Origin of the sequence: Haloferax sulfurifontis (assembly GCF_014635105.1) — an archaeon.
GTDB classification, from domain to species: Archaea; Halobacteriota; Halobacteria; order Halobacteriales; family Haloferacaceae; genus Haloferax; species Haloferax denitrificans.
This window is the reverse complement of record NZ_BMCI01000003.1, coordinates 57672-166263: the sequence shown is the minus strand read 5'-3', so window position 1 is coordinate 166263 and position 108592 is coordinate 57672. Positions and strand designations below refer to the sequence as shown.

At 67.4% G+C, this 108592-nt stretch carries 117 protein-coding genes and 1 tRNA gene (2 of these 118 only partly in view); 52 read left to right on the top strand and 66 right to left on the bottom strand.

Translation table 11 applies throughout. From position 1 onward, the window contains the following. Nucleotides 1–1782, bottom strand: the 5' portion of a protein-coding gene (locus IEV64_RS09140) for a DNA topoisomerase VI subunit B (protein ID WP_007273638.1). It extends 615 nt beyond the left edge of the window; 1782 of the gene's 2397 nt are visible here — the first part of the coding sequence; it begins with the start codon at nucleotides 1780–1782; its stop codon lies beyond the left edge, outside the window. A 286-nt stretch (nucleotides 1783–2068) separates the two neighbouring features. Here IEV64_RS09140 and gyrB point away from each other — a divergent pair, with 286 nt between their 5' ends. From gyrB to IEV64_RS09125, 3 genes are all read left to right on the top strand, one after another. After that, nucleotides 2069–3988: a DNA topoisomerase (ATP-hydrolyzing) subunit B gene (gyrB, locus tag IEV64_RS09135; protein ID WP_007273637.1), complete on the top strand. Its 1920-nt coding sequence runs from the start codon at nucleotides 2069–2071 to the stop codon at nucleotides 3986–3988. 1 nt (nucleotide 3989) lies between these two features. After that, complete coding sequence (gene gyrA, locus IEV64_RS09130; RefSeq protein ID WP_188423713.1) at nucleotides 3990–6545, top strand: DNA gyrase subunit A; 2556 nt, start codon at nucleotides 3990–3992, stop codon at nucleotides 6543–6545. Between the two features lie 107 nt (nucleotides 6546–6652). After that, nucleotides 6653–7066, top strand: coding sequence for a hypothetical protein (locus tag IEV64_RS09125; protein WP_188423712.1), 414 nt, complete (start codon nucleotides 6653–6655; stop codon nucleotides 7064–7066). A 3-nt stretch (nucleotides 7067–7069) separates the two neighbouring features. Here the strand turns inward: IEV64_RS09125 and IEV64_RS09120 are convergent, their stop codons facing one another. From IEV64_RS09120 to IEV64_RS09110, 3 genes are all read right to left on the bottom strand, one after another. Then, complete coding sequence (locus IEV64_RS09120; protein WP_004976857.1) at nucleotides 7070–7540, bottom strand: NUDIX domain-containing protein; 471 nt, start codon at nucleotides 7538–7540, stop codon at nucleotides 7070–7072. Further along, on the bottom strand, nucleotides 7540–8439 hold the full coding sequence (rocF, locus tag IEV64_RS09115) for an arginase (protein WP_188423711.1): 900 nt from the start codon (nucleotides 8437–8439) through the stop codon (nucleotides 7540–7542). The genes IEV64_RS09120 and rocF overlap by 1 nt, the downstream gene beginning before the upstream one ends. 105 nt (nucleotides 8440–8544) lie before the next feature. After that, nucleotides 8545–9465, bottom strand: a complete 921-nt coding sequence (locus IEV64_RS09110; protein ID WP_188423710.1) for an NAD-dependent epimerase/dehydratase family protein — start codon at nucleotides 9463–9465, stop codon at nucleotides 8545–8547. A 165-nt stretch (nucleotides 9466–9630) separates the two neighbouring features. On the opposite strand from IEV64_RS09110, the gene IEV64_RS09105 reads away from it, so the two are divergent. Then, nucleotides 9631–10164 (top strand): Rrf2 family transcriptional regulator, encoded by a 534-nt coding sequence (locus tag IEV64_RS09105; RefSeq protein ID WP_004063234.1) that lies wholly within the window; start codon nucleotides 9631–9633, stop codon nucleotides 10162–10164. A gap of 211 nt (nucleotides 10165–10375) precedes the next feature. On the opposite strand, the gene IEV64_RS09100 is transcribed toward IEV64_RS09105, so the two are convergent. From IEV64_RS09100 to cdd, 4 genes are all read right to left on the bottom strand, one after another. Beyond that, nucleotides 10376–11569 carry an NAD(P)/FAD-dependent oxidoreductase gene (locus IEV64_RS09100; RefSeq protein ID WP_007273632.1) on the bottom strand — a complete coding sequence of 398 codons (1194 nt, stop codon included), beginning with the start codon at nucleotides 11567–11569 and terminating at the stop codon, nucleotides 10376–10378. A gap of 114 nt (nucleotides 11570–11683) precedes the next feature. Then, a complete protein-coding gene (locus IEV64_RS09095) occupies nucleotides 11684–12502 on the bottom strand; it encodes a nucleoside phosphorylase (RefSeq protein ID WP_188423709.1) in 819 nt (272 codons plus the stop codon). After that, entirely contained in the window at nucleotides 12499–13779 is a 1281-nt protein-coding gene (locus IEV64_RS09090; RefSeq protein ID WP_188423708.1) for a zinc metalloprotease, read from the bottom strand. Before IEV64_RS09090 ends, IEV64_RS09095 begins: the two co-directional genes overlap by 4 nt. A 1-nt stretch (nucleotide 13780) precedes the next feature. Further along, complete coding sequence (gene cdd, locus IEV64_RS09085) at nucleotides 13781–14209, bottom strand: cytidine deaminase (RefSeq protein ID WP_007273629.1); 429 nt, start codon at nucleotides 14207–14209, stop codon at nucleotides 13781–13783. Between the two features lie 147 nt (nucleotides 14210–14356). Here cdd and IEV64_RS09080 point away from each other — a divergent pair, with 147 nt between their 5' ends. After that, on the top strand, nucleotides 14357–14611 hold the full coding sequence (locus IEV64_RS09080) for a DUF7520 family protein (RefSeq protein WP_004970668.1): 255 nt from the start codon (nucleotides 14357–14359) through the stop codon (nucleotides 14609–14611). 113 nt (nucleotides 14612–14724) lie between these two features. Further along, entirely contained in the window at nucleotides 14725–15000 is a 276-nt protein-coding gene (locus IEV64_RS09075) for a DUF8142 family protein (protein ID WP_004970667.1), read from the top strand. A 31-nt stretch (nucleotides 15001–15031) separates the two neighbouring features. Here IEV64_RS09075 and IEV64_RS09070 read toward each other — a convergent pair whose 3' ends face one another. Beyond that, entirely contained in the window at nucleotides 15032–15613 is a 582-nt protein-coding gene (locus IEV64_RS09070) for a GNAT family N-acetyltransferase (protein ID WP_188423707.1), read from the bottom strand. Between the two features lie 123 nt (nucleotides 15614–15736). Between IEV64_RS09070 and IEV64_RS09065 the strand changes: the two genes are divergently transcribed. Beyond that, complete coding sequence (locus tag IEV64_RS09065; protein ID WP_188423706.1) at nucleotides 15737–17743, top strand: AMP-binding protein; 2007 nt, start codon at nucleotides 15737–15739, stop codon at nucleotides 17741–17743. A gap of 21 nt (nucleotides 17744–17764) precedes the next feature. Here IEV64_RS09065 and IEV64_RS09060 read toward each other — a convergent pair whose 3' ends face one another. The 8 genes from IEV64_RS09060 to IEV64_RS09025 all read right to left on the bottom strand — a co-directional run bounded on the left by IEV64_RS09060 (nucleotide 17765) and on the right by IEV64_RS09025 (nucleotide 26250). Next, nucleotides 17765–19072 carry a dicarboxylate/amino acid:cation symporter gene (locus tag IEV64_RS09060; protein WP_188423705.1) on the bottom strand — a complete coding sequence of 436 codons (1308 nt, stop codon included), beginning with the start codon at nucleotides 19070–19072 and terminating at the stop codon, nucleotides 17765–17767. A gap of 137 nt (nucleotides 19073–19209) precedes the next feature. Beyond that, the gene (locus IEV64_RS09055) at nucleotides 19210–19917 is read right to left on the bottom strand and encodes an AMP-binding protein (protein ID WP_188423704.1); all 708 of its coding nucleotides are present in this window, start codon (nucleotides 19915–19917) and stop codon (nucleotides 19210–19212) included. Nucleotides 19918–20011: 94 nt separating this feature from the next. Beyond that, nucleotides 20012–20332 (bottom strand): cupin domain-containing protein, encoded by a 321-nt coding sequence (locus IEV64_RS09050; RefSeq protein WP_007273624.1) that lies wholly within the window; start codon nucleotides 20330–20332, stop codon nucleotides 20012–20014. 52 nt (nucleotides 20333–20384) lie between these two features. After that, complete coding sequence (gene dnaJ, locus IEV64_RS09045) at nucleotides 20385–21542, bottom strand: molecular chaperone DnaJ (protein WP_007273623.1); 1158 nt, start codon at nucleotides 21540–21542, stop codon at nucleotides 20385–20387. A 157-nt stretch (nucleotides 21543–21699) separates the two neighbouring features. Next, nucleotides 21700–23571, bottom strand: a complete 1872-nt coding sequence (gene dnaK, locus IEV64_RS09040; RefSeq protein WP_188423703.1) for a molecular chaperone DnaK — start codon at nucleotides 23569–23571, stop codon at nucleotides 21700–21702. A 239-nt stretch (nucleotides 23572–23810) separates the two neighbouring features. Continuing rightward, a complete protein-coding gene (locus IEV64_RS09035) occupies nucleotides 23811–24563 on the bottom strand; it encodes an alpha/beta hydrolase (protein WP_007273620.1) in 753 nt (250 codons plus the stop codon). A 127-nt stretch (nucleotides 24564–24690) separates the two neighbouring features. Next, the gene (locus tag IEV64_RS09030; protein ID WP_188423702.1) at nucleotides 24691–25386 is read right to left on the bottom strand and encodes a nucleotide exchange factor GrpE; all 696 of its coding nucleotides are present in this window, start codon (nucleotides 25384–25386) and stop codon (nucleotides 24691–24693) included. A 117-nt stretch (nucleotides 25387–25503) separates the two neighbouring features. Continuing rightward, on the bottom strand, nucleotides 25504–26250 hold the full coding sequence (locus tag IEV64_RS09025; protein WP_188423701.1) for a proteasome assembly chaperone family protein: 747 nt from the start codon (nucleotides 26248–26250) through the stop codon (nucleotides 25504–25506). A 176-nt stretch (nucleotides 26251–26426) separates the two neighbouring features. On the opposite strand from IEV64_RS09025, the gene IEV64_RS09020 reads away from it, so the two are divergent. Both IEV64_RS09020 and IEV64_RS09015 read left to right on the top strand, forming a co-directional pair. Further along, entirely contained in the window at nucleotides 26427–27368 is a 942-nt protein-coding gene (locus tag IEV64_RS09020) for an RsmB/NOP family class I SAM-dependent RNA methyltransferase (RefSeq protein WP_007273617.1), read from the top strand. Next, the gene (locus tag IEV64_RS09015) at nucleotides 27365–27901 is read left to right on the top strand and encodes a DUF7122 family protein (RefSeq protein WP_007273616.1); all 537 of its coding nucleotides are present in this window, start codon (nucleotides 27365–27367) and stop codon (nucleotides 27899–27901) included. The genes IEV64_RS09020 and IEV64_RS09015 overlap by 4 nt, the downstream gene beginning before the upstream one ends. Before the next feature lie 24 nt (nucleotides 27902–27925). Here the strand turns inward: IEV64_RS09015 and IEV64_RS09010 are convergent, their stop codons facing one another. Beyond that, entirely contained in the window at nucleotides 27926–29428 is a 1503-nt protein-coding gene (locus IEV64_RS09010) for a DUF790 family protein (RefSeq protein WP_188423700.1), read from the bottom strand. A 146-nt stretch (nucleotides 29429–29574) separates the two neighbouring features. Between IEV64_RS09010 and IEV64_RS09005 the strand changes: the two genes are divergently transcribed. Beyond that, on the top strand, nucleotides 29575–29967 hold the full coding sequence (locus tag IEV64_RS09005) for a transcriptional initiation protein Tat (protein ID WP_188423699.1): 393 nt from the start codon (nucleotides 29575–29577) through the stop codon (nucleotides 29965–29967). Between the two features lie 16 nt (nucleotides 29968–29983). Here IEV64_RS09005 and IEV64_RS09000 read toward each other — a convergent pair whose 3' ends face one another. Further along, nucleotides 29984–31363: a DEAD/DEAH box helicase family protein gene (locus tag IEV64_RS09000; RefSeq protein WP_188423698.1), complete on the bottom strand. Its 1380-nt coding sequence runs from the start codon at nucleotides 31361–31363 to the stop codon at nucleotides 29984–29986. Between the two features lie 143 nt (nucleotides 31364–31506). Here IEV64_RS09000 and IEV64_RS08995 point away from each other — a divergent pair, with 143 nt between their 5' ends. Next, complete coding sequence (locus tag IEV64_RS08995) at nucleotides 31507–31656, top strand: hypothetical protein (RefSeq protein WP_188423697.1); 150 nt, start codon at nucleotides 31507–31509, stop codon at nucleotides 31654–31656. Nucleotides 31657–31686: 30 nt separating this feature from the next. Here the strand turns inward: IEV64_RS08995 and IEV64_RS08990 are convergent, their stop codons facing one another. Genes IEV64_RS08990 through IEV64_RS08980 form a run of 3 tightly spaced genes read right to left on the bottom strand, consistent with a single transcriptional unit; the run spans nucleotide 31687 to nucleotide 34393 of the window. Then, on the bottom strand, nucleotides 31687–32493 hold the full coding sequence (locus IEV64_RS08990; RefSeq protein ID WP_188423696.1) for an ABC transporter ATP-binding protein: 807 nt from the start codon (nucleotides 32491–32493) through the stop codon (nucleotides 31687–31689). Then, nucleotides 32481–33350, bottom strand: a complete 870-nt coding sequence (locus tag IEV64_RS08985; RefSeq protein ID WP_188423695.1) for an ABC transporter permease — start codon at nucleotides 33348–33350, stop codon at nucleotides 32481–32483. Before IEV64_RS08985 ends, IEV64_RS08990 begins: the two co-directional genes overlap by 13 nt. Further along, a complete protein-coding gene (locus IEV64_RS08980) occupies nucleotides 33347–34393 on the bottom strand; it encodes an ABC transporter substrate-binding protein (protein WP_188423694.1) in 1047 nt (348 codons plus the stop codon). The genes IEV64_RS08985 and IEV64_RS08980 overlap by 4 nt, the downstream gene beginning before the upstream one ends. Before the next feature lie 257 nt (nucleotides 34394–34650). Between IEV64_RS08980 and IEV64_RS08975 the strand changes: the two genes are divergently transcribed. Together IEV64_RS08975 and IEV64_RS08970 are read left to right on the top strand one after the other, a co-directional pair. Beyond that, nucleotides 34651–35772, top strand: coding sequence for a pyridoxal phosphate-dependent aminotransferase (locus tag IEV64_RS08975; protein WP_007274379.1), 1122 nt, complete (start codon nucleotides 34651–34653; stop codon nucleotides 35770–35772). Between the two features lie 130 nt (nucleotides 35773–35902). Next, nucleotides 35903–37495: a Na+/H+ antiporter NhaC family protein gene (locus IEV64_RS08970; protein WP_007274380.1), complete on the top strand. Its 1593-nt coding sequence runs from the start codon at nucleotides 35903–35905 to the stop codon at nucleotides 37493–37495. Between the two features lie 19 nt (nucleotides 37496–37514). On the opposite strand, the gene IEV64_RS08965 is transcribed toward IEV64_RS08970, so the two are convergent. After that, entirely contained in the window at nucleotides 37515–37934 is a 420-nt protein-coding gene (locus tag IEV64_RS08965; RefSeq protein ID WP_188423693.1) for a DUF5367 family protein, read from the bottom strand. 81 nt (nucleotides 37935–38015) lie between these two features. Here IEV64_RS08965 and IEV64_RS08960 point away from each other — a divergent pair, with 81 nt between their 5' ends. Further along, the gene (locus IEV64_RS08960; RefSeq protein ID WP_007274382.1) at nucleotides 38016–38261 is read left to right on the top strand and encodes a hypothetical protein; all 246 of its coding nucleotides are present in this window, start codon (nucleotides 38016–38018) and stop codon (nucleotides 38259–38261) included. Between the two features lie 161 nt (nucleotides 38262–38422). Then, nucleotides 38423–39628, top strand: coding sequence for a CBS domain-containing protein (locus IEV64_RS08955; RefSeq protein ID WP_188423692.1), 1206 nt, complete (start codon nucleotides 38423–38425; stop codon nucleotides 39626–39628). Between the two features lie 99 nt (nucleotides 39629–39727). Here the strand turns inward: IEV64_RS08955 and IEV64_RS08950 are convergent, their stop codons facing one another. The 6 genes from IEV64_RS08950 to IEV64_RS08925 all read right to left on the bottom strand — a co-directional run bounded on the left by IEV64_RS08950 (nucleotide 39728) and on the right by IEV64_RS08925 (nucleotide 45888). Further along, a complete protein-coding gene (locus IEV64_RS08950; RefSeq protein ID WP_007274384.1) occupies nucleotides 39728–40156 on the bottom strand; it encodes a DUF7539 family protein in 429 nt (142 codons plus the stop codon). Between the two features lie 237 nt (nucleotides 40157–40393). Then, a complete protein-coding gene (locus tag IEV64_RS08945; RefSeq protein ID WP_007274385.1) occupies nucleotides 40394–41734 on the bottom strand; it encodes a hemolysin family protein in 1341 nt (446 codons plus the stop codon). A gap of 299 nt (nucleotides 41735–42033) precedes the next feature. Continuing rightward, on the bottom strand, nucleotides 42034–42270 hold the full coding sequence (locus tag IEV64_RS08940; protein ID WP_007274386.1) for a hypothetical protein: 237 nt from the start codon (nucleotides 42268–42270) through the stop codon (nucleotides 42034–42036). A 537-nt stretch (nucleotides 42271–42807) separates the two neighbouring features. Beyond that, nucleotides 42808–43983 (bottom strand): redox-regulated ATPase YchF, encoded by a 1176-nt coding sequence (locus IEV64_RS08935; protein WP_007274387.1) that lies wholly within the window; start codon nucleotides 43981–43983, stop codon nucleotides 42808–42810. A 78-nt stretch (nucleotides 43984–44061) separates the two neighbouring features. After that, entirely contained in the window at nucleotides 44062–44925 is an 864-nt protein-coding gene (locus IEV64_RS08930) for a DUF4349 domain-containing protein (protein ID WP_188423691.1), read from the bottom strand. A 111-nt stretch (nucleotides 44926–45036) separates the two neighbouring features. After that, nucleotides 45037–45888, bottom strand: a complete 852-nt coding sequence (locus IEV64_RS08925) for a polymer-forming cytoskeletal protein (protein WP_004970640.1) — start codon at nucleotides 45886–45888, stop codon at nucleotides 45037–45039. 121 nt (nucleotides 45889–46009) lie between these two features. Here IEV64_RS08925 and IEV64_RS08920 point away from each other — a divergent pair, with 121 nt between their 5' ends. Beyond that, a complete protein-coding gene (locus tag IEV64_RS08920) occupies nucleotides 46010–46213 on the top strand; it encodes a DUF5800 family protein (RefSeq protein ID WP_007274390.1) in 204 nt (67 codons plus the stop codon). Between the two features lie 78 nt (nucleotides 46214–46291). Here IEV64_RS08920 and IEV64_RS08915 read toward each other — a convergent pair whose 3' ends face one another. The 3 genes from IEV64_RS08915 to IEV64_RS08905 form a co-directional block, all read right to left on the bottom strand. Continuing rightward, nucleotides 46292–46978, bottom strand: a complete 687-nt coding sequence (locus IEV64_RS08915; protein ID WP_188423690.1) for a dolichyl-phosphate hexose transferase — start codon at nucleotides 46976–46978, stop codon at nucleotides 46292–46294. Between the two features lie 70 nt (nucleotides 46979–47048). Further along, the gene (locus IEV64_RS08910; RefSeq protein WP_188423689.1) at nucleotides 47049–47408 is read right to left on the bottom strand and encodes a DUF8002 family protein; all 360 of its coding nucleotides are present in this window, start codon (nucleotides 47406–47408) and stop codon (nucleotides 47049–47051) included. 123 nt (nucleotides 47409–47531) lie between these two features. Then, a complete protein-coding gene (locus IEV64_RS08905) occupies nucleotides 47532–48287 on the bottom strand; it encodes a ribonuclease H-like domain-containing protein (RefSeq protein WP_188423688.1) in 756 nt (251 codons plus the stop codon). 121 nt (nucleotides 48288–48408) lie between these two features. Between IEV64_RS08905 and IEV64_RS08900 the strand changes: the two genes are divergently transcribed. From IEV64_RS08900 to IEV64_RS08890, 3 genes are all read left to right on the top strand, one after another. Further along, a complete protein-coding gene (locus IEV64_RS08900) occupies nucleotides 48409–49113 on the top strand; it encodes an SOS response-associated peptidase (RefSeq protein ID WP_188423687.1) in 705 nt (234 codons plus the stop codon). A gap of 1372 nt (nucleotides 49114–50485) precedes the next feature. Further along, entirely contained in the window at nucleotides 50486–50932 is a 447-nt protein-coding gene (locus tag IEV64_RS08895) for a DUF5805 domain-containing protein (RefSeq protein WP_007274395.1), read from the top strand. Further along, nucleotides 50922–51971 carry a tyrosine-type recombinase/integrase gene (locus tag IEV64_RS08890; protein ID WP_188423686.1) on the top strand — a complete coding sequence of 350 codons (1050 nt, stop codon included), beginning with the start codon at nucleotides 50922–50924 and terminating at the stop codon, nucleotides 51969–51971. Before IEV64_RS08895 ends, IEV64_RS08890 begins: the two co-directional genes overlap by 11 nt. Before the next feature lie 71 nt (nucleotides 51972–52042). On the opposite strand, the gene IEV64_RS08885 is transcribed toward IEV64_RS08890, so the two are convergent. Then, complete coding sequence (locus tag IEV64_RS08885; RefSeq protein WP_004970631.1) at nucleotides 52043–52426, bottom strand: RidA family protein; 384 nt, start codon at nucleotides 52424–52426, stop codon at nucleotides 52043–52045. A gap of 188 nt (nucleotides 52427–52614) precedes the next feature. On the opposite strand from IEV64_RS08885, the gene IEV64_RS08880 reads away from it, so the two are divergent. Both IEV64_RS08880 and IEV64_RS08875 read left to right on the top strand, forming a co-directional pair. Beyond that, entirely contained in the window at nucleotides 52615–53235 is a 621-nt protein-coding gene (locus IEV64_RS08880; RefSeq protein WP_049920483.1) for an ArsR/SmtB family transcription factor, read from the top strand. A 42-nt stretch (nucleotides 53236–53277) separates the two neighbouring features. Continuing rightward, nucleotides 53278–54237, top strand: coding sequence for a hypothetical protein (locus IEV64_RS08875; RefSeq protein WP_188423685.1), 960 nt, complete (start codon nucleotides 53278–53280; stop codon nucleotides 54235–54237). 15 nt (nucleotides 54238–54252) lie between these two features. Here IEV64_RS08875 and IEV64_RS08870 read toward each other — a convergent pair whose 3' ends face one another. The 3 genes from IEV64_RS08870 to IEV64_RS08860 all read right to left on the bottom strand — a co-directional run bounded on the left by IEV64_RS08870 (nucleotide 54253) and on the right by IEV64_RS08860 (nucleotide 58255). After that, on the bottom strand, nucleotides 54253–55149 hold the full coding sequence (locus IEV64_RS08870; RefSeq protein WP_007274399.1) for a phosphoribosyltransferase HisG-related protein: 897 nt from the start codon (nucleotides 55147–55149) through the stop codon (nucleotides 54253–54255). Nucleotides 55150–55225: 76 nt separating this feature from the next. Further along, a complete protein-coding gene (locus IEV64_RS08865; RefSeq protein WP_188423684.1) occupies nucleotides 55226–57268 on the bottom strand; it encodes a hypothetical protein in 2043 nt (680 codons plus the stop codon). A gap of 153 nt (nucleotides 57269–57421) precedes the next feature. Further along, the gene (locus tag IEV64_RS08860) at nucleotides 57422–58255 is read right to left on the bottom strand and encodes an MBL fold metallo-hydrolase (protein ID WP_007274401.1); all 834 of its coding nucleotides are present in this window, start codon (nucleotides 58253–58255) and stop codon (nucleotides 57422–57424) included. Between the two features lie 264 nt (nucleotides 58256–58519). Here IEV64_RS08860 and IEV64_RS19950 point away from each other — a divergent pair, with 264 nt between their 5' ends. Together IEV64_RS19950 and IEV64_RS08855 are read left to right on the top strand one after the other, a co-directional pair. After that, nucleotides 58520–58642 (top strand): hypothetical protein, encoded by a 123-nt coding sequence (locus IEV64_RS19950; RefSeq protein WP_268237526.1) that lies wholly within the window; start codon nucleotides 58520–58522, stop codon nucleotides 58640–58642. Between the two features lie 177 nt (nucleotides 58643–58819). Continuing rightward, on the top strand, nucleotides 58820–59269 hold the full coding sequence (locus tag IEV64_RS08855) for a TIGR00725 family protein (protein ID WP_188423683.1): 450 nt from the start codon (nucleotides 58820–58822) through the stop codon (nucleotides 59267–59269). 28 nt (nucleotides 59270–59297) lie between these two features. On the opposite strand, the gene IEV64_RS08850 is transcribed toward IEV64_RS08855, so the two are convergent. From IEV64_RS08850 to dph2, 3 genes are all read right to left on the bottom strand, one after another. Continuing rightward, on the bottom strand, nucleotides 59298–60902 hold the full coding sequence (locus IEV64_RS08850; protein WP_188423682.1) for a hypothetical protein: 1605 nt from the start codon (nucleotides 60900–60902) through the stop codon (nucleotides 59298–59300). Nucleotides 60903–60982: 80 nt separating this feature from the next. After that, nucleotides 60983–61543 (bottom strand): DUF8173 domain-containing protein, encoded by a 561-nt coding sequence (locus IEV64_RS08845; RefSeq protein ID WP_007274405.1) that lies wholly within the window; start codon nucleotides 61541–61543, stop codon nucleotides 60983–60985. A gap of 156 nt (nucleotides 61544–61699) precedes the next feature. Then, nucleotides 61700–62734, bottom strand: coding sequence for a diphthamide biosynthesis enzyme Dph2 (gene dph2 / locus IEV64_RS08840; RefSeq protein ID WP_007274406.1), 1035 nt, complete (start codon nucleotides 62732–62734; stop codon nucleotides 61700–61702). A 163-nt stretch (nucleotides 62735–62897) separates the two neighbouring features. Here dph2 and IEV64_RS08835 point away from each other — a divergent pair, with 163 nt between their 5' ends. The 4 genes from IEV64_RS08835 to IEV64_RS08820 all read left to right on the top strand — a co-directional run bounded on the left by IEV64_RS08835 (nucleotide 62898) and on the right by IEV64_RS08820 (nucleotide 65326). Beyond that, a complete protein-coding gene (locus IEV64_RS08835) occupies nucleotides 62898–63551 on the top strand; it encodes an alpha/beta hydrolase (RefSeq protein ID WP_188423681.1) in 654 nt (217 codons plus the stop codon). A 69-nt stretch (nucleotides 63552–63620) separates the two neighbouring features. Continuing rightward, nucleotides 63621–63995, top strand: a complete 375-nt coding sequence (locus IEV64_RS08830) for a YlbF/YmcA family competence regulator (RefSeq protein WP_004970619.1) — start codon at nucleotides 63621–63623, stop codon at nucleotides 63993–63995. Between the two features lie 63 nt (nucleotides 63996–64058). After that, entirely contained in the window at nucleotides 64059–64676 is a 618-nt protein-coding gene (locus IEV64_RS08825) for a MinD/ParA family ATP-binding protein (protein ID WP_004970618.1), read from the top strand. Between the two features lie 26 nt (nucleotides 64677–64702). After that, nucleotides 64703–65326, top strand: a complete 624-nt coding sequence (locus IEV64_RS08820) for an RAD55 family ATPase (protein ID WP_188423680.1) — start codon at nucleotides 64703–64705, stop codon at nucleotides 65324–65326. Nucleotides 65327–65356: 30 nt separating this feature from the next. Here the strand turns inward: IEV64_RS08820 and IEV64_RS08815 are convergent, their stop codons facing one another. Both IEV64_RS08815 and IEV64_RS08810 read right to left on the bottom strand, forming a co-directional pair. Further along, the gene (locus tag IEV64_RS08815) at nucleotides 65357–65623 is read right to left on the bottom strand and encodes a DUF8049 family protein (protein ID WP_007274409.1); all 267 of its coding nucleotides are present in this window, start codon (nucleotides 65621–65623) and stop codon (nucleotides 65357–65359) included. Between the two features lie 73 nt (nucleotides 65624–65696). Then, nucleotides 65697–66629, bottom strand: a complete 933-nt coding sequence (locus IEV64_RS08810; RefSeq protein WP_007274410.1) for an FKBP-type peptidyl-prolyl cis-trans isomerase — start codon at nucleotides 66627–66629, stop codon at nucleotides 65697–65699. A 155-nt stretch (nucleotides 66630–66784) separates the two neighbouring features. Here IEV64_RS08810 and IEV64_RS08805 point away from each other — a divergent pair, with 155 nt between their 5' ends. From IEV64_RS08805 to IEV64_RS08790, 4 genes are read left to right on the top strand one after another with little or no spacing between them, the layout of a single operon-like run. Beyond that, a complete protein-coding gene (locus IEV64_RS08805; protein WP_007274411.1) occupies nucleotides 66785–67264 on the top strand; it encodes a hypothetical protein in 480 nt (159 codons plus the stop codon). Nucleotide 67265: 1 nt separating this feature from the next. Continuing rightward, nucleotides 67266–67973 (top strand): DUF7546 family protein, encoded by a 708-nt coding sequence (locus IEV64_RS08800; protein ID WP_007274412.1) that lies wholly within the window; start codon nucleotides 67266–67268, stop codon nucleotides 67971–67973. After that, entirely contained in the window at nucleotides 67970–69394 is a 1425-nt protein-coding gene (locus IEV64_RS08795; protein WP_188423679.1) for a hypothetical protein, read from the top strand. The genes IEV64_RS08800 and IEV64_RS08795 overlap by 4 nt, the downstream gene beginning before the upstream one ends. 20 nt (nucleotides 69395–69414) lie before the next feature. Continuing rightward, a complete protein-coding gene (locus tag IEV64_RS08790) occupies nucleotides 69415–69702 on the top strand; it encodes a DUF7410 domain-containing protein (RefSeq protein ID WP_188423918.1) in 288 nt (95 codons plus the stop codon). A gap of 18 nt (nucleotides 69703–69720) precedes the next feature. On the opposite strand, the gene IEV64_RS08785 is transcribed toward IEV64_RS08790, so the two are convergent. Beyond that, entirely contained in the window at nucleotides 69721–69933 is a 213-nt protein-coding gene (locus IEV64_RS08785; protein ID WP_188423678.1) for a hypothetical protein, read from the bottom strand. 191 nt (nucleotides 69934–70124) lie between these two features. On the opposite strand from IEV64_RS08785, the gene IEV64_RS08780 reads away from it, so the two are divergent. Further along, nucleotides 70125–70508 carry a DUF7522 family protein gene (locus IEV64_RS08780; protein WP_229722577.1) on the top strand — a complete coding sequence of 128 codons (384 nt, stop codon included), beginning with the start codon at nucleotides 70125–70127 and terminating at the stop codon, nucleotides 70506–70508. 186 nt (nucleotides 70509–70694) lie between these two features. Here IEV64_RS08780 and IEV64_RS08775 read toward each other — a convergent pair whose 3' ends face one another. From IEV64_RS08775 to IEV64_RS08755, 5 genes are all read right to left on the bottom strand, one after another. Then, on the bottom strand, nucleotides 70695–70928 hold the full coding sequence (locus tag IEV64_RS08775) for a hypothetical protein (protein ID WP_188423676.1): 234 nt from the start codon (nucleotides 70926–70928) through the stop codon (nucleotides 70695–70697). Then, the gene (locus IEV64_RS08770) at nucleotides 70925–71185 is read right to left on the bottom strand and encodes a cytochrome C oxidase subunit IV family protein (RefSeq protein ID WP_007274417.1); all 261 of its coding nucleotides are present in this window, start codon (nucleotides 71183–71185) and stop codon (nucleotides 70925–70927) included. The genes IEV64_RS08775 and IEV64_RS08770 overlap by 4 nt, the downstream gene beginning before the upstream one ends. Nucleotides 71186–71195: 10 nt before the next feature. Next, nucleotides 71196–73757, bottom strand: a complete 2562-nt coding sequence (locus IEV64_RS08765; protein ID WP_188423675.1) for a cbb3-type cytochrome c oxidase subunit I — start codon at nucleotides 73755–73757, stop codon at nucleotides 71196–71198. Next, entirely contained in the window at nucleotides 73754–74545 is a 792-nt protein-coding gene (gene coxB / locus IEV64_RS08760) for a cytochrome c oxidase subunit II (RefSeq protein ID WP_188423674.1), read from the bottom strand. Before coxB ends, IEV64_RS08765 begins: the two co-directional genes overlap by 4 nt. A 193-nt stretch (nucleotides 74546–74738) precedes the next feature. Next, nucleotides 74739–75254 (bottom strand): DUF6789 family protein, encoded by a 516-nt coding sequence (locus IEV64_RS08755; protein WP_004970606.1) that lies wholly within the window; start codon nucleotides 75252–75254, stop codon nucleotides 74739–74741. Between the two features lie 114 nt (nucleotides 75255–75368). Here IEV64_RS08755 and cyaB point away from each other — a divergent pair, with 114 nt between their 5' ends. After that, nucleotides 75369–75926, top strand: a complete 558-nt coding sequence (cyaB, locus tag IEV64_RS08750) for a class IV adenylate cyclase (RefSeq protein ID WP_188423673.1) — start codon at nucleotides 75369–75371, stop codon at nucleotides 75924–75926. 126 nt (nucleotides 75927–76052) lie between these two features. Then, nucleotides 76053–77261: a methionine adenosyltransferase gene (locus tag IEV64_RS08745; protein WP_188423672.1), complete on the top strand. Its 1209-nt coding sequence runs from the start codon at nucleotides 76053–76055 to the stop codon at nucleotides 77259–77261. A 72-nt stretch (nucleotides 77262–77333) separates the two neighbouring features. Here the strand turns inward: IEV64_RS08745 and ppk1 are convergent, their stop codons facing one another. After that, complete coding sequence (gene ppk1, locus IEV64_RS08740) at nucleotides 77334–79805, bottom strand: polyphosphate kinase 1 (RefSeq protein ID WP_007274421.1); 2472 nt, start codon at nucleotides 79803–79805, stop codon at nucleotides 77334–77336. Between the two features lie 277 nt (nucleotides 79806–80082). Between ppk1 and thiI the strand changes: the two genes are divergently transcribed. From thiI to IEV64_RS08725, 3 genes are all read left to right on the top strand, one after another. Beyond that, nucleotides 80083–81258: a tRNA uracil 4-sulfurtransferase ThiI gene (thiI, locus tag IEV64_RS08735; protein WP_188423671.1), complete on the top strand. Its 1176-nt coding sequence runs from the start codon at nucleotides 80083–80085 to the stop codon at nucleotides 81256–81258. 198 nt (nucleotides 81259–81456) lie between these two features. After that, nucleotides 81457–81711, top strand: a complete 255-nt coding sequence (locus tag IEV64_RS08730) for a hypothetical protein (protein WP_089777688.1) — start codon at nucleotides 81457–81459, stop codon at nucleotides 81709–81711. A 42-nt stretch (nucleotides 81712–81753) separates the two neighbouring features. Beyond that, the gene (locus IEV64_RS08725; protein WP_007274424.1) at nucleotides 81754–82206 is read left to right on the top strand and encodes a DUF5804 family protein; all 453 of its coding nucleotides are present in this window, start codon (nucleotides 81754–81756) and stop codon (nucleotides 82204–82206) included. A 33-nt stretch (nucleotides 82207–82239) separates the two neighbouring features. Here the strand turns inward: IEV64_RS08725 and IEV64_RS08720 are convergent, their stop codons facing one another. Beyond that, the gene (locus IEV64_RS08720; protein ID WP_007274425.1) at nucleotides 82240–83160 is read right to left on the bottom strand and encodes a PLP-dependent cysteine synthase family protein; all 921 of its coding nucleotides are present in this window, start codon (nucleotides 83158–83160) and stop codon (nucleotides 82240–82242) included. 145 nt (nucleotides 83161–83305) lie between these two features. Here IEV64_RS08720 and IEV64_RS08715 point away from each other — a divergent pair, with 145 nt between their 5' ends. Beyond that, the gene (locus tag IEV64_RS08715; RefSeq protein WP_007274426.1) at nucleotides 83306–83686 is read left to right on the top strand and encodes a thioredoxin family protein; all 381 of its coding nucleotides are present in this window, start codon (nucleotides 83306–83308) and stop codon (nucleotides 83684–83686) included. A 36-nt stretch (nucleotides 83687–83722) separates the two neighbouring features. On the opposite strand, the gene IEV64_RS08710 is transcribed toward IEV64_RS08715, so the two are convergent. Further along, nucleotides 83723–85834 carry a thioredoxin domain-containing protein gene (locus IEV64_RS08710; protein ID WP_188423670.1) on the bottom strand — a complete coding sequence of 704 codons (2112 nt, stop codon included), beginning with the start codon at nucleotides 85832–85834 and terminating at the stop codon, nucleotides 83723–83725. Nucleotides 85835–86011: 177 nt separating this feature from the next. Here IEV64_RS08710 and purD point away from each other — a divergent pair, with 177 nt between their 5' ends. Together purD and IEV64_RS08700 are read left to right on the top strand one after the other, a co-directional pair. Beyond that, entirely contained in the window at nucleotides 86012–87298 is a 1287-nt protein-coding gene (gene purD, locus IEV64_RS08705; RefSeq protein ID WP_007274429.1) for a phosphoribosylamine--glycine ligase, read from the top strand. Nucleotides 87299–87387: 89 nt separating this feature from the next. Continuing rightward, a complete protein-coding gene (locus tag IEV64_RS08700) occupies nucleotides 87388–87930 on the top strand; it encodes an acyltransferase (RefSeq protein ID WP_007274430.1) in 543 nt (180 codons plus the stop codon). Nucleotides 87931–88026: 96 nt separating this feature from the next. On the opposite strand, the gene IEV64_RS08695 is transcribed toward IEV64_RS08700, so the two are convergent. The 3 genes from IEV64_RS08695 to IEV64_RS08685 form a co-directional block, all read right to left on the bottom strand. Next, the gene (locus IEV64_RS08695; protein WP_188423669.1) at nucleotides 88027–88932 is read right to left on the bottom strand and encodes a mechanosensitive ion channel family protein; all 906 of its coding nucleotides are present in this window, start codon (nucleotides 88930–88932) and stop codon (nucleotides 88027–88029) included. A gap of 1 nt (nucleotide 88933) precedes the next feature. After that, nucleotides 88934–89743: a diadenylate cyclase gene (gene dacZ / locus IEV64_RS08690; protein WP_007274432.1), complete on the bottom strand. Its 810-nt coding sequence runs from the start codon at nucleotides 89741–89743 to the stop codon at nucleotides 88934–88936. Between the two features lie 116 nt (nucleotides 89744–89859). Further along, entirely contained in the window at nucleotides 89860–90222 is a 363-nt protein-coding gene (locus tag IEV64_RS08685; RefSeq protein ID WP_007274433.1) for a group I truncated hemoglobin, read from the bottom strand. Between the two features lie 393 nt (nucleotides 90223–90615). Between IEV64_RS08685 and IEV64_RS08680 the strand changes: the two genes are divergently transcribed. Then, the gene (locus IEV64_RS08680; RefSeq protein ID WP_229722575.1) at nucleotides 90616–91305 is read left to right on the top strand and encodes a CPBP family intramembrane glutamic endopeptidase; all 690 of its coding nucleotides are present in this window, start codon (nucleotides 90616–90618) and stop codon (nucleotides 91303–91305) included. Between the two features lie 449 nt (nucleotides 91306–91754). Here the strand turns inward: IEV64_RS08680 and IEV64_RS08675 are convergent. Then, nucleotides 91755–91837, bottom strand: a tRNA-Leu gene (locus tag IEV64_RS08675). A gap of 106 nt (nucleotides 91838–91943) precedes the next feature. Between IEV64_RS08675 and IEV64_RS08670 the strand changes: the two genes are divergently transcribed. Then, nucleotides 91944–92252: a transcription initiation factor IIB family protein gene (locus tag IEV64_RS08670; protein WP_004063163.1), complete on the top strand. Its 309-nt coding sequence runs from the start codon at nucleotides 91944–91946 to the stop codon at nucleotides 92250–92252. 3 nt (nucleotides 92253–92255) lie between these two features. Here the strand turns inward: IEV64_RS08670 and IEV64_RS08665 are convergent, their stop codons facing one another. The 6 genes from IEV64_RS08665 to IEV64_RS08640 form a co-directional block, all read right to left on the bottom strand. Then, a complete protein-coding gene (locus IEV64_RS08665) occupies nucleotides 92256–92462 on the bottom strand; it encodes a DUF8147 domain-containing protein (RefSeq protein ID WP_007274435.1) in 207 nt (68 codons plus the stop codon). 29 nt (nucleotides 92463–92491) lie between these two features. After that, on the bottom strand, nucleotides 92492–92992 hold the full coding sequence (locus tag IEV64_RS08660) for a phosphopantetheine adenylyltransferase (RefSeq protein ID WP_007274436.1): 501 nt from the start codon (nucleotides 92990–92992) through the stop codon (nucleotides 92492–92494). A 117-nt stretch (nucleotides 92993–93109) separates the two neighbouring features. Beyond that, nucleotides 93110–93574, bottom strand: a complete 465-nt coding sequence (locus IEV64_RS08655) for a winged helix-turn-helix domain-containing protein (protein ID WP_004970585.1) — start codon at nucleotides 93572–93574, stop codon at nucleotides 93110–93112. 67 nt (nucleotides 93575–93641) lie between these two features. Beyond that, complete coding sequence (locus IEV64_RS08650; RefSeq protein WP_007274437.1) at nucleotides 93642–94718, bottom strand: glutamate--cysteine ligase; 1077 nt, start codon at nucleotides 94716–94718, stop codon at nucleotides 93642–93644. Between the two features lie 168 nt (nucleotides 94719–94886). Further along, complete coding sequence (locus IEV64_RS08645; RefSeq protein ID WP_188423667.1) at nucleotides 94887–95531, bottom strand: fibrillarin-like rRNA/tRNA 2'-O-methyltransferase; 645 nt, start codon at nucleotides 95529–95531, stop codon at nucleotides 94887–94889. Next, nucleotides 95528–96370 carry an NOP5/NOP56 family protein gene (locus tag IEV64_RS08640; RefSeq protein WP_188423666.1) on the bottom strand — a complete coding sequence of 281 codons (843 nt, stop codon included), beginning with the start codon at nucleotides 96368–96370 and terminating at the stop codon, nucleotides 95528–95530. Before IEV64_RS08640 ends, IEV64_RS08645 begins: the two co-directional genes overlap by 4 nt. A gap of 115 nt (nucleotides 96371–96485) precedes the next feature. On the opposite strand from IEV64_RS08640, the gene IEV64_RS20110 reads away from it, so the two are divergent. The 8 genes from IEV64_RS20110 (at nucleotide 96486) to IEV64_RS08600 (ending at nucleotide 100859) form a co-directional block, all read left to right on the top strand. Next, complete coding sequence (locus tag IEV64_RS20110) at nucleotides 96486–96620, top strand: rubrerythrin-like domain-containing protein (protein ID WP_152420716.1); 135 nt, start codon at nucleotides 96486–96488, stop codon at nucleotides 96618–96620. Then, nucleotides 96617–97039: a DUF8009 family protein gene (locus IEV64_RS08630; RefSeq protein WP_007274440.1), complete on the top strand. Its 423-nt coding sequence runs from the start codon at nucleotides 96617–96619 to the stop codon at nucleotides 97037–97039. The genes IEV64_RS20110 and IEV64_RS08630 overlap by 4 nt, the downstream gene beginning before the upstream one ends. 38 nt (nucleotides 97040–97077) lie before the next feature. After that, on the top strand, nucleotides 97078–97449 hold the full coding sequence (locus IEV64_RS08625; RefSeq protein WP_004970580.1) for a hypothetical protein: 372 nt from the start codon (nucleotides 97078–97080) through the stop codon (nucleotides 97447–97449). Nucleotides 97450–97567: 118 nt separating this feature from the next. Next, the gene (locus tag IEV64_RS08620; protein WP_007274442.1) at nucleotides 97568–98194 is read left to right on the top strand and encodes a DUF6517 family protein; all 627 of its coding nucleotides are present in this window, start codon (nucleotides 97568–97570) and stop codon (nucleotides 98192–98194) included. A 45-nt stretch (nucleotides 98195–98239) separates the two neighbouring features. Further along, on the top strand, nucleotides 98240–98395 hold the full coding sequence (locus tag IEV64_RS08615; protein WP_007274443.1) for a hypothetical protein: 156 nt from the start codon (nucleotides 98240–98242) through the stop codon (nucleotides 98393–98395). Then, complete coding sequence (corA, locus tag IEV64_RS08610) at nucleotides 98392–99375, top strand: magnesium/cobalt transporter CorA (RefSeq protein WP_007274444.1); 984 nt, start codon at nucleotides 98392–98394, stop codon at nucleotides 99373–99375. The genes IEV64_RS08615 and corA overlap by 4 nt, the downstream gene beginning before the upstream one ends. Nucleotides 99376–99595: 220 nt before the next feature. Next, nucleotides 99596–100591 carry a transcription initiation factor IIB gene (locus tag IEV64_RS08605; RefSeq protein ID WP_007274445.1) on the top strand — a complete coding sequence of 332 codons (996 nt, stop codon included), beginning with the start codon at nucleotides 99596–99598 and terminating at the stop codon, nucleotides 100589–100591. An 88-nt stretch (nucleotides 100592–100679) separates the two neighbouring features. Then, nucleotides 100680–100859, top strand: coding sequence for a DUF7836 family putative zinc-binding protein (locus IEV64_RS08600; RefSeq protein WP_004970575.1), 180 nt, complete (start codon nucleotides 100680–100682; stop codon nucleotides 100857–100859). A 58-nt stretch (nucleotides 100860–100917) separates the two neighbouring features. On the opposite strand, the gene IEV64_RS08595 is transcribed toward IEV64_RS08600, so the two are convergent. After that, nucleotides 100918–101325 (bottom strand): translation initiation factor IF-2 subunit beta, encoded by a 408-nt coding sequence (locus tag IEV64_RS08595; RefSeq protein WP_188423665.1) that lies wholly within the window; start codon nucleotides 101323–101325, stop codon nucleotides 100918–100920. 267 nt (nucleotides 101326–101592) lie between these two features. Here IEV64_RS08595 and IEV64_RS08590 point away from each other — a divergent pair, with 267 nt between their 5' ends. Beyond that, complete coding sequence (locus tag IEV64_RS08590; protein WP_004041569.1) at nucleotides 101593–101829, top strand: UPF0058 family protein; 237 nt, start codon at nucleotides 101593–101595, stop codon at nucleotides 101827–101829. A gap of 170 nt (nucleotides 101830–101999) precedes the next feature. On the opposite strand, the gene IEV64_RS08585 is transcribed toward IEV64_RS08590, so the two are convergent. The 4 genes from IEV64_RS08585 to malQ all read right to left on the bottom strand — a co-directional run bounded on the left by IEV64_RS08585 (nucleotide 102000) and on the right by malQ (nucleotide 106031). Next, nucleotides 102000–102440, bottom strand: coding sequence for a DUF555 domain-containing protein (locus IEV64_RS08585; RefSeq protein ID WP_188423664.1), 441 nt, complete (start codon nucleotides 102438–102440; stop codon nucleotides 102000–102002). 61 nt (nucleotides 102441–102501) lie between these two features. Then, on the bottom strand, nucleotides 102502–103416 hold the full coding sequence (locus tag IEV64_RS08580; protein WP_004970572.1) for a DNA-3-methyladenine glycosylase family protein: 915 nt from the start codon (nucleotides 103414–103416) through the stop codon (nucleotides 102502–102504). Nucleotides 103417–103529: 113 nt separating this feature from the next. Next, nucleotides 103530–104474 carry a mechanosensitive ion channel family protein gene (locus tag IEV64_RS08575; protein ID WP_188423663.1) on the bottom strand — a complete coding sequence of 315 codons (945 nt, stop codon included), beginning with the start codon at nucleotides 104472–104474 and terminating at the stop codon, nucleotides 103530–103532. Nucleotides 104475–104540: 66 nt separating this feature from the next. After that, nucleotides 104541–106031 carry a 4-alpha-glucanotransferase gene (malQ, locus tag IEV64_RS08570; RefSeq protein ID WP_188423662.1) on the bottom strand — a complete coding sequence of 497 codons (1491 nt, stop codon included), beginning with the start codon at nucleotides 106029–106031 and terminating at the stop codon, nucleotides 104541–104543. 207 nt (nucleotides 106032–106238) lie between these two features. Here malQ and thrS point away from each other — a divergent pair, with 207 nt between their 5' ends. Next, the gene (thrS, locus tag IEV64_RS08565) at nucleotides 106239–108170 is read left to right on the top strand and encodes a threonine--tRNA ligase (RefSeq protein ID WP_007274450.1); all 1932 of its coding nucleotides are present in this window, start codon (nucleotides 106239–106241) and stop codon (nucleotides 108168–108170) included. A gap of 14 nt (nucleotides 108171–108184) precedes the next feature. On the opposite strand, the gene IEV64_RS08560 is transcribed toward thrS, so the two are convergent. Beyond that, a protein-coding gene (locus IEV64_RS08560) for an alpha/beta hydrolase (RefSeq protein WP_188423661.1) crosses the window boundary here: on the bottom strand, nucleotides 108185–108592 show its final stretch. The gene runs 1050 nt beyond the window's last position; the window shows 408 of its 1458 coding nt (coding positions 1051–1458); the start codon falls outside the window, past its right edge; its stop codon occupies nucleotides 108185–108187.

Genomic DNA, 108592 nt, shown 5'->3' with positions numbered 1-108592 from the left:
GTTCCGCCAGCCGATGTCCTTGACGACGTGGGTGATGGTACACGCGCCCTGCTGGTAGACGAGAGGCACGCGGTTGGCGAAGCGGAGCAGGTCGATTTTCCCCTCGGACTTCAGTTCGCCGCCGTAGGCGATACCGGCCTCGACGATGAACGGGTCGCCGCCGTGGACCTCGGCGTCGCGGGTCGCCGCGGCGTAGAAGTCGGCGTCGAACTCCTTTCTCAGGCCGGCCTCGACGAGTTCCGCCGAGATGGGAGACAGACAGTCCGTCGGCGGCGCGAGGATGTCCGTCTCGCGCATCGCGTCGAGCAGGTCGCGGGCCACGTCGCGGTCGTCGGCGACCTCGCGGACCTTCGGCACGTCGTCGGAGACGGTGCGCATCCGCGACCAGACGGCGTCGGCGATGTTCTCTTGGGCCGTCTCACCGTACGTCTCGTCCTCGCGTTCTTTCGTTCGCTCGGCCGCCCACGCGACGAACTCGGCCACGTCGTCGCGGGTGGCGCGGTCGGCCGGGCCGGTCGTCTCGGCGAACTGGGTGGCGATGGAGCGCGCCATCGACAGCTTGCCGGCGTCGTCTTTCTGCGTGGTCGTCACGTCGTCGACGATGGCGTACACGTCGCCCTCGCGGTCGTCGGTGAGAACGGGCCACAGCGCCTCGACGACGTTCTCGCGGACCGTCTCGCCGAACGAAGTGTCGGTCTCCTCGCCGACCGTCTCGGCGACGTTTTCGACGATGGTGACGAGTTCGCCGTGGGCGATTCGGTCCTTGCCGACGACGATATCGACCAGTTCCTCGGCGAACGCCGCGGTCGCATCCCTACCCTTGTTGGCGACGGCGTCCTCGACGACGGCGACGAGGTCGGCCGCCTCGGTCGCGTCGGGCGTCCGCCACGTCATCTCGCGGCCGAAGTGCCGGTCGCGGAAGGCGTCGTGAACCTTGTCGGAGGTCTTCGCGCCGACGCGGGTGAACTCCTCTTGGAGGAAACCGGAGACGGAGTACGACTCGGTCGCCGAGAGCATCTTCAGGAGCGTCCCGAGTTCGACGCCGTGGGGGTGGGGGCGAATCTCCTTGGTCTGCTTCGGAAGCTGGTCGGTCGCCCGCTCGAACTTCATCGGCTCGTCGAGGCCGGGTTCCCGGAGTTCGAGTCGGGCGTGGGGGTTGACGACCGCCGTATGGAGGATGTAGTCGTGAAGCTGTTGGCGGGCGCGCATGTTGGCTTCCATCTCCAACTCGATGCGCGTGCCGTGGGGGCGGTCCCACGAGGTGGTCTTCTCGGTGCGAATCTCGGGTTCGTTCTGGTCCGTGTTGATGACGAGTTCGAAGTACTCGGCGTCCTCCGAGCCCTGCGTCCGGCTCGTCACCTTGGCGGGCTTCCCGCTCGTCAACTGCGAGTAGAGGACCGCCGCGGAGATACCGATACCCTGCTGGCCGCGGGACTGTTCGCGCGCGTGGAAGCGAGAGCCGTAGAGGAGCTTCCCGAACACTTTGGGCACCTGTTCTTTCGTGATGCCCGGCCCGTTGTCCTCGATGACGAGGCGGTAGTAGTCGCCCGCCTCGGCGATTTCCACGTAGATGTCGGGCTGGATGCCCGCCTCCTCCGTGGCGTCGAGCGCGTTGTCCACCGCCTCCTTGACGGCGGTGACCAACCCGCGGGCTCCGCTGTCGAAGCCCAACATGTGCTTGTTCTTCTCGAAGAACTCGGCGATGGAGATCTCCCGCTGGCCCTTCGCCAGCTCCTCTGCGATCCCCGGCTCGTCACCGAGTGTCGACTGGAACGAGGTCATTTCCTGATGCGCATCTACCCAGTCCCGCGTTAAGTACTCACCGGCAACGGAGTGAAAGTGAAATCCCGACATTGACGCGCTTCGAGGGCCGTTCGCAACCGAACGCCGAATCGTGTTATACAGAGCCACCCACGAAACGAGAGTCGACCAGTCGGAATTTCCGGGCGGGGACTTCAGTAGCTAGTCGGAATCGCCGGACGCGGAAACCGCTACGCGGGACTCCAGTAAGTAGTTCGCGCCCGCGCGTGCGAGCCTTTAAGGGACGGGCTATCCTAGGCCTGTTCAGATGTCTCAGGATAACGAGTACGGGGCCGGACAGATTCAGGTCCTCGAAGGGCTCGAAGCCGTTCGAAAGCGTCCGGCGATGTACATCGGGTCCACCGATTCTCGCGGACTCCACCACCTCGTCTACGAAGTCGTCGACAACTCCATCGACGAGGCGCTCGCGGGTCACTGCGACGCCATCGAGGTCGCCCTCCACGAGGACGGCTCTGTCAGCGTCACCGACAACGGCCGCGGGATTCCGGTAGATACGCACGAACAGTACGACCGACCCGCGCTGGAGGTCATCATGACCGTCCTCCACGCCGGCGGGAAGTTCGACAACAAGTCCTACCAGGTATCGGGCGGCCTCCACGGCGTCGGCGTCTCCGTCGTCAACGCGCTGTCGAGCGAGCTCGAAGTCGAGGTCAAACGCGACGGCGCGGTGTGGACACACCGCTTCGAGTTCGGCGAGCCGCAGGTCGACCAGTTCGAGCGCGTCCGCGACCTCGAACCGGGTGAAGACACCGGGACGACCATCCGATTCTGGCCGGACGACGGTATCTTCGAGACGACCGAGTTCGACTTCAAGACGCTCGAAAACCGCCTGCGCGAGCTCGCCTTTCTCAACTCCGGCGTCGAGATTTCGCTCACGGACGAGCGGACCGACGAGTCGAGTTCGTTCCGCTTCGAGGGCGGCATCCGCGAGTTCGTCGAGTACCTCAACGAGACCAAGACGGCCCTTCACGACGACATCATCTACTACGACGACGAGTCGGAGGGCATCGAGGTCGAAATCGCCATGCAGGCGACCGACGAGCTACAGGGGTCGATTCACGCCTTCGCCAACAACATCAACACGCGCGAGGGCGGCACGCATCTGACCGGGTTCAAGACGGCGCTCACCCGCGTCGTCAACGACTACGCGAACACCCACGACATGCTGGACGACCTCGACGGGGACAACCTCCGCGGCGAGGACGTCCGCGAGGGTCTCACCGCCGTCATCTCCGTCAAGCACCCCGACCCGCAGTTCGAGGGCCAGACGAAGACGAAGCTCGGGAACTCCGAGGTCCGCGGCATCGTCGAGAGCGTCACCCACCAACAGCTCGGGACGTTCTTCGAGGAGAACCCGGACACGGCGACGGCCATCATCTCGAAGGCCGTCGAGGCCGCCCGCGCCCGCAAGGCCGCAAAGCAGGCCGAGGAGCTCACCCGCCGCAAGTCCGCGCTCGAATCCACCTCGCTCCCGGGGAAGCTCGCGGACTGTCAGAGCCGCGACCCCTCTAAGTCCGAACTGTTCATCGTGGAGGGCGACTCCGCGGGCGGCTCGGCGAAGCAGGGCCGCGACCGCAAGTTCCAGGCGATTTTGCCCCTCAAGGGGAAGATTCTGAACGTCGAGAAACACCGCCTCGACCGCATCCTCGAAAACGACGAGATACGGGCGCTCATCACCGCCATCGGCGGCGGCGTCGGCGACGAGTTCGACATCGAGAAGGCGCGCTACCAGCGGCTCATCCTGATGACCGACGCCGACGTCGACGGCGCGCACATCCGGACGCTCCTCCTCACGCTCCTGTACCGCCACATGCGCCCGCTCATCGAGGCCGGCTACGTGTACGCGGCCCAACCGCCGCTGTACCGCGTCCGCTACCGCGGCAACACCTACGACGCGATGGACGAGGCCGAGCGAGACCGCATCATCGAGGAGGAATGCAACGGCAACCCCACGCAGGTCCAGCGGTTCAAGGGGCTCGGCGAGATGAACCCCGACCAGCTGTGGGACACGACGATGAACCCCGAAAACCGCGTCCTCAAGCGCATCACCGTCGAGGACGCCGCCGCCGCCGACCGGATGTTCAACATCCTGATGGGCGACGCCGTCGGGCCGCGAAAGCAGTTCATCAAGGACCACGCGAACGACGCCGAATGGGTAGACATCTAATATGAGTTCTGACGCACCAGATTCTTTCGAACCGGGCGCGGGTATCGCGGCCGAGGTCAAGAACGCGCGCATCGAAGACGAGATGGAGCAGTCGTACATCGACTACGCGATGTCGGTCATCGCGGGTCGGGCGTTGCCCGACGTTCGCGACGGCCTGAAGCCGGTCCACCGGCGCATCCTGTATGCGATGCATCAGGCAGGCGTGACCTCCAACTCGTCGCACCGCAAGTCCTCGTCCATCGTGGGCGAGACGATGGGTGACTACCACCCCCACGGCGACTCCGCCATCTACGACACCCTCGCGCGCATGGCGCAGGACTTCTCCATGCGCTACCCGCTCGTCGACGGGCAGGGTAACTTCGGCTCCGTCGACGGCGACCCGCCGGCCGCGATGCGCTACACGGAAGCGCGGATGTCCCCCATCGCCGAGGAACTCCTCGACGACATCGACAAGGACACCGTCGACTTCCAGTCGAACTACGACGACCGCAAGCAGGAGCCGACCGTGCTCCCGTCGTCGTTCCCGAACCTGCTCGTCAACGGGTCGTCCGGCATCGCGGTCGGGATGTCCACGAACATCCCGCCGCACAACCTCGGCGAGGTCATCGACGCCACAGTCGAGCTCATCGAGAACCCCGAGGCGACCATCCCGGACCTGATGGAACACATAAAGGGCCCCGACTTCCCGACCGGCGCGAACATCGTCGGCCGCAACGCGGTCCACAAGGCGTACAAGACGGGCCGCGGCCGCGTCCGCGTCCGCGCCGACTACGACGTGTTCGAAGAGGAGGGGCGCATCGTCATCAACGAACTCCCGTATCAGGAGAACAAGGCCCGCCTCATCGAGCGCATCGCCGACGACGTGAACGAGGGCAAAATCGAGGGCATCCGCGACATCCGCGACGAGTCCGACCGCGACGGCATCCGCGTCGTCATCGAGCTCAAGCGCGGCGCGATGGCCGAGGTCGTCAAGAACCAGCTTCTCGACAACCACCTCGAATCCACGTTCGGCGTCATCAACCTCGCGCTCGTCGACGGCCAGCCGCAGGTGCTGACGCTCAAGGAGACGCTCGAACACTACCTCGACCACCGCCGCGACGTGGTCCGCCGGCGCTCCGAGTACGAACTCGCCGAGGCCGAAGACCGCGCGCACATCCTCGAAGGCCGCCTGAAGGCCCTCGACAACATCGACGACGTGGTCGAGACCATCCGGCACTCCGAGAGCCGAGACGACGCGAAGGCCGCGCTCCGCGGCGAGGTCGAAGTCGAAGTCGAAGGTGAACCCCTGCCGACGTTCGACTTCTCCGAAGAGCAGGCGAACCACATCGTCTCGATGCAACTCGGTTCGCTCACCTCGATGGAGGCGGCCGAAATCGAAGACGAGTACGAGGACGTACAGGCGACCATCGAGCGCCTCGAAACCATCCTCGGCGACCGGTCGGAACTCGACGCGGTCATCGAGTCCGAACTGCTCGACATCAAAGACGAGTACGCCGACGACCGGCGGACCTCGTTCGTCGCCAACACCGGCGAGGTCACCCGCGCCGACCTCATCCCCGAGGAGGACGTGGTCGTCGTCGTCAGCGAGGACGACTACATAAAGCGCATGCCGGTGTCTCGGTTCCGCGCCCAGCACCGCGGCGGCAAGGGCATCATCGGCACCGACCTCAAGGAGGGAGACAACGTCTCGTCGGTGTTCGTCACGAACACCCACGACGACCTGCTGTGTTTCACCAACCACGGACAGGTCTACCAGCTCAAGGCCTACCAGGTGCCCGAGATGTCGCGGACCGCCCGCGGGAAGTCGGCGGTCAACCTCCTCGACTTCGACGACGGCGAGGAGATTACGGCCGTCGTCAACTGCGACGACCTCGAAGATATCGAGGGCTACCTGACGATGGTGACGCAGAACGGCTACATCAAGCGGACCGGCACCGACCGGTTCCAGAACATCCTCTCGACGGGCATCATCGCCACCAAACTCGACGAGGGCGACGAACTCGTCGACGTGGAGGTCACCGACGGCGAAAGCGACCTCGTCATCGGCACCGAACAGGGGATGTCCATCCGCTTCGACGAGGACGAGGTGCGCGCGATGGGCCGGTCGGCCCGCGGCGTCCGCGGCGTCAAACTGACCGGCGACGACGTGGTCGCCGGCGTGGCCGCCATCGACGAGGCCCACCACAGTTGGGTGCTCACCGTCACCGAGAACGGCTACGGGAAGCGCACGGACCTCGACGCATACCGCAAGCAGTCCCGAAACGGCAAGGGGCTCATCGACATCAAGACCAACGAGCGGAACGGTCCGGTCTGCGCCATCAACACCGTCGGCGAGGGCGACCACCTCGTCGTCATGTCCGACGAGGGCCAGATTCTCCGGACGCCCGTCGAGGACATCTCGACGGTCGGCCGCAACACGATGGGCGTCATCGTGATGGACCTCGACGAGGGCGACGACGTCGCCTCCGTCGACGTGATTCCGGCCGCGATGACGACCGAGGCCGAGGAACTCGACGACGTGGAAGGCGACGCGGACGCCGACGCGGACGACGAGTAAGTCGGCTCTCCCCGACGACGGTTTTCTTTTGCTGACCCCGCCGCAGAGCCGCGGCTCCGGCCATCGCTCCCCGAAGGCATTTACCGCGGCCGAGGGGTCGTCACGGTATGAGAATGCGACCGCGGTCGAGAATCGTCGCCGTCTCGGCGCTCGCCTTCGTCGTCGTTCTCGGCGGCCAGACCGCGCTTCGGGTGTGGAACCTCGAACCGCCGACGCACGTGCAGTCGCTCGTCGTCGACGCGGGCGCGGTGCTCGTCGTCGCCGGCGTCGCGTCTCACGTCGCCCGAGGCGAGCGCGTCGGTGAACGGGCCGGCGAGGGTATCGTGCTCGCCTTCGGTCCGTGTTTCGCGTTCGCGGTCAACCTGTTCGCCCCGGTATCGACGATGGAGTCGCCGCTGTGGCTCGGGTATCCGCTCGTCGCCGGCGCGGTGCTTTCACTCGCGCTCGGCGGTCTCGGAACGGGTGTCGGGTACGTCGTTCGAGTCGTGAGAGCGAGAAAAACCAGCGACAGCGCGTCGTAGCTCCTATTTCTCCACGTCCGACGGCTCTCTCGTCAGGTCGTACGTGTAGTGTCGCGGCTTGCGGTCCCGGAGCCAGTCGCGGAGCGGTTCGACCCGCGGCCGGTAGGTGAGCGTCGACCCGAGGGCGGTCAGCGGGAGGAACTTCGCCGCCTCGATTTCGTCGTCGGGGTCGCTCGGCGACGGCGTCGGGTCGTCGGCGACGGGCGTCGCGTGGTAGAACCGCTGGAGATAGATGCGGTGGTCCGGGGCGCGAATCTCGCTCGTGAACGCGAGCGACTGGATTTCGACTTCGACGCCGGTCTCCTCTGCGGCCTCGCGGGCGGCGGTCTCGAAGAAGAACTCGCCGGGCTCTGAGCCGCCTTTCGGCAGTCCCCAGCGGTCCTTCTCGTAGACCGCGAGCACGGAGTTCTCCTGTAGGACGACGACGCCGGCGGCCAAGTCGTGCGGGGCGGGGGCTTCTCTCGGCGTCGACATCAGAGGATGCGCTTGCCGAAGGCGCTTGCGGCGAGTTCGGTCGCGAGCGTCGCGGTCTCGTTGTGCTGGTCGAGGATGGGGTTGACCTCCACGAGTTCGAACGAGCGCATGGCCTCCGAGCGGGCGACGAGTTCCATCGCCGCGTGAGCCTCTCGATAGGTCACGCCGCCGCGGACGGGCGTCCCGACGCCGGGGGCCTCGCGGGGGTCGAGCCAGTCGAGGTCGAGGCTGACGTGGACGCCGTCGGTGCCGGCGGTCGCCACGTCGAGGGCGTCGTTCGTCACCTCGGTGACGCCGCGCTCGTCGATGTCGGACATCGTGTAGACCGTCACGTCGCTGTCGCGAATCGCCTCGGCCTCGGCCCCATCGACGGAGCGCAGACCGACGATAGCGACGTTTTCTTCTTTCAGGCCGGCGGCGTTCGCCCACTCGACGCCCTCGAAGTCGCCGATACCGAGCGCGGCGGCCAGCGGCATGCCGTGGACGTTGCCGGACGGCGAGGTGCTCGGCGTGTTGAAGTCGCCGTGGGCGTCGAACCAGACGACGCCGATATCGGCGTTGCGGGCGCTCCCGACCAGCGAACCGATGGCGATAGAGTGGTCGCCGCCGAGCGCCAGCGGAGTCGTTCCCTCGGCGAGCGCGGTCGAGACCGCGTCGGCGAGGCTCGTCGTCACCTCTTCGACCTCTTGGACGTGCTTCGCGTTCGCCGGCCCGGCGTCCGCGTCCCGCGTCGCGTGGTGCGGGACCGCGAGGTCGCCAGCGTCCGTCGGCGAGACGCCCGCGGACTCGAGTTGCCCCGCGAGCCCGGCGTATCGAATCGCGGAGGGACCCATGTCCACCCCGCGTCGATTGGCACCGTAGTCCGTCGGTGCACCCAGAATTCTGACGTTCCGTTCCATAGATGACCCACTCGTTCGGGGCGTTTAGTGGCATCGGAAAAACACCCTTATTGATAATTTCCGCCGTCGCGTCGTCGGGCGGACCCGCGTGGCCGAACGAGAGGGCTACTCGTAGAGATACGGTTCGCAGACGCGCCGGACGCCCTCCTCGAAGGAAATCTGCGGTTCCCAGCCGGTCGCCTCGCGCATCTTCGTGCAGTCGGCTTTCGTGTCGTGGACGTACACGTCGAGGGGGTTTTCGACGTAGACGGGGTCGACGTCGGTACCGAGGGTCTCGTTTATCATGCCGACCATCTCGTTGAACGAGTAGCTCTCGCCCGTACCGAGGTTGTAGATGCCCTGAAGCCGGTGGTCGGCGGCGAGTTCGATGCCGCGGACGATGTCGTCGACGTGGGTAAAATCGCGCGTCTGGGTGCCGTCGCCGAACAGTTCGGGCGACTCACCGGCCGCGATTTCGTCGGCGAACTGCGCGACCGTATTCGCGAATTCGCCTTTGTGTGCTTCCGCGCCGCCAAAGCCCTGATACACCGAGAAAAAGCGGAGTCCGGCCGTTCGCATGTCGTAGTGGTGGTGGAAGTACTCCGCGTAACGCTCGCGGGCGAGTTTCGACGCCTCGTAGCCCGTGCGCGCCTCGACGGGCATGTCCTCCGGTGAGGGCTCCGTCCGAGAGCCGTAGATAGAAGAGGTGGAGGCGTAGACGACGGTGTCACAGCCGTCCTTCCGCGCCTGTTCGACCGTGTTGACGAAGCCTTCGACGTTGACCCGAGCGCCCTTCGTCGGGTTCTCCTCGTGCATCTTGTACGACGACAGCGCCGCCAGATGGAACACGACGTCGACGCCCTCGGTCGGGAGGTCGTCGTCGAGGACCGTCGTATCGTGGAATTCGACCGCGTCGTCGAGATTCTCGGGCGTTCCGAGATAGAGGTCGTCGACCGCGACGACCTCGTTGTCGTCGGCGAGGTGGTTCGCCAGATTCGAGCCGATGAAGCCGGCACCGCCGGTGACGAGGACTCGTTTCCCGTTCATGCGCTACCGAACTCTCGTGAGCCGTATAGTGCTATCGACAGCATCAGCGCTGATTTCGGGTTCAAAATGAACATTCATGAGTGTGATATGGTTACAAAGTAGACGAACGGCAGATTCGAGCCGCCATCCATCGGATTTAAGGACGTATGTAGCGAACCATTCTCCATGTCATCAATCGAGCTCACGTCGAGTCAGAAAACTATCTTGACTGCACTCATCAACCTCTATCGGGACTCCGAGGACGCCGTAAAGGGTGAAGACATCGCGACCGAAGTCAACCGAAACCCCGGCACCATCCGAAACCAGATGCAGAGCCTGAAGGCGCTCCAGCTGGTCGAGGGCGTCCCCGGTCCGAAGGGCGGCTACAAGCCGACCGCGAACGCCTACGAGGCGCTCGACGTGGACAAGATGGACGAGCCCGCGTTCGTCCCCCTGTTCCACAACGACGAGGAAGTCGAGGGCGTCAACGTCGACGAAATCGACCTCTCCAGCGTTCACCACCCCGAGCTGTGCCGCGCCGAGATTCACGTGCAGGGCTCCGTCCGCGAGTTCCACGAGGGCGACAAGATTCGCGTCGGTCCGACGCCCCTCTCGAAGCTCGTCATCGACGGCACGCTCGACGGCAAGGACGACACGAGCAACATCCTCATCCTCCGCATCGACGACATGCAGGCACCCGTCGGCGAACCCCAGCACTAACCACGCACATCTCTTCGTCTTTTTCCGGGCACTCTCCTCGCACTCCGACCGGCTGGTTTAGCGTTCGGGCGAGACAGTCCGTCTGACGCCGGCGAGGCGGTCCGCGCCACCGATTGACCTCGGCAGTGCTCGGAGCGTCTAACGGAGCCGAAGAAACCGAAACTGAGTCGTCGGGCGTCGCGTCGCCCGGTGATCGTTCGAGGCGGCCGAGTTAGAGGTCGTTCCAGGCGGAGAGCGCGCGCTTCGGCGACGTGACGTCCGCAATCCAGTTCGCGGCGATGCCCTTCTTCAGCGTCCGCGCGAGCGGGCCGCCGAAGACGTTGACGGGGAACTCGCCGACGACGGGGAACTTCACGCCGTGGGCGACGGCGTCGTGGCCGATGGAGATGACCGTTCCCTTGTCGGTGAACGTCCAGCGCTTGAGCGGCTTGCCGGCGATGGCGCGGGCGATGTTCTCGCCGGCGACGTCCGCGGCGTCCCAGGCGGCCTGCGCCGTCGGCGGCGCGACGCTGTCGGGACCCTGCTCGACGAGGGCGCAGTCGCCGACCGCGAAGACGCGGTCGTCGCTGGTCTGGAAGTCCTCCTCGGCGAAAAAGCGGTGGGAGCGCTCGTCCTGTTCGAGTTCGACGTCGGACGCCTCGGGCTGGCCGGTGATGCCGCCGGTCCAGACGAGCACGTCGTAGTCGAGTTCCTCGGGGTCCTCGTCCTCGCCGCCGCCGATGAAGACGGTCTCCTCGTCGACCTTCGAGATGAAGTCGCCGGTGAGGATGTCGATGTCGAGGTCTTCGACGCGGCGGCGGAGCGCGCCCTGCAGTTCGGGGTCGTTGCCGGGGAAGATTTCGTCCATCCCCTCGACGAGCTTGATGTCGATGGGCGCGCGGTTGGTGTCGCGGTACTCGGCGACCTCGGCGGCCGTCTGGATGCCGGAGAGGCCCGCACCGCCGATGACGACCTGCGCGGGGTCGTCGCGGGAGGCGTCGGCGGCCGCCTCCTTGATGTCCTGGTGAATCTCGCGGGCGTCGTCGAGGCCCTTGAGCTGGTGGGCGAACTCCTCGAGGCCCTCGATGCCGAAGAAGGCGGTCGAAGAGCCGATGGCGACGAGCAGATAGTCGTAGTCGACGTCGTCGCCGCCTTCGAGTTCGACGACGCGCTCGTCGACGTTCACGTCGGTCGCGCGACCCTTGACGAAGTCGGTCGAGTCGGACTTGATGTCGTCGACGGGGATGGTGATGCTGGACTCGACGCTCGGGTCTCGGATACAGCGGTGGACCTCGTGGAGGACGAGGTGGTAGTCGTGTTCGGCGACCCACGTGAGTTGCGCGTCGTGACCGAGCTCTTCTTCGAGGGTTGTGACCGCGCCGGCCCCGGCGTACCCCGAGCCGAGAACGACGACCTGCGTGCTCATGTCGTCGTCTGTGCAGTCATCCGATAAAGGGGCTTTGAAACCGTCTCTACAGCCGGGGTAATTTTGGCCGCTACGCCCCCAGAGCGTCGAAATACGGATTCGACGGTTGTCGGATTAGTCGAGACTGAGGCCCGCGTGCCAGCGGTCGACGCCCGCCTCGCGTTTGACTTCGTCCATCTTCGCGAGCAGGTGGACCGCGAGGCTGGCGGTTTCTGCCGCGCGCGACTCGCCTTCGGTGCGGAACTCGCCGGTGACGCGGTTCGCGTACACCGAGCAGACGGCCCCCGCGCGGAGGCCGTAGACGTTAGCGATGGTCAAAAGCGCCGCGGCCTCCATCTCGATGTTCTTCACGTTCGCCTCGCGGAGTTCCTCGACCAGCGAGTCGGAGCCGGCGGCGCGGAAGCCCTCGAAGCCGGGGCGGCCCTGCCCCGCGTAGAAGGAGTCGGCGCTCATCGTGAGGCCGACGTGGTAGTCGTAGCCGAGGCGTTCCGCGGCCGCGACGAGCGCCGAGACGACCTCGTGGTCGGAAACGGCGGGGTAGTCCTCGCGGACGTACTCCTTGGAGGTGCCCTCCTGTCGGACCGCACCCGAGGTGATGACGAGGTCGCCCACGTCCATCTCGGGCTGAATCGCGCCGCAGGAGCCGACGCGGATGAAGGTGTCCGCGCCGGCGCGGGCGAGTTCCTCGACGGCGATGGCCGCCGAGGGGCTCCCGATACCCGTCGAAGTGACCGAAATCGGCGTCCCGTCGTAACTGCCCGTGGCGGTCCGGTACTCGCGGTGGTAGGCCTTCTCCTCGTGGTCGTCCCACAGCGCCGTCACCTTGTCCACGCGCTCGGGGTTCCCGGGGAGCAACACCGCGTCGGCGAGGTCCGCGGGACCGACTTCGAGGTGGTACTGAACCTCGTCGTTCGGGTCCTCACTGTCGTTCATGGCACTACTCGCGCGCCGGCGGTGGAAATTCTTGCGTTCTCTGAGGGAACCCCCGCGGGCGTCGTCACGTTCCCGGTCCCGTTCTCGTTCTCGTTCTTGTTCGCGGTCGCGGTCGCGGTCGCGGCCGGCGAGGTCGTCGCGCGGGGAGTCGTCGTCGACCGCCGCTCGCCCGCGACGCCGCGCCACGCCGGGTCGTCGGCGGGGTCGCCGTCGCGGAACGGCGGCGGGAGGTCGGCCCGCTCGTCGGCCGCAAGCAGGTAGCCGAATCCCGCGCCGACGTACCAGTCGACCAGCGACGGGTCGAGGTCGGCGTCCACGACGAGGTCGCCGCCGGTGTACCACTCCAGCGCCGCGTCGTCGTCGACGTCGACGCCGGTCCGCCGCCAGCGCACGCCGGAGCCGCCGTCGCGGAACGCCGACACCGAGAGCGTCACGTCGGCCATCTCGGGGGCGGAAACGCGCTCGAACGAACGGTTCGCGGGCGCGACGCCGTCGGCCCCGGACTCGTAGTACGACAGCGCGTGGTCGATTTCGGCCTCGTAGGTCGCCCGCTCACCGGGCGAGACGTTCGAGAGGTCGACGTGGACCGCGACGGTCCGCTCGCGGAAGGGCGACTCCCGCTCGTCGGCGTCCGGTTCCGGCAGTCGCGTCGTCTCGATGCGCGCGGACAGCGCGGGAAACGCGTCGGCGTCGTCGTGGGTCAGTCCGAGCAGATGGCCGAACTCGTGTTTCAGGACCGTCTCGGTCGTCCGGTCGTCGTAGCCGGCGGCGACGACCACCGAGACGGGTTCGGTCGGCGCGGTCGGTTCGTCGCCGTCGAAGAGGGGCGCACAGCCGACCGCGTCCGCGCCGTCGTAGTCGCCGCAGGCGTCGATTCGCTCGACGACCGAGACGGTCACGTCCGGTTCCGAGGCGTTCGGCACCACGACGAACGCCGGGTCGTAGGCGGCCGCCGACGCGTTCGCCCGCCAGTAGTCGACCGCCGATTCCACGAGCGCGGCGTAGTCGCGGCCGTCCGCGGCCGCGTCGATGCCGACGACGACGGGCGCGCGGCCCCACGGGTTGTCGGCGGGGCGCGTCTCCGGCACCGGCGACGACCCGGTTCCACCGACGGCGACAGAGACGGCCCCGTCGTCGCCGTCGCTCGCGTCGGCCGACGGGGTACCGAGGGCGGCGTCCACGACCGGCGGGGACGGCGACAGCGACGCACACCCCGACAGTGCGACGAGAAAAGCGAGCGCGAGCGCGACGATTCCGCGGTCGGCGGCGAGCGACACGTTACTCGTCGGCGCCGGCGTCGCGCTTCGCCGCGGCGGCTTCCAGCGTGTCCAGCGAGATGGTGTTCGGGAGGAGTTCGCCCAGGGTGTACTCGGCGACGTCGTCGCCCCCGAGGTCGCAGACGACCGGCAGGTCCTCGTCGCAGAACTCCGCGAGCGTCTGGCGACACATCCCGCAGGGGGTGACGCCGTCGCGCGCTCCCGAGGTGACGACGAGACGGTCGAACTCCGTGTGGCCGTTTTTCACGGCCTCCGCGATGGCGACCTCCTCGGCGTGGAGGCTGTTCGAGTAGTTCGCGTTCTCGATGTTACAGCCGACGTAGACCTCGCCGTCGGCGGTCCTGAGCGCCGCTCCGACGGTGTACTCCGAGTAGGGAACGTACGCGTTGTCGAGCGCTTCGCGGGCGCGTTCGACGAGTGATTCGGGCATTGGGCGCTCATTCGCGTGGGGTGGCTTAGTTCGTTCGGCTCCCCGAGACTGTCGCCTCGGCCGACGGACGCGGCCGGCGGCTCCGAGGGGCATCACCCATCGCGTCGTCCCGCAAGCGACTATACGACGCGGCCCTAACGCGGCGTCGTGAACGACACATCCGGCGGACGACGAATCCTGCTCCTCGTTGGCGCGAGCGTCGTAGTCATCTCGGGCATCCTCGGCGTCTTCATCGGCGAGAACGGCGGTCAGGTCGCCGCCGAGATATCGCTGTTCGGCGTCCTCTCACTGCCGACCAGTCCGCTCGCGTTCAGCCTCTACGGGATGGCGTTCTCGGCCGTCATCCTCGCGGTGCTGTTCGCGCTCGTCGAGTACGCCTCGCGCGTGGAGAACGCTCAGTAACGGGGGTTCGCATCGGTAACGGTGGCTCGCGCCGCGTCGAAACGCCCGTCCCGGTCGGGGAACCGCGACCGGAAGGCGGACCGCTTTTGCTCGTCCGGCCCCGACGGACCCGCATGGACGCGCCCTCGTCGACCTCGACCTCGACCTCGGACGCCTCGGCCGGCGACGCCGCCCCCGGCCCGCTCCCGGAGGACACGGGCGGCAAGAACCGAAAGCGCGCCGCGCTGGCGACCGCGCCGTTCCTCGCGCTCGGGCTGGCCGACGTGGTACTCATCCTCCTGCAGGGGCTCGAACCGCTCTGGGGATTCGCCATCCTCCCGCCGATTCTGTTCTGTAGCGTGCTGACCTGGATCGTCTTCAGCACCGACTTCCTCGACGACCGGACCTGAGCCGACCGCGAGTCGGGTCCGGGGATTCGATTCAGCGTCGCAGGTTCGTGGAGTACTTCGTCGGCGTCTCCTCGTCGTAGCCGAAGTCCTCGGCGGTCAGTTCGGGCTCGGCGTCTCCGACGCTCGCGGGCGCGACGACTTTGAACCGCTCGCGGAGGCGCTCGGGCATCGAGAACGACTCGCGGTCGAGCCGGAGCGCGATGGCGTCCGCGTCGGCTTCCCTCACTCCGTCGAGTCGCTTCCGCGGCCCCGACGGGAGGTCCTCGGCGTCGACCGCCTCGAAGCCGAACTGCGCGCAGTAGCCGTGGTCCGAGGTGAACCCGTAGACGGTGTCGAACGCCTCGGCCGCGGCGCGGTCGACCAGTCGCTCGACGACGTGCGCGCCGACGCCTTGCCCGCGCCACAGCTCCGAGACGCCGACGCAGGTGACCTCGCAGAACGGCTCGTCAGTCTTGTGGACCCGGATGCGCCCGAATCCAGCCTTCTCGCCGGACTCCTCGTCGAGCGCAATCACGTAATCGCGGGACCGGAAAGAGCCGTCGTCGAGTCCGAGTTCCTCAAGCGAGTCGAGCAACCAGACCTCGTCTCGGTTCTTCGCGTCTCGGACGTACATGCCTATCAGTAGCACACCGGCCGACAAAAACGCCTCGGGCCGGGCGACCGATTCCCGCCGCGTCGGTCGAACTCAACGAAAGAACAGTAAAGATTCATGGTTCCGGTCGCGGAACCACGGTTCATGGACGTGCCCGACACCGACACCGTGGTACACGAACCGGACCCGGCGTTCGTCGAGGACGCCAACGTCACCCGCTTCATGCGGGAACACGACATCGAGGACTACGACGAACTCATCGAGCGGACGACGACCGAGGTTCCGGGCGTCGGTGCCTCGGGCGTCGAGTGGTTCTGGGACGAACTCGTCGACTACCTCGACATCGACTTCTACGAGGAGTACGACGCGGTCCGCGACGACTCGGAGGGGCCGCAGTTCTCCCGCTGGTACCCCGGCGGCGAGCTAAACGTCGCCCACAACACCCTCGACCGACACGCCGCGGTCGACTCCGGGAACCGGAACCGCGTCGCCTGCATCTGGGAGGGCGAAGACGGCGAGGTCGTCCAGCGGACCTACCACGACCTCTACCGCGAGGCCAACCGCGTCGCCAACGTCCTCGAATCGTACGGCGTCGAGACCGGCGATACGGTGGGGCTGTACATGCCGATGGTCCCCGAGGTCATCTCCATCCTCTACGGCTGTTTCAAGGTCGGCGCGATAGCCGTCCCCATCTTCTCCGGGTTCGGCGTCGACGCCACCGCGACCCGCCTCGCAGACCCCGAGTGTTCAGTCCTCTTTACTGCTGACGGCTTCTATCGCCGCGGCTCGGAAGTCCGGCTGAAGCCGACCGCCGACGAGGCGATGGCGGAGGCGGACTACGTCGAGAACGTCGTCGTCTACCGGCGGTTCGGCGACGAAAGCGGGGATAGCGACGACGACGTGCCGTGGACAGAGGGCCGCGACGAGTGGTGGGAAGACACCGTCGGCGCGGCCGACTCCGAGTACGAAACCAAATCCCTCCCGTCGGACGCCGAGTCGATGTTGCTGTACTCCTCGGGGACGACCGGCAAGCCGAAGGGCATCGTTCACACCCACGCGGGCGTCCAGATGCAGACCGCGAAGGAGATTCACTTCGGCTTCGACCAGAAGCCCGAAGACCGCTTCTTCTGGGTCTCCGACATCGGCTGGATGATGGGGCCGTGGACGCTCATCGGGAACCACACGTTCGCCGGCACCATCTTCATGTACGAGGGCGCGCCCGACTACCCGAACCCGGACCGCTTCTGGGACATGATAGAGCGCCACCGCATCACCACCTTCGGCATCTCGCCGACGGCCATCCGCGCCCTGCGGAAGTACGGCGACGAGGAAGTCGAGAAACACGACCTGTCGAGCCTCCGCCTGCTGGGGTCGACCGGCGAGCCGTGGGACCCCGAGTCGTGGATGTGGTTCTACGAACACGTCGGCGGCGGCGACGCGCCCATCATGAACATCTCCGGCGGCACCGAAATCTGCGGCTGTTTCCTCATGCCGATGCCGACCCAGCCGCTCAAGCCCTGCTCGCTCGGCGGCCCCGGCCTCGGGATGGACATCGACATCGTGGACTCGTCGGGCGAGTCCATCGCCGACACCCACGAACGGGGCTTCCTCGTCGCCCGCGACTCCTGCCCGTCGATGACCAAGAGCCTCTGGGAGGGCGACGAGCGCTACCTCGACACCTACTGGTCGTCGTGGGACGACCTCTGGGACCACGGCGACTGGGCGCAGAAGGACGAAGACGGCTTCTGGTTCTTACACGGCCGCGCCGACGACGCGCTCAACGTGGCCGGCCGCAAGGTCGGCCCCGCCGAGGTCGAAGGCGCGCTCATCGAACACGACGCGGTGAATCAGGCCGCCGCGGTCGGCGTCCCCGACGACACCACCGGGACGGCCGTCGTCGCCTACGTCGTCCTCGAAGACGGCGTCGAGGAGAGCGACGACCTCCGCGAGGAGCTTCGGGGCGTCGTCGGCGAGGAGTTGGGCAAGCCGTTCCGTCCGCGCGAGATACTGTTCGTCGACGAGTTCCCGAAGACGCAGTCGGGGAAGATAATCCGCCGCGCCATCGCCTCCATCTACGCGGGCGAAGACCTCGGCGACATGAGCAGTATCGAGAACCCCGAGTCGCTCGAAAAGATAGAGAACGCGTCCTGAGGCGGTTTCCCCGGCGTTCGTTCAGTCGGACAGCGCCGCGCCGACGCCGTCGTTCCACGCGTCGGCGGTGAAATCGACCGCGTCGTTCCACGTGGCGACGACCGTCGTCACCGCGAGGTCGCCGGTCACGTTCACCATCGTCCGAATCCGGTCGAGGATTGGGTCGACGCCGGCGACGAGCCCCACGATTTCGAGCGGCAGGCCGAGTTGCGTCAAGACGAGCGTGAGCATGATGAGCCCCGACCCGGGCACGCCGGCGGTGCCGATGCTCGCCAGCACGGCCACCGCGACGACGGCGAACTGGTCGGCCAAAGAGAGGTTCACGCCGACGATGTTCGCCGCGAAGATGGCCGCGACGCCCTGGTACATCGCCGTGCCGTCCATGTTGATGGTCGCGCCGAGCGGGAGCGTAAAGCCGTAGATGCGCTCTTCGATGCCGAGGTTCTCGTCCGCGTCCGACATCGTGACCGGGAGCGTCCCGGACGACGACCGGATGCTCAGCGCGGTCACCATCGCGTCGCGCGCACCGGAGAGGAACGCGACCGGCGACCGCCCCGCGACCCCGACGACGAACGCGCCGAGGTAGACGAGCGCGATGTGGACGACGGCCGCGAGGAGCATCGTCCCGATGAGGAGCGCGAAGGGAAGGACGGCGTCGACGCCCGCGGTGCCGAAGACGTTCGCCATGAGGGCGAAGACGCCGAGAACGCCGAACTCCATCGCGCCCCAGACGACCTTGTACATCGCTTCCGCGCCCGCGTCGGCGAGGTCGAAGAACGCCTCGATGCCGCGTTTGACCTGCTCGTCGTCGGTCTCCTCCCACGCCAGCGTGAGGCCGAGACCGAACACGACGACGAAGAAGATGGTCGGCAACACGCTCCCGTCGGCCATCGCGCCCACGGGGTTCGTCGGGACGATGTTGAGGACGACTTCGACGGCGTCGGGGGCCTCGGCGCTCTGTGCCTCGGCACCGGCGAGTAGTTCTTCGAGCCCGCGGGAGCCGGGGGAGACGAGGTTACTCACGCCGAGGCCGATGGCGACCGCGAACGCTGACGTGAGCGCGTACAGACCCACGACCTGTAATCCGACCCGCCCGAGCGACGACGGCGAGAGCTGTCGGACGCCCATCAGGAGCGTGAACACCACGATGGGGACGATGAGCATCTTCAGCAATCGGACGAACAGGTCGCCGACCGGTTTCAGGGCCGTCGCGGGTTCGCCGACGACGAGGCCGACGAGCGATCCGAGGACGAACGCGACCCCGATTCGGTAGACGATGCCGACCGAACGATACCGGTTCCAGAGTGACACGATGCCAGACTGTGACATGTAACGTGTGTGAACTAACCTTACAGCCGAATCATAAATGTAGCGGTCGAAAATCGGAATTTAACACGGTCGTGGAATTTAAACTCAAGAATCGAATGAATATTCGACTCTCCGACGAGAGGCCGCCACGCCCGCCGTCAGTACGCGTCGTCGGGCGCGAGCGCGACCGACTCGGGGACCCCGTCGCCGACCGAGAGCGCCGCCTCGACGGCCTCGGCGGTCTCGGGAATTCGAATCGTCCCGCCGGCGAGAAGCGGGGCGAGCACGCCGGCGACGACGGTTCCGGGCCGGGAGAGCGACGACCGGACCGCGACCGTGTCGCCCGTTTCGAGGTCGAAGTCGGCGACGACCTCGCGGGCCGCGTCGAGCAGGTCGCCGTGGGTGAACTCGCGGTCGTCGGCGACGAGCGCCGGGTCCTGGGGCGCGACGACCTCCGGGTGGACCGCGGGGTTCTCGCTCCAGACCTCCTGTTCCCAGTGCGTCGTCGCGGGCGAACTCGGCGGGCCGCCGAACACGGCGAGTTTCTGCCCCGGCGGGAGGTCGTCGAACTCGGACTCGCGGGCGACGGCGACGACGGTCGCCCGCGCCTCGACCGCGGGGTCGAACGCCGTCACCGCACCGAGCTGGGCCGCCCCGAGGAACGTCAACAGCGGTTCGGGGAGCGACACCGGGTCGACCGCGACGCGAGCGCCCTTGCGGACGCCGAGGTAGCGGAGGACGTTTCCGGCCTTGTACGAGGTCGTGATGAGGTCGTGGTACGTGTAGGTCCGGCCGGGGCCGTCGACCCGGAGGGCGAGTCGGTCGCTCCGCCGGTCGCGGGCCATGAGGTCGCCGATAACGTCCATAGCCGACCGTACGGAGTCGGTGCGAAAAAAGGCCCCGAGGCGCTCTCGCGGTTCGAGAACGCGACGGGAACCCGGCGTCGTCCCTCGATGTGAGTCAGGGCGCGCCAGCGATGACGAACGTGCTCTCCTCGGGGCCGTTTCGGAGTTCCCGCGTGTCCTCCGGCGAGACGCGCACGGCGTCGCCGGGTTCGAGGTCGAGTTCCTTGTCCTCGACGACGAGCGTGGCCCCGCCGGAGACGAGGTAGTACACTTCCTCGTGGCCCTGTTCGGCGTGGTCGTGGGGCTTGCCGGACCAGTCGGGGTCCGCCTCCAACACGCTGAAGCCGAGTTCGACGCAGTCGAGTTCGTCCCGCAGGAAGTGAAGCCCGCCGCCGACCGCGTCTACGTCCTCGTAGTTCGCTTTCGTGTAGGACATCGCTTGAGCTGACGGCCGCCGGACAAGAGAGGGTGGCGGTGCCGGAAATCCGTTACAGCGAGTTCTTCAGTTTCTGGAAGAGGCCCTCTTTCACTTCTTCGCCGCCGGCCTCGGCGAACTCCTTGAGCGCCTCGCGCTGTTCCTTGTTGAGGTCTTCGGGCGTGACGACGTGGACCTCGACGTGCAGGTCGCCGTGGCCCCGACCGTCGAGGTGGGGCATCCCCGCGTCGGAGACGGTGAACGTCGACCCGCTTTGGGTGCCCGCGGGCACCTTCAGTTCCTCCTCGCCGTCGAGCGTCGGCACCTCGACGGTCGCGCCGAAGACGGCCTGCGGGAAGGAGATGGGGTGGGTGTAGCGGAGGTCGTCGCCGTCGCGCTCGAACTCCTCGTGGTCGCGGACGTTGACCTCGACGAACAGGTCGCCGTTGGGACCGCCGTTCTCGCCGGGTTCGCCCTCGCCGCGGTAGCGGAGGCGCTGGCCGTCGCGGAAGCCGGCGGGGATGGTGATGGTCACGTCGCGGGTGCGGCGGACGCGACCGCTCCCGCGGCACTCCGAGCAGTCCTCGCTGTAGGTCTCGCCCTCGCCGCCGCAGGCGCGACAGGTCGTCGTCTGCTGGACGCGGCCGAAGGGAGTCTGCTGGACCGTCGTCTGCTGGCCCGAGCCGTTACACTCCGAACAGGTGTTCACCTCTGCGTCGTCGGGGTGGCCCTCGCCGTCGCACTCCGGACAGACCTCGCGGCGGCGAATCGTCACGTCGCGCTCGATGCCGTGGTAGGCGTCTTCGAGGTCGATCGAGATGCGCTGGGCCACGTCGCGGCCCTGCTGGGGGCGGTTGCGCTGTTGGCCGCCCGCGCCGCCGTTGAACAGGTTGTTGAAGATGTCCTCGAAGCCGCCACCGCCGCCGCCCATGCCGCCGAACGGGTTACCGCCGCCGCCGAAGGGGTTGCCACCGCCGCGGCCGCCACCGCCGCCGCCGCGTTTCTGGGACTGCTGGAAGCGCTCGTGGCCGACCTGGTCGTACATCTGCCGCTTTTCGTCGTCCGTGAGCACCTCCTTGGCCTTCTGGACCTTCTTGAACTTCTCCTCGGCGTCGTCCTCGTCGGAAACGTCGGGGTGGTACTTCGCGGCCTTCTTGCGGTACGCGTTCTTGATTTCGTCTTTCGAGGCGTCCCGCGAGACCCCGAGTACGTCGTAGAAGTTCTCGCTCATCAGTTGCTATCTTGTAGCCGGTGAAGGTATTTGAAAAGTCCGTCTCTCGTATCGCGGCGAGCGCGAGCGGGGTCAAACCGGGGGTTTCGCCCGGATTCGACCGCCGGCGTCGGGTCCCTCGGCGACCCGAGAGTCAGTCAGTCAGTCGCTCAGTCGCTCAGTTGTCCTCTTCGTCCTCGTCGAAGTCCGCGTCGGCGTCGACGAAGTCCTCGGGGTCGGCACCGCCGGGGCCGCCGGCCGCGCCCGCACCAGCGCCAGCGCCGCCGGCACCGCCGGCCTGCGCCTGCTGTTGGTACATGCGCTTGCCGATTTCCTGCAGTTGCTTCGAGAGGTCCTCGGTCACGTCTTCGAGTTCGTCCGTGGAGGCGTCGTCGTCCTCGAGGACGGCTTCGACGTCCTCGATGGCCGCCTCGATGTCGGCGCGGAGTTCGTCGTCGACGTTCTCTTCGTTCTCTTCGAGGAGCGTCTCCGCGCGCTGGACCGCGCCCTCGGCCTCGTTGCGGGCCTCGACGGCGCGGCGGCGCTCTTTGTCCTCTTCGGCGTGCTGTTCGGCCTCCTGTTGCATGCGGTCGATCTCGTCGTCGGAGAGGCCCGCGCCGCCCTCGATGGTGATGGACTCGGCGTTGCCGGAGCCCTTGTCCTCGGCGGAGACGTTGACGATGCCGTTCTCGTCGATGTTGAAGCCGACTTCGATCTGCGGGGTGCCCGCGGGGGCCGGCGGGATGCCGGAGAGCGTGAACTCGCCGAGGAGTTCGTTGTCCTCGGCCATCTCGCGTTCGCCCTGGAAGACGCGGACCTGCACCGTCGTCTGGTTGTCGGCCGCGGTGGTGAAAATCTTCGACTCCTCGGTCGGAATCGTCGTGTTCTTCTCGATGAGGCGCTCGAAGAGGCCGCCTTTGACCTCGATACCGAGCGACAGCGGCGTCACGTCGAGGAGGACGATGTCGTCGACCTCGCCGCCGAGGACGCCGCCCTGGATAGCCGCGCCGAGCGCGACGGCCTCGTCGGGGTTGACGGACTTCTTCGGCTCGGAGCCGAGCAGTTCTTCGACCTTGTCGCGGACCTGCGGCATCCGGGTGGAGCCGCCGACGAGGATGACGTCGTCGATGTCGCCCTTGTCGTAGCCGGCGTCTTCGAGCGCCTGCTCGGTCGGCTCGACCGTGCGGTCGATGAGGTCGGCGGTGAGCGACTCGAACTTCGCGCGGGTCAGGTCGTATTCGAGGTGGACCGGCCCGGAGTCCGTCGCCGTGATGAACGGGAGGTTGATGGTCGTCTCCTTGCGCGAGGAGAGCTCGATTTTCGCTTCCTCGGCCGCGTCCTTGAGACGCTGGAGCGCCTGTCGGTCCTCGCGGAGGTCGATTCCGTGGTCGTTCTTGAACTCGGTGGCGAGCCAGTCGATGATGGCCTCGTCCCAGTCGTCGCCGCCGAGGTCGTTGTCCCCGTTCGTGGCGACCACTTCGTAGACGCCGCCGCCGAGGTCGAGGACGGACACGTCGAACGTGCCGCCGCCGAGGTCGTAGACGAGCACGGTCTGGTTCGACTCGTCGTCGAGACCGTAGGCCATCGACGCGGCGGTCGGCTCGTTGACGATGCGCTCGACGTCGAGACCCGCGATTTCGCCGGCGTCCTTCGTCGCCTGCCGCTGTTTGTCGTTGAAGTACGCGGGGACGGTGATGACGGCCTTCTGCAGTTCGTCGCCGAGGTAGTCCTCGGCGTCGCGCTTGATCTTCTGGAGAATCATCGCCGAAATCTGCTCCGGCGTGTACTCCTCGCCCTCGATGTCGACGGTGTAGCCGTCCTCGCCCATGTGGCGCTTGATAGAGCGAATCGTGCGCTCTGGGTTCTGGATGGCCTGGTTCTTCGCCGGCTTGCCGACCAACCGCTCACCGTCGTCGGTGAACGCGACGACGGAGGGGGTGGTTCGGTCGCCTTCTGCGTTCACGATAATCTCCGGGTCGCCGCCCTCCATCACCGCGAACGCGCTGTTCGTGGTGCCGAGGTCGATACCCAGAATCTTGTTGCTCGCCATCTTGCCCGCAAATACCGTCTTTTGCCGGTTAAAGGTTACTAGATACTGCGACACACGGTGTGCATCGGGGTCGACGCCGTCTTGCGATTTCTACTTCTCGCGTCGAAACAGGTCGGTCGATTTATGTAGAACCGCCGACCGCGTCGCGGCGACGGCTCCGAGCGAGAGCACCCGGCGGCGAGCGCCGGGCCGACGGCCCAGCACCCAGTCGGCGACCGACCGCGCGGCCCTGCAGGCGGTCAGTCCGTCGGCCGCGGGCGCTCGGTTCCGTCGGGCGAATCAGCGCCGTCCGAGCGGAGCGACGGCGCGTCGGCCCCGTCGAGGGCGTCGAGCACCACCGAGAGCGTCCGCTCTCTGCCCTCGCTGGCGAAGAACTCGTGGCCGCCGTCGTACGGGACGAGGTTCGCAGACGGGGTCCGGTCGCCGATTGCGCGAACGTCGACGACGCGGTCCGAAAGCGAGACGAACACCACGTCGTCGGGGTTGAACGGCGGCAACGACTCCTGAGCTCCGTGGATCATGCGGAGGAACGCGGGCGAGGCGTTTCCCGGGGCGTCGGCCAGCTCGGCCGCGAGCTTCAGCTCGCCGAGGTCGTCGCGGGAGATGCCGGACGGGACGACGGCCTTGGTCGTCGGCAGTCGTCTGACAAGGGGCAAAAAGAGCGTGGCGAGCCCCGAAACCGCCGTCCCCCACCACGGGCTCAGAAAGACGTTCCGGACCGAGAGGTCGAGGTGGGCGGCCACGAGGCCGCCGGTGCTGTGGCTGAGGACGAGGTCGATGTCGCGGTCGACCGCGTACGCCCGCACCGGGCTCACGTACTGGCGCTCGAACTCCCAGCCGTTCGTCGGGAGTTCGACGGCGTGGACGTGATACCCCTCGTAGGTGAGGCGGTCGAGGAGCCACTCGACGCTCCGGTGACCCGGCTCGTTGCCCCACCCGAGGACGAAAAGCAGGTCGTCGTCGCCGGGGTCGCCGTGTTGGGTGACGCGCACGGTCGGCCGCCGCCGACGGGAACGAAGTCGCATGGCGTAGTGATAGCGAGGTGAGAACAAAAGTCCTCGCCGGTCGGAGGGAGGCGAGACCGCCCCCGACGGCGGCGAGCGCCCGGTCGACAGCGCGCTATTCGCCCTTGCTGACCGTGATCTGCGCGGCGCGGATGACCTTGTCGGCCATCTCGTAGCCGGGTTGGAACACGTCGGCGACGGTGTCCGCCGGTTCGTCGCTGTCGACGCGCATCATCACCTCGTGGCGGTTCGGGTCCACGTCGGTCCCCGGTTCGGGGTCGATGATTTCGACGTTCTCGTCTTCGAGGATTCGGTCGAACTCCTTGAGCGTCGATTCGAGGCCGCCGCGGATGTCGGCGTCGTCGTCCTGGTCGAGCGCGCGAACGAGGTTGTCGCGGACGGTGACGACGCGCTCGACGAAGTCCTCGGTGGCGCGGTCTTTTATCTGGGACTGTCGCTTCTTCGCGCGCTTCTTGTAGTTCTGGAAGTCGGCCTGCGTGCGCTTGAGACGCGACTGGAGTTCCTCGGCCGTCGCCTCTGCCTCGTCGCGCTCGGCTTCGAGGTCTGCGACGCGGGCTTCGAGCGCCGCGACCTCGGCCGCGAGGTCGTCGTCGTACTCGGCGACGCGGTCGGCGACGGTCGGCCCGTCGCCCGCCGCGTCGGATTCCTCGGCCGCCGACTCGGCGCTCGACGCCTCGCCGTCGGCGCCCGTCGCCGCGTCTTCGGCCGCCTGCGCCGCTACGTCGGATGCCGCGTCAGTCTCGGCGTCTGCGTTCGCGTCCGTGACCGACTCGGCAGGGTCGTCGCTCATGGGCGGGAGAAGTGTCCGACGCGGCTTAAACGTGTAGACTGCGGGTCGGCCGAAACCCTTCTCAGGGCGGAGGGGTCGCGCGGGGCGAAACTCCCCGCGACCGACCGCCAGCGCCGCCTACTGGTACATCCCGAGCGGTCGGGCCTGCGTGCTCTCCTCGTCGGACTGTTGCATCCGCCGGGCCAACTGCTCTTTGGCCTGCCGTATCTCGGTGGCGCTGTTCACGAGGTCGTCGACGGGCACCTCGATGCCGACGAAGGGTTCGAGGCCGTGTTTGATGATGACGCGAGCGGCCTCGGGGTCCGGGAACTGCGGGTCCGACTCGACTATCAGCGCGAGCGCCGGGCGGCCGACCGAGACGGCGTTGCTCAGGAGCGCGCCCGTCGGCCCCGAGACGAGACCGGTCTCCGTGGGACTGTCGATACCGGCCGCTTCGAGCCGCGACCGCGCGCCGTCGGTGCCGACGCCGTAGAGCGCCGGCACGTCCTCGGACCTCTCGTGGGCGATGCCCGAGAGGAACACGGGGAGCACGTCGAGTTCCTCGAACCACGGGCCGAGACAGGCCGCGAGTTCGGTCGCCGCCTCGGGACGGATTGGGATGTCGCTCTGGAGGACGAGCAGGTCCCGTTCCGGGTCGGCGTAGAGCCTGACCGGCGGGTGCAACGCCGGGTCGTCCTCCATGTAGACCGCGACCTTCGGGACGCCCTCGCAGAACACGTCCGCGTAGTGGGTCATGTCGAACTCCGAGACCAGGTGGTCGGCCGCGATTTTGCCGACCAACCCCACGCCCGGCAGTCCCTCGACCAGCGTCGGCGACTCCAGTTCGTCGGTGAGTTCCTCCGCGAGGACGCGAATGCGTGCCATAGGTGAACATGGTCGCCGGGGCGAGGTAAATCCGACGGGCGAGTACGTAGCCGTCGGCCGCCGGCTCCGCCCCGTCCCGCCCCGTCCCGACGCGACTGGTTCGACCGGTGCCGGTCTCGGGCGACGACGCCGGCGACTCCGAAACCGACAAACGCGCCCGCGCGGAATCGAGTGTCATGAACCCGCTCCAGCGGTACGCGCCGCTCGTGGACGACGAGGAGGCCTTTTTCGCGGCCTGCGAGCGGCCGCTTCCCTCCGTCGTCCGCGTCAACACCATCAAGACGACGGTGGCGCGCGCCCGCGAGGCGCTCGACGACGAGGGCGTCGCCTACGAACCGACCGACTGGCACCCCGGCATCCTCAAGCTCGAAGACAGCAGTCCGGGGACGAACTGGCCGTACTTCCACGGCTGGCTCCACGGCCAAGAGGAAGTGTCGGCGCTTCCCGCTATCGCCCTCGACCCGCAACCGGGCGAGCGGGTGTGGGACACCTGCGCCGCGCCGGGGTCGAAGACGACCCAGATAGCCGCCATGATGGACGACGAGGGCGTCCTCATCGGCAACGACAACAACCTCGGCCGGCTGTCGGCGCTCCGCCACAACGCCGAGCGCCTCGGCGTGACCAACCTCGTCGTGTCGAATCAGGACGCCCGCAACTTCTCGATGAAGCCCTACGGGGAGCGGACCCCGGAGAAGTCCGAATCGTTCGAGCAGTTCGACCGCGTCCTCGTGGACGCGCCGTGTTCCTGCGAGGGCACCTGCCGGAAGAACCCCGACGTGCTCGACGAGTGGACGATGAACCACGTCAAGAGCGTCGCCGGCATCCAGAAGGGCATCCTCCGGCGCGCCGTGCAGGTGACGAAAGCCGGCGGGAACGTCGTCTACTCCACGTGTACCTTCGCGCCGGAGGAGAACGAGGCCATCCTCGATTTCGTCCTCGAACGGGAGGACTGCGAGGTGGTCGAGTGGGACGTCCCCGACGGCTTCGAGACCGCGCCCGGCATCACCGAGTGGGAGGGCGACGAGTACGACCCGTCGGTGACGAAGGCCCGCCGCGTCTACCCGCACCACAACGACACGGGCGGCTTCTTCACCGCCAAGCTGGAGGTGACCGCATGAGCGACGACACCGCCCCCGACGAGAACTGGGGCCAGCAGTTCGACCGCCTGCCGCCGACGGCCGACGACCGCGTCGTCGACGGTCGCCCCTCCCGCGAGGAGGTCATCGACTGGTGGGACGAGCGGTTCGGCGTCGCCCCCGCCGTCTTCGACGGCTACACGTTCTGGGAGAAGGGCGCGGGCAAGATTTGGGCGTTCCACGGCGAGGTCGTCGACCCCATCGAAGTCGAGGGCCTCGGAATGCGCATTCTGCGGACCCGCCAGCGCCACTGGAAGCCCTCGACCAACGCGGTCCAGCGCTTCTGCGGCGACGCGACGAAGAACGTCATCGAACTGAGTCCGGGCGAGGCGAAGGCGTTCGTCGACGGCCACGACCAACAGCTCGACCGGTGGGAGGGCGACTGGGGCTATCTCACCGCCGCCCACGAAATCGCCGGCGAACTCGAACCCCTCGGCGTCGGCCTCTACCTCCACGGGGAACTCCGCTCGACGGTCCCGAAAGGTCGGCAGGAAGACCTCGTCAAACTCGACTGAGCGGTTCGGGGTCGCACCCCGACGCTACTTCTCTCTGACCGTCCCGCCGGTCAGCCCCTCCCACTCGACCCGGTAGCCGAGCCGCGAGAGGACCGCGCTCGCGTCGTCGAGGCCGCGGTCGTCGAGGACGGACTCGGCCGCCGACAGCGACATCCCCGCCTCGACCTCCTCGGCGAGCGCGTCGAGGACGCCCGGCCGGACCAGCGTCCGCCCGACGAGTTCGTGGTCCGGAAAGACCACGTCGTCGAGCGCGTCGACCGAGACGCCGCGGGCGGCCGCGAGGTCCGACAGCGTCACCACGTCGTCGTCGGGCGCGAGTTCGGCGGGGAGCGACGAGGCCGCGTCGGCGACGAGGTCGGACTCGTAGTCGCGCAACACGTCCACCACGTCCTTCACGCGCACGGAGCCCGCGTACGGGACGGCGCGGTGGTCGCGGGCGGCGATGTCCTCGCCGACGCCGAGCGACTCGTCGACGGCGACGACGAGTTCCACGTCCTCCACGTCGGCCAGTTGACCCAGCTTCTTTTCGACGTACTCGGGCGTCCAAAAGCCCATAATCTCGAAGAAGACGCGGAAGTCGGCGTGGACGTAGTCGAACGCGAAGTCCGGAATCATCACGCTCGTGCCCGTTTCGAGCGGTTCCGGCTCCCGAACGAGCGACCAGTCGAGGTCGAGGCCGCGGAAGCGGGCGGCGAAGTCGGCCTCCACGCCGCTGTCGAAGCCGGGTTCGGCCATCGGATCGACGCCGGGGACCGACACGTCGTCGCTCGTGAGCGTCATCTCCCGGTCGGTCCCGCGGTCGTCGATGGTCGCCACGAGTCGCCAGTCGCCAGCGGTGGCGACCGACCGGAGCAGGCGGGCGAAGGCGGTCCCGTACCGGCGAGTTCGCTGAAACAGCGCGTCGGGGCCGGTGACGACGACCTCGCGGCCGGCGTCGGTCTTCCGGACCTCGTACATCAGCCGGAGGCGCTTGACCGCCGAGACGACGGCTTTCGGGTCGGAACTTCGAACCCGGACCTCGGTCGCGTCGAACAGGGCGGTCTGGGCGAGCGAAAGGTTGTACTGCGCGAGCAGTTCGTCGGGCGTCCACCGCGGGTCGAACTCGGAGAGCACCTGTTCGACCTCGCGGTCGGCCGTGAGCGACTCGTCGACCGCGTCGGGCGACGACCCGAGCGAGGACGCCGCGCGGTCGAGCGCCGCGGCTCGCTCCTCGTCGGTCGTCACGCCGCCGACCGCCATCGCGGCTTCGAACGCGGCGCGGCGGGCGCGGGCGGGGGGCAGGGGAGCCGCCGTCTCGAACACCGCCTCGCGGTCGAGGAGCGACGCGAAGCCGCGGGCGAGTTTGAAGTCGTCGGCCTCGGCTTCGAGGTCGGCGAGGGCGTCGTCGAGGTCGGCCCGCGCGTCGCCGACGTGTCGCCGGAAGACGCCGATGGCCTTCGCGGCCAGCGGGCGGTCCCCCCGGTCGGCGAACTGCGGGTGATAGCCGCCGCCCGCCCGCGACACGCGAAGCAGGTCCTTCGTCAGCACGCTCGCCACGAGGTGGCCGCGGGACAAAAACGACTCGGGCGGCGGAGACAACGGAGGTGTCCGGGGCGACGGTCGGACGACCGGAAGCCGAGAACGGAGACGACGCGGACGACAAGGTTCATTGCGCCCGCGGCGGACGCCACCGTATGGAGCGACGACGCCTCCTCGGACTGGTCTCAGTCGGCCTGTCGTCGGGCTGTCTCGGCTCGCTACCGGGCGCGACGGGGCCGCGAAACCCGCCGGCGGCACCGGCTGGCGACCCCCGGGACACGCCCGAGGTCTCCCCGGTCCGCATCGAAGATATCGACTACGGGGCGACCGACGACGGCCGTCTCCGGGTCTTCGGGTCGGTCCTCAACGACGGCGGGGCCGAGCGGCTCACCACGGTCGAAGTCCGGGTCACCGTCGGCGGCGAACGCACGACGCAGTCGCAGGAACTCGCCGTTCCGGCCGGCGGGACCGCCGACTTCGCAGTCGAGTTCGAGTTCGGGTACGACGCCTTCAGAGAAGACGGCGACCTGAACGTCTCGCTGGTCTGAGAGGAGTTTCCCGCGGTCACCGACGCCGGGCCGCCACCCGTTCTTCCGCAGTCTCGACGCTCACGAGTTCGTAGAGCGTCGCGGTCGCGCCGTCGGCCTTCGGACGGAGGATGCGGCCGAGTCGCTGGGTGAACTCGCGTTCCGACCCCGACCCCGAAAGGAGGATGCCGACGTTGGCGTCGGGCACGTCCACGCCCTCGTCGAGCACGTTGGCCGCGACGACGGTGTCGTAGGTGCCGTCGCGGAAGCGAGCGAGGATTTCGCGGCGCTCTCTCGTGCCGGTCTCGTTGGTTATCGGCGGGACGAGGAAGCGCCGCGAGATGCGGTAGACGAGGTCGGTCGAGGCGGTGAAGACGATGACGCGGTCCTCGCGGTGCCGCGCGAGCAACCGGGCCAGTTTGTCCACCTTCGCCTCGGAGTTCATCATCACGTCGCGGGCGCGCTGTTTGGCGAGAAGCGCCTCCCGGGCCCGCGGGTCGTTGCCCGAGCGCATCACGAGCTTCTGGTAGTCGCTCCCCGACTGCATCGACAGCCCCGAGGTGCGCAGGTAGTTCACGAACGTCTCCTGTGCCGCGTCGTACGTCTCGCGCTCGGCGGCCGTCAGTTCCACCTCGATGCGGCGGACCTCGTAGTCGGCGAGGTGGTCGCCCGCCAAGTCGTCCACGTCGAGGCGGTACACCCGCGGGCCGACGAGTTCCTCGACGCGCTCGTGCGCGCCGTCGGGGCGCTCGAACGTCGCCGTCAGGCCGAGGCGGGCGGGCGCGGCGAGAAACCGCGGGATGTCTTGATACCCCTCGCCGCCGAGGTGGTGCACCTCGTCGAAGACGACGAGGCCGAAGTCGCCGCCCACGTCGTCGGCGCGGAGATACGCCGAGTCGTACGTCGAGACCGTAATCGGCTCTTGGGTCTGTTCGCCGCCGCCGAAGCGCCCGACCGGCACGTCGAACTCGGTTTCGAGTTCGCGTATCCACTGGTCCTGCAAATCGATGGTCGGCACGACGACGAGCGTCGGCACCGAGCGGGCGACCATCGCCGCGACCGCGAGCACCGTCTTGCCCGCGCCGGTCGGCAGTTCCACGACGCCGCGACTGCCCGCGTCGAGCCACGCGTCGAGGGCGGCGCGCTGGTAGTCGCGGAGGTCGTAAGTCGTCGAAAGCGAGAGGGGAGCGGCGAGCGCGGCCGCGACTCGGTCGTCGTAGTCGACGCCGGCCGCGTCGAGCGCGTCCCGAACCGCGGCGTACCGCATCGCGGGGGCGCGATAGCCGCCGCTTCTGGGGTCGGCTTCGACGCTCGGCACGTCGGCGAGGGCGGCCCGAACGTCGGCGTCGCCCTCGGAGCCGTCGCCGCCGTCGGTGCCGACGTGAACGGTGCCGTCCTCGAAGCGGAGGGTCGTCACTACCGGCGCGTTGGCGGGGCGCGGTGATAAATCGACGGTCCCGCGGTGGGCGGTCGGGGAGGGTCGGGGCGGTGCCACGAGGGTCCCGCCCTCGCCGACCTCGGGCCGAAGGTTCAAATCCGATGGCGGGGCTACGGACGTGTATGAGCGACGACCTCGACGACGCGGTCGCACAGTTCCTCAGCGACTACAACAGCGCGATAAAGGAGTACGAGAAGGGCTACGTCGACGCCGACGCGACGCTGTCGGTCATCGACGCCCACATCGACGAGTTGCGAGAGGCGAGAGAGTAAGACGCGAGAATCGGGCGCGTAGAATCCGGACTACTCCCCGATGAGTCCGCGAATCCGCTCGACGTATTCCGCGAACTCGCTTTCGGTCCGCTCGCGCGGGCGGTCGATATCGACCGAGACGATTTCGCGGACGCGGCCCGGGTTGGCGGCCATGACGACCACGCGGTCGGCGAGCGTGACGGCCTCTTCGACGTCGTGGGTGACGAACAGCACCGTCTTGTCCGTCTCCGTCCAGATATCGAGCAGTTCGCCGTGGAGCATGTCGCGGGTCTGGGCGTCGACCGCGCCGAACGGCTCGTCCATGAGGAGGAGTTCGGGGTCGACCGCGAGCGCGCGGGCGATGCCGACGCGCTGTTTCATCCCGCCGGACAGCTCTTTGGGGTAGGCGTCGGCGAAGCCGTCGAGGCCGACGAGTTCGAGCATCTCCGTCACGCGTTCCGAGCGCGCCGGTTCCTCGACGCCCTGTTCTTCGAGGCCGAAGGCGACGTTCTCGCTGACGGTCCGCCACGGGAACAGCCCGTACTCCTGGAACACCATCCCGCGGTCGGTGCCGGGGCCGGTGACGGGCGAGCCGTCGAGGGTGACCGCGCCCGTCGTCGCGTCTTCGAGCCCGGCGATGACGCGGAACAGCGTTGTCTTGCCGCACCCCGAGGGGCCGACGATACAGGCGAACTCGCCGTCCGCGACGGCGAACTCCACGCCGGAGAGGGCTTCGACCGTCCGCCGGTCGGACGCGTAGGTCTTGCCGAGCGAGTCGACGCTGACCTTCGCGGCCTCGTCGATGCCCGTCGCGGCCGCGGTCGTGTCCGCGTTCGCGTCGTCGCTCATGCTCGCCACTCCAGCACCCGCCGTTCGACCCGGCGGAACAGGCCGTCGCTCACGAGGAAGACGATGCTGATGACGAGCATGTAGGCGACAGACACGTCCATCGCGAGGTTCTGCGCCGTGTTGAGAATCTCGTAGCCGACGCCGACGCCGACGATGAGTTCGGCCGCGACGACAATCATCCAACACTGGCCGATGCTCGTCCGGATGCCGGTCATGATAGAGGGGCTGGCCGCCGGGATGACGACCTTCCGAATCATCGTCCAGTCGTCGTCGACGCCGAGGGTCGCGGCGACCTCCTTGAGGTCCTCGGAGACCCCCTCGACGCCGCCGTAGGCGCTGTAGAAGTTAATCCAAAAGGAGCCGATGGCGACGATGAACGTCGCGCCCTGATGGTTGACGCCGAGCCAGATGACGGCGAAGCCGATCCACGCCAGCGGCGGAATCGGGCGGAGCAGGCGCGTGACGGGCGTGAAGACGCTGTCGACGCGGGCGTTCCAGCCCATGGCGACGCCCGCGAAGACGCCGAGCGAGGTCCCGATGAGCAGTCCCGGCACGTAGTGGTAGAGGCTCTGGACCAGCTTGACCAGCAGTCGGGTCGCCGGGAGTTCCACGCCGGTGAACGGAATCGACAGCGAGGCCGGCGCGGTGAGCTCGACGACGAACGCCGCGAGCACCTCGACGGGCGAGGGGAGGAGATACGTCGGCTGGAACAGCGCGGCGACGTACCAGACGGCGATAAAGCCCGCGAAGCCGGCGACCGCGAGCCCCGTCTGTTCCGAGGAGACGGCCGCGAGTCGGTCGAGCAGTCGCTCGTCCGCCTCGGTCTCCGAGAGCGTGACGCCCGCGCCGACTTCGTCGTTGCTCATAGCGAGTCGTAGATACCGTAATCGAACATCTCGTCGACGGTCAACTGGGCTTCCGTCTTCCCGAGCGTCTGGGCGTAGTCGGCGAAGATTTCAGCGCCGCCTTCGATGTCGTGGGGGTCCGTGATGAAGTCGGACGCGGGGGAGTCGAGCGCCGCGCGGGCGGTCTCGACCGGGAGCGCGCTCTCGCCGATCACCGAGCTCGCGTGCTCGGCGGCCGTGTCGGGGCTGTCGGCCACGAAGTTCGTCGCCTGCCGGTGGAGTTCGACGAACTCCGTAGCGAGGTCGCGGTTGTCCTGTCGGAGGCGGTCGTGCATGAGCGTGACCGCCGCGGGCTGGCCGGGCATGAAGTCGCCCGCCCACGCGATGGACTGGAACGGCGCGTCGTTGGCGTCGATGACCGTCGGCACGGGCTCCATGATGCTCGTGCCGTCGACGTTGTTCGAGAGGAGCGCCTGCTGGACCGCGGCCGCGCCGCCGAGGCCCTTGATGTTCACGTCCTCCTCGGGGTCGAGCCCGAGCGTGTTCTGAATCCAGTAGCGGAGCAGGATGTCGGGGACCGACCCCGGCGGGAACGTGCCGAAGGTGAACTTCCGGCCCTCTCGGGCCTCGAACTCGGCGAAGGCGTCCGCGCCGTGTTCCTCCCAGAGAGCGGCGAAGTCGTCGGTGGCGAGAATCTGCATCGCGTTCTTGATGTTCGCCGCGGTGATCTTCGCGGGGATGCCCTTGTCCATGACAATCATCGCCGGGACGATGCCGAACATCATCACGTCGAAGTCGCCCGTCGCCGACGCCTGCACGATGCTCGGACCGTCGGAGAACTTCTTGCCCGCGACCGGGACCGAAAGCTGGTCGAACAGCCCCTCTTCTTCCATCACGAAGTACTGCATGTCCGGGTAGATGGGCATGTAGGCGACGTTGAGTTCGTCCAGCCCGCCCCCGCCGGAGCCGCCGAGACAGCCCGCGAGGCCGGCGGTCGCGGCGAGGCCGGAGCCCTGCAGGAATCGTCTACGGCTAATCGAAGTCGAGCGTGGTGCCTCTGTCATTGTCCTCGTTACGAATCAGCGCCTTATTCCGGACGCGTACCCGGTAACGATAGACGCGGTAGATGACGCGCCGAAGCCGGAGAAACTCCGGTCTGCGGCCGTGGTCGGGGGTTACAGCGGTCGGTTTTTCCGAATCGACGCCTCCCAGATAGCGGCCGTAATCTCCGATAAACGACGGCGGTCACGTCACCGAGACAACGGGTCGGCCGCGGCCCTGCGTGGGAAGAACTATCCCGAACGGCGACACCGGATAGGATATGACGCACTTCTCCGACCGGGTGGAGCGCATCTCCATCAGCGGCATTCGCAAGGTGTTCGAGGCGGCTGGCGAAGACGCTATCAACCTCGGGCTGGGTCAGCCCGACTTCCCGGCCCCGGACCACGCTCGACGGGCGGCCATCGAGGCCATCGAGGCCGGCGAGGCCGACGGCTACACCGGCAACAAGGGACTTCCGAGCCTGCGCGAGGCCATCGCCGAGAAGCACCGCCGCGACCAGGGCGTCGACCTCGACCCCGACGACGTCATCGCCACGGCCGGAGGGAGCGAGGCGCTCCACATCGCCATCGAGGCGCACGTGAACGAGGGCGACGAGGTCATCATCCCCGACCCCGGCTTCGTCTCCTACGACGCCCTCACGAAACTCGCCGGGGGCGACCCGGTTCCGGTCCCCCTCCGCGACGACCTGACGCTCGACCCCGAGGCGGTCGAAGACGCCATCACCGACGACACCGCGGCGTTCGTCGTCAACAGCCCCGGCAACCCGACGGGCGCGGTCTCGCCGCCCGACGACATCGCCGAGTTCGCCCGCATCGCCGACGAACACGACGTGCTCTGCATCTCCGACGAGGTGTACGAGTACACCGTCTTCGAGGGCGAACACCGCTCGCCCATCGAGTTCGCCGAGACCGACAACGTCGTCGTCGTCAACTCGGCCTCGAAGCTGTTTTCGATGACCGGCTGGCGGCTCGGCTGGGTGTACGGCTCCACCCGCCGGGTCGAGCGCATGCTCCGCGTCCACCAGTACGTGCAGGCGTGCGCCTCCGCACCGGCCCAGTTCGCCGCCGAAGCCGCGCTCAGCGGCCCGCAGGACCGCATCGAGGAGATGACCGAGACGTTCCGCGAGCGCCGCGACCTCGTCGTCGAGGGGCTGGAGGACATCGGTCTCACCGTCCCGTCGCCGGGCGGCGCGTTCTACGTCATGCCCGAGGTCCCCGAGGGCTTCGTCGACGAGTGCATCGACCGCGGCGTCATTATCGTCCCCGGCGAGGCGTTCGGCGAACACGGTCACGGCTACGCCCGCCTGTCGTACGCGACCGACACCGAGTCGCTCCGCGAGGCCATCGAAATCATGGGCGAGGCGTACGACGCGGTCGTCTGAGGCGCTCACGCGTCCACATTCGGTCGATTCGCTGGTCGAACCACGACAACGAGAGGCATCCGATACGTCTTATTCTCGGCGTTCGAAGTGAAAACCGTTAAATTCGGGAGTCAGTGACGAAACGTTTGTCATGCCCGCAGAGACGCAGGGAGTCATCAGCCTGCTACCGGCGCTCTTCGCAATCGTGCTGACGCTGGTCAGCCGGCAGGTGCTCCTCTCGCTTTTCACCGGCATCTGGATCGGTGCGACCATCCTGGTGGGATGGAACCCCATCGGCGGGGCGGCGTACTCCCTCCAGTTGGTCATCAACAACGTGACCGAGTCGTTCAACAGCAAACTCCTCCTGTTTACGTTCCTCTCGGGCGCGATGCTCGGGATGATATTCCTCTCGGGCGGGATGAACGCGCTCGCACAGCGCATCATCGCCCGCATCAAGACCCGGAAACAGGCCGCGTTGGGGACGAGCGTCCTCGGGATGCTCATCTTCGTCGACTCCTACGCGAGCACGATGATTACGGGCTCGGTGATGCGCCCCATCACCGACAAGTTCGACATCAGCCGCGAGAAGCTCGCGTACCTGCTCGATTCGACCACCTCGCCCGTGGTGAGCGTCGCCGTCGTCTCGACGTGGGTCGGCTTCGAGGTCGGCCTCATCCGCGAGCAGTTCGCCTCGCTCGGCATCGACCAGAGCGCCTTCGTGGTGTTCCTCCAGAGCATCCCGTTCCGCTTCTACAGCCTGCTCGCGGTCGCGCTCGTGTTCATCCTCGTCGTGATGGACTGGGACTTCGGCCCGATGAAGCGCGCCGAGCGGCGCGCGAAAGAAGAGGGGAAAGTCCTCGGCGACGACGCCGACCCCCTCATCGAGACCCGCGAGGAGGACATCGTCACGCCCGACCACGTCGACTCGCGCTGGTGGTACTTCGCCGCGCCCATCGTCACGCTCGTCGCCGTCACCGGCTTCGGCCTGCTGTACTCCGGCGGCTGGCCCGAATTGGCACCCGTCGAGGCGCTGAAGGGAGCGGCCACCGCCGACGCCATCCTCTGGGGAGTCTTCTCGGCGTGCGCGCTACTGCTCGCCATCCTCGTCGGCCACGCCCGCGTCCAACTCGAAGCCGTCAGCGACGCCATCTTCGAGGGCTTCAAGATGGTCATGTTCCCCGTGGCCGTCCTCTCGCTGGCGTGGACCATCGGCGGCGTCAGTCAGGCGCTCGGCGTCGGTCCGTTCGTCGTCAGCGTCGCCGAGGGCGTCATCACGCCCGAACTCCTGCCCGCGGTCGTCTTCCTCGCCGCGGCCATCATCTCGTTCTCCATCGGCACGTCGTGGGGGACGATGAGTATCATGTTCCCCGTCGCGGTGCCGCTTGCCTACCAGCTCGGCGCGCCGCTCCCCGGTGCCATCGGCGCTATCCTCACCGGCTCGCTGTTCGGTGACCACTGTTCGCCCATCAGCGACACGACGGTCCTCTCGTCGATGTTCGCCGGCGCGGACCACGTCGACCACGTGAACACGCAGATTCCGTACGCACTGCTGAGCGGAACGGTCGCCACGGGGCTGTTCCTCGCGGACGGCTACGGCGTGAGCACGCTCACGGTCTCCGGCTACGGCGTCGGCCCCCTCGCGCTCCTCGGCGTCGGCGTCCTCACGCTCTTCGTCGCCGCCTACTACCTCTCCCAGCACGCCGACGTGAGCGTTCCGAACGCGTTCGGGTCGTCGTCCGACTAACCCGGTCGCCCGCTCTTTTTCACCGCCCGACGAACCCCGCGACCAGCACCGTCGCGTACGCCAAGAGCAACAGCCCGCCGAAGAGCCCCGCGGCTCCGAGGCCCATGTTCGGGTAGACGACCGAGAACAGCGCCGTCGAGACCGCGTCGACGAGCATCCCGGGGACGACGAGCAACACCGCCGCCTCCCGCTTCGCGCCGCCGGAGAGCCCGCGCCACCGGAAGACCCCGACCGCGAGCGCCCACATCGCGGGGACCGTCAGCGCGAACACCGCGGCCGTGACCAGCGGACGGGAGGGGACCAACACGAGTTGGCCGACGACGCGGAAGACGAGGCCCGCGACGAGGGCAATCGCCAGCCCGACGCCGAGGAGCACCCGCGTCTCCGACAGCGGGAGCCGGCGGGCGTCGGCCTCGACGACCTGTGAACCGATTGTCATGCGCTCCGTACGCGGGCAGAAGGTATCAGCGTTCGTGCCGGCCGCAGGATATTATGTCACTCGGGCACAACGCTTGGTCGAATGTCAGTTCTCTCGACTGCCGACGAAGGGAAGTTCCTCATGGACGAGGAGGCCGAACAGATCGGAATCGTGACCGAGGTCGACGCGGACGCCCAAATCGCGTACGTCGAACCCGACCCGGACCTCGCCGAGGCGGTCCTGCAGGGCCTCGGTTTCGGCGACGCCGACGGCGACGACATCGAGGTCCCGGCCGAGTCGGTCGAGACGGTCACCGACTCGGAGCTTCGCGTCGCCAAGGACCTCTGAGCCGCCGCGACGAACCGCTGTTTTCCGCCGCGAATCTCGATTCGCGAGCCGCGCGTCGACCGAACTGACGGCGGCTCCGTCTCCCGCGTTCGGCCGCCTCTCAGATATCAGGGTTGGGACAGGCATAACCGTCCTGCACTCCTCACACTAGAGAGTTACTTATGGATATCTCCGAGATACTCTCAACGAAGTTCACCGAGTTCGACATCGGAACCCCTCTCTCGAAAGTCGCCGGGGCGTTCGAGAACCAGGAACTCGATGCCGTCGTCGTAACGGACGGCGACGAATATCGCGGTATCGTGAGCCGCCGACAGCTGGCGTCCTCGTCCAATCAGCCGTCCGCGAAGGTCGGCTCACAGGTCCAGCACGTCCCGACTGTCGACCGCACCGAGGACGTCCGCGAGGTCGCGCGACTCATGGTCGGGAGCGACGCCAAAACGCTCCCCGTACTCCGCGACGACCATGTCGTCGGTGTGGTGACTGGCGATGCCGTGCTCGAAGCCGTTCGACCGTTTCTCGACGCGGTGACTGTCGACGACGCCTACACGGCGGAATTGGTCAGTGCGACCCCTGAGACCACGATCGGGAAAGCGCTCAACCTGCTCCGAGAAGCCGGAATCGACCATCTCCCGATCGTCGACGGGGACGACCTCGAGGGCATGCTGAGCCTGTACGACGTCATCGAGTTCACGACGCGGGGCGGTCAGAAGAGCCAAGGCGGGTCGGGTGGCTCCAGTGGCCGCGGCGGTGGCCGACAGAACCGTGGCGGGTTCGGGGCGCGCGAGGGCGATTCCGACCGAATGCTCGATCTACCGGTACGGAACCTGATGTCCGACGCGGTCTTCACCGTCGAGCGGAGCGCTCCGCTCGACGAGGTCGTCGAGACGATGTTCGAGCGGGAGATATCCTCGCTCATCGTCACGGCCGACGGGACCGGTGAGCCGGTCGGCATCATCACGAAGACGGACGTCATCGAGGCGCTCACCTGGGAGCGAAACGACCGGAACGCCGTGCAGGTGTTCGGCCTTGAACTGCTGGAGGGGATGGACTACGACGACGTCTCCGCACTCATCGAGGACATGGCCTCGAAGTACGGCGAGATGAGCGTGATCAAGGCCAGTATCGAACTGCAGGAGCACAAGGAACAATCGCGGGGCGTGCCGCTGGTGCTGGCGCGGATTCGGCTGGTCACCGACCGCGGTTACTTCACGGCCGACGGGGAGGGGTACGGTGCTTCCCACGCCCTCCGTCTGGCTGCGAACGCTGTCGAACGCCAGCTTCTCAAGGGGAAGACCTACGGCCAGTCGAAGAAGCGCCCCGTCACTGACGAGCAGGCACAGCTCTATGGCTGGTGGCTCGGTAGGTAATCGAATCGGTAGCTACAAGCGGGCAACCGTTGCTGGCCGGCACACTCCCCTAGTCAAAGCGAGTTCGGGGCGTCATCTGAACGTGGATGCGACCGGGGCTTACCCCCGAGTCTGACGGATGAACTCGTCGAGTGCTTCTTCGATGAGCGTCGCAACCCGCTCACTGTACCGCCAGAGCGCCGCGTTGAGTCGCTCTTCGGTCTCGTCATCGAGGTCGTCGGCCCCACGAAGGACGGAGTCTTTGGTTATCTGGGGGTGATACACACAAACGACGCCGAGCGAGGTATCCGAACTCGAAGTTCCAGCCGTGTGGATTCCGTATTGGTCAGTTCCCCAGACACCATCCCCGCCCTCTCGCTCCAGTTCGGAGTCGAGCGCGTCGACCAGTTGGACCTCTCCGGGGGAGAGGATGGCGTCGTCACCTTCGAACAGTTCAGTGTACGCCTCCATTCGCGCATCTCTCGTCCACTGGTCCAGCTGGGACCGCGCACGGAGTACGAGCTGGCGCTCGTCTGGGAATTCTGCCATAGTTCTAGAAGGACGGCCAGGTCAATCAACGTTCGTGCGGTGAATCAGAGCGCCGCGAACGGTGATGAGCCTGCGTTAGGGACACATCCCAACCGTTGATTCAGATTTCGAGTTCCGACAGCATCGTCTTCTGGCACCAGCCGGCTCCGGGACGTGGACGTCTGCAGTGATAATCGGACAATCCGAATCGCGGCTCTTGGACCGCGCTGGGCTCGTTTCCGTTTCCGTTTCGAATTACTACTCACCGTCCGTCTCTTCACCTGACTCGGCCTCGTGAATCACGAGCCGTTCGATTCGAGCGTCATCGACGGCCTCGACCCGAAGGACGTATCCGTTCTGTTGGATTTGGTCTCCCACTTCGGGAACTCTGCCGAGACGGCTGAAGACCAGCCCACCGATCGTCTCGACATCGTCGCTCTCCAATCGCGTGTCGAGCCTATCGTTTACGTCCTGAATGGAAATTCCTCCGTCGACGACGTACGCTCCGTCGTCTCGCTTCTCGATGGACCGCTCCTGCGCATCGGTATCGAATTCGTCCTGGATATCGCCCACGATTTCTTCGAGGATGTCTTCGATGGTCACGATGCCCTCGAAGACACCCCACTCGTCGACGACGACGGCCATCTGGCCTTCGCCACGCGTCTGAAAGTCGGCGAGAATCGCGTCGATCCGACGCGTTTCCGGGACCGTGAGAACCGCTCGTGCGAGTTCACGTGCCGTGACCGTGCCGTCCGGGTCCGTCCCGGTTTCGCTCGCTCGCAGGATGTCCTTGGCGTGGACGAATCCAAGCGGTTGATTCCCGTCCTCGTCGAGCACGAGATAGCGCGTGTACGACCCGGTGGCGGCAATCGACCGGAGTTCCGAGAGCGGCATCGAGGCGGTCACGGTTTCCACGTCTGGCCGCGGGACCATGACCTCGCGGGCGACCGTATCTCCGAGTTCGAAGACGCTCTCGATCATTTCAACCTCGTCGAGGTCGATGTGTCCCGTCTCCTCCGAGCGGGTGAGGATCATCCGAATCTCAGATTCGGAGTGGGTCTCCTCGCTCTCGGAGGCCGGGGAGACACCTACGAGGCGGGTGAAGTAGTTGGCCGTGCCGTTGAAGACGATGATGCCGGGCACGAACACGTAGTAGAAGAACTTCATGAGCGGGGCGAGGAGGAGCGAGACACGCGTGGCCTCTTGGATGGCGAACGTCTTCGGTGCGAGTTCGCCGAACACCACGTGGAGGAACGTGATGAACCCGAAGCCCAGGACGAACGCGACGAGATGGACTGTGTCCGCAGGGAGCACCTGGCCGAGGACGGGGTCAATGAGCGCTGCGACAGCCGGTTCACCGATCCAGCCGAGACCGAGCGAGGAGAGCGTGATACCGAGTTGACTGACAGCCAGATAGTCGTCCAGGTTCTGGATGACGTCCTGCACGAGGGGCGCGCCCGGTCTCCCGCGTTCGACGAGCGCGTTCACCTGCGTGGGACGGACTTTGACGAACGCGAACTCCGCCGCGACGAAGACTCCGTTCATGACGACGAGGAAGAAGGCGAGGAGCAGTCCGCCGAGAGAAATCAGGTCTACCATAGTCGATTACGGACACCCGGACACTTGTAGGGACGGATACCGCTCGGTCTTCTGCGGTCAGCGTGTCCACGAATCGCGGGTGACCACGCTTCCGATTCCGTCTGTACTATCCCTCGATACTCACGCTCTCTCGCCCGTTCGTTGAGGACAGTGACAGACGGCCTTGTAAACTCCCGGTGGTTCGAGGCCGTTCGGGCAGACACGTCAGATCCATGTCTGTGCTCGTCCTGGCGGCGACGCACGCGACACGCCGAGTCACAGACGTAACTGGACCGATTCCAAGGGGAGCGTCCGCGCCCTCAGTCCGCGAAGTCGTCGTCGTATTGTTCGTAGATGATGGTCAGCCGCCCCGGTGTGGGCCGCTTCGCTGCGTCTCGAAGCGTACGGAACTCTTCCAAGAGTTCGTCGGCGTCGTCCGTCTCTTCTCGGACGCTCCGCGATTCTTCTCGAATAGTATCGTACACCTGCGCCAGCATGCGCCGAGCGGCGTACGAATCGGTCTTCGAGTCTATCTCGAAAGACGCCTCGTAGGACATACTCGTAGTTGGCGCTCCACTGGGATAACTCACCTTCATTTCTTATCGTGGAGAACCGTTCGTTTGATGCGGATTGATTTTCGTCCCTTCGAACGCTCCGGTTCGACAGCCTAAGAGTATCCTCGGAATCGCCCCCTCAAGCGCGGGAGAACGACTAGTACTGACGGCTCCCATGAATGACTCGCAACGTGCTGTCTTTCGAGATATCGCACAGTCCGTCCACCGAGTGGCCTGCGACGATTCAACTCCACTATCGACCGGAGCCCGCTCTCCGGCTGGAATCAGATATCCGCATTGTCTCGGGGAGGTGGTTCGAACACGATGCTCATGGCTCGTTGAGCAGTTCGTCTGCGGTCTTCCGATGGCCGATTTCAAATTCGCCCCCCACGACTGTTACAGAGGTTCTACACGCTACGAACTGATCGCCCCCAACCAATCAATTCTGTATAGCGACTTTTGATTTACCTGTGGCGTGTCGGACGGGGTTCTGACCCACAAGATGCGACAAGAACCCCGAGAAAAACAGTGCGTTGACAGTTACTTCGCCGTCGAGACGATTTTGATGACGTCGCCCTCTTCGAGTTCGTGGTCTTCGGCGATGCGGCGTTTCTCCCTCGCGTCGACCGCGTGGAGGTAGCCGTCGCCGATGTCGGAGTGGACCGCGTACGCGAGGTCCCGCGGTGTCGACCCCCGTGGGAGGAGGAAGGCGTCGGGGAGGACGTTGCCCGTGCCGTCGGTCCACTTCGACTCGTTTTGGACGGGGTAGACCGTGATACGGTCGAGCACGTCGTAGACCGCGGTGTCGATGGCCTCCTGCGTGCCGGTGCCGCCGTGTTCGCCCATCAGGTCGCGGATGCGTTCGAGACCCGTTTCCTGTGCGCCGCTCACGTCGCCGACGAGTTCGAAGTCGTCGTCGCCGGGGTGGTAGTCGATGATGCCCGCCTCGCGGGCCCGCCGGAGCGCGAGTTCGCCGTCCGCGGTCGCGGCGATGACGGGCTTTCCGGTCTCGGCGAGTCGTTCGAGGTTCTCCGGGGGCGCGATGTCGACCTTGTTGGCGACGAGGACGATTGGCTTGGTCCGCTGGCGAATCGCGCGGGCGAGTTCGACGCGGTCAGCGTCCTCCCAGTCTCGGGGGTTCGGCGAGTAGTCGAGTTCTCGCAGGACCGCGGCAATGTCGTGTTCGCTCGCGCCGACGCCCGTCAGGAGGTCCGAGAGGGCGTCGTCCATGTCGAAGTCGGGCGACCGCGACTTGCGGACCACGGACTCCCAGTTCTTGTGGACGATGCCCGCGAGCCACTGTTCGAGTTCCTCCTCGATGAAGTCGACCTCCTCGACGGGGTCGAAGCTCCCCACCTCGACGGGTTCGCCCTCGGCGTTCGTCCCGCCGGAGGCGTCGACGACGTTGACGATGGCGTCGGCGTTCGTCAGTTCGTCGAGGAACTGGTTGCCGAGGCCGCGACCCTCGTGCGCGCCGGGGACGAGGCCCGCAACGTCCACGAGTTCGACCGGAACGTAGCGGATGCCGTCCTCGCAGTTGCCACAGCGCTCGTCGCGGTCGAGACAGGGACAACGGGTCCGAGCGTGCGTGACGCCGCGGTTCGCGTCGATAGTCGTGAAGGGGTAGTTCGCCACGTCGACCTCGGCGAGCGTCGAGGCCGTGTAGAACGTCGATTTGCCGGCGTTCGGCTTGCCGGCTAACGCGAGAGAGAGCATGGCTCGACGATGGTCGCGGACGCGGAAAAACGCTCGCGTGCGAGGAAGCGCGAGCGAGGAAAAGAGGCGGCCGGGAAGTCAGTCCGTCAGTCGCCTGAACGCGGCGCGGCCGGCGAGCACCACCCCGCTCCCGAGAATCGCGAGGAGACCGCCGAAGACGACGAGGTACGGGACCGCGTAGGCGACGGCGACGACGAGCGCCCGGAGGGCGACGAACGCGCCGTTGACCGACTCGGAGAACGCCTGCAAGACCGGCGTGTCGTACCAGTTCGCCGGGCCGGGCGGTCGCTCGGACAGCGAGACGCGGACCGTCGAGAGGGCGACGCGGTCTTCGAGCGACTGCTTCTGGGCTTCGAGTCGCTCGATTTCGGTCTGGACCTCGGTCAGGCGCTCTTCGACCGCGAGCACGTCCTCGGTCGTGTTGGCCGACTCGTAGAGGTCGCGGAGGCGGTCGCGCTGGGCGCGGAGGTTGCTCAGCCGCGCTTCGATATCGACCAGTTGGTCGGTCACGTCCTGCGAGTCCGTCTCGACGCGCTCGACCTCACCGAGGTCCTTCATATCGGACATGAACGTCGAGAAGTCTTCGGAGGGGACGCGCACGACGAGTTGGCCCGAGCGGTAGGTGCCGCCGCTCCGGCGGTTGACGTACTCGTTGGAGTCGCTGACGTAACCGCCGTAGGATTCGGCGGTCGATTCGACCGCGTCGCGCGACTCGTTGAACTCGTCGACGGTCAGTTCTATCTGGCCGTTCCTGATGACCGCCCGCCGCTGGGCCTGCGGGAGGTCGTCGCCGCCCGCCTGTTCGGCCTCGGTGGAACCGCCCGCGTCGGCGGCGAGAGACACGCTCTCCGACCCGCCCGCACCGCCGTCCGCCGCGCCGCCGGTACACCCGGCGAGGACGACGAGGAGGGCGACCGAGAGAAGTTTCAGTCGATTGTCCATAGGCGACACTCTCGACGTGAAGGAATAATCGTTGGGTAGGCACAAACGGCGACTGTTGCTATCGCGGCGCACGGGTGTCGCGGTCGGTCGGTCGGCCGGACGCGACGCCGGCTACTCCGCCTCTCGGGGGAGGTTGTCGCGGTGGATGCGCATCTCGCCGCGGGCGCGCATCGTCCCGTCGACGTGCGCGCCGGCTTCGAGCACGAGGTCGTTACAGGACACGTCGCCGAGGACGCGCGCGCCCTCGTGGATGCGGACCTCGCCGTTTCGCGTGGTCACGTCGCCGTGGATGCGCGTCCCGCTCCCGACGACGATGTCGTCGCGGGCGCGGAGGCTCCCGAAGACGTTGTTGTCCTCCGCGAGGTCGATGGACTTCGCGCGGATGTTGCCGTGGATGCGGCAGTCGGAACCGACGTGAGCGGGCGTCGAGACGCGCCACGCGTCGTCGGAGACGGTGGCGTTCCGGGGAATCACGAGCGGGTCGTGCGGCGACTCGCCCGAGAGCGTCTCGGCGAGTTCGTCGGCCGCCTCGTCCTCGCCGAGTCGGAGGAGTTGCGAGAGGACGATGAAGTAGAACACGAGCGTCGGAATCGGGTTGCGGATGACGATCCAGCCGTTGGCCTCGAACCCCTCTTCGATGTCGACGTCGTCGCCGATGTCGAGGTCGCCCGAGACCATCAGGCGGCCGGCGATGTGGACGCGCTCGCCGAGGTAGGCGTCGTTGCCGACGAGGACGTTACCGGCCACGTCGTCGAGCATATCGAGTCGGCAGTCGGCCTCGGCCTCGATGTCGCCGCCGAAGGTGACGCGCTCGCCCGCGAGGACGTTCCGGCCGCGGACGCCGAACTCGACGGTGCTCTGCCCGCCGACGACCACGTCGCCGTCCGTGACGAGGTCGTGTTCCTCGACCGTCGTCCCGTCGGGAATTTCGAGCGCATCGAGCGGGTCCGTACCCAGTGACACGCTCCGAACCAACACCCGTGCCGTAATAAACCGTCCGCAAGACAACCGTCAGACACGACGGAGGCCACCGGTTTCCCGGCGACGACGCGTATTTAACTACGCGCGGGATACAACGAGAGGTATGACGATTCTCTCTTTCGACGACGACGGCGTAGACGTGGTCTACGAGGGAACGGAGTTCCGCCTCGAAAAAGCGCTCATCGAGGAGGCCATCGGGAAGTCCTACCCCGACGTGACCGACCACGAAGTGCTGAAAATCGTCGAGAAGGAACCCGCGCTCTCCGGCGAACCCCGGCGCGTCCGCGACATCCTGAACTCGTCGTAGCCGCCCGCTGAACGACCGACCGGAACGTCCGTTTCTCCCACGTATCGCTCTCGAACCACGCGCGCCCGCCGCGCGAACTCAGAACCGAAGCCGTTCTTCCAGACAGACTTTGACGATGGACTTCCCGATAGCCGCGCCGCCGGCGAAGGGGTCGAGTTTCGTCTCGCCCGCGCGCTCGCGGTAGGGGATGGGAACCTCGGCGATGCTGTAGCCGCGCATCGTGGGGCGGATGAGGAGTTCGGCGGACAGCCCCGTGTTCTCCGTCCACTCGATGTCGTGGAGGAGTTCGCGGCGGTACGCCCGCATCCCGGTGGTCGTGTCGTGGACGGTCGCGCCCATGAGGAAACTTGCGAGGCGAGCGAACGCGACGTTCCCCGCGCGGTTGAGCCGGGGCATCGTCTCCGCGCCCGTCGTGATTCGGTCGCCGGAGACAACGTCGTAGCCGTCGTTGATGAGGTCGAGGAACTTCGGGAGATACTCCATCGGATAGGTGTCGTCGCAGTCGGTCGTGACGACGACCGGGCGGTCGGGCGCGAGCACCGCGGCCTCGACCGCGACGCCGTACCCCTGCGGCTCCTGTTCGATGACGCGCGCGCCCATCTTCCGGGCGATTTCGGGCGTTCGGTCGTCGGAGCCGTCCACACAGACGACCTCGGCGCGCCCGTCGGTAATCCGGTCGATGTCGGCCAACACGGACCCGATAGCCTGCTCTTCGTTGTACGTCCCCATCACGACCGCGAGGTCGTCGAAGGTGAACTCGGTCATTGGACGGGGTTGTCGACGGCCGCTCTTGAGCGTTTAGGTTTGCCAAAACCGGGGCGGTTCGGGTCCGACGTTAGCTCAGTCCGCGGGAGTCGGGCTGGTCTTCCAGCTCTTTGGCGTGGTCGACGAGGTAGTCCATGAGGCGGGTCGCCGACGCCTCCACGTCGCCGAGTTCGTCGCTGGACTGCCCGCTGACGCGGACGGAGAGTTCGTAGAGGTCGAGTTCGACGTGCGGGACGGTCTCGTCGCCGTTGCCGTTGCCGTTGCCGTTGTCGCGCTCGTCGGTGCCGCCGTCCGCCGCTTCGACGGCCGCGTCGGCATCGACTGGCTCATCGCCGTCGGTCGTCTCGGTCGCCTCGGCCGCGTCGTCGGACGACGGGGTCGAATCGGCGGGGTCGTCCGCCTCGGGGTCGGCGTCGGGGTCGTCGGTCATGTGCGGCGGGTCGCTTCGGGGGATGAAAAAAGCGCGGGGTTCCGGCACGCTCGCTCGGGTTGGCTCGTCGCCCGACCGCGAGCGCGAACACGGCTCGGCGACCGATTCAGGCGAGTTCGGGATTCAGCCGAGGTCCGCGTCGAGACCCTCGCAGGCGCGGTCGTGGAGGCGGCCGGTGACGGTCTCCATGAGGCGTTCGAGGTTGACCGCGTCCTCGCGGTTGTACGAGACGAGCGTGTCGAGCGACGACTGGTCGCCGCGTTCGTACTCGCGCCAGAGGCGGACGGCGTCGCGCCCGGAGATGTCGGGGCGGTCGCGGTCGATGCCGACGTCCTTCTCGATTTGCTTCAGCCCGCCGGTGAGGTCGAGCGTCCGGCACGGATACATGAGGTCGACGTGCGGCACGTCGATGGAGACGTCGAACGAGGATTCGAGAAACGGCACGTCGAAGCGCGCGCCGTTGAACGTCGCGATGAGTTTCGCGTCGACGAACTGCTCGCGGAGGGCGTCGGCGGTCAGGTCCTCGCCGGTGACGAGCGTCGTCGTCTCGCCGTCCTGATAGAACGAGACGGTCGTCACCGAGTCGCGCTCGGGCGAGAGGCCGGTCGTCTCGATGTCGAAAAAGCACGTCTCGTCGCGGAAGTTCTCGTACAGTCGCCAGCGCTCGCCCGAGGGGAAACAGTCGTCGAAGAACCGCGAGTTACCGTCGTCGAGGTGGGCGGCGGCGTCGGCGATGAACGTCTCGATTCGGTCGCCCGTCTTCGCGCCGACGAGCGAGGCGTCGAACTCGTCCCAGTGGGTCGACCCGGCCCGCCAGAGGTTCCGCTCCGTCCGCTCGCCCACGCCGCGGACGGGGATGAAGCTGTTCTCGATTCGCATGTCCGACAGGGGGGCGTCGGCGACCCTAAATGCGTCGTCGTGGGTCGGCGGCCGCGCTCCCGGCACGCACCCGGACGCCCCCGCCGCGGGCGTTTTACCCGCAGGGCGCGAAGCCGGAGATATGTGCGGCCGCTACACGCTGTTTACCCCGCCCGAGGAACTCGAAACGCGGTTCGACGCGACGCCGACGCGCCCGCTTTCGGCGCGGTACAACTGCGCGCCCGGCCAGGAACTCCCGGTCGTGACCAACGAAGCGGACGACGAGTTCCGCTTCCTCAAGTGGGGGCTCGTCCCCTCGTGGGCCGACAGCGCCAGCGTCGGCAACGACCGAATCAACGCCCGCGCGGAGACCGTCCGGAAGAAGCGGAGTTTCGCCGACGCCTACGAGGCCCGCCGGTGTCTCGTTCCCTCGGACGGCTTCTACGAGTGGGTCGACCGCGGCGGGCGAAAACAGCCCTACCGCGTCGCCTTCGAGGATGACCGCCCGTTCGCCATGGCCGGCCTCTGGGAGCGATGGACGCCATCGACGAAACAGACCGGCCTCGGCGACTTCGGAAGCGGCGGCCCCTCGCGCGAACAGGAGCCGCTTGAGACGTTCACCGTCGTCACGACCGAGCCGAACGACCTCATCTCCGAGCTCCATCACCGGATGGCCGTCGTCCTCGACCCCGAGGAAGAAGAGACGTGGCTCCACGGCGACCCCGACGAGGCGGCGGCGCTCCTCGACACCTACCCCGACGACGAACTCGCGGCCTACCCCGTCTCGACGCGGGTGAACAGCCCCGCCAACGACAGCCCCGAACTGATAGAGCGAGTCGAGGCGTAGCACGCCGGGTGAAATCGCCGGCGTTCGACCGCCTCGGCGACTTTGACGCGAATCGGCTGGGTTCGACAGGACCTCGAATTTCCGAACTCGGTCGAGCCCGAGAACCGGGATTGTGTATAGCGATATGCGGTATACAAGTCTCGAATCGGACAGTCGGGCAAGCCGACAGAGACCGAAACGCTCGGAGAATCAGCGATTGAGTCGAGCTAACGCGGAAAATCGGAGTTCAAAGAGTCGATAGTGTCGGCCGTCAACGCCGCAAGCGACAGCCACGTCGCGCTCGCGTCTCGGGTGGTTCGTATCGCAGTCGGAAGCACAGGTAGTTGGGGGGCACGGCCACGACTCGGTTGTGCAGACGGAGTGCGGCGTCGCATTCGAGATTCGGGGCGGTCCGCTCGACCGAGTCACCAGCCGAGAGATGGTTCGCTCGAACGGGTCGTCGCCGCAGGACGAGCGAGTCGTCGAATCCGGCCGTGAGCGAGAGCCGAAACCCCGGATTCACGCGATCCCATCAGGACGGCCACAGCGCGCTTGAGCGCCGCTTCACCTGAGATGAGACCATGCCCGTGTTACTGTGCTCACCGCGAAGACGAGGGCTGTGAAGGCGTCAAAAGAGACCGAATCGAGCCGGCAAGGACCTCGGTTGGGTTCGTCTTCGAGTGGGTTCGAAACGGCGTCACCCGAGCGGTTGCGTGTTCGAATCAGACAACACTCACCGGAGTTCTTCGAGATAACACCCACATAATGACAGACGAAATCAGTTCAAAAAGAAGTCCCGTCCGACGACATATATTCACAGGAAAATATCGGATATAATCGGTGAAAATACCGGTTTCGCTCTAGTTGAAATATAGTCGTTCGAGAGAACACGGATGGCGCGTCGCCCCGCGAGTATATTTCTGAGAAAATAGGCAGAAGATATATTCGGAATAATTCCATTTACAGTAGAGGTAATAAAACAGAGGCAGAACCACCGCATCCAGATTGTATAATAGTTCAGTAAAATCGAGGATGAAATAACGAAACCCGTGTAAGTGGTTCTTCCATGCGCTACTCCAAGGGTAGATGACGAGAGAAGTGCCATCCAAAAATTGGTTGTCGTCACAGAAAAGAGACGATACTGTGCAAAATCGACCTACTAGAAGCAACAGAATACTAGCCGATTCTCAGATTCGCTCGAAACGCCCGAAATCGGCGTTCTCCGGGAGAATTTATTATCCTGAATAGTGCATGTAAACTACCGAAAACACGATTGCAGTATTCAGGATAAGCGCATTTGGCCGCCGAAAATCTGCATGTACTGCTCAGGATAACTTCTCTTATTCTGAACTGTGCCGGTAGATTGAATATCGATCCCCGTGTCGACCCGTTCATGAGCGATGAGGTCGACCGCGCGACGGTGCAAACCTACCTCCCGGCCCACCAGAAGGCCATCTGGAAGGACCACGCGGACCGACTCGGGATGAGTCAGAGCGAATTTGTCAGAACGATGGTACAGGCCGGTCGGCGCGATTTCGATGTCCCTCCGAGAGGCGATGAAGCGACCACAACCCCCGGGGTCGAAGGGGTGGAAACGGGGCTCCAGAACGACGGTTCAAATCAGGACGGTGGGAGCGAAAATAACGGTGAGTTCGAGGCTCGAATCGTCGAGGCGCTCGCGACCGATTCGCACCGGTCGTGGGACGACCTCGTCGCGGCGCTGACCGACGACATCGAAGACCGCCTCGAATCGACGCTTCAGAAGTTGCAATCGAGGGGACGAGTCGTGTACAGCGGGCGACACGGCGGCTACACGCTGGCGGAGCGCGATGGCCGCTGAGCGACCCGCCGACGCGGAGGACCCGGTCGGCTACTTCCTACAGGATATGACCTATCACGGGAAGACCGACCGGACCCGCGCCGCCTACGAGCGCGTTCTCCGGGCGTTCGAGTCGTTCCTCGGCGACCCCTCGCAGAACCCCTCCGGGACCGCCCGTTCGGTCGACGACGCGACCCACCGCGACTGCATGGCGTGGATACACACCCTGCGAAACCGGGATGTCGCGCCGAGCACGGTGGCGACGTACGCCTCCTACCTCCATCGGTTTTACGCCTACATGGCGCAGGTCGGCGCGTTCGACTCCAACCCGATGAGCCTCGTGATGGAGGAGATGGACGAGCGCATCGACACCAACCCCGCCCGACGGGAGCTCTCGGTCCCGCAGATGCGGGGGTTCGTCCGCGAAATCGCCCATCCGCTGGACCACGCGCTGGTGGTCACCCTCCTCAAGACCGGGATGCGCGTCGGCGAACTGTGCAACCTCGACCTTCGAGACGTGTCGCTGGCGGCGGATACACCATTGGCCGGTGTATCGACCCGCGCCGCGCTCGACGGTCGCGGGCCGTCGATGTACGTCGCCGCCGACCCGAGCGTCGGGAGCATCACCAACGGCGAGGAGCGAACCGCCTCGAACAAGCGGAAGCGGTCGACGGTCGTCCCCGTCGACGACGAACTGGAAGACGTTCTGCTTCGCTGGCTGGCGGTTCGGCCCGATTCGCCGTCTCCGGCCGAACCGCTTTTCGTCGGTACCGCCTCGGGGTGGGGTCAGCGACTGGACCCCGACGCCGTCCACCACGTCGTCACCGCTCACGCCGCCGCCGCCGGCTGGTACCGGGCGGGCGGCGACCGCGAGGAAAACGTCACGCCGCACTACTTCAGACACTTCTTTACGACCCACCTCCGGGACCGCACCGGCGACCGCGGCATCGTCAAGTACCTCCGCGGCGACGTTGCCGGCGATATCATCGACACGTACACCCACAACTGGGGCGACAGAGTGCGCGAAACGTACGAATCGAACATTTACTCGCTCCGCTGAGGAGCGCGCTCGCTGTTCGAAACGCGACTTGTAAACTGTATCTCGCTATATCGAATTTATGAGTGAGCGACCTATCGCTTGACGCCCGTCGCCTCGATTTGGACGGCGGCGTCGTTCGGGAGTTCGGAGACGCCGACGACGGTCATCGCCGGCCGGCGGGCGGCGAAGTAGGCGTCGTAGGCCGACTCGATGGCGTCGATTCGGTCGAGGTCCGTCGTGTAGACCGTGGTTCGGAGCACGTCGTCCAAGTCGAGCCCCGAGCGTTCGACGGCCGCTTCGACGCGTTCGAGCGCGCTCATGGTCTGGCTCTCGACCGACTGGTGGTCGTCGGCCGTCGCTTCCGGTTCGGGGTACTGCGCGTCGAAGAAGACGAGTTGCAGGTTCCGCTTTCGGGCGCCGTAGCCGGCGGTCGCCTTGAAGTGGTCGCTCTCGTATCGGACCGCATCGCCGTTCATACTTGTTCCTCCGTGGAATTCGTTCGACTCTGGTTCACGGTCGTACTACCCCGCGAGCGGCCATCGCCGTGTCGCCAGCATGTACTAATCCACACAGACGTTCGTCGTGTCCAATAGAGCGAGGCTCAAACGGGCGCTTGACTCATACCGGCCTCTTTATCGGCGAAGCGAGAACGTCGGCCGAGACCGTGAGTTCGTTGCTCCCGCTGAAACCCGCCGCCGCATCGGTTCGAGACCGGGCCCTGACGCCGCTTCTCGTCGAACTCGACGACGACGACGCGGACGAGGTCCTGTCGGCGCTCTCGTCGGCCACCGCGAGGCGGCTCCTCGCCGCCGTCTACGACGACCCGCGCCCCGCCTCCGAACTGGCCGACACACTCGACACGACGCTCCAGACCGTCGGCTACCACGTCGAGCGACTGGTCGACGCCGAGTTGATAGAGCCCGTGGCGACGTGGGTCTCCGCGCAGGGCCGCGAGATGACCGTCTACGGCCCGACCCGCTCCGCCGTCGTTCTCTTCGCGGGCGCGGAGCGAACCGAATCGAAGCTCTCGTCGGGCCTTCGGACGCTCGTCACCGGCGTCGGTGTCACGCTGGTCGGAAGCGTCGCCGTGCAGGCGCTGTGGACCGCGCGACAGCCGCAGGTCAGGTACGCCGCGCCGGCTCCGGCCGCTCCCGTCCCCGAACCGGGCGTCGCGGAGTTCGTCTCCGCCTTCCTCGCCGGTCCCGGCGCGCTCGCGTTCCTCGTCGGCGTCGTCCTCGCCGTCCTCGTGAGCCTCGGCGCGGTCTGGACTCAAACGCGCGTTTGAGCCACACACAGGGGGAAGTGACCCCGACGCGTTGGGATAGCTGTGCAACGACGAACCCTCCTCGCCGCGGCCGGAACCGGCCTCGCGGCGGCGCTGACTGGCTGTACCGCGAGTGCCGGCGACGGCTCCGACGGCTCTGACGACGGAGACTCGACGACTGAATCGACCTCCGACCCGACGCCGACGCCCGAACCGGTCGAAGCCGTCTCGGTCGCGACCGGCGAACGCCTCACGACCGTCGTCGGCGACGGACCCGCCAGCGACGACGGGGTGCTGAAACCGCACCACGTCCGCCTCGAAAACCCGACCGACGAGCCGTGGACCGCCCGCATCGACGTCTCGCGCCCGCTCGGGGCGGGACACGTAGAGACCTACGAACTCGCCCGCGACGCGACGGTGACCGTCTCGCTTCGGGTCCCCGCCGACTACGACGTGACGGTCACCGACATCGACTCGGACGCCGCGGCGACCGACTCGGTCGGGCCCGACGACTTCGACTGTAACCGCTCGTGGACCGCGTTCTCACCCGGTGACGGCGGTGTCTCGGTCTCCGGCGGGTCGACGCAGATGGCCTGCGGACCCCGCGTGGTCGCGGCAGACGACGCGGTCACGGTCGCGCTCGGCGACGGGTCGCTCCCGACCGAGGCCACGAAGCCCCACGGCCTCGCCGTCTCGAATCCGACCGACGCGGCCGCAGTCGTCGAGTTCGCCTACGAGACGCCCGCGGGCGCGGTGGCGTTCGGCGGCACGTACCGCCTCGAACCCGGCGCGCGAGTCGGGGCGTCTTTGACCGAGGCCCGCGAGGTCACGCTTCGCGTCGCTCGGCGGAGCGAGTCGGGCGAGGAGGCGACCGAGACGGTCACCGTCGAACAGTCGCAGTTCGACTGCAACGCGTCGAGCACGACCGTCTCGCTCACCGACGACGGCGGCTTCGAGTCGCGGACGCTCTCGACGCTGATGTTCTGCGGCGACGCGGAACCGAAAAACGAGTCGTCGACGTAGGGCGTCGGCCAGCAGTTAGACCTTCAGTTCGGTCTCCAACTCGGGCGACGCGATGGCCCGTTTGACCGTCTCCGCGGCCGGCGTCGCCTCCGCGACGTTCTCCATCAGGACCGTCTCGCTCGGGAACAGGTGTTCGCCGAGGACGAGGCCGTGTTCGCGCGCGGTCGACCCAGTCATCGTGAGGTAGACTCCGAGACCGGTTTCCGCGATTGCGGCCTCCTCTTCGGGCGCGTCGTCCGGGTACGCGAACGTCACGTCGTCGAGACACCGCGTGCCGAGGACCGCCTCCACGAGGCGCTCGTAGCGCGGCGAGATACACAGGTCGCCCGCGTAGTTCGCGACGAAGTCGCGGTCGAGTTCGGAGCCCGGCGGGAGGAGTTCGGGGTCGGCCATGAGCGTGTGATAGACCGTGTCGCCGAGGCCGGAGACGACCCGAACGTCGGTGTCCATCGGGTCGATGCGGGCGTTCACGTCCTCGATGCTCCCGAGGCCCTCGGGGCGGAGCTTCACGACCTCTTCGAGCACGAGGTCGGCGCTGTCGAAGCCGAGGCCGAACTCGTGGGTCCGCAGGGCGCGGAACGGTTCCTCGCGCCCGACGAGGTGGATGTCCACCCCGTCGATTTCGAGGACGACGCTGTCGAAGACGATGCGCCGCGGCATGCCGTCTCGGTCGTCGCGCAGGAGCGTGTACTCCGGCGCGGCCGGGTCCGAGAGGTCGCTGTAGTCCGCGAGTCGCTCGTACACGTCATGTTCCGGCTGGGTATGGCCCTTCGTGACCGACTTCTCGTATCGGAGTGTCGAGGTGATTTCGTCCGCCACCTCGGCGATGCTCTCGGTCGTGGCGAACCGTTCGAGCACCGCTTCGAGGGGGCGACCCTTTCGCGGAACAGCGACGCGCACCGTCTCTGTCATCATCGGAACGTCGGGACGGCCCGCTAAACAGGTTGCGCTTCGGGAAAACGTCTCTCGGAAGCGTGCCGCGGTCGGGCTACTCCGCGTCGCCGTCGCCGCCATCGCCGCCGGCGGCCGGGCCGCCGCCCATACCGGTTCCGAAGGCTCCCGCGAGGCGCTCGCGGAAGGTTTCGAGTTCGGCGACGGTGTCGTTCAGCTCCCGGATGTCGTCGCGCAGGGCGTCGATTTCCTCGTCGGCCGCGGCGTCTTCGACGCTCGCTTGAACGTCTGCGAGGCGCTCGTCGAGGGCTTCGCGCGTCTCCACGATGTCCCCGTCGAGGTCGGCGATGTCCTCGCGGATGTCGCCGACTTCGGCGTGGAGCGTCGAGGCCTGCTCGGTCGCTTCCGCGGCGCTGTTTTCGGCCCCTTCGAGCCGGTCGACCGTCTCGTCGAGCCGACCGGAGATGTCGTCGAGGCGCTCGCGGACCGTCACGAGTTCCTCCTCGCGCTTGGCGAGCGTCTCCTCGACGCTGTCGAGGCGCGCGGAGCCGGCGTCGATGTTCCGCGAGGCGGTTTCGAGCCGCTCGTCGTGGTCCTCGAACCGACCGTCGTGGTCGTCGAGGCGGCCCTCGACGGCCTCGAACTGCTCGTTGTGGGATTCGAGCCAGCCGTGGTGGTCGTCGAGCGTACCGTCCGCGGTTTCGAGGTCGGACGCGAGGCCTTCGAGCCGGCCGTCGTGGTCGTCGAGGCGACCTTCGGCGTCCGCGACTCGGGTGGCGACGCGGTCGGAGCGCTCGTCGACTGCGGCGATGGTCTCCTCGGCCGCGTCGAGCCGAGAGGTCGCGTCGTCGACCGACTCGACCGCGCCGTCGACCATCGAGTCGAGGGCGTCGAGGTCCTCGCGGAACGCGGTCATCTCGGCGCGGAACTCAGAGACGAGTTCGCTCCCGGTCCCCTCCTCGTCGATGAACTCCGCGAGCGCGTCGGAGTACGCCGCGAGGTCCTCCATCTGCGACTGAAGGCGGCGGATGCGCACGTCGGTGCTCCGGCGCGTCTCGGCGTCGACCGCCTCGCGCAGGACTTCGATGTCCTCCTCGTCGGCCGCGCCGGACCGAATCTCGGCGGCGAGCGCGCCGACGAGGCCGCCCGCGTCGGTCGCGGGCGCGCTTCCGGCCGGAGTCGCGTCGTCGTCCACACCCGATTCGCCGGCCGACGACTCGGCGTCGGCTTCGACATCGGCGTCTTCGGCGACTTCAGTCTCGACCTCGGTATCGACATCTGGCTGTTCGAGGTGCGCGGTCACGGCTGGCGCGGTGTCGGTGGCGACCGCGCGCGGGCCGGTCGGCTCGGCGGGGTCGTCGTCGGCTTCCCCGTCGTCGCCGAGCACGTCGGCGTCGGGCGAGGGCGCAGGGACCGACTCGTCGTCGTCGGCCGTCTGGGCCCCGGACGCGTCAGCGTCGGGCGTCGCGTCGGATTCTCCGTCCTCGTCGTCTCCGCCACCGAAGGCGGCCGCGAGGTCGCCGTCGCTCGGCTCGTCGCCGCGGGCTCCCGCGTCGGCGGTCGCGGCCGCGTCCGTCTCGGCGGCAACGGTTGCTTCGGCCTCAGAATCGGCGTCCGCGGGCGCGTCGAGGACGACTTCCCCTTCGTCCTCTCGGTCCGCGTCGGCGTCGGACGACTCGTCGCGGGGCGGGTCGCGGTTGCCCGCGAGCACGTCCCGGACGATTTGACTGCGGTCTTCGCCGAGGATGTCGTCGATGTCGTCGGGGTCGATGCCGCCGTCCACCGGGATGCGTTCGAGCGTCGGCTCTTCGAGGAAATCCGTCTCGTCGTGGCCGTCGGTGATGCGGATGCCGTAGACCGTCACGAGCCCCTCGCCGGGGTCGAGCGTCCGCTCGTACTCGACGCGGTGGTCCTTGTAGGCCGTCCAGTTGTCGCTCTCGAAGTCGGGGTGGAACCCGACGCTCTCCATCGGGAACGACTCCGGGATGCGGTCGATGACCCGGATTCGGGTCGCCTCGTCTCGCGTCGAACTGATGACGAACTTGATGGCGGGAACGGGAAACTCGTCGGCGGCGAAGGTCTTTTCGACCGTGACCTCGCCGTCGGAAACCGATGTAACCCCTTCGGACTCGCGGCTCATGGCCGCCACTTTCCCGACATCCATTATAAAACAACCGGGGCCGCGAAGTCGCCTCGCCGCCGTCTCTCGATTCGACGGTTTCGGTGCGGTGACTGTCAGCCGTCGACGACCGTCGCGGGGACGGCCGCCCCCGAAATCGGCTCGGGAGCGACCTCAGAGGTCGACGCGGTCGCCGATTTCGACGAGTTCGAGCGAGCGCGGGGCCTCGAAGCTCTTGGCGTGGTGGTGCAGTACCTTCGGATCGGAGGTCAGCCCCTTCCACATGTCCCAGTGGGTCGGGACGAGGCGGTCGAGGTCGAGGTCGCTCGCGGCCTCGATAATCTGGTTCTCGTCGTTGTACCACTTCGTGCGGACCGGTTCGCCCGTCTCCTTGTCGGGGATGTTGCCGACGGTGCCGAACGCGAGGATGCCGAGGTCGAGGTCGTAGCGGTCGCCGATGTCGGCGAACTCCTCGGCGGGCTTGGTGTCGCCGCCGTGGATGAACGTGCCCGACTCGTGTTCGAAGACGTAGGCGACCGGATGGCTCGCATCGGGGTCGTAGGCGGGTTCGACGTGGACCGTGAACTCGCCGACGTCGACGCTGTCGCCCTCCGTGACCTCCTCGAACTGGTCCTCGGAGAGGTCGTAGTCGTCGAACCACGCCTCGTCGTCGTAGGCGACCGAAAGCGAGTCGTCGGGGGCGACGAACGTCGCGCCCGTATTTTCGAGGATGGGCGCTTGACTCGGGCCGTGGACGTGGTCGGTGTGCTCGTGCGTGGCGAGAATCGCGTCGGCCTCGGTCACGTCCTCGGGGTCGAACGGGACGGGAATCATGCGGACCGTCCGCGGCGGGTCGCCGATGCCGACGTACGGGTCGACGAACACCGTCGTCCCCTCGCTACCCTTGATGACGAACCCGTTGCATCCAAGATACCAGATGGCCACCGTCTCGGGGTCGGCCGCCTCGACCGCGCGCGGGAGCCAGTCGCTCCAGTCGCTGACTGTCATAGAGACGTGTCCTCACGCGGGGGGACTAAGCGTTGCGCTCTCCCGTTGACTCGCCGCGGGCGTTCCGCACTCGCGCCCTCACGCCCTCCCGCTCTCCGTGCCGTACTCCCCGCCGCACGGACGGATTCGAACGTGAAATCTAAACAATTACGTGAAATTTGCGATAGAATCGACTAAGGTTCGAAATAGTTTGAGGACATATGTGGTGTATAAGGTGGTACTCAGACAAGATATTTAATGTGCAATCTCATGCTATTATTTACCATGTCAGGAACCCACAAGCAAACGGCGAACTTCTCTTCGATGGCTCGGACGATGCGCGCGTGCGGTGCGTGGGAGGCGGTCTCCCCGCTGGACGACGGCTCGCGGCGAACGGACGAGTTCTGACGCGACCGAAAACACTAGTCCGACTCCGGTCGGGCGACGCGGCCCCGCACTTATCTTCTTCGACGCGGTCCGATACCACATGAGCACGGACGTTAGCCGCGGTATCGACGAACCCCGAGTCGACATCGACACCGACACCGACACCGACACCCACGAACGCCGAAGAGGGGTCCCACCGTGCGCGTGAGCGTCGTCGGCGGGAGCACCGTCCCCGCCCCGGTCGAGACCATCGCGGAAGACCTGGGTCGCCTGCTCGCCCAGCGCGGCCACACGGTCGTCTGCGGCGGCCTCGGCGGCGTCATGGAGGCGGCCTGTCGCGGCGCGAAGGACGCCAGCGGCACGACCATCGGCGTCCTGCCGGGCGAGGACCGAGACGAGGCGAACCCCTACGTCGACGTGGCCGTCGCGACCGGACTCGGCCACGCGAGAAACGCGCTCGTCGCGATGAACGGCGACGCGGTCATCGCCGTCGACGGCGGCGGCGGGACGCTCTCCGAAATCGGCTACGCCAGCGTCTTCGACCGCCCGACGGCCGGAATCAGAACTCAACAGGTCGGCTCGCTGGACGGGTTCAAGCCGTGCGACTCGCCGGAAGCGGCCGTCGCGTTCGTCGAAGACGCGGTCTGAGAATCCAGTTCTTTCGGGCCGTTCTGTGCTACGCGTCGGCGACGCCCTCGTCGCGCTCGACGCAGTCGCGGAGCAGGTCGTCGACGACGGTCTCGCGGAACGACTCCCAGTCGGTCGTCGACGCCCACAGCCGGCCCGCGTCCGTCGGTTCGAGCGCGTCGCGACCGCGCTCGCGCTCGCGCGTCGCGACGAACCCGTTCGCGGCGAGTCCCTCGACGGCCACGTCGAGCCGCGGGGCGAGCGCGTTCGAGAGCCGCTTTTCGAAGCGGTCGCCGGTCACGCTATCGCGAGCGACGCCCACGCAGAACGAATCGAACGCCGACCACGTCTCCTCGTCGCGCGCGCCGGCGACGATGCCGTGGTGTTCGGCGCGCTCGCGGAGTTCGGCGGCGACCGCGCGGCGGGTCCGCGGGCGAGAGCGCGGCGGCCCCGTGGCGAGGACGGACAGCACCGCCGCTTCGAGATCGCCTAACGGTGAGAGCGCGTGGGCGTCGAGTTCGAGGGCCGACTCGCCGGTCGCCGGGCCGGAGTCGTCGAGTTCGGAGAGGGTCGTCGCGGCCGCCGTGGCCCGCTCGGAGAGGTCGGCCGTCCGCTCGGCGACCGGGCCGGCGGCGGCCGAGAGTTGCGACCGGGCGTCCAGATAGGCGTCGAGGTGCGCCTCGAAGCGGTCGAGCGACTCGAACAGCTCGATGGTCGCCCGGTCTTCGAACTTCCCGAAGCGCGCCTCACAGCTCGTCCGGAAGCGCGCGACCAGTTCGTGGGGGTCGTCTTCGACCGACGCGAGCAGGCGGCTCTCGGTGTCGAGCCACTCGTCGAGCGCGTCGAGGACCGCGTTCGGGTCGCGCGTGTCTTCTGGGTCCGGGCGGGGGGCCTCCGACTCGACGAGGTCGGCCAGTTGTTCGCGGGCGCGGCCGACGTAGGAACTCATCGCGCCGAGCGGCGAGTCGCCGCCGGAGCGCGCTCCGCGAGCACCCGCGGGGCGGCGGACGCGGGAGTTCGGACGGGACGGGCGCGACTCGCCGCTGGCCTCGGCGAGCGCGTCGCGCAGGTCCGACAGGGCGATGCGGAGCGGCCGAGCGACGGCCGCGGCCGCGGGGCCGTCGGCGACGCGCCGGAACTCGGCGAACGCGTCGGACGCGGCCTCGACGTCGGCGACGAGCGTCCGGAGGTCGTCGATGGCGTCGAGGTCGGGGCGCTCGCTCGCGGGAATCGTCAGGAGCGAGACGGTGCCGCGGCCGAGTTCGCCGCCGTCGACGAGGGCGGTTCGCGCGGCGTAGAAGGCGGCGGCGACCTGCGGCGGCGCGCCGGCGAGGTTCACCCGCACGTCGCCGTCCGCGGCGGCCTCGCGGAGCAGGTCGGCCGTCGCGGCGTACAGTTCCTCGAAGGAGGCGGTGAAGGGGAGCCGCGCTTCGTCGAGCGTCCCCCGGCCCGCGAGCCGTTCGGAGACGGCTTTCGCGGCGCGGGCGCTCGCTCGCGGCGCGCCGGGCGCGCAGTCGTCCGGGTCGCGACCCTGCTCGGGGTCGGCCTCGTCGCGGACCAGACGGACCCGGTCGGCGTCGACGTCGGCGGCTTCGAGCGGGGTGACGACCCGCTGCACGTCGAGTCCGAGGACGGAGAGGTGGGTCGTCGGCATCTGTCTGACCAATTCGCTACCTGTACCCTGAATGTTGTGGTGGCTCGTGAGAGCCGCCTGTCAGAAGCGCCGGCGCGGCGTCAGACCCACGACCGGATGAGGTTGCGACCGACGACGCCGAGTCCGAGCGTGTCGACGACGAACAGGATGACGCCGCCGGCGACGGGGACGAGCGACAGGACCGCCGCGACGAGCGCGCCAACCACGAGCGAGACGCCCAGCGAGGGCGACCCGCTGGAGGCGGTGCCAGTCACGAGCGAGCCGAGGAGGACGGTCGAAACCGCGCCCCCGACGATGCTGAGGAGGATGAACGCGAGGAAGCCCGGAATCGCCACGAGGAGGCCGATGATGGTGATTGCGAGGAGGACGAGGACGATGAGGCCGCCGATGCCGATGCCGAGGCCCCAGAGGAACGACCCGCCGGGGTCGTCCCGAATCTCGGCGATGGCGTCTCTGGTGTACGCCGGGGCCGCGGCGACGAGGATGCCGCCGACGACGAGGTCGACGAGGAAGCTTCCACCGGCGCGGAACACCGGCGAAATCTGCGGTGCGGATTCGAAGTTCTGCGCGGCGGCGGTCCCCGCGAGCGCGAGGACGCCGAGCAGGCTCAGGAGGGCAGTACGTGTTCGTGGAGGGACCATACGTGTCCGTCGAATGGCGACCCGTATAGGTATTCTGGATGGACTGTCAGAAAATCGGATACGTCCGAAGCGAGGCGCGACGAGAGAATCGAGACAGGACGTGACACGCGGCGGCGGCGCGCGCGGTCGTTCACCGGCGTCGTGGAGCGTCCCGGCTTACCAGGTACCGTGGAAGGTGTCGAATTCGAGAGCGTCGAGGGGTTCGTCGCCGACGGCGATGCGGTACTCCTGCGGCGTCAGCATCGGCTTGTGGAACCGCGGGCCGTCGTCGGTCGTGATGCGCGGACAGCCGGTGTTGACGAACGCGTCCATGTCGAAGTTGCGGAGGCGGTCCGGCGTCACCTCGTCCATCGTGAGGAGGTAGGCGTTGTCGTTGTCTTCGAGAATCTCCTCGGCGATTTCCATGCGTCCCTGCCCGATTTTCGTACAGAAGATGACGCCCCACTTCTCGGCGTCCATCGCCTTGTGGACCGACGCGTAGCGCTGTTTCATGAACTTCCGCGTGTCGGCGATGGTGACGACGTTGTTGACGGGGTCGGCGATGACGACGTTCTTGTCGGGGTGTTCCATCGCGAGGCCGAGCGGGTGGAACTTGCCGCCGCCGACGTAGAGCACGTCGTCGGCCGGGATGTCCGCGGAGGCGTAGTTACAGCCGAGAACCTGTCCCTCGTAGGTGAGGCGGTCGTCGCCCTTGCGCGTCTGGACGGTGTAGCCGCGCTCTTCGAGCCAGTCGCACATCTCCTCGAAGCGGTTCATGTGCTGGGCGGTGGTGACGAGGCCGACCTCGTCGCCCTCGATGTCGTCGAGCGCGTCCTCCATGATGGGGAAGGGGTCGACGTTGGAGAAAAGCGGGACGTAGATGATCTTGTCCGACTCCTTCATCGGCGAGTGGCCGAAGTGGACGAACACGTCGGTCCGGCGCATGAGGTAGGTGTCGAGGTCGCACGCGCCGTAACACGGCTGGCCGGAGAGCATGAACGTCACGTCGTCGTCGCAGAGCTGTCGGAGGTCGTCGGCGACGGCCGGGCCGCGGCGCTTCAGTCCCTCGGGGAACTGGAGGCCGACGCGCTTGGCGTCGCGCTCTTCGACGGCTTCGACGATTCGTTCGAGTTCGTAGTCCCACTCCCGGTCGTGCTTCAGCGACATCCCGGTGTTTCGAAGGTCTCCCTCCGAGGAGGCGTCCTGGCTCATTGCCCCATCGTTGCGGACGGAGCCGTTTAACCACCGCGCTTCCCCACGAATGGGCGTCACACACCCGCACGCGGGTCCGACTCGGTTGGCGTCGGCGACGGAGTCACCCGGTTACCCTCCCGTCACTCGGGGATTCAAGGCTCGCGGCGGCCTACCGCCGTCCATGTCCGACATCCCGCTCGAACACGTCCACGTCGAACCGTCGGAGCCGGGCGACGGACCGGCTCCCGCCGTCGTCCTGCTCCACGGTCGCGGCTCGAACGAACAGGACCTCCTGTCTATCGCACGGGAGTTCCCCGACCACGTCCACGTCGTGAGCCTCCGCGCGCCCGACCGCCTGCAGGGCGGCTACACGTGGTACGAACTCGACCTCTCGGAGGGCGGACTCCACCAGAGCCAACCGCACGCCGAGCAGTTCGAGCGCTCGCGGACCCTCGTCCGCGAGGCCGTCGCCGGCGCGGTCGAGGCGTACGACATCGACCCCGACCGCATCGGCCTCCTCGGCTTCAGTCAAGGGGCGATTACCAGCCTCTCGCTCCTCCTCGACGACCCCGACGGCTACGCGTGGGTCGTCGCGCTCCACGGCTACCTCGCGGACTCGCACGCCGACCTCGAACCCGAGGGCATCGCCGGCAAGCCGGTGTTCGTCGGCGGCGGGTCGATGGACCAGATAATCCCGGCCTCGCGGGTCGAACGCGCGGCCGAGCGACTCCGCGAACTCGGCGCGGACGTGACCGCGAACGTCTACGGCGCGCCCCACGGCGTCGGCCCGGACGAGCTACAGGACGTGGTCGCGTTCGTCGAAGCCCACGTCTGAGCCCCCAGCGGAATCACTCATCCTTCCCCGTTCGGCAGGTTGAAACCGCTCGCACCCCAACGCGCGGCTATGAGCACGCAGACGACGCGGCTCGAAGAACTCGGGCGCGAACTCGGCGAAGCCATCGCCGACCATCCGAAGTACGAGGCCTACGAGGAGGCGAAAGCCGCCGTCGAAGCCGACGACGACGTGCAGGAACTCATCACCGAGTTCAATCAGCTCCGCGAGGAGTTCAACGTGTCCCGGCAGATGGGCGAAGCGACCCAAGAGGGGCTCCGGAAGGTCCAGGCGGCCCAAGAGGAACTCCACTCCGAACCCGTGATGGAGGAGTACCTCCTCGCGCAGGCCGAACTCGTCGGCGAGTTAGAGAAGATTAACCAGGCCATCTCGGAGCCGCTGTCGGTCGACTTCGGCGGCGAGGCCGGCGGCTGTTGTCACGACTGAGGTCGGTTCGGCGGACTCGTTTTCGCCGCAGGTTCAAGTACCAAGCCGGGGCCAGCCCCGGCTATGTTGGCAATCGCGGGCGGCAAGGGCGGAAGCGGGAAGACCACCACGACCCTCGGACTGGCGAGCGCGCTCGACGGCCCGGTGCTCGCCGTCGACGCCGACAGGGACATGCCGAACCTCCACGCGATGGCCGGCGTCGAACGCCCGGTGGACGCCGCGCCGGGCGCACCCGTCCGAGAGCCGTCGGTCCGGTCGCATCCGACTGACCCGACCGTCTCGGTGCTACCGGCACCCACCGGGACCGACGACGACGCCTTCGAGCGGTGGCTCCGAACCGCCGCGGACGACGAGCGGCGGGCGGTCGTCGACTGCCCCGCGGGGGCCGGCCCCGACGCCGCCGTCCCGCTCCGCGTCGCCGACGGCGTGGTCGTCGTGTCGCCGCTGTGCGCGCCAGCGCTCCGCGACGCCGCGAAGACGGCCGCGATGGCGCGGGCGCTCGGCACCCCCGTCGTCGGATGTGTCGTCTCGCGGTCACGAATGGCCCCCGAGGCGGTGTCCGACCTCGTGGGCGCACCGGTGCTCGGGACCGTTCCGGAGGAGTCGTCGCCAGTCCTCACTCGTCCGACAGTTCGGGCGGCGTACAGTCGAATAGCCGACAGGATTCCGGGGAAGGAGTAATATGAGTCACCGCCTAACACGTGAGCATGCCTCGACTGGCGACGGGAATCGACGTGCTCGACCGCCAACTCGGCGGGGGCATTCCCGCGGGGAGCATCGTCCTCCTCGCCGCCGACCCGGCCAGCCAGTCTGAACTGTTTCTCCACGAGCTGACGACCACGCGGGGGACGCTGTGGCTGACGACGATTCGCTCCGAGCAGGCGGTCACCGACGCGCTGGAGCGGAACCCGGTCCCGACCGGGAACCCCACCGTGCGCGACGTGGGCGGCGACGCCCCGCTGGACGCCGCGAGCAGTCTGGTCCGCGACCTCCCGGAGGGCGCGAACCTCGTCATCGACGTGGTCGACGTGCTCGAACGGAGCGAGCCGCCCCGCTACCGGCGCTTTCTCAACGACCTCCAGACACACATGGTCAACACGCAGGGGCTGACCGTCCTCCACGGCCTGAAAGGCGAGACGATTCCCGACAACCGCGACCTGACCGAGCACATGGCCGACGTGGTGTTCGACCTCGACACGAAGATAGACGGCTCGGAAATCGTCAACCGACTCGCGGTCCCCAAGTTCCGCGGGGGGCGGGCGCTCGACGAGACCATCAAGCTCCGGCTGGCGGAGCGCGTCACCGTCGACACCAGCCGCGACATCGCCTGAGCGTCGCTTCGGAGGCGAGCCGGCCGGCGTTTAGAACACGAAGAAGCCGAACGTGCCGAGCGTGACGACCGCGGTGAGCGCCATCCACGTCCGAGCGGACAGCGCCGCGCCGCGGGAGAAGACGTAGGCGAAGTACGGTGCGAGCGGGGAGAGGCGGTAGACGAACGGCACCTCGATGCCGACGCCGTATTCGAGCGAGAGGGTCAATGCGACGGTACAGAGCCCGGCGACGAGCGCGACTTTCACGTCAGTGAGGTCGCGGAACTGCTCCGTCGCGGCGTCGTCTGGCGAAGCCATGGCTACGAAGCGGTCGGAAGGCGAGTATCAAGAAGCCGCCGGTTCGCCGGGAGAGCGAGGGCGGCGGACTCGCTTACTCTTCGTCGGCGTCGAGTTCCGCGGCGAGTTCGTCGGCGTCGATGTCGACGTCCTCGATTGCCTCTTCGATGTCGGCGCCGCCCGCGCCGCCCATCATACCGCCGAGGCCGCCCATGCCGCCCATGCCGCCCTCGATGGTCTCCTGCACGATGACGCGGTCGATGTCCAGCCGCTGCATGATGTCCTGTGCGATCTGTTGCTTGGAGAACATCCACTGCTGGTTCATCGTCATCTGCGGCGTCGCCTCGATGTAGAGCGTGTCCTTCTCGACGGTGACGGTCTCCGTCTCGGGCTCGGCGTCTTCGTCCTCGTCGTCGTCGGACTCGACGACCTGCTCCTCTTCGACCTCGTCCGTCTGAATCCAGACTTCGGGGGCCTGCTGGAGGTACATCCCGAGGAGGCCGGAGGCCTGCTCCTCGCGGTCGTCGACGAGGTCGAGCACTTCGTACTCGTATTCGAGGTCCTCGCCGGCGAGGGGGTGGTTGAAGTTGACGCGGGCGCGACCGCCGATGATGGTCTCCAGACGGCCCTGGTCGCCGTCGATGGTGACCTGCGCGCCGGGGTAGCGGTCGTCCTCGTCGATCTTGTTGGCGCTGACCGTGCGCACCTCGTCCTCGTCGTACTCGCCGAAGGCGTCGACCGCCGGAATCTCGACGGTACCCTCGTCGCCCGCCTCGGCACCGATGAGGGCCTCGTCGACCTCGGGGAAGACGTGGCCGGCACCGACGATGACGACGCGGGGCTCGAACTCGTAGCCCTCGACGTCTATCTCGGCCTCTTCGGCCACTTCTTTGTCCGTCGTGTCGACGACGTCGCCGTCCTCGATCGTTCGCACCGTGTACGCGAGGCGGACGAAGTCGCCGTCCTGAATACCGGACTCGACCTCTTCATCGACCTGCTCGGCCTCCGCCTGCTGTTCGTCGCTCATACACGCTACGTGACTCGTGCGACCCTTAAGAATCACGTTTCGCCGTCGCGACGCGTTCGAGGCGGCCGACCGCCGGGAACTCGACCCCGAGGGCCGCTGTGTGGTCGAATCGCTTATATCATCGTCAATAGTTATAGAAAACGAGGCGTGTTCACATGGCACAGACTGGCTTGTTCCTCGGGTTCGTCCTCGGCGTCGTACTGCTGGCGCTCACCGTGTTCCTGACCGGCCGCGGCTGGCGACACTACTCCGTCACGAGCGTGCCGATGCCGACCGGTGGCGGCTCGTCGGGGCGCGCGGGCGGAAGCGATACCGAGAGCGGAGCCGCCGCTGGCCGCTGGGCCGACGACCCGACGGTCCTGTCGCTCGTGTTTCTCCTCGCGGCGCTCGGGTTCGGCGCGGTGGCGGTGCTTTTCGTCGGCGGAAGCGCCATCCCCGAGGGCGTGTCGAACGCCGCGGGGCCGGTCCTCGTCGCCGGGACGCTCACCGTCGTCGTCGCGTACCTCTTCTACGGGACGTACCACGCCGCGCGGGGGCGCGGACTGACGCGGTCGCAGGCGACGCTCCTCGGGTCGTGGGTGCTCGGCCTGCTGTCCGTCGTCGGTATCGTACTCAGGTTGGTGGGATTCCTCTGAGATGGCGACCTCGTACGCGGGGCGGCTCGACCCCCGACACGCGCCGCGGCTGTGGTGGCTCGCGGCGCTCTGCTGGGTCGAGGCGCTCGCCGTCGGGGCGTATCTCTCCGCCGCGCCGGAGCGCGTCGAGAGCCTCCGATACCTGTTGTACCCGCTCGTCTGGATAACCGTCGGCGCGGCGGCCGTCCTCTGGACCGACCCGCCGCGGGCGAGCCGTCGGGCGCGACTCGTCGCCGGCGCGGTCGCAGTCGCGTACTTCGTCGTCCTCGCGTCGCTGGCCGGGTTGGTGTCCGTTGACCTCGCCGCGCTTCTCGGCGGGAGCCACGGCCACGTCGCCGCGCACCGCCCGCCCGGCTGGCAGTTCTCGCTCGCCGCGCCGGGATGGGGGCCGCGAGTGGGCTACGCCGGCGAAGCCGTTTCGGCGACGTTCGTCCCGTACCGCGTCGCCGGCTACCTCGCGCTCGCGTACCTCGTCTACGCCGCCGTCCTCGACGCCGCGAAGAGCGCGCTCTCGGGGGCGCTCGGACTCGTCTCGTGCGTCGGCTGTACCGTCCCGCTCGTCGGCGGGCTCACCGCGGGGGCGGCCGGCGGCACCGGCGTCGTGAGCGCGCTCCGGGCGCTCTCGGTCGACATCTCGACGCTGGTGTTCGTCGTCGCCGTCGCCCTGCTCGCGGTCGGGCCGGCGCTGGCGGAGCGGGCGCGCCGATGAGCCGACGCGCCGCGGGGGCGGTCCGCGACGGAGGTCGACGCGGCGCAGTCTGGACCGCGGCGCTCGCGGTCGCTTCGGTCGCTTTTTCGACGCCGGCGCTCGCGCACGCCGGGTCGCTGGCCGGGTCGCTCCGCTCCGTTCCGGCCCCGTTCTGGCTCGTCGTCGTCTCCGGCGGCGGCGTCGTCTGCGTCTCGTTCCTGCTTTCGGCGTTCGTCACCGACGACGAGACGCTCGACGCCTTCGGGCGCGCAGGCGTTCGAATCGGGGGAGTCGCCGGAGCCGTCACAACCACGACGGCCGCGCTCAGGCTCCTCGGCGTCGCCGCGCTCGTCCTCGTCGTCGCCTTCGGGCTGTTCGGGCCGCCCGTGGGCATCGCCAACCTCGGCGTCCTGCTCGTTTGGGTCGGCTGGTGGGCCGGGTTCACGATGGTCACCTACCTCCTCGGGAACGCGTGGCCGCTCGTGAATCCGTGGCGGACGCTCGGCGCGGCGCTTCGGGGTCGGCTCGGGAGCGAATGGAGGCTGTCGCGGCCGTACCCCGACCGACTCGGGTCGTGGCCGAGCGTCGCCGGCCTGCTCGGACTCGTCTGGCTGGAGGTCGTCAGCCCGCTCGCGGCGGACCCGCGGGCGCTCGCAACCGTGGTCGTCGCCTACACACTCCTCATCGTCGGCGGCGCGGTCGTCTACGGCGACGCGTGGTTCCGCCGCGCCGACCCCGTGGCTCGGGTGTTCCGGCTGTACGGCCTGCTCGCGCCGGTCCGGCGGGGCGACGACGGCGGCCTCTCGATTTCGGTCCCCGGCGCGGGGCTGGCGCGCACCCGCGAGCGACTCGATGCCGACGACGTGGCGTTCGTCGTCGCGCTCCTCTGGGTGACGACGTTCGACGGCCTCGTCGTCACCACCGCGTGGGGGCGCGTCCTCGACGCCGCGGCTCCGGCCCCCGCGTGGCTCGTGAACCTCGTCGGAATCGTCGCGGGCTTTCTCGTCTTCCTCGGCGGCTACCGACTGGCCGCGCGGGTCGCCCGCGGAACCGCCGACACGTACGTGACCGTCGGCTTCGTCGCCGGCTGGTTCGCGCCCGCGTTGGTCCCCATCGCCGCCGGCTACCACCTCGCGCACTTCCTCGGCTACGTCGTCGGCCTCGCGCCCGCGCTGGTCGCGGTCGCGGCCTCGCCGCTGTCGCCGCCCGCGAACCCCTCGGTGCTGACCGTCCCGGCGTGGTTCGGCGGCCTCCAGTTGGCGTTCGTCGTCCTCGGCCACCTGCTTTCGGTGTGGGTGGCCCACGCCCGCGCGTTCGACCTCTTTCCGGGCCGCCTGCAACCGCTCCGGAGCGAGTACCCCTTCGTCGCCGTCACGGTCTGCTACACGATGGCGAGCCTGTGGGTCGTCGCCCAACCGACGGTCGGAGGTGTCGCGGGATGAGTCGCGAAGTGAGTCACGGGATGGGTCGCGAAGAATCGGTCGTCGTCCCCGAAACCGCCGTCCCCGACGGCGAGACCGCGGCCGCGACGTGTCCATACTGCGACCGCCCGTTCCGACACAAGCGACTCCGGGACCTCCACGTCGGCGACGCCCACGAGGGACTGCGCGACGGCGAAACCGCGGCGTACGAGGCGGCGGTCGAGGCCGAGGCCGAAGCCCTGTTCGTCTATCACCTGAAGGTCGCCGGCGCGCTCGGGGTGGTCTTCACGGCGCTGTTCCTGCTCGCGGTCGTCGGCTTCAGCCTGTGAAAGGGGTGCGGGCGGAGTTCAGGCGTGGTCGCCGCCGCCGTGTTCTCCCTCGTGCGGGTCGGGCAGGCGCATCACGACCCCGGTGAGGACGCCGACGCCCGCCAGCGCGACGACGCCGCCGACCACGACGAACAGTTCGGTCGCGCCGACCGCCTCCGAGACGAGGAGGACCGCGAGTCCGAGGACGACGGCGAAGAACGCGACCGCGAGTGCGACGGTAGTCCGGTTCATGCGTACTGTTACCACGCCAGGGCCAAAGAAGGTACGTGCGATAGAGCGCGCAAGTCGGTCACGTAACTGCCACACCTTACAGTGACCCATACAATCACCAACCCAGCCGTTACTCCCGCGAAATTGGCGAATTGAGGCGGATTGTCCCCTAGATATATGATTTTGCACTGACAACATAACAGGTAGTGACTATGAGGGTGACGTCTCGGCTTGAAGAATACTTCGAGGGAAGAACAGACGGTAACCTTCGTAGCATCGTGAAGTACAACGAGGACAGTCACGACGTCGTCTACTTGCGAGATGACGTGGCTGACGGGTACACAGAAGACGAGGTTAAAAAGTCAGTTGATGCGTCGCGGATGGATTCGTTGACCGCTCCAATCTATACGGATACGTTTTCCAAGGACCACGGCGAGTTGACGTGCTTAGTCCAGTGCTTCAAGAACGTAATCGAGATGAATTTCGTCCTCAAAGATGGAGTCGGTGCGGCAATCGCTATAGATGCAGAGGCATTTTCCGAAAACCAAGGTCTGGTAGCTGGGGCCCGGGAGATCGTCATCGAAGAGCGCGAGTAGTCTTCTGTATCGAGGAATGTGAACGATGTGAGGGTCGGGTTCTTCCTTGCTTCTGTCGGTCTCTATTCCCGAGATGTAATCTATCTACTACACCCACTTACTGTGCCCTCCCGCTGTCTGTGTCACACGGATTCTATCAGATTATAAGGTTCGACAGAGCCACAAAAGGAGAAGAACAGCGCCCAGTCAGGCCGCATTCTCGCCGGTCGTCGCGGCCGCGACGACGAGCGCGAAGACGGTCACCGCGAGCACGAGGCCGGGGCCGACGACGAGCGGGTCGGTGAGTCCCCCGGGGGCGACGCGGGTCATCATGACGGTCACGCCGACGCCGACGGGGACCGAAAACAGGAGCGCGTAGCCGACCGCGACGAGGGTCTCGCGGGAGCGCCAGCGGGAACGGGAGTCGGCTCGCACGGTCACAGGAGCGAGTACGACGCCGCGAGCGTGAGCGCCAGCGCGGCCGCGAGGCCGATGCCGACCAGATACGTCAGCGACCGCGGTTCGAACCGGAGGTGCTGGAAGTACGCCGCGACCAGCACCGCCTTCGCGGCCGACAGGACGAGGATGACGCCGAAGGCCAGCCAGTAGCTCAGTCCGGCGAACTCGACCAGCACCTGGACGGTCGCCGAGACGAACAACACCGCGTAAATCGCCGTATAGAGTTTCGTTGACACCATTTCTGTCACCTCACAGGATGTAGAACAGCGGGAACAGGAACAGCCAGACGATGTCGACGAAGTGCCAGTAGAGGCCGAAGTACTCCACCGAGCGGCTGTCTTCGAGGTACGCGCCCCGCCAGGCGCGCGCGGTCAGGTACAGTGCGACGAGGAGGCCCGCGATGACGTGGGCGGCGTGCAGGCCGGTCGTGAGGAAGAACGTCGAGGCGCGGACGTTCGTCGAGAGCCACAGCCCCTCGTGGAACAGGTGTTGCCACTCCAGTCCCTTGTTGACGAGGAAGCCGATGCCGAGGACGAACGTCGCCCCGAGGCTCGTCACGACGCCCCACTTGTGTCGCTTTTCGGCCGCGACGAGCGCGAGGACGACCGTGAAACTGCTCGTGAGCAGGATGTAGGTGTTCACGAGCCCCGGAATCGGGTCCGGCGGAATCGGCTCCCAGCCGGTCCAGCCGAAGGCGACGCGGGTGAACACGTAGGCGCCGATGAAGCCCCCGAACAGCACCACGTCGGACGCGAGGAATATCCACATCCCGACCTTGCCGTTGTCGATGCCGGCGAAGGGCCACGCCTCGCCCTCCTCGAAGACCGGGCCGTGGAACGGTTCGAGCCCCATGGCGACGAGCGACCCGAGGGTGACGACGCCGCCCGCGACGGCCGTCGTCGCGTAGGCGGCCCCGACCATCCCCTCGGGGAACGCGGCGTCCTGAAGCGGCGAGAGGCCGAGGAGCACGAGGAACGCGCCGGCGGAGAGGACGAACGGCCAGATGCTCGCGTGGCTCGGTCCCTCGACTTCGGTCGCTTCGGCCGTCGAGAGGGCGGTGGCGACGGTCGTCGTCGCCGAGGCCGTCACGCCGCCGTCGGAGACGGCCGCGCCGGTCGGCCCGCCCGCGCGGTCCTCGCTCGGCGCGACCTCGCCGGTGTCGAGGAATTCGAGGTGGCCGTTTCGGTAGGTCGGCGTCCCGTCGAAGTTCTCCAGCGGCGGCGGCGACGAGACGGCCCACTCGGCCGTCGTCGCGTACTCCCACGGGTTGTCGGGCGCGGGGTCGCCCGCGAAGGCGCTCTTGAACAGGTTGTAGAACATGATGAGAAACGACAGCCCGAGGACGAACCCGCCGACGGTGGCGAGCTGATGCCACGGCGCGAGTTCGGGCGCGTAGTCGAACACGCGGCGGGGCGTCTCCCACGCGACGAAAAGCGGGAAGTACAGCAGGTTGAAGCCGACGAAGTAGACGGCGAAGTGGAGTTTGCCGAGGAACTCGTCGTACATCCGGCCGGTCATCTTCGGGAACCAGTAGTAGAGGCCGCCGACGAGCGCCGTCACCCCGCCGACCATCACGTAGTGGAAGTGGGCGACGACCCAGTAGGTGCCGCGGAACTCGTAGTCGAGGACGACCGCGCCGAGGAAGACGCCGGTGATGCCGCCGATGATGAACAACAGGAGCGCCCCGAAGACGAACAGGAAGGGCGTCGTGAAGCGAATCTTCCCCTTCAGCATCGTGTAGATGAGCGCGAACACCATCAGGTCGAACGGAAGGGAGATGCCGATGGTGGTGATCATGAACAGGGTCTTGACTTGGAGGTTGATGCTCGTCAGGAACATGTGGTGCATCCAGACGGCGAAGCTCTGGATGGCGACGAGCACCATCGCGAGGATGAACCACTTGCGGCCGACGATGCGGCGGCCGGTGAACGTCTGGAACACCTCGGCCATGACGCCGAGCGCCGGGAAGAAGACGATGTACACCTCGGGGTGGCCGAAGAACCAAAACAGGTGCGTCCACAGGAGCGCCCCCGCCGGCGACTCCATGGCGAAGTAGGTCGTCCCGAGCAGGCGGTCCGACGAGAGCACCAAGAGCGCCGCCAGAAGCGCCGCGAAGGCGAAAAGCATCATCCAGACCGTCAGGAGAATCGTCCAGCTAAACAGCGGGAGGTTCCGGAGCGTCAGCCCCTCGGCGCGCATCCGGTGCATCGTCGTCAGGAAGTTGACCGACGAGACGGTGACGGAGGCGACGAACAGCACGAGCGCCAAGACGGCCGTCGATGCCCCCACGTCGGGCGTGAACGTCGGGACGTTCAGCGGGGCGTACATCGTCCACCCGCCGGAGAACGTCCCCCCTTGGAAGAACGAGACGCCGAACAGGATGCCCGAAAAGAGATACAGCCAGTACGACAGCGCGTTGAGCCGCGGGAACGCGAGGTCCTTCGCGCCGAGTTGGAGCGGGACGACGTAGTTGGCGAAGCCGAACGCGAACGGCGAGAGGAACCAAAACACCATCAACAGCCCGTGAGCCGAGACGGTCTGATTGTACGCGACGGGCGAGAGAATCCCCTCGCCGAGCGCCCGCGGGGCGAGCAGTTGGACGCGCATCAGCCACGCGAGGACGCCGCCGAGCACGAGGAAGAAAAGCGACGTGACGATGTAGAGAATGCCAACGTCCTTGTGGTTCGTCGTGACGAACCAGCGTTTGATGCTCCCCGTGCCGGGGAAGTCGTGAGCGTGGTCGTCGCCGCCGTGGGCGACCTCGTGGCCGCCGTCGGTCGCGGCGTCCCGCTCGGGAGACGCGTCGGTCATGGGACCACCGCCGGTCGGAGGTTCGATTGCGCGGCGACAGACGCGTCGGCGCTCGACTCGTTCGCGGCCGCGCTATCGGCGGTCGCGTTCTCCGCGGTCGCGTTCGCGTACCACGCCTCGTACTCGTCGGGCGGCATCACGATGACCTCGGCGGACATGTAGGAGTGGCCCGCCCCGCAGAGTTCGTAACACTGCGCGGTGTAGGTCCCCGGTTCGTCGGCGGTGAACCACGTCTCCGTCTCCTGTCCGGGGATGGCGTCGGACTTGACGCGTAACTCCGTGACGCCGAAGTTGTGGAACACGTCCGCCGTGGTAATCGTCAGTTGGACGGGCCGGTCGGCGGGGACCCGGAGCACGCCGTCGGTAGTGTGGCCGTTCGGGTAGGTAAAGCGCCAGCCGAACTGGTAGCCCTCGACCTCGACGTCGAGCGACTCGTCGTCGGCGGGTCCCTCCTCGACGTACAGGAGCGTCAGGTACGTCCACGAGACCAGCGAGACGACGATGACCATGCTCATGAAAAACGAGGTGAACAGCTTTCGGCCCCCGCCGCTCCCCGACGGGAGTTCGCCGAGAACGAGGCGGTTTCCCTCGTCGACGCGGCCCTTTCCGGAGCCGGAGCGATACTTGTACGCGTTGTAGAGCATGTACCCCACGACGACGACCCCGACGAGCGCCCCCAAAAGCAGGAACACCTCGAAGATGCGTTCGAAGACGAACGCGCGCGTCCCCCGCGGGACCAACCCCGACTGGAGCGGGAACGCGGCCGTCAGTGCGAGTTCCGTGACCATTGATAACACCACCCAAATAAGATAATTAACGTTCGTGATGATTATTGTTTCGGAGAAGCCGGGGCAGATGGTGTCGAGCGGCCGGTTCCGGTCGTCCACGGCGACGGTCGAACAGAGAAGAGACGCGGGCGGGGCGAAAAGCGCGGACGACAGTGGGGGCGGCCAACAACGGCGACCGCGCCCGCGGTGACGCTCAGACCTCGTGTTGCGGGATATCCGCGAACAGGTCGAGCACGTAGCCGAGCGAGAGGCCGTACACCCAGTGAGCCAGAAGCGAGAACACGAGGAACGAGGCGATGACGAACGCGTCCGCGGGCGGCCAGAACGCCGGCACGAACCCGACCCAGTAGAGCGTCGCGAACGACACGCCCCGGAGGTATTTCGGCGACTCCGGCGGGAGGAACGCGCCGACGACGACGAACGTCACCGGGAGGACGACCACCCCGCCGATACCGAAGAGGAACGCCCCGAGCGCGAACGTCGGTTCGTAGCCGAAGAACGCCGCCATCCCGGCGAACCGCGTAATCGGCTCGGTCGTGAAGAGACCGAGGAGTTCGGGGATGCCGACGAGGACGGGAAGCATCAACACCGTCCCGACGAAGCCGCCGGCCATCGCGGTGAGGATGACGTTCCCCGTGATTTCGTAGTCGGCTGTCTCGCCGACGTGCTGTTCTACCGCGGTGGCCGGGTTCGGCGTCTCTTGGCTCATACTCCCGTCATACTACGGGTTCTTTCATGATAAAAGGTAACAAATGCCGTGGTTCCGAGGGGTCGCCGACGCGAGTCACCGAGGTTTTTGCCCTCCGAACGCGCCCGTGAGAGCATGTACGAAGTCGAGGTCAAGGTCCGCGCGGACCACGGCGCGGTTCGCGAGCGACTCGACGCGGCCGGGGCCGAACAGGTCAACCGCGTCGCCCAGACGGACACCTACTACGACGCCCCGCACAGGGACTTCGCCGAGACCGACGAGGCGCTCCGCCTCCGGCGCGAGTCGCGCTACGAGGGCGGCGAACTCGCCGACGAGGAGACGGTCGTCACCTACAAGGGACCGCTCGTGGACGAGTCGTCGAAGACCCGCCGGGAGTACGAGACCGGCGTCGAAGACGGCGAGACGATGGACGCCATCTGCGAGGCGGTCGGCTTCGAACCCGCCGCGACCGTCGAGAAGGACCGCGAGCGGTTCGCCCTCGACGGCTACACCGTCTCGCTCGATTCGGTGTCGGGCCTCGGCGAGTTCGTCGAGGTCGAAGTCGAGGTCGAATCCGGCGTCGACGACGCCCGCGAGGGCGCGTTCGCCGTCCTCCGGGACCTCGGTCTCGACCCCGACGACCAGATTCGGACCTCCTACCTCGGGATGTTGCTCGGCGCGCCCGAGGAGTAGGCGGCCGCCCGTCCCCGCAGGCGTCGATTCTCTCGGCAGATACTGCCCGAGCATACTCTCAAGTAATACGACGGTGGCCAAAGGTTTCCGCAAGTTATAGAACCGCCCGCCGGGTACGTCCCGCCAATGAGCGACCGAAATATCCGCCTCGAATCCGCCGACAAGCGCGCGGTCGAGGACCAGGAGGTCGAAATCGTCGAGCGGAAGGGTATCGGGCACCCCGACTCCATCTCCGACGGCATCGCCGAGAGCGTCTCCCGCGCGCTCTCGAACCTCTATCTCGACCGCGTCGGCAAGGTGCTTCACTACAACACCGACGAGACACAGCTCGTCGCCGGCACGGCCGCGCCCGCCTTCGGCGGCGGCGAGGTCATCGAACCCATCTATCTCCTCATCGTCGGCCGCGCGACCAAGGAGTACGACGGCGAGAAGATTCCCGTCGACTCGACGGCGCTCCGGGCCGCCCGGGAGTACCTCAACGAGAACATCCCCGGACTCGACGTGGGCACGGACATCATCGTCGACGTGAAGCTCGGCGAGGGCTCCGGCGACCTCCAGGACGTGTTCGGCGAGGAGACCCAGCAGGTCCCGATGGCCAACGACACGAGCTTCGGCGTCGGCCACGCCCCCCTGACCGAGACGGAGCGCATCGTCCTCGAAGCCGAGCGCGCTCTCAACGGCGCGGCCTACGGCGACGACCACCCCGAACTCGGACAGGACATCAAGCTCATGGGCAAGCGCGAGGGCGACGTCATCGACGTGACCGTCGCCGCCGCGATGGTCGACAAGCACCTCGACGACATCGACGACTACGTCGCCGCCGTCGACGACGTGCGCGAGTTCGTCACCGACCTCGCCACCGACTACACCGACCGCGAGGTCAACGTCGAGGTCAACACCGCCGACGACTACGAGGAGGGCTCCATCTACCTCACGACGACCGGCACGTCCGCCGAGCAGGGCGACGACGGCTCCGTCGGCCGCGGCAACCGCGCTAACGGCCTCATCACGCCCAACCGCCCGATGAGCATGGAAGCAACCTCCGGCAAGAACCCCGTCAACCACATCGGGAAGATTTACAACCTGCTTTCGACCCACATCGCCGAGACGGTCGTCGCCGAGGTCGACGGCATCCGCGACCTGCAGGTCCGCCTGCTCTCGCAAATCGGCCGCCCCATCGACGAACCGCACGTCGCGGACGCGAAGGTCATCACGGACGACGGCGTCACCGTCGCCGACATCGAAGACGAGGTTACCGCCATCATCGACCGCGAACTCGCGAACGTGACCGACATCACCCGCCGGACCATCGAAGGCGAACTCAGCACGTTCTGAGGCGTCGCCTCGCGGGGTCTCGAAAACAGAGACAGAACACCGACCGCCGCGTCGCCCGCGCGGGCGACGACGCTACTCCTCGCCGTAGTACTTCTCGACCAGCCGCGCGGCCGCCTCGGCCGTCTTCCGGTAGTCGCGGTCGCCGTCGGGCGTCCGAACCGCGAACTCGTAGTGCCGACTGCTCGGCACGTACCACTTCTCGGGATAGCTGTCGAGGACGTACTGCGGGTCGCCGTTCGTCGGCGCGCCCGCGTCAGCCTCGACGACGGGTTCGGCGCTCTCGTCCTCGTCACCGTCCTGCGACTCTGCCCCGTCTCGCGGGGCCATCACGGACGGGTCGGACTCCACGAGGAGCGTCTCGGGCACGTCCGGGTGCGACGCCGAGATACCGCGGTGGACGCCGGGCGTGTTCGACGCCGCGAGCGTCTGGTCCATCAGAATCTTCTGCATGCTAATCTCGTGGTCGTCGCCGGGGGCGCGCTGGTCGTAGGTGCCGTCGGCGTGCATCTCCCACGCCTTCCGGTTGTCGGCGAAGCCGAGTTCGAGGACGAACCGCAACTGCTCGCGGATGTCGGGGTCCTCGACGGGCGCGATGGCCTCCACGCGCTTGTCGAGGTTGCGGGTCATCCAGTCGGCGGAGCCGATGTAGTAGTCCGGGTCGCCCGCGTTCTCGAAGTAGAAGATGCGGGAGTGTTCGAGGAAGCGGTCCACGACGCTCCGGACCGTGACGGTCTCCGAGACGCCCTCCAGACCGGGGCGGAGCCGACAGATGTCGCGGACGAGCAGGTCGATGTCGACGCCGGCCATCGACGCCTCGTACAGCTCCTCGACGATGCCGGGGTCTTCGAGCGCGTTCATCTTGGCGACGATGCGGGCGTCGCGGCCGGCACGGGCGTGTTCGGCCTCCCGGCGGATGCACTTCGTGAACTCGTTTCGCATCGTCACGGGCGCGATGAGGAGCTTCCTGAACTCCTCGTCCAGCGAGGGGCCGGTGAAGAAGTTGAACACCTTCACGAGGTCCTGTCCGATGTCGCGGTCGGCGGTGAGGACGCCGAGGTCGACGTAGCCCTTCGCGGTCCCGGAGTGGTAGTTGCCGGTGGCGACGTGGGAGTACAGCCGGACGCCGTCTTCCTCCTCGCGGACGACGAGCGCGGTCTTCGTGTGCGTCTTCAGGCCGATGGTGCCGTAGGCGACGTGGATGCCCTCCTCTTCGAGGCGACGGACCCATTCGAGGTTGTTCTGCTCGTCGAACCGCGCTTTGAGTTCGACCATCGCCGCGACCTGCTTGCCGTTGTCGGCCGCGTCGATGAGCGCCTCGATGACCTTCGAGTCCGAGGCCGTCCGGTAGATCGCGGCCTTGATGGCCAGCACGTCGGGGTCGTTTGCGGCCGCGTCGAGGAACTGCTGGACGGTGTCGCCGAAGGAGTGGTACGGGTGGTGCAACAGCACGTCCTTGCGGCGAATCTCGTCGAAGATGGTGTCGCCGTCCTCGCCGGCCGCCTCGGGGGACGACGCGCCCGAGCCGATTCCCGCGTCGGCCGCGCCGAGGTCCGAAAACCGCGGGTGCGGCTGGGGCGTCCACGACGCCAGCGAGAGGTCCGGGCGGTCGAGGTCCGTGAGGTCCATCAGTTCGCGGTAGTCGAGCGGCCCGCGGAGTTCGAACACCTCGCGGTCGTCGAGGCCCAACTGCTCGACGAGGAGGTCCCGCGCGGCCTCGGGCGCGTCGGCCTCGATTTCGAGGCGGACCACGGTCGCGAAGCGGCGCTGTTCGAGCACCTCCTCAATCATGTCGATGAGGTCCTCCGCGACCTCCTCGTTCCGGCTGACCTCGGCGTTCCGCGTCAGCTTGAACACCGCGGTGTCGACGACCTCGACGTTCGGGAACAGCAGGTCGAGGTTGGCGCGGATGACCTCCTCCAAGAGGACGTACCGAACCTCGTCGCCGTCGGTGTCGACCTCGACGAGCCGCGGGCGGTTCTGCGGAATCTTCACCCGCGTGAACGTCTGGTCGCCGTCGTCGTCGTGGGTGACGACCGCGAGCGACAGCGAGAGGTTCGAGATGAACGGGAACGGGTGCGCCGGGTCGAACGACAGCGGGGTGAGCGTCGGCAACACCGAGAGTTCGAAGTAGTCGCGCATCTCCGCCCGCTGGTCTGGCGTCAGCTCGTCGTAGTCGCAGATGCGGATGCCCTCCGCGGCGAGCGCCGGGCGAATCTCCTCGCGGTAGCACGCGGCCTGCCGCTCGAACATGGGCCGGGCCTTGTCGATGGCCTCCTCCCACTGCTCGCGGGGCGTCCGGCCGTCGGTCGTCCGCTCGGTCACGCCGGCGTCTATCTGCTGTTTCAGCCCGCCGACGCGCTTCATGAAGAACTCGTCTAAGTTCTTCGTGAAGATGGAGAGAAAGCGGACCCGTTCGAGAAGCGGGTTCCGGTCGTCGAGGGCTTCGTTGAGCACGCGAGACTGGAACTCCAGTTCGCTCAGCTCGCGGTTGAGGTAGTACTGCGGGTCGGCGAGGTCGATGTCGGCTGGCGACTCGTCGGTCATTGGCATCGAATGTGCGTCGGGGGGCGTCGGTGAGCGGGGCGTCGAGCGAGCGTCGGATGGGCTCGAATCGACGGCGGGTCGTTCGGCGGTCGTACGAGACAGAGACGGGGTGAAATCTATTAAGCGGTTTATATTGTTTCGCCGTCTGTCTACAGTTCAGTAAATTGTACTATTTACAGATATATAACACTAATAGCGGCCGAGGGAGCCCTGTCGCGCCGGGCGCGAGCGCCCCGTGAAACGAGACGCTGAAGGGTGCCGGCGGAGAACGTCGACCGTGAATCAGACGGCGCACGTCGTCCTCGTCGGCTACGGCGAGGTGGGCACGAAGAGTTCGAGCGTCCGGGCGAAGATGGAGGCCAGACTGCGGACGAACCTCCAGGCGGTCCTCGACGACCGCTCGCTCTCGGGCCGCGTCGAGCGGGAGTGGTCCCGCCTGCTCGTCCGCGACGTGGCCGACGCCGACGCCGTCGCGGCCGCCTGCGCCGAGGTGCCGGGCGTCGTCTGGGCGCGCCCCTGCGTCGCCTGCGACCCCGTTCTCGACGACATCGTCGCGGTCTGCCGCGGCCTCGCGTCCGACCACCCCGACGGGGCGGCGTTCGCCGTCGACGCCGACCGCGTCGGCGACGCCGACCGACACGCGTTCACGAGTTCCGACCTCGAACGCGAGGCCGGGAGCGCCGTCGTCGAGGCGACCGGCGCACCCGTGAACCTCGACGACCCCGACCGGACCTACCGAATCGAGTGCCGCGAGGAGACCGCGTATCTCTCCGTCCGGCGGTTCGACGGCCCCGGCGGACTCCCGCTCGGGACGCAGGGGCGGGCCGTCTCGCTCGTCTCCGGCGGCATCGACTCGCCGGTGGCGACGTGGGAGCTGATGCGCCGCGGCTGTGAAATCGTCCCCGTCTACGTCGATTTGGGCGACTACGGCGGCGCGGACCACCGCGCGCGGGCCATCGAGACGGTGCGGACCATCGCCCGCCGCGCCCCGAACGCGGACATGCGAGTGCACGTCGTCCCCGCCGGCGACGTGGTCGAGCGACTGATGGAGGCCGTCGACGACACCCGGATGCTCTCGCTTCGGCGCGCCATGCTCGCCATCGCCGCCGAGGTCGCCACCGACGAGCACGCCCACTCGCTCGTGACCGGCGAATCGCTCGGCCAGAAGTCGAGCCAGACCGGCGAGAACCTCGCCGTCACCGAGGCCGCGGTCGACTACCCCGTCCACCGCCCGCTTTTGACCCGCGACAAGACCGACATCGTCGCGGCCGCCCGCGACCTCGGCACCTACGACGACTCGACGCTCCCCGTCGGGTGCGAGCGCGTCGCGCCGAGTTTCCCCGAGACGAACGCCTCGCTGTCGGCCGTCGAGGCCGCGGAACCCGACGACCTGTTCGACCTCGCGGTGGAGGCCGCCCGGGAGCGGGTGGTCGTCTCGCCGGACGGCGAGTGAGCGTGGAAGCGCGAGGTGGGGGTCGCCGACGAGGGACCCGAGGACGGTCGCCGCCCGACCCATCGGGGTGCGATACCGGAGCACACACGAACCGTGCAAACGACAACCATAGTCACGAATAGGCGACTGTTTAGGACCGTTTCGAATGAACAATCGCACAAAAATGGCTTTATTTACCGTGAGCGCTAGGGTTCTCCCATGTCGAAAACATCGCGTCCCGGTCGCGGACACTCCGGCCCCGAGTGGCGCGTCAGCCACCGGGCGTCGCGGACCGACTGGAGCGACACCGTCGAGCGCTGCGCGGCGTGTCACGCCCGCGTCGACCTGAGCGAACCCCACTATCAGGTCCTCCTCGAACGGGACATCGACAAGCCCGGGAAGATAACCCTCGAACGCGAGCGCCTCGTCTTCTGCGACGAGTCCTGCGCCGCCGAGTGGGAATCGACCGCCTGAGTACCGGAACCGCTTTACCGAGTCCGGTCCCTCCCTCTCGACGTGACGCAGGTCTGTATCGTCGGCGCGGAGGACGTCCACCTCCAGTACGAACTGCTGTCGCGCGACACCGCGCGCGCGGCGCTCTCGACCTACGACATCTCCGAACCGTTCGACAACTCGCTTTCGGTCGACACGGTGAGCCTCGGCGCGGCCGTCTCGCTTCTCAACGACCTCAACTGGTATCTCGTCCGGTTCGCCGACTTCTCTCTGGTCCGCGAGCCCTCCGTCTCGGCCGACGAGTGGCTCTCCCGCGACCTCGCCCGACAGATTCGAGACGGGAAGGTCCAGCCCGAAGACACCGGAGACCACCTCGCCATCTACGGCGTCGAAGAGGGCCGCCTCGTCGAGCCGATGTACGTGACGCGCGTCGACGGCTCGGTGCCCGACTACGACCTCAGAGACGTCGAGCGAACGCTCGTCGTCAGAGTCGCGGAAGACGAGTTCGGTCGGTAAGCGAGGCGACCGGCGAAAAGCCGCTCTGGACCGCTATTCCTCGGCGTCGAACATCCCGGTCGACATGTAGCGCTCGCCGGAGTCCCAGAAGACGGTCACGACGAGCGGTTGGTCTTCCTCGTCGGCCTCGGGGTCGGCGAGTCGCTCTGCGACGCGCTTGGCCGCGAGGAGCGACGCGCCGGACGACTGGCCGGCGAGGATGCCCTCCTCGCGGGCGAGGCGGCGACACTCGGCCTCGGCGTCGGCGAGTTCGACGATTTCCACGTCGTCGAGGAGGTCGGTGTCGAGGTTGGGGCTGACGAAGCCCGGCCCCATCCCCTGGAAGTCGTTGTTTCCGACCTCGTGACCCGAGAGGACGGCGCTCTCGGCGGGTTCGACCCCGACGACGCGCATCGAGGGGAACTCCTCGACGAGGCGGCGGCCGTTGCCCGAAATCGTGCCGCCAGTGCCGATGCCGGCGACGAAGGCGTCGATGCGGCGGTCGCCCACCTGTTCGAGAATCTCCTCGGCGGTCGTCCGGTAGTGCGCCTCGGGATTCGCGGGGTTCTCGAACTGCCGGAGTTGGTACATGCCCTCGGCTTCGAGTTCGTCGGCGCGGTCCTTCGCGGCGGAGATGTCGCCGTCGACGAGTTCGATGGTCGCCCCGTAGGCGCGCATGATTTCGCGGCGCTCGGGGGACATCGAGTCCGGCATGACGATTGTGAGGTCGTAGCCCTTCGCCGCCGCGACGACGGCGAGTCCGATACCGGTGTTCCCGGACGTGGGTTCGACGAGGTGGTCGCCCGGCGAGATGTCGCCCGCCTCCTCGGCCGCCTCGACCATCGCCAGCGCGGGGCGGTCCTTCGCCGACCCGCCCGGGTTCTTCGACTCTATCTTCGCCGCGACCGTCGACCCCTCGGGGGAGTCGACGCGGACCAGCGGCGACCCGATAGCGTCGAGGATACTGTCGTCCATCGACCCTCCGTTGACGGTGCGACACTAAACGACTGGCGGAGGCGGACGATACGGCCACCGTCTCAGGGAGCGACACCGCCGAGCGCGGGCGGCGAGCCCCGCCGCGAGCGCACCCGTTAAATCCGCGCGGCCGGTACGCCCTGTCATGGCTGAAGCCGAGACGCTCGAAACGATGCAACCGAACCCCGCGTGGGACGCGGCCTCGTACCCCGACGTGGTCGACGCCCTCGCGGCCGAGGAGTACACGTTCAAGGTCTGGGGCGGCGACTGGTGCGGCGACTGCCGCGGACAGCTCCCCGACTTCGCGGCGGCGCTCGACGCCGCCGGCGTCCCCGCCGAGCGAATCGACCACTACCCCGTCGAGAAGGCCGACGACGGCTCGAAGGTCGGCCCGCTCGTCGAGGCGTACGACATCGAACTCATCCCGACGGTCGTCGTCGAACGCGACGGCGAGGAGGTCGCCCGCTTCGTGGAGGAAGAAGACGTTCCGATTGCGGCCTACCTCGCAGAGCGGCTCTCGAACTGAGCGTCTGTTCCGGTTTTCTCGCAGTAGCTCCCGCCGTTAGGCACCTTCGCCCGCCGTGAACCACGCCAGCGCCTCGTCGAGGTCGCGGGTCGGCGCGGAGCAGGTGAAGTTCTCGCAGGCGTAGACGGTGGGTTCGCCGTCGGCCGCCTCGCGGCCGGCCCAGATTGGCGGGGCCTCGTCGAGTCCGAGTTCGTCCAGCCACGCGTCGAGTTCCTCGTCGGTGCCGGGGCGACGGGAGACGACGAGGCCGGGGAGGTATCGCGAGGCGAGCGTCTCGCGCCACTCGTCGGGCACCTCGTCGGCGGCGATGGTGAGTTCGGGGACGCCGCTTGCGGCCTTCTCGGCGGCGAGCGCGAGCGAGACGTGTTCGAGCGGACTGCCGCGGACGCGGTTGGCGAACGACCCGAGGACCGCGTCGGCGACCTCGCCGAAGCCGTCTTCGGGCGCGAACTGTTCGAGGTCCAAGAACAGCGACGTGGCGACGCCGAGGCTCGACGGCGTGGACTGGTCGGTCGGCTCCTGCGGGCGGGTGACGAGCGACTCGCCGCTCTCGGGGGTGAAGTAGAGCGTCCCCGCGTCGGCGTCGTAGAACTCCCGGCGGGTCGCCCGCGCGAGGTCGAGCGCGAACGAGAGCGGCGCGAGATCGCCGGTCGCCTGATAGAGGTCGAACGCGCCGCGCGCGAGGAAGGCGTAGTCTTCGAGGTAGCCGTCGCCTTTCACCTCGCCGTTCATCACGCGCCGCGAGAGCGTCGCGGTCTCGTCGTCCCAGAGGCGCTCGCGCACGAAGTCGAGGGCGCGGCGGGCGTCGTCAGCGAGCGAGTCGTCTTCGAGGACGACCGCCCCCTGCGCGAACGCCGAAATCATCAGGCCGTTCCAGCCGGCGAGCACCTTCTCGTCGCGGGCGGGGCGCTCGCGGCCCTCGCGGGCGGCGAACAGCGCCTTCCGGGCCTTTTCGAGCCGGTCTTCGACCTCGGACTCGTCGAGGTCGTACTCGTCGGCGAGGTCGGCGGTCGTCGCCGAGACGTTCAGGACGGTCGTCTTGTTCTCGAAGTTGCCGCCGGGCGTGACGCCGTAGCGGTCGCAAAAGAGGTCGGCGTCGAGTTCGGGGAGGAGGTCGCGCACGTCGTCGGGCGTCCAGACGTAGAACGTGCCCTCCTCGCCGCCGGACTGGGCGTCGAGCGTGGCGAAGAGGCCGCCGTCGTCGTGGGAGAGTTCGCGGCGGACGAACTCGAACGTCTCGGCGGCGACGGTCGCGTAGGACTCGTTGCCGGTGAGTCGGGCGGCGTCGAGGTACCGGGCGGCGAGGCCGGCCTGGTCGTACAGCATCTTCTCGAAGTGCGGGACGGTCCACTCGCGGTCGACGCAGTAGCGGTGGAAGCCGCCGCCGAGGTGGTCGCGGAGACCGCCGTTGGCCATCGCGTCGAGGCTCTGTCGCGCCACGTCGAGCGCCTCGTGGCGGCCGGAGACGGCGTAGCCGCGGAGCAGGGCGTCGATGCGACCGGGTTGGGGGAACTTCGGTCCGTCGCCGCCGAAGCCGCCGTGGTCGCGGTCAGCGCCGCGGAGCGCGGCCTGCACGGTGGTGTCGAGTACCTCCGAGCCGGGGGCCTCGCCGGCCACGTCGGGCGTCTCCTCCAGTCGGTCGGTGATGGCGCTCGTCCACTGCTCGGCGCGGTTCTCTATCTCGTCGCGGTCGGTCCGCCACGACTCGGCGAAGCTCTCGACGAGGTCGCGGAAGCCGGGCGCGCCGCGGCGGGGTTCCGGCGGGAAGTACGTGCCGACGAAGAAGGGCTTGCCCTCGGGCGTGAGCCAGACGGAAAGCGGCCACCCGCCGCCGCCGGTGACGAGCTGGCAGATGGTCTGGTAGATGCGGTCGAGGTCGGGGCGCTCCTCGCGGTCGACTTTGACGGGGACGAACTGTTCGTTGAGCACCTCGGCGATGTCGGGGTCCGAGAAGCTCTCGTCGGCCATGACGTGACACCAGTGGCACGCCGAGTAGCCGACCGAGAGGAAGATGGGTTTGTCCGCCTCGCGGGCGGCGTCGAGCGCCGTCTCGTCCCACGGTTGCCAGTTGACCGGGTTGTCGGCGTGCTGGCGGAGGTACGGGCTCTGCTCCTCGTCGAGTCGGTTGCGTCCCACCGGGTCGGACATGCGTCGGAGTCGGCGCTCCGGCAACTAAAGCGGCGTGGAGACGGCCGTCGTGGCCGGCGCGGGGCGTGGGCCGGACAGCGAGTCACCCTCGGTGGCGACCGAACATAACCACAATCGTGCCTATTTCGTCGGCGATAAAGAGCAATCTTTACACTCCCGTGCGCAGGGTATGCGACTATGAGCGAGACCGTCCTTCTCGTCGGCGGCGGCGGCCGCGAGCACGCGATTGCCCGCGCGCTGGCCCCCGACTGCGACCTGTACGCCTGCGCCAGCAACCGAAACCCCGGCATCGCCGCCCTCGCCGAGGGCTTCGAGACGATTTCGGAGACCGACGCCGAGGACATCGTCGCCTACGCCGAGTCCGTCGACGCGACGCTCGCAATCGTCGGCCCCGAGTCCGGCCTCGCGGCGGGCGTCGCCGACGCCCTCGACGAGGCGGGTATCTACACCTTCGGCCCGCAGGCGGCCGAGGCGCGCATCGAGACGGACAAGGCGTTCCAGCGGCAGTTCATGCGCGACGAGGAGATTCCGGGCAACCCCGACTTCGCCACCTTCGACGACATGGAGGCCGCCTGCGACTACATCGACGACTACGACGGCGACCTCGCGGTCAAGCCCGCGGGTCTCACCGGCGGCAAGGGCGTGAAGGTCATCGGCGACCAGGTGACGCCCGAGGAGGCGAAGGCGTACCTCCGCGACTCCGACTACGAGCGGGTCGTCCTCGAAGAGCGCCTCGTCGGCGAGGAGTTCACGATTCAGGCGTTCGTCGCCGACGGCGAGTTCCGCGTCAGCCCCGCCGTACAGGACCACAAGCGAGCCTACGAGGGCGACGAGGGACCGAACACCGGCGGCATGGGCAGTTACACCGACGTGACGCCGTCCCTTCCGTTCATGGCCGACGGCGACTACGAGGCCGCCGTCGAGGTCATCGAGGCCGTCGTGGAGGCGCTCCCGGAGTACAAGGGCATCCTCTACGGCCAGTTCATGCTCACGACCGAGGGACCGAAGGTCATCGAGTTCAACGCCCGCTTCGGCGACCCCGAGGCGATGAACACGCTTCCGGTCCTCGAAACGCCCTTCATCGACGTGCTCACCGCCGCCCGCGAGGGCGAGTCGCTCCCCGAACTCGACTTCGCCGAGGCCGCGACGGTCTGTAAGTACGCCGTCCCCGAGGGCTACCCGACGGACCCCGAGGCCGGCGCGGAAATCACGGTCGAGGTGGACGAGGACGCCGACGCCCTGCTGTTCTACGCGAGCGTCGACGACCGCGAGGACGGCCTGTACACGACGACCTCGCGGTCGTTCGCCGTGGTCGGCGTCGCCGACAGCATCGCCGCGGCGGAGGAACTCGCGGAGGACGCGCTCGCCGACGCCGGCGAGGGCTTCCACATCCGCCACGACATCGGCACGGCGGCGCTCGTCCAGCGCCGCATCGACCACATGGCCGAACTCCGCGGCGAGTAAGCGAGACGCGGTTCCGCGGGACCGATTTTCCAGTTCGCTCGTTGCCCCCCGCCGAGGGCGCTTTTACCCCCGCGGCCCAATCGACTGACGTGACTGACGACGATGCCGCACCGGCGGACGCAGAGGGCCGCCGACACGACCGAATCCAGCACCACCCGACGCCCGGCCCGCGGAACTCGCTCCAGTACTGGACCGACGCCAAACCCGTCTGGCGCGTGATGCTCAACTACGTGTTCGTCCTCGTCGCGCGCATCGCGCCGTCGCTCAAGCTTCGAAACTGGGCGCTCCGACGCATCGGTGTCACCGTCGGGACGGGCGTCTCGTGGGGGCTCGAAGCGACACCCGACGTGTTCTGGCCGGAGCTTATCACCATCGAAGACGACGCCATCATCGGCTACGACTCAGTCATCCTCTGTCACGAGTTCCTGCAGGACGAGTACCGGACCGGCGAGGTCGTCGTCGGCGAGCGCGCCATGATCGGCGCGAAGGCGACCATTCTCCCGGGCGTTCGCATCGGCACGGGCGCGCAGGTCGCGGCGAACTCCCTCGTCACGCGCGACGTGCCCGCCGGCGAGACGGTCGCCGGCGTGCCCGCGAGACCGATGTCCGGCGGCGAGGCAGACGGGGAGTGACCGACTCACCGTCGCCCGTCAGGTCGTCGTTAGGTCGCCGTCAGGCCGAACGAGCGACTTCTCGCGGGGTGGTGGGCGTTCGGGTTCGGGTTCGGGTTACCTGCGGACGCGCCCAACGCCCTTGTTGAGGACGCGCGCGTTCGGCACGACGAACTCCGTCTCCTCGGCTTCGACGTGGGTGACGAACATGTCGAACTCCTGTACCACGCCGCGGACGTCGCCGACGACGATTTCGTCGCCGATGCTGTACGGTTGGGTGAAAAGGAGGTACGTCCCCGCCGCGCCCGAGCGAAGCAGGTCGCGGAACGCCACGGCGCTGAACACGATGAGGCCGAGCAGGTACGCTCCGAGGAGGACGATGAGCGCGAGCGTGGCGACGCCGACCTGCGAGAGCGCGACAAGCGTGGCGAGAAAGAAGACGGTGTACTTGGCGAGCGCGGGGAGGAGGTTCACCTGCGGGAGTTTGACCGCGCGGAACCGCTCGGCGACGAGGAGTTCGACCTTGTCGCCGACGACGACGCCGATGATGAGAACGAGGATGGCGATGAACAGTTGCGGGAGGATGGCGATGACGAGGCCCCAGAACCGGTCGGCGTAGTTGACGCCGGCGAACGACAGCGCGGCGAAGAGGCTGATTCCGAGGACGAAATACCGCGTCAGCCACGACAGGATTTCGACGGTCGAGGTCTCGAAGTCGCGGGCGGTCCGCTCGAAGGCCGTGCCCTCGATAGCCTCCGGGACGCCGACGCTGACGAGGAGCCGGTGGACGAGCGTGCCCGTGACGTACGCGAGAAGTATCCCGAAAAGCAGGATGGCGAGCACGCCGAGAAACCGAACGCCGGCGATTCTGACGATGTCGTCGACGACGCCGCCGACCGTCTGGAGCGGGACGGCGGACGCGGCTGTGGATGCTGATACGGCTGTGGACGCGGGTGCGGCTGTGGACGCGGACGCGGAATCGACCGACGAGTGGATGAGGGACGCCGAAGCGAACCCCGACATCTCAGTACGCCTCCGGGTCGATTTCGAGAATCATCTTGCCGCCCTTGAACGCCCGAACGAGGCCGTCGGACTCCGAGAGGACGATGGCCGTGGCGTTGGTGTCGCGGGTGATGGCGCCGCCGGCCATGTGCCGCGCGCCCAGCCCTTTCGGGATGTCGACGCCCTCCGCCGAGGGTTCGAGGTAGCGGTACGCCGAGACGATTTTGCCCGAGTCGGAGATGACGAACGCGCCGTCGAGCCGCGAGAACTCCTTGAGCATCACGTTGACGATGGGGTCGCCGACGTAGACGTGGGACTTCTCGAAGGGGTTGTACGAAAGCGGCCGGGACTTGTTCATCACCTTGCCCGCGTCGCCGACGATGAACAGCGCGCCGACGGGTTCGCCCTTCTGGCCCTTCTTGCCCAGTTCGATGGCCACCTCGAACACGTCGCGGATGACGCCGGGGTCCGCCCGGGAGTTCGCAAAGAGGTCGTAGATGCCCGACCGCATGTTCTCCTCGACGCGGACGCGGACGAGCGTGTCGGGGTCGCCCCCGAAGACCCCGACGTTGCAGGCGATGGTGTCGCCCGCCTCGACGATGCTCTGTTCCATCGCGCCCTCGACGCCGAAGCGGATGCGGTCCTTGACGTTCTGGAACTGCAGGGGCAGTTCCACGAACGTCTCGGCTTCGACCGTGTTCTCCGGCGCGATGACCACCGTCGGAACGTCCGTCTCGGCGAACTGCTCGTAGTGGGAGTGACTCGGCGTGAACAGGAACAGCCCATCGACGTCCGCCACGAGGTCGCCCAATAATTCGGATAACGCCGCCATTGGTGGAGAGACACACCGGGTGAGAAAAAGGGTTGTGTCGCGTCTGACGCGTGGCGTGCGCGATTCGGCCGGTCGAAACCGGCGACTGATTCTCTCCGAAGGGGGCCGAACGGAGCTTACTGCCCCAGAATCGGGGCTCTGAGTGCGGCGACCTCGTCGAGAATCGCATCGGCGTCTTCCGGGGCGACGCCGTTCTCGTCGAGCGCCGCCGCGAGGTGTTCGGCGATGGCGTCGAAGTCCTCACCGGAGAGGTCGAGGTGGTCGTGGGCCGCCCGCATGTCGGCCCCGTCGTACTCGACGGGACCGCCGGCGACGGCGCTGATGAACTTGACCTGATGGGCGCGCTGTTCGACCATGTCGATGTCGTCGAAGTAGTGAGCGACCGAGTCGTCGGCGAGGACGCGGTCGTAGAAGTCCGAGACGACTGCTTCGACGGCCTCGCGGCCGCCGAGGCGAGCGTAGAGTGACTGCGCTGGCATTCGTCGGGGTGTTGGACGGCGCGACGGTAAGGCTTCCTCCGAACGTATTCGGGGTGTTTAAGCGTGGGTTGGGTGAGGACCACAGAAGTGAAGCTAGCTGTGTCAGCGGGCGTTCGTCCGTTACCGGGCCCACTTCTCTGTTCTCAGGAAGCATAGCGCTGGACTATGAGGTTACTCGACAGATAGTACCGCGAGATGGTCGTACCGAACCCACAACTGAGGACCGAAAAGAGAACCGCAGACACCTCCGGGCTCGTCGGACGTTGGTGGGTGTATCTCGCTGTCGCCGTGGGCGGGACCTGGGCCTTCTGGCTCCCGGCTATCGCGTTGGGGGTGCGGTTCGACAGCGCTGTCGGGCTTTCGTTGCTTCTCGTTGGGCTCGCTGTCCCCGGCGTGAGTGGCATCGCGTTCGTCTACCTCGTCTACGACGAGCGCGGGCGGAGCGACTTCTGGAACCGCGTGCGTAATCCGCGACGAATCGGACTCAGATGGTTCCTCGTTCTCCTCTCCGTCCCCCTCGGCGTCGGCGTTCTCGCCGGTACCCTCGACTTGCTACTCGGTGGGCCCGGGCCGACGTGGGGCGAAGCCGTCACGGAGTTCGGCGTGAACCCGCTGGCCGTGCTTCCCACGCTGTTCTTTGCGACCCTCCCCCCGATTCTCGAAGAGTTAGGGTGGCGGGGATACGCGCTCGACAGGCTCCAACTGAAGCGGTCGGCCGCGAGCGCGAGCCTGGTTCTGGGCGTCGTCTGGGCGCTCTGGCACCTCCCCCTGTTCTTCATCGAGGGCTCGTTCCAACACGACTCGGTCGGGGTCGCGACCACGGGGTTTTGGCTGTTCATGGCCGGCATCGTCGCGCTCTCGTTCACGTTCACGTGGGTTTACAACAACACGGAGCGGAGCATCCTCGGTATCATCGTCCTCCACGGCTGGGTGAACTTCACCGCCGAAGTCATCGTGGTGCCCGACCCCGCGTACTACGGCCTCTGGTTCGTGCTCGCCGGCGCAATCGTCGCAATCTGGGGCGCGAAAACCATGACTGCCGACGACGACGTTCCGCATCCACCACTCCCACTGACTCGATAGGCTGTGTTTTTTAGCTTCTGACAGTCCCCTTCGAGCCATCGCGGTTTCTCACCCGGAGGGACCAGCATCCGGAGACACAGGGGACGGGGTTCGAACGTATCTGCTCCCTCGGTCACTTCACCCGCTTAGTGCGCGGGACAGGGTTCGAACCGGACCGAGACTCGCGGTGCTCGTCTCGTAGGGTTCGAACTCTTCTGCCACGGTTTTCGTCCTCGCTCACGGCTTCGCTATTCGGGTCGCGTCGGATAGAAAAGGCGCGGGACAGGGTTCGAACCGCGGTCGCAACGCTCCGCGTTGCTCCCTGATTCGAACCCTTCGGCTTGCATACACGTCTCTCACGATGTTCGAGTCGGTATGCGCGGGACAGGGTTCGAACCGGGCCGAGACTCGCGGTGCTCGTCTCGTAGGGTTCGAACCTGTCTGCTCCCTCGCTCACTTCGTTCGCTCAGTGCGCGGGACAGGGTTCGAACCTGCGAAGGTCTACACCACAGCGTCCTAAGCGCTGCGCCTTTGGCCACTTGGCTACCCGCGCGCAATCGGGCGACGCTCGCCCTTCGACCGCACATTTCCCGCAACGATATATAAACGTCACGAGGGCTCGCCGCGGGGATTATGCTCCCGCGGCCGCAACGACGACCATGTACAGCGCCCGAGACCAGCGAGACAACCGGGAGTGGCTGGCCCGCATCGACGCCGCCGCCGACGGCCTCGAACTCGGTAGCGAGGCCCGCTCGTACGCCTCGGACATGTTTCTCACGCAGTTACCCGACGAGGAGCGCTCGAAGAAGGCCGTCGCCGCCGCCAGCCTCTACGCCGGCGCGCTCATCGCCGGCGAGGAGCGCTCGCAGACCGCCGTCGCCGAGTCGATGGACGTCTCGCGGCTCAGCATCCAACAGCGCTGGAAGGACCTCCTCCGGGAGGCCGGCTTTCGCCCCCCGAGTTGGTAGCGCTCACTCCGAGGCGTTCGACGGTGCCATCCGGCGAGTCAACAGCGCGTACGTCGCCGCGGTGGCGAGGACGCCGGCGACGACGCCGGCCGGGATACCGACGAAAAGCGAGAAGAAGACCCACCGAGCGGCCACCTCGGTGACGGCGATGCCGACGAGGACCGCGGCGACGACGCCGACGGCGAAGCTGGCGAAAAGGGGGTGTCGCATGGGCGACAGTACGACCGTGAGCGTGAAAACTATTCGTCGCTCGGCGGCGTCCGACCGCGGCCCTCGCGGTCGGGCGTGAGGTTGCCGTGGCGGTCTATCTCCCCGGAGACGATGCGCGTCGAGGAGATGCGCTTTCCGTCCTCGGCGGGGACGTGTTCGACGACCTCGATACGGAGGGGTTTGAGGCCCTTCTCCTCGCGGATCTCGTTGACGCGCTCGCCGCCGCCCCGCGTCTCGGGCGAGACGATGAGCACGTCGAATCCTTCTTCGGTCGCGATGCCGGTCGGTTTGTCGAGTTCGCGGATTTCGAACTCGCGGCCGTGTTCCTCGGCGAGCGGGCGGAGTTCGGCTTCGAGGTCCGCCTTGCGGTCGTCGAAGGGCCGGACGTAGCGGTCGACGTGTCGCGTCTTCGGCGCGAGTTCGTCGCTCGTGAGTCCGACCGTGACAGCACCCAATTCGAACGCCCGCTCGAACAGCGCGAGATGTCCATCGTGGACAGGGTCGAACGTCCCGCCCAACGCGACGTGCATACTCTCGGGGTGGGTACGGCGCGACTTAAGCGGGTCGGGTTAGCCTAACGGACCAACACCCGAGCCGAGCGGGGGCTACGAGTTCGCGCGAATCGCCGCAGAAGCCGGGTCGCCGGGCTACTCCTCGCGGACCGTAATCGTGACCGGTTCGGTCTCGTCGGTGCGGTCGGTGCCGAGGTGTCGGTCGAGGTTGAACACGGCGTTCAACTGCGCCTGCACCTGTCCGGAGACGCCCTTCACGAGGTCGCTGGGCGCGATGGCGACGTACTCGTAGGGGTTGTTGCCCGCGCCGGAACTCTTCCGCTTGCGGCGTTCGACCGTCTCGTCGTCGGCGAGTTCGGCCAGCGCCTCCCGAACCGTACTCGGGTAGAGGCCGGTCCCCTCGGCGACTTCCTCGCTCGTCGAGTGAGGGTGCTGTCGGAGGTGGACGTAGATTCGCGCGCGCGTCTCGGTGTCGAGAATCCACGCGAGCAGGTCCACCAACCCGTCGTCGAACTCGGAGACGGCGCAGTCGGCCGCGCCGCCCGAGTGGTCTTCGTCCGTCGACTCCGCGCTCCCCTCAGTGCTCTGGTCCGCAGACATTTGTGCTACGGCAAAGGTCAAAACAGGGGCGCTAAAAAATGTTTCCTGTCGCGCGTCGGCGTGCGACTCAGTCCAGCGTCAGGTGTTCGCACAGGGCGTCGAGCCCGGATTCCTCGTGAATCCGGCGCTGGACGGCGGTGCCGGATTCGGCGTCGAGAAGCGACCGGAGGCCGTCGACGCCGAGGCGGTCGGACTCGGTTTCGACGAACGAGTCGAGGCTCACGACGCCCTCGGAGTCGGGGGCGATGAAGTCGGTGTCCCGGCCGTAGCGGGTCGCGCGCCACTTGTTCTCGTCGAGGAGTTCCCGCCGGACCGACGTTCCCGACTCGCCCGATTCGTAGCGGTCGGCGAGGTCCAACACGAGCGCGTGGACGTACTCGACGAAGTCGGCGACGCGCTCGGGGTCGGTCTGGGCGTCGGGGGTGCGGATTTCGACCGTCCCGTGGCCGGTGTGGGGGCGCACGTCGTACCAGAGTTCCCCCCGGTCGTCTATCGAGCCGTACTCGACCATCCGGCGCTCGAAGCGCTGGAACTCCTCGAAGTCCTCGAAGGCGGTCGGCATGCCGGTGTTGGGGAGGTTCTCGAACACCTTGGCGCGGGCGGAGGCGAGGCCGGTGTCGAAGCCGTTCCAGAAGGGGGAGTTCGCGGAGAGCGCGAGTAGGGGAGAGAGATACCAGCGGAGTTCGTTGGCGACCCAAACGGCCTTGTCCGCGTCGTCGACGCCGACGTGGACGTGGAGGCCGGCGGTCGTGTTCCGGTGTTGCGGATACTGAATTCGGTCGAGTTGGGCCTGATACCGGGGTTTGGTCGCGTGGTCGAGTTCGCGCCACTTGGCGGCGGGGTGGAGCCCGGCCGCGGCGATGCGGTAGCCGTGGTCCGCGGCGTGGTCGACGAGCGCCTCGCGGACCGTCGAGACGGCCGCGCCGGCCTCGTCGGGGTCCTCGATGAGCGGCGTCTGCGTCTCGATAGTGAACTGGAACAGCTCGTGGTCGAGCCGTCCCGCGAGCGGTTCCGGAGGCTCCGGTCCGTAGACTAAGTCGTCGATACCCGAGGTGGGGCGGCCGTCGGCATCGACGATGTAGAATTCCTCTTCGACGCCGAGCGTCCCCATTCGGTCGAAGGCATCCGCCGACCCTAGTTCCATCGCAACGGCGTAAGTTGCGCCGAATTAAAAACACCGTGGGAGCCGGCGAACGCGTCGCACGACCGCCGCCGGTCGAATCCGACGACGTGACAGCGACCGAATGGTTCCGCGGACGCCCAACACCGGCGGCGGCCCGCGCGAATCGCGGTGCCAGCCGGCGGCGACGACCTACTTCGGCCGGGCGACGATACCGAGGTGGTCCGCGTGGAAGCGGTCGAGACGGGCGGTTTCGAGGAGTTCGTAGGCCGAGTCGAGTTCGGCGACCACGTCGTCGAACACGTCGTCCGGCTCGGCGGTCACGTCCTCGCTCCGCGCCTTGACGGCCATCAGGAGCCGCCCGTCGTCGGCGAGGAACTGTCGGTTGCGGGCGGCGACGGTCGCCTGCCCGCGGGTCGCCACGTCCATGACGAGGCAATCGATGCCGGCTTCGACGACGTGCGCGTAGGACTCGGGGTCGCGCGCGTCCTTCAAAAGCGGAAAGAGGTTGTCGCGGTCCTCGGCGACGCCGACGAGGTCGCGGACGGGCCGCGGCGCGAACTCCACGGCGTAGGTCGGCCCGGCGAAGTCGGCGACGTGCGAGACGGTCGTCCCCGAGGCGGCCCCGAGGTAGAGCACCGACTCGTCGCCGACGAGGCCGGTGTCCATGCCGAGTTCGAGCATCGCGCCGAGCTTCGAGCGCCCGGCGTCCCACGCGCGCCAGCCGTCGGCGTCGACGGGTTCGCCGTAGACCTGTGCGCCCCGCGTCGAGAGGCGCTCGCGGCCGCCGAACGTCCGGCGTTCGACGCCGTCGGGGAGGCCACTGTCGTCGCTCATTCGTCCGCCTCCTCGTCGGCGCGGGCGCGAATCGTCTCCATCCGGTCGGCGAGTTCGGCGTGCAGGTCCGGGCGGTAGTCGCCCGAGTAGTGGTCGACGCGGGCGGCGATAGCGAGCTTTCCGGCGAACGCGCGGGCGGCCGACCCGCGGTCTTCCGGACGCGTTCCGCGGACGTACTCGTGGGTGAAGATGACGCCGTGTTTGGGCGACGTGGCGCGGCCCTTCAGGTGCGCGAACAGGGCGTCTTCCGCCCCGAGCACTTGGACCGTACCGCTCGGTTTCTTGGCAAGGGGTTCGAGGCCGCCCGCCAGCGCGATGAGCCGCGCCGCGAGGACCGGCCCGGCCATCTCGGCGAGGTTCGGCGCGGCCGTGGGCGCGCGCTCCTCGATGAACGCCCGGAGGTCGTCGCGCTCGTCGAGCAGGTCCACCGCGCGGGTGGCGTAGGAGACGACGCGCTCTTCGGCGGCGGTCTTCGGGTCGCGGGCGGCGATGTCGCGGACGCCGTCGAGGCCGCGTGGAACCTCCTCGTAGAGCGTGCCGGCCCACTCGACGACCCGCTCGGCGAGTTCGTTCGCGGTCCGCTCGGCGTCGTCCATCGCCCGCACGGCGTGGGCGAGTTGCACGTCGTCGGCGCGCTCGCGCTCCGCGACGGCCTCGCTGGCGGCGGCGAGCGTCGCCGAGCGGAGTTTGGCGTAGTAGTCGGTCTCGTCGGCGGCGAACCCGGCGTCGACGGCCTCGGCCGGCCAGTCGGCGGGGGCGGGGGTGCGGCCCGTTCGGACTCGCGTCGCCCCGGTTTCGGGGTCGTCGGGGTCCGCGCCGGCGAACCATGCGTCTGTCATACTGGCGGATTGCGCCCCGTCCGGGTAAAAGGACACGGACCCGCGGGCGCGGGTCGCGGCCCCCGCGGCAATCCCGTGGTAAGTTTTAACACACCATATCTCGTACGAATGTTCGATGGAACGCGCTTCGTACGTCTGTCGTGAGTGTCAAACGACCGTGAGCGCCGCGTCGTACCGTTCGACCTGCCCCGAGTGCAGTGGCGAACTGCGGCCCACGTCGGTGACGAACCGCCGGCGCGTCGGAGATTGAGCGGCGCGCGCGGGTCGTCCGACCCGGACGCCATCCGCTCGCTCGCAGTCACGACCGACGACCTCGTGACCGCCCTCGAGGCGAACCGCCGGGGCGACGACCCAGTCGTCCTCCGCGTCACCCCGCCGTTCTACGGGCGGATGCGGGCGCGGGTTCACCGCACCGGCGGCGAGGCGTCGGACTACGCCGACCCCGAACCGATACACCTCGACCCGCGGGTCTTCGTCGCCGACGACGCCCCCGCGTATCCGGAGCCCGACGAGACTCGGCCGGACCCGTACGAGGTCGAGACCCACCACGAGCGCCACACCGAGGCGGTTCGAGCGTGGCGCTCGGCGGTCCGCGAGCACCTCCGCGACGCGGTCGCGCTCCCGACGGACGACGGTCCCCACGAGGTCGAGGTCAAGTACCTCGGCTGAGCGAACCACTTTTTCCCCGCGGGCCACACCGTAGCGACATGAGCACCGACGAGTACCGCCGCGGGACGGCGGTCGAGCGCGAGCGCCAGCGGAAACAGCGCCCGGCCCGCGGCCGCTACCGCGGGGTGCTACCGGTCATCTACGCCATCGGGTTCGTCATGTTCACCGCCGTCTCGCTGTACATCGGACCCGAACCGGCGTTCGCGGTCTACCTGGTCACGCACGTCTTCTACGCGGGGCTGATTCGCGCCGATATCAGGTCGCTCCGCGGGCAGGGCATCGACTGGGGCGCGTCGCGGCATCTCTGGTTCGGTGCGGCGTTCGCGCTCCCGTTCGTCGCGCCCGCTTACTACGTCTACAGCGGTCGCGTGATTCGCCGCGAGAACGAGTCGCGTGACCTCGACGACTGACGCGGAACCGACGAACCGCTCGGTTCGGGGCGCGCCGAGTCGGTCGCCGCGGCGGCCACCGAACTTATGCCCGGAGCGGGGAAATGGCGGGGCAATGAGTTCCAGACGCGTAGTCGCGGTGCTCGCGCTCGCCGCGCTCGTGCTCACCAGCGGCTGTATCGGCTTTCTGACGGGCGAGGAGACGCTGAGATTCGAGTCGGAGCCCGCCACGGCTGACGCGACGGTCGCCGCGAACGCCGGCTACGAGACCAACGGGACCGAGGCGTTCGCGGTGAACCGGACGCTCTCGTTCGGCGGACAGGAGCGCAAAATCGCCGCCAGCAACCACATTACGACGTACGAGAAGACGCTGGACCTCGGCTTCTTCGGCGAGGCCAGGCTCGGCTCGTTCAGCGTCATCTCGACGCCCGCGGTCGAGGTCGCCGGCCAGCCGCGGAACCCCATCGGCGACTACTCGAACGACGACCTCATCCGCCTCGTCGACAACCGGTATCAGGGCCTCAGCGACGTCCAGCAGGTCAGTTCGCGGAACGTCCAGATGCTCGGCCAGACGACCAACGTCACGAAGTACAGCGCCACCGCGCGGTTCGGCGGGCAGGAAGTCGACGTGTACGTCCACGTGACGAAGGTCCAGCACGACGAGGACTTCATCGTCGCAATCGGGCTGTACCCACAGCAACTCGACGGCGAGGAGGAGAACGTCCTCGAACTGATTCGGTCGGTCGAACACCCGTCCGAAGTGTAACTGTCGGGGGGTGGCTTTTTCTCGTCGCCGCGGGTCGGTGAGTCCATGAGTCGCGTACGGACCGCAGGCATCGCGGTGACGGCGCTCGGCGTCGTCGGCTACGGCCTCGGGACGCTCGTCGCCTATCCGGGGCGAGCGTTCTCGGTGACGGCCGTCATGGTCGGCATCACGCTGTGGGCCATCGGGGGTGACGTGCGGTGATTTCGGCGCTCGTCTACCGCGACGACGGCGCGTCGGCCTACGAGGAGACCGCGCTGGACGCGGCGCGCGACGCCGACGGGACGACGTGGGTTCGCGCGACGACCGGCGAGGAGTTCGACCGCGTCGCCGAGGCGTTCGGCATCCACTCGCTTTCGGTCGAGGACGTGCGGAACGACGCCCGCCCGAAGACCGAGGAGTACGACGAGTACACGTTCGTCCTCGTCCGAATGGCGACGCTCCGCGTCGGCGAACAGGTGTTCGAAGAGGAGGTCCAGACCAGACCCGTGGGACTCTGTTTCGGCGAGGACTGGCTCGTGACGCTGACGCGCCGGGAGTTGGAGCCGATAAACCACGTGTGGCACGCCATCGAGCGCGAGGAGCCGCGGATGCTCCGGTTCGGGCCGGACTACGTGGCCTACCGCGTCATCGACCGCATCGTCGACGAGTACTTCGGGTTGTTAGACGAGGTCGGCGAGGAAATCGAACTCATCGAGGACAGCATCTTCGAGGGGCCGGACCCGGAGGTGCTCGAAGGGCTGAACGCGGTCCGGCGCGACCTGCTTTCGTTCCGAAAGACGGTGTGGCCGACCCGCGAGGCCGTCGGGGTGCTCGCCCGCGGCGACCCCGACTACGTCCGCGAGGCGACCGAGAAGTACTACCGCGACGTGTACGACCACCTCGTCGAGTTGGTCGACCTGACGGAGACGTACCGCGACCTCGCGCGCGGCGCGCGGGATATCTACCTCAACACCCTCTCGCAGTCGACGAACGAGGTGATGAAGACGCTCACCGTCGTCGCGACCATCATCCTCCCGCTGACGCTCGTCGTCGGCATCTACGGCATGAACTTCGACCCCGGCGCGTCGGCGTTCAACATGCCCGAGCTCGGCTGGGCCTACGGCTACCCCGCGACGATGCTCGGGATGGCGCTCGTCTCCGTGGTCCTGCTCGTCTACTTCCGCCGGGAGCACTGGCTCTGAGCGACGAAAGAGCTATCATACCCGATTAATCACACCGACGCTCGCTTCTCGTCGACTCGATGACGACAAAGCGCCTACATCGTGCGATTCACCCGCACAGAATAGGCGAAAGCTTTATAAGGTTTTCGAACTTACTGTTGGTAAGGCCAGTCCAAGCCGGATTATTCTTTCGTCTTCTGTGGTCTTCCCGGCCGAGACGTATCCGCGCCTTCCACCCACCATGAGCGACACCACAACCACCCGAACCTACAGCGCCGACGCAAAGACCCGGGACGTCCGTTCCCGCGAGTCCGAGCGAGACGAAAAACAGCGAGACGAGACGCAGGTCTGCCCCGAGTGTAGCGGCCACCTCGTCACCGACGAGGAACACGGCGAGACCATCTGCGAAGAGTGCGGTCTCGTCGTCGAGGACACCGTCGTCGACCGCGGCCCGGAGTGGCGCGCGTTCGACTCCGCCGAGCGCGACAGCAAGTCCCGCGTCGGCGCGCCGACGACCAAGATGATGCACGACAAGGGGCTGTCGACCAACATCGGCTGGCAGAACAAAGACGCCTACGGCAAGTCCCTCTCGCCGCGCCAGCGCGAGCAGATGCAACGGCTCCGCACGTGGAACGAGCGGTTCCGCACCCGCGACTCGAAAGAGCGCAACCTCAAGCAGGCGCTCGGCGAAATCGACCGCATGGCGTCGGCGCTCGGCCTGCCCGAGAACGTCCGCGAGACCGCGTCGGTCATCTACCGCCGCGCGCTCAACGACGACCTGCTCCCCGGCCGCTCCATCGAGGGCGTCGCCACCGCGGCGCTGTACGCGTCGGCCCGGATGGCGAGCACTCCCCGCTCGCTCGACGAGCTCGAAAAAGTCTCGCGCGTCGATAAGATGGAGCTCACCCGGACGTACCGCTACATCGTCCGCGAGCTGAAGCTCGAAATCAAGCCCGCCGACCCCGAGCAGTACGTCCCGCGGTTCGCCAGCGAGCTCGGCCTCTCCGACGAGTCCGAGCGGCAGGCCCGCCAGCTCCTCCGCGACGCGAAGGAGACGGGCGTCCACTCCGGCAAGTCGCCGGTCGGCCTCGCCGCCGCCGCCGTCTACGCCGCCGCCCTCCTCACCAACGAGAAGGTGACCCAAAGCGAAGTCTCGACGGTCGCAGACATCTCCGAAGTCACCATCCGCAACCGCTACAAAGAACTGCTCGAAGTCCAAGACGGCCTGTTCGCGTAAGCGCTCCGTGGGTCGGTGGCCCGTACTTTTTCTCGCCCGTGCCAGCCCGTAACAACATTTATCCGCGCTCCCGGAGCATATACGGGGTATGGTTGAAGCGTTCGTCCGACTCTTGTGCCCCGAATGTGGAAAGGACTGGGAGACGAATCCGAACGAACTCCCCGCTCACCGCGACAACTACTCGTGTCAGGGCTGTGGCGCGACGCGGCGCACGGCCGAGTTCATGCGGACGGAGCGCGACCTCCAGACGCTCAAGCAGTTCGAGTAGCGAGGAAAGAGACAGCCCGTCTCCCGGTCGGGGAAGACCCCGCCGGACGCTCGTTTTTTTAGATGTCGGGAATCGCCGAGAGCGCGCCGCACGCGTCGCACTTCAGAACCTTCGCACCCTGTTCCGTGACGAGTTTCGTGTCGGGCGACCCGCATTCGCTACAGCGCACGAACGACTCGACGTACTCGTCGAGCGCGTCGGCGATGCGGTGCTGTCGGAACTCGCCGGTAAAGCGCGCGCGGCCGCGGTCGTCGATTTGGGCGCTCGTTCCCAGTTCCGTCTGGAAGAACTTCAGGACGTGCGTCGCCTCGCGCGCGAGCCGGTCGTGGGTCGCCGCGAAGTTCTCGTAGACCGTGACGTTCCCCTCCTGTCGGACCGTCGGCTCCGGGACGCTGAAGCGGTCGCCGCCCTCCGCGACGTCCGACGACTCCGAGAGCGCGCGGTCTAGTTGGTCGTCGTAGTCCATGCGCGACAGTACGCGCGCGCCGGCGTAAAATTCTCACGACCCCCGGCGCGCGCGACCGGCGCTCGGCGCGCGCCCTCCATAGCTATATAAACTGCTCGTGAGATTCCGCCGACGCTCGCTATCGACGGGACGAAACAACAAACGAATTGAAAACGTTCGAACACGAAATTTCCCGTGAGACCCCCATAATCGCCGGTTTAAGGGAGTCGGATGCTAACGTGACTCAAGATAATACTATATCCCTCCGGTCTCAAGCCGTGGTTGCTCATGAAGAAGCAGGAACTCATCCACCTGCACGGTCTGCTCGCAGAAGTCCACACCCAGATTGAGGCCTGGGAGGACGAGGAAATCAGTCTCGTCGAGTACAACGAACTCGGCGTACGACCGACATCCATCCACAAGTCCAAAACGGACCACAAAGCAGCCGTGTTTAAACTGGCGAAAGGTATCACCGGAGCGATGCGCGAGGCCGAACCAGAGCCGCTCGCACCGCAAGCCGACTGAATCGAGAAAAGAAACGCGTTCTCCTCTACGACCCTACAGCCGAGAGCGACCGCGCCGTGCTCTCACGGACGACGACGCTTCCGAGCGACTGCCGCGTCGAAGCAGTGGATGAGTTCCGCGCAGGCAGAAACAGCGGGCGGGACTGAGGCGGCGACGCGACGGCGGCGGCTTCAGCGGTCGTCGACGAGGTCGTCGTAGTCGACGAGCGTCCCGTCGGCCTCCGCCGGGCCGGTCTCGGCGCGGGTGTCGCCCTCGCCGTCGGTCTCGACCGACTCGTCGTCGACGCGGTCGATCGACAGCACCTTCAGCGGGATGTTTTCGAGGCGTTGGCCGATCTCCTTGCGGGCGATGCGCGAGGCGTGTTCCTCCCGTTCGACGTTGAACACCGTCATCTCCAGTTCGAGGGCGACGAGCGCCTCGTCCGCGGCGATGAACGCGGGAGGAAGCTCCTCGCCGCCGGGCGAGGTCCGAGCGCCCATGCTAATCTCGACGTACTTCAGGTCGGGATTGAGCATCTCACCCGTCTTCGAGATGGCGATGCGAATCGCCTCGTCGACGGTCTCCACGTCGTACACCGGGACCGCGGCCTCGACGACGACTCTGCAGTCCATGGGTACGATGAGGTAGTGTGCCGAAGGCTATCAACCTTCTTGCCACGCCGTCACGCGTCGCTCACTCCCCGCCGGAGCGGAGGTAGTGAAACACGTACGTCTGGGTGTAGCCGGCGTAGCGACCGCCGAGGCGCTCGCGGATGGCCCGCGAGGTGTCGGCGTAGTTCCCCCGGTCGCAGTCGGGGTAGTGCTCCTCGATGGCCGACCGAATCCACGTGTCGAGCGGGACGGCTTCGAGGTAGTCGAGCGAGAACAAGAGGACGCAGTCCGCGACCTTGTCGCCGACGCCGACGAACGTCGTCAGGAAGTCGCGGGCGTCCTCGTAGTCGCGGCCGCGGGCCTCGTCGGGGGTCGCCTCGCCGGTGGCGACCATCTCGGCCGTCCGCCGGACGTAGGGCGCGCGGTAGCCGAGGCTGAGGTCGCGCAGTTCCTCCTCCGTGGCCTCGGCCAGCCGCTCGGGCGTCGGGTACGCGAAGTACGTCTCGCCGTCGAACTCGACGCGCTCGCCGTAGGTCTCTCTGAGCCGCGACTGCATCCCGAAGATTCGGGAGACGCGCATCTGCGCCGAGCAGATAAAGGAGACGAGACAGCCGAACGGCGGGTCGCGGACGAGCCGCATCCCCGGATACGCCTCGTAGGCCCGCCGGACGAGCGGTTCGTCGGGCATCGCCGAGACGATGGCGTCGAGGTCGTCGTCGAGGCGGAGCAGGTGGGTGAGAAGCGGGACGGCGTCGAGGTTCGACTCCCACTCCAGCGCGCCGTCGGTCTGCCGCACCCTGACGACGGCCGACTCGTCGGAGACGCCGTCGAGCGGCGGGACGACCGTCTGGTACCACGCGTCGCCGCCGTGGGCCGCGTCGCGCTCGTACATCCGGCCGTCGGGGCGGTCCCAGAGGTACGACTGGCCGCTCTCCAGCGTCGATTGGAGGTCGAACGCTCCGTCGAGGCTCGCGAGGTCGATGACACCCGTCTCCATCGCTTCGACGTTGGGCGCGGGGGATTTGCGGGTTTCGATGCCGGCGGGCGAGGCGGGCGGTAGCGAGGCGGCGCTCGCCGAGTCCACCGCCGAAACTGCGCCGCGCGCCGCGCTCAGCGGTTGCGGCTCACCGGGAAGCTGACCCGGTCCGGGTGGTCGCCCAGTCGGTCGAGGACGCGCTCGTACAGCCGGTTTTTGACGCGCTGGGCGCGGGTCGGCGGGACGAGCACGCGGAGTCGGAAGACCACCCACGACTCCTCCTGCGCGACGTTGACGGTCGGGCCGTCGGCCACGTCGAGGTCCAGCGGCGACTCGGCGAGTCTGTCCCGGTAGCGTCTCATCGCGGCGTCCATGTCGTCGCCGACTTCCTCGTCGGCCACGTCCAAGAGGAGTTGGCGGACGAACGGGAGGTCGGTCTCGTAGGACACCTGCACCGGCACCTCGGTCCAGACGCGGTCGAACAGCGCGCCGTAGTTGACGACCTCGGAGGAGAGGACCAGCGAGTTCGGGACGGTGACGGTCCGGCCGGTCGGCTGGTTCGACGCGAGGGGGCCGCCGGTCTCCCAGAGCGTCGTGACGAGGAAGCCGACCTCGGCGACGTCGCCGGAGACGGAGCCGATGTTGACGCGGTCACCGACCGCGTAGGGGCGGCTCACGAGGATGTAGAACCAGCCGATAAAGGAGAGAATCGGCTGTTGGAGCGCGAAGGTGACGGCGAAGCCGATGACGCCGAAGGAGACCAACACGCCGAGCCACTGGTCCGTGAACGCCCCGAGGACGCCGACGAGCGCGACGCCGCCGACGCCGAGTCGCAGGACGTTCCGAACGTCGTGGGCGCGGCGGCGGTCCGCGATGCGCGCGACGAGGAACGCGGTGAGAAACCGGTAGACGCCGTAGGCGACGAGCGCGACCGCGGCGGCCGACAGCCCGGTCGAGAGAAGCAGGTCGGCGTTGGGGACGTCGAGGTCGGAAAGCGGGGTCGTCGCGCGGACGAGCCACGAGAGGACCGCGGCGAGGAGTCCGGCGGCGAACGCGCCGAGGCCGAGGCGGCGAGACATACCGTGGCCGTCGGGTGGACGACCCAAAAAGGTGTAGTCGAACCGATGCGAGGGGCGGCGGCGACCTCAGTTGCGGATGTGGAGGTCCGTGAGGGTCGCGAGGCGGTCGGCGACGGCGCCGTCGAGGCCCTCGCGGGTGACGCGCCACTCCCAGTTGCCGGTCTGCGTGCCGGGGGTGTTGAACCGGGCGTGCGAGTCGAGTCCGAGGAGGTCCTGCGTCGTCGTGAACGCGAGGACGGACGCGGAGTTCCAGACGGCGTCGATGATAGACCAGTGAATCTCCGAGCCGTCCGCGCCGATGTTGTAGTGGAGGCAGTCGCGGGTGCGGTCGTCGAGGTCGCGGTAGTAGCCGACGAACGTGTCGGTGTCGTGGGTCGAGGTGTAGGCGACGGAGTTCTCCGGGTAGTGCATCGGCTGGTACATGTCGCCCTCGCGGCACCAGTCGGCGTACTGTGGGACGCGCATGCCGGGGAAGGCGAACCGGTCGCGGAGGTCGACGAGCGAGGGGTCGAGGAAGCCGAGGTCCTCGACGATGAAGGGGAGGTCGCCGAGTTCGCGCTCGACCGTCTCGAAGAAGTCGTGGCCGGGCGCGTCGCGCCACTCGCCGTTTCCGGGGTCGTCCGAGTCGGCGTCGATGGCCCAGAACTCGTCGAACCCCTTGAAGTGGTCGATGCGGGTCACGTCCACGAGGTCGAACAGCCGGCGGAGGCGGTCGAGCCACCAGCCGTAGCCGTCCTCGCGGAGCGTCTCCCAGTCGTACAGCGGGTTGCCCCAGCGCTGGCCGGAGTCGTCCGGGTTCGGCGGGACGCCGGCGACCACGGCGGGTTCGTTCGACTCGGTGAGGTCGAACGCCTCGGGGGCGGCCCACACGTCGGCGCTGTCGAGCGCGACGTAGATGGGGAGGTCGCCGACGAGGGTGACGCCCTTCTCGTCGGCGTAGTCGGCGAGGGCGCGCCACTGCTCGTCGAAGCAGAACTGGACGAACTCGCGGTAGCGAACCTCGTCAGCGTACTCCGCGCGGGCGTCGGCGAGCGCGTCGGGGTCGCGCGTCTTCAACTCGGTCGGCCAGTCTATCCACGCCCGGCGGAACTCGTCTTTCAGGGCGGCGAACAGCGCGTAGTCTTCGAGCCAGCCGGCCTCGCGCTCGCGGAAGGCGTCGAAGGCGGCGCGGTCGTCCTCGGTGGCCTCGGCCTCGAAGCGGTCGAAGGCGGTGCGGAGCCGCGAGCGCTTGTACTCGCCGACGCGCTCGTAGTCGACCGCGTGGGGGTCGAACTCGGGGGCTGGTTCGAGGTCGTCGTCGGTGAGCCACCCGCGCTCCGCGAGGCCGGTGAGGTCGATGAGAAGCGGGTTGCCGGCGAACGAGGAGGTCGATTGGTACGGCGAGTTCGCCATGGCGGGTTCGGTCGGCCCGAGGGGGCAGAACTGCCACATCGACTGTTCGGCGTCGGCGAGGAAGTCCACGAAGGCGCGCGCGCCGTCGCCGAGGTCGCCGATGCCGTGGGGCCCCGGGACCGAGGTGACGTGCATGAACACCCCGCTCTGTCGAGAAAGTCGCATACCCACAGGGTCCGCGTGCGACCCAATTGGTACTTTGGGTCGAAACAGCGGGCCGACGACGAGGGCGCGACCGCGGGAGTGGGGACGGTCCCACACCGCCGACGCCGGCACAGTTGTGCTAGCAAATCGCACGAAATCGGCCGCGAGCGGGCGTCGCTCGCGCCCGTCTCAACAACACTTATTCTCCCCCGTCCGTTCCGTGCGCGTATGAGTGATATCGCTGTCATCCTCCCCGACGGGACGGAACTCTCCGTCGAGGAGGGTGCGACGGTGCGAGACGCCGCGTTCGCAATCGGCCCCGGCCTCGGCAAGGACACCGTCGCCGGCGTCGTCGATGGCGAACTCGTGGACAAGGAGACGCCGCTCCACGACGGCGCGGACCTCGTCATCGTCACCGACCAGTCCGACGAGTATCTCGACGTGCTCCGCCACTCGGCGGCCCACGTCTTCGCACAGGCCCTCCAGCGGCTCCACCCGGAGGCCAAACTGACCATCGGCCCGTGGACGGACGACGGCTTCTACTACGACGTGACGAGCGTCGACCTCGAACAGGAGGACCTCGAAGCCATCGAAGACGAGATGCGCGACATCATCGAGGCGGACCTCGACATCGAGCGCGTCCTCGTCGACCGCGAGGAGGCCCTCGAAAAGTACGCCGACAACCCCTACAAGCGCGACATCCTCGAAGACGAGGCCGCCGGCGACGACGAACTGTCGTTCTACCAGCAAGGCGAGTTCGAGGACCTCTGTAAGGGCCCGCACGTCGAATCGACGGGCGAAATCGGCGCGGTCAAGCTCCTGAACATCTCGGCGGCCTACTGGCGCGGCGACGAGGAAAACGACACGCTGACGCGGGTGTACGGGACGGCGTTCGAGTCCGAGTCCGACCTCGAAGACTTCCTCGACATGCGCGAGGAGGCCAAAGAGCGCGACCACCGCAAGCTCGGCCAGGAGCTGAACCTGTTCGCCATCGACGAGACGACGGGACCGGGCCTGCCGCTGTACCAGCCGAACGGCAAGCGCATCCTCGACGAGCTCGCGGACTACGCGAAACAGCTCAACCTCGACGCGGGCTACGACCCCGTCGAGACGCCCCACCTGTTCCGGACGGAGCTGTGGAAGAAGTCGGGCCACTACGAGAACTACGTCGACGACATGTTCCTCCTCGACGTGAACGACGAGGAGTACGGCCTGAAGCCGATGAACTGTCCCGGCCACGCGACCATCTTCGACCAGCAGTCGTGGTCGTACCGCGACCTCCCGGTGCGCTACTTCGAGGACGGGAAGGTCTACCGGAAGGAACAGCGCGGCGAGCTGTCGGGCCTCTCGCGCGTCTGGTCCTTTACCATCGACGACGGCCACCTGTTCGTCCGCCCCGACCAGATCGAAGACGAGATCAACCTCATCATCGACAACATCCTGACGGTGTTCGACACCTTCGGGCTGGACGCCGAAGTCGCGCTCGCCACGCGCCCCGAAAAATCCGTCGGGAGCGACGAAATCTGGGAGCAGGCGGAGACGCAACTCCGCGCCGTGCTCGACGACAGCGGCATCGACTACGGCATCGAGGCCGGCGACGGCGCGTTCTACGGCCCGAAAATCGACTTCGCGTTCAAGGACGCCCTCGGTCGCAAGTGGGACGGCCCGACGGTCCAGCTCGACTTCAACATGCCCGACCGCTTCGACCTCACCTACACGGGCGAGGACAACGAGGACCACCAGCCGGTGATGATTCACCGCGCGCTTTACGGCAGTTACGAGCGCTTCTTCATGGTCCTCATCGAACACTTCAACGGCAAGTTCCCGTTCTGGCTCGCCCCCGAGCAGGTCCGCATCCTGCCCATCTCGGACGACCAGATGGGCTACGCGAAGAAGCTCCAGTACGAACTCGGCGACTTCCGCGTCGACATCGAGGACCGCTCGTGGACGCTCGGCCGGAAGATTCGCGAGGCCCAGACCGACCGCGTCCCGTACATGGTCATCGTCGGCGGCGACGAGGAGGAGGCCGGAACCATCTCCGTCCGCGACCGCAAAGAGCGGGAGGCAAAGGACGTGAGCGTCGAGGCGTTCCGCGACCACCTCCGGAGCGAATACGACGAAAAGCGCCCCGAACCCGACTTCCTCGCCGACGAGGAGTGAGGCCCTCGGTCCGCTTAGACCGCGACTGATTCTCTGTTTCGGCGGTCCCGCGCCGCCGCGTCCAACTCCCGCCGGACCGTCGTCCGGAACGACTCGTCTCTGATGAGGTTCGCGAGCACGCCGAAGTGTCCGCAGTCCCACTCGCGGCGGTTCGGCCTCGGGACGCCCCACTCGTCGAGGAGCGCGCGGGCCGTCGAGGTGGGGGCCATCTCGTCGCGGGTCCCGACGAACGGGAAGACGCGTTCGGGCGCGAGACACGGCGCTTTCGGCGGGTTCAACAGCGGCGCGAACTCGTGGAGCGCCGCGCCGGTCCAGCCGGCCGCGTCGAGCGCGTCGTCGATGTCGAGCAGTCTCGTGAGTTCCCCCGCGAGGAGCGTCTGGTCGATTGCGCCGGGCATCCCCGCGGGGAACAGCAGGTCGGG

What these genes read in the sequence shown, in the direction of transcription:
- IEV64_RS08885 (WP_004970631.1), bottom strand. Translation starts at nt 52,426, where the DNA reads ATGAACGGCGATGCGGTCCGATACGAGAGCGACCACTTCAAGGCGACC.
- IEV64_RS09050 (WP_007273624.1), bottom strand. Translation starts at nt 20,332, where the DNA reads ATGTCCTACACGAAAGCGAACTACGAGGACGTAGACGCGGTCGGCGGC.
- IEV64_RS09015 (WP_007273616.1), top strand. Translation starts at nt 27,365, where the DNA reads ATGAGCGACGACACCGCCCCCGACGAGAACTGGGGCCAGCAGTTCGAC.
- cyaB (WP_188423673.1), top strand. Translation starts at nt 75,369, where the DNA reads ATGTACGAAGTCGAGGTCAAGGTCCGCGCGGACCACGGCGCGGTTCGC.
- IEV64_RS08905 (WP_188423688.1), bottom strand. Translation starts at nt 48,287, where the DNA reads ATGCGAATCGAGAACAGCTTCATCCCCGTCCGCGGCGTGGGCGAGCGG.
- dnaK (WP_188423703.1), bottom strand. Translation starts at nt 23,571, where the DNA reads ATGGCGAGCAACAAGATTCTGGGTATCGACCTCGGCACCACGAACAGC.
- IEV64_RS09055 (WP_188423704.1), bottom strand. Translation starts at nt 19,917, where the DNA reads ATGGACGTTATCGGCGACCTCATGGCCCGCGACCGGCGGAGCGACCGA.
- thrS (WP_007274450.1), top strand. Translation starts at nt 106,239, where the DNA reads ATGAGTGATATCGCTGTCATCCTCCCCGACGGGACGGAACTCTCCGTC.
- IEV64_RS08685 (WP_007274433.1), bottom strand. Translation starts at nt 90,222, where the DNA reads ATGCCAGCGCAGTCACTCTACGCTCGCCTCGGCGGCCGCGAGGCCGTC.
- gyrA (WP_188423713.1), top strand. Translation starts at nt 3,990, where the DNA reads ATGAGTTCTGACGCACCAGATTCTTTCGAACCGGGCGCGGGTATCGCG.
- IEV64_RS08890 (WP_188423686.1), top strand. Translation starts at nt 50,922, where the DNA reads ATGGCCGCTGAGCGACCCGCCGACGCGGAGGACCCGGTCGGCTACTTC.
- IEV64_RS08845 (WP_007274405.1), bottom strand. Translation starts at nt 61,543, where the DNA reads ATGGTCCCTCCACGAACACGTACTGCCCTCCTGAGCCTGCTCGGCGTC.
- IEV64_RS09075 (WP_004970667.1), top strand. Translation starts at nt 14,725, where the DNA reads ATGGACGCGCCCTCGTCGACCTCGACCTCGACCTCGGACGCCTCGGCC.
- IEV64_RS09005 (WP_188423699.1), top strand. Translation starts at nt 29,575, where the DNA reads ATGGAGCGACGACGCCTCCTCGGACTGGTCTCAGTCGGCCTGTCGTCG.
- purD (WP_007274429.1), top strand. Translation starts at nt 86,012, where the DNA reads ATGAGCGAGACCGTCCTTCTCGTCGGCGGCGGCGGCCGCGAGCACGCG.
- IEV64_RS09125 (WP_188423712.1), top strand. Translation starts at nt 6,653, where the DNA reads ATGAGAATGCGACCGCGGTCGAGAATCGTCGCCGTCTCGGCGCTCGCC.
- IEV64_RS08835 (WP_188423681.1), top strand. Translation starts at nt 62,898, where the DNA reads ATGTCCGACATCCCGCTCGAACACGTCCACGTCGAACCGTCGGAGCCG.
- IEV64_RS08715 (WP_007274426.1), top strand. Translation starts at nt 83,306, where the DNA reads ATGGCTGAAGCCGAGACGCTCGAAACGATGCAACCGAACCCCGCGTGG.
- IEV64_RS08695 (WP_188423669.1), bottom strand. Translation starts at nt 88,932, where the DNA reads ATGTCGGGGTTCGCTTCGGCGTCCCTCATCCACTCGTCGGTCGATTCC.
- dacZ (WP_007274432.1), bottom strand. Translation starts at nt 89,743, where the DNA reads ATGGCGGCGTTATCCGAATTATTGGGCGACCTCGTGGCGGACGTCGAT.
- IEV64_RS08970 (WP_007274380.1), top strand. Translation starts at nt 35,903, where the DNA reads ATGCCCGCAGAGACGCAGGGAGTCATCAGCCTGCTACCGGCGCTCTTC.
- IEV64_RS08865 (WP_188423684.1), bottom strand. Translation starts at nt 57,268, where the DNA reads ATGAGCCGCGAGTCCGAAGGGGTTACATCGGTTTCCGACGGCGAGGTC.
- IEV64_RS08745 (WP_188423672.1), top strand. Translation starts at nt 76,053, where the DNA reads ATGAGCGACCGAAATATCCGCCTCGAATCCGCCGACAAGCGCGCGGTC.
- IEV64_RS08830 (WP_004970619.1), top strand. Translation starts at nt 63,621, where the DNA reads ATGAGCACGCAGACGACGCGGCTCGAAGAACTCGGGCGCGAACTCGGC.
- IEV64_RS08645 (WP_188423667.1), bottom strand. Translation starts at nt 95,531, where the DNA reads ATGAGCGACGACAGTGGCCTCCCCGACGGCGTCGAACGCCGGACGTTC.
- IEV64_RS08660 (WP_007274436.1), bottom strand. Translation starts at nt 92,992, where the DNA reads ATGCACGTCGCGTTGGGCGGGACGTTCGACCCTGTCCACGATGGACAT.
- IEV64_RS09110 (WP_188423710.1), bottom strand. Translation starts at nt 9,465, where the DNA reads ATGAACGGGAAACGAGTCCTCGTCACCGGCGGTGCCGGCTTCATCGGC.
- IEV64_RS19950 (WP_268237526.1), top strand. Translation starts at nt 58,520, where the DNA reads ATGTCAGGAACCCACAAGCAAACGGCGAACTTCTCTTCGATGGCTCGG.
- IEV64_RS08955 (WP_188423692.1), top strand. Translation starts at nt 38,423, where the DNA reads ATGGATATCTCCGAGATACTCTCAACGAAGTTCACCGAGTTCGACATC.
- IEV64_RS09060 (WP_188423705.1), bottom strand. Translation starts at nt 19,072, where the DNA reads ATGTCACAGTCTGGCATCGTGTCACTCTGGAACCGGTATCGTTCGGTC.
- IEV64_RS08920 (WP_007274390.1), top strand. Translation starts at nt 46,010, where the DNA reads ATGACGATTCTCTCTTTCGACGACGACGGCGTAGACGTGGTCTACGAG.
- malQ (WP_188423662.1), bottom strand. Translation starts at nt 106,031, where the DNA reads ATGCGACTTTCTCGACAGAGCGGGGTGTTCATGCACGTCACCTCGGTC.
- IEV64_RS09070 (WP_188423707.1), bottom strand. Translation starts at nt 15,613, where the DNA reads ATGTACGTCCGAGACGCGAAGAACCGAGACGAGGTCTGGTTGCTCGAC.
- IEV64_RS08585 (WP_188423664.1), bottom strand. Translation starts at nt 102,440, where the DNA reads ATGGACTGCAGAGTCGTCGTCGAGGCCGCGGTCCCGGTGTACGACGTG.
- IEV64_RS08940 (WP_007274386.1), bottom strand. Translation starts at nt 42,270, where the DNA reads ATGTCCTACGAGGCGTCTTTCGAGATAGACTCGAAGACCGATTCGTAC.
- IEV64_RS09030 (WP_188423702.1), bottom strand. Translation starts at nt 25,386, where the DNA reads ATGAGCGACGACCCTGCCGAGTCGGTCACGGACGCGAACGCAGACGCC.
- IEV64_RS08780 (WP_229722577.1), top strand. Translation starts at nt 70,125, where the DNA reads ATGAGGGTGACGTCTCGGCTTGAAGAATACTTCGAGGGAAGAACAGAC.
- IEV64_RS09100 (WP_007273632.1), bottom strand. Translation starts at nt 11,569, where the DNA reads ATGAGCACGCAGGTCGTCGTTCTCGGCTCGGGGTACGCCGGGGCCGGC.
- ppk1 (WP_007274421.1), bottom strand. Translation starts at nt 79,805, where the DNA reads ATGACCGACGAGTCGCCAGCCGACATCGACCTCGCCGACCCGCAGTAC.
- dph2 (WP_007274406.1), bottom strand. Translation starts at nt 62,734, where the DNA reads ATGAGCCAGGACGCCTCCTCGGAGGGAGACCTTCGAAACACCGGGATG.
- IEV64_RS08975 (WP_007274379.1), top strand. Translation starts at nt 34,651, where the DNA reads ATGACGCACTTCTCCGACCGGGTGGAGCGCATCTCCATCAGCGGCATT.
- IEV64_RS08790 (WP_188423918.1), top strand. Translation starts at nt 69,415, where the DNA reads ATGGGTCGCGAAGAATCGGTCGTCGTCCCCGAAACCGCCGTCCCCGAC.
- IEV64_RS08965 (WP_188423693.1), bottom strand. Translation starts at nt 37,934, where the DNA reads ATGACAATCGGTTCACAGGTCGTCGAGGCCGACGCCCGCCGGCTCCCG.
- IEV64_RS08820 (WP_188423680.1), top strand. Translation starts at nt 64,703, where the DNA reads ATGCCTCGACTGGCGACGGGAATCGACGTGCTCGACCGCCAACTCGGC.
- IEV64_RS08590 (WP_004041569.1), top strand. Translation starts at nt 101,593, where the DNA reads ATGAAGAAGCAGGAACTCATCCACCTGCACGGTCTGCTCGCAGAAGTC.
- IEV64_RS08580 (WP_004970572.1), bottom strand. Translation starts at nt 103,416, where the DNA reads ATGGAGACGGGTGTCATCGACCTCGCGAGCCTCGACGGAGCGTTCGAC.
- IEV64_RS08800 (WP_007274412.1), top strand. Translation starts at nt 67,266, where the DNA reads ATGGCGACCTCGTACGCGGGGCGGCTCGACCCCCGACACGCGCCGCGG.
- IEV64_RS08960 (WP_007274382.1), top strand. Translation starts at nt 38,016, where the DNA reads ATGTCAGTTCTCTCGACTGCCGACGAAGGGAAGTTCCTCATGGACGAG.
- IEV64_RS08950 (WP_007274384.1), bottom strand. Translation starts at nt 40,156, where the DNA reads ATGGCAGAATTCCCAGACGAGCGCCAGCTCGTACTCCGTGCGCGGTCC.
- dnaJ (WP_007273623.1), bottom strand. Translation starts at nt 21,542, where the DNA reads ATGAGCGAGAACTTCTACGACGTACTCGGGGTCTCGCGGGACGCCTCG.
- IEV64_RS20110 (WP_152420716.1), top strand. Translation starts at nt 96,486, where the DNA reads ATGGAACGCGCTTCGTACGTCTGTCGTGAGTGTCAAACGACCGTGAGC.
- IEV64_RS09020 (WP_007273617.1), top strand. Translation starts at nt 26,427, where the DNA reads ATGAACCCGCTCCAGCGGTACGCGCCGCTCGTGGACGACGAGGAGGCC.
- IEV64_RS08935 (WP_007274387.1), bottom strand. Translation starts at nt 43,983, where the DNA reads ATGCTCTCTCTCGCGTTAGCCGGCAAGCCGAACGCCGGCAAATCGACG.
- cdd (WP_007273629.1), bottom strand. Translation starts at nt 14,209, where the DNA reads ATGCCCGAATCACTCGTCGAACGCGCCCGCGAAGCGCTCGACAACGCG.
- IEV64_RS08985 (WP_188423695.1), bottom strand. Translation starts at nt 33,350, where the DNA reads ATGAGCAACGACGAAGTCGGCGCGGGCGTCACGCTCTCGGAGACCGAG.
- IEV64_RS08910 (WP_188423689.1), bottom strand. Translation starts at nt 47,408, where the DNA reads ATGACCGACGACCCCGACGCCGACCCCGAGGCGGACGACCCCGCCGAT.
- IEV64_RS08615 (WP_007274443.1), top strand. Translation starts at nt 98,240, where the DNA reads ATGAGTCGCGTACGGACCGCAGGCATCGCGGTGACGGCGCTCGGCGTC.
- coxB (WP_188423674.1), bottom strand. Translation starts at nt 74,545, where the DNA reads ATGGTCACGGAACTCGCACTGACGGCCGCGTTCCCGCTCCAGTCGGGG.
- IEV64_RS08710 (WP_188423670.1), bottom strand. Translation starts at nt 85,834, where the DNA reads ATGTCCGACCCGGTGGGACGCAACCGACTCGACGAGGAGCAGAGCCCG.
- IEV64_RS08665 (WP_007274435.1), bottom strand. Translation starts at nt 92,462, where the DNA reads ATGCGACACCCCCTTTTCGCCAGCTTCGCCGTCGGCGTCGTCGCCGCG.
- IEV64_RS08765 (WP_188423675.1), bottom strand. Translation starts at nt 73,757, where the DNA reads ATGACCGACGCGTCTCCCGAGCGGGACGCCGCGACCGACGGCGGCCAC.
- IEV64_RS08850 (WP_188423682.1), bottom strand. Translation starts at nt 60,902, where the DNA reads ATGCCGACGACCCACCTCTCCGTCCTCGGACTCGACGTGCAGCGGGTC.
- IEV64_RS08895 (WP_007274395.1), top strand. Translation starts at nt 50,486, where the DNA reads ATGAGCGATGAGGTCGACCGCGCGACGGTGCAAACCTACCTCCCGGCC.
- IEV64_RS08720 (WP_007274425.1), bottom strand. Translation starts at nt 83,160, where the DNA reads ATGGACGACAGTATCCTCGACGCTATCGGGTCGCCGCTGGTCCGCGTC.
- IEV64_RS08575 (WP_188423663.1), bottom strand. Translation starts at nt 104,474, where the DNA reads ATGTCTCGCCGCCTCGGCCTCGGCGCGTTCGCCGCCGGACTCCTCGCC.
- IEV64_RS08980 (WP_188423694.1), bottom strand. Translation starts at nt 34,393, where the DNA reads ATGACAGAGGCACCACGCTCGACTTCGATTAGCCGTAGACGATTCCTG.
- IEV64_RS08655 (WP_004970585.1), bottom strand. Translation starts at nt 93,574, where the DNA reads ATGTCTGCGGACCAGAGCACTGAGGGGAGCGCGGAGTCGACGGACGAA.
- IEV64_RS09025 (WP_188423701.1), bottom strand. Translation starts at nt 26,250, where the DNA reads ATGGCACGCATTCGCGTCCTCGCGGAGGAACTCACCGACGAACTGGAG.
- IEV64_RS08930 (WP_188423691.1), bottom strand. Translation starts at nt 44,925, where the DNA reads ATGGACAATCGACTGAAACTTCTCTCGGTCGCCCTCCTCGTCGTCCTC.
- IEV64_RS08795 (WP_188423679.1), top strand. Translation starts at nt 67,970, where the DNA reads ATGAGCCGACGCGCCGCGGGGGCGGTCCGCGACGGAGGTCGACGCGGC.
- IEV64_RS08945 (WP_007274385.1), bottom strand. Translation starts at nt 41,734, where the DNA reads ATGGTAGACCTGATTTCTCTCGGCGGACTGCTCCTCGCCTTCTTCCTC.
- IEV64_RS09120 (WP_004976857.1), bottom strand. Translation starts at nt 7,540, where the DNA reads ATGTCGACGCCGAGAGAAGCCCCCGCCCCGCACGACTTGGCCGCCGGC.
- IEV64_RS08755 (WP_004970606.1), bottom strand. Translation starts at nt 75,254, where the DNA reads ATGAGCCAAGAGACGCCGAACCCGGCCACCGCGGTAGAACAGCACGTC.
- IEV64_RS09095 (WP_188423709.1), bottom strand. Translation starts at nt 12,502, where the DNA reads ATGAACGACAGTGAGGACCCGAACGACGAGGTTCAGTACCACCTCGAA.
- IEV64_RS08860 (WP_007274401.1), bottom strand. Translation starts at nt 58,255, where the DNA reads ATGACAGTCAGCGACTGGAGCGACTGGCTCCCGCGCGCGGTCGAGGCG.
- IEV64_RS08900 (WP_188423687.1), top strand. Translation starts at nt 48,409, where the DNA reads ATGTGCGGCCGCTACACGCTGTTTACCCCGCCCGAGGAACTCGAAACG.
- IEV64_RS08730 (WP_089777688.1), top strand. Translation starts at nt 81,457, where the DNA reads ATGTCGAAAACATCGCGTCCCGGTCGCGGACACTCCGGCCCCGAGTGG.
- IEV64_RS08825 (WP_004970618.1), top strand. Translation starts at nt 64,059, where the DNA reads ATGTTGGCAATCGCGGGCGGCAAGGGCGGAAGCGGGAAGACCACCACG.
- IEV64_RS09065 (WP_188423706.1), top strand. Translation starts at nt 15,737, where the DNA reads ATGGACGTGCCCGACACCGACACCGTGGTACACGAACCGGACCCGGCG.
- IEV64_RS08625 (WP_004970580.1), top strand. Translation starts at nt 97,078, where the DNA reads ATGAGCACCGACGAGTACCGCCGCGGGACGGCGGTCGAGCGCGAGCGC.
- IEV64_RS08785 (WP_188423678.1), bottom strand. Translation starts at nt 69,933, where the DNA reads ATGAACCGGACTACCGTCGCACTCGCGGTCGCGTTCTTCGCCGTCGTC.
- IEV64_RS08600 (WP_004970575.1), top strand. Translation starts at nt 100,680, where the DNA reads ATGGTTGAAGCGTTCGTCCGACTCTTGTGCCCCGAATGTGGAAAGGAC.
- gyrB (WP_007273637.1), top strand. Translation starts at nt 2,069, where the DNA reads ATGTCTCAGGATAACGAGTACGGGGCCGGACAGATTCAGGTCCTCGAA.
- IEV64_RS08770 (WP_007274417.1), bottom strand. Translation starts at nt 71,185, where the DNA reads ATGGTGTCAACGAAACTCTATACGGCGATTTACGCGGTGTTGTTCGTC.
- IEV64_RS08595 (WP_188423665.1), bottom strand. Translation starts at nt 101,325, where the DNA reads ATGGACTACGACGACCAACTAGACCGCGCGCTCTCGGAGTCGTCGGAC.
- IEV64_RS08605 (WP_007274445.1), top strand. Translation starts at nt 99,596, where the DNA reads ATGAGCGACACCACAACCACCCGAACCTACAGCGCCGACGCAAAGACC.
- IEV64_RS08995 (WP_188423697.1), top strand. Translation starts at nt 31,507, where the DNA reads ATGAGCGACGACCTCGACGACGCGGTCGCACAGTTCCTCAGCGACTAC.
- IEV64_RS08815 (WP_007274409.1), bottom strand. Translation starts at nt 65,623, where the DNA reads ATGGCTTCGCCAGACGACGCCGCGACGGAGCAGTTCCGCGACCTCACT.
- IEV64_RS08870 (WP_007274399.1), bottom strand. Translation starts at nt 55,149, where the DNA reads ATGACAGAGACGGTGCGCGTCGCTGTTCCGCGAAAGGGTCGCCCCCTC.
- IEV64_RS08810 (WP_007274410.1), bottom strand. Translation starts at nt 66,629, where the DNA reads ATGAGCGACGAACAGCAGGCGGAGGCCGAGCAGGTCGATGAAGAGGTC.
- IEV64_RS08640 (WP_188423666.1), bottom strand. Translation starts at nt 96,370, where the DNA reads ATGACAGACGCATGGTTCGCCGGCGCGGACCCCGACGACCCCGAAACC.
- IEV64_RS08670 (WP_004063163.1), top strand. Translation starts at nt 91,944, where the DNA reads ATGTACAGCGCCCGAGACCAGCGAGACAACCGGGAGTGGCTGGCCCGC.
- IEV64_RS08915 (WP_188423690.1), bottom strand. Translation starts at nt 46,978, where the DNA reads ATGACCGAGTTCACCTTCGACGACCTCGCGGTCGTGATGGGGACGTAC.
- IEV64_RS08805 (WP_007274411.1), top strand. Translation starts at nt 66,785, where the DNA reads ATGGCACAGACTGGCTTGTTCCTCGGGTTCGTCCTCGGCGTCGTACTG.
- IEV64_RS08650 (WP_007274437.1), bottom strand. Translation starts at nt 94,718, where the DNA reads ATGGAACTAGGGTCGGCGGATGCCTTCGACCGAATGGGGACGCTCGGC.
- IEV64_RS09105 (WP_004063234.1), top strand. Translation starts at nt 9,631, where the DNA reads ATGTCATCAATCGAGCTCACGTCGAGTCAGAAAACTATCTTGACTGCA.
- rocF (WP_188423711.1), bottom strand. Translation starts at nt 8,439, where the DNA reads ATGGAACGGAACGTCAGAATTCTGGGTGCACCGACGGACTACGGTGCC.